Source organism: Rhodococcus sp. NFXS4, assembly GCF_058139645.1.
This window is the reverse complement of record NZ_CP192221.1, coordinates 2,161,537-2,276,879: the sequence shown is the minus strand read 5'-3', so window position 1 is coordinate 2,276,879 and position 115,343 is coordinate 2,161,537. Positions and strand designations below refer to the sequence as shown.

Below are 115,343 nucleotides of genomic sequence, written 5' to 3'. Positions count from 1 at the left end.
ACCGAGTCCAGCGCGGACGCCGTCATGCGCTTGGACCGCTTGCTGCGGTGGAACGTGATGGCGAAGCGGTGCGCCTCGTCGCGAACCCGCTGGAGGAGGTACAGCGACTCGCTGGTGCGCGGCAGGATCACGGGGTCGCTCTCCCCCGGTATCCACACCTCCTCGAGCCGTTTCGCGAGGCCCACCACCGCGACGTCGGTGACGCCCAGCTCGTCGAGCACCTCGGCCGCCGCGGCCACCTGCGGTGCGCCGCCGTCGACGACGAAGAGGTTCGGCGGGTAGGCGAAGCGACGGGGCCGACCCGTCTGCGGGTCGAGGGAGGCCTCGGGAGCCAGATCGCCGCCGGAGTCCTTGCCGTGACGCAGGAACCGTCGCCGTGTGACCTCGGCGATGCTCGCGACGTCGTCCGAGTGACCGTCTCCCGCAGCCTCCTTGATGGAGTAGTGGCGGTAGTCGCTCTTGCGCGGCAACCCGTCCTCGAACACCACCAGCGACGCGACCACGTCGGTGCCCTGGACGTGCGAGATGTCGATGCACTCGATACGCAACGGTGCACTGTCGAGGTCGAGCGCTTCCTGGATGCCCTGCAACGCTGCGGAGCGCGACGTGAAGTCGCCCGCACGCTTCATCTTGTGCTGCTGGAGCGCTTCGACGGCGTTGCGATACACCGTCTTCGCGAGCTCCTTCTTGTCGCCGCGACGAGGCACCCGCAGCTGCACCGCGGACCCGCGCAGCGAACTGAGCCACGCCTGCACCTCGTCGGCGTTCGGCGGCAGCACCGGAACGAGCACCTCGCGGGGTACGGCGTTGGCAGCGGCGTCCTCGGTGGACGACGAGAGCGAGGCCTGCTCGCCGTAGAACTGGGTGAGGAACTGCTCGACGAGAGCCGGCAGATCGGACGCCGCCTCCGCGTCCACCGGAGCGTCCTGCGCCTCGGCACGATCGTCGGCCCCGGCGGACGTCGCCTCGGCCGCGACCGCGGCGTCGATCACCTCGCCCGCCTTCTCCACGACCCACCCGCGCTGGCCGCGCACGCGACCGCCGCGGACGTGGAACACCTGGACCGCCGCTTCGAGGTCGTCGCTCGCGAAGGCGACGAGGTCCGCGTCGGTGCCGTCGCCGAGCACCACGGCCTGCTTCTCGAGTGCGCGCCGCAGTGCCCCCACATCGTCACGCAGCCGGGCCGCCGTCTCGAAGTCCAGGTCCTCCGACGCCTTCTGCATCCGGTTCTCGAGCTCGCGGACGAGTTTGTCGGTCTTGCCGGACAGGAAGTCGCAGAAGTTCTCGACGGTCGCACGGTGTTCGGCCGCCGACACGCGTCCGACGCACGGCGCCGAGCACTTGTCGATGTACCCGAGCAGACAGGGCCGACCGATCTGGTTGTGCCGCTTGAACACTCCAGCGGAGCACGTCCGCGCCGGGAACACCCGCAACAGCAGGTCCAACGTCTCGCGAATCGCCCACGCGTGCGCGTACGGGCCGAAGTAGCGCACACCCTTGCGCCGAGGCCCGCGGTAGACGAACAACCGCGGGTACTCCTCGTTGAGCGTGACCGCGAGCATCGGATAGCTCTTGTCGTCCCGGTACCGGACGTTGAATCGAGGATCGAACTCCTTGATCCAGTTGTACTCGAGCTGGAGCGCCTCCACCTCGGTGGTGACGACGGTCCATTCGACGCTGGCAGCCGTGGTGACCATCTGACGCGTACGAGGATGCAGGCCGGCGATGTCGGCGAAGTAGGAATTGAGACGGCTGCGCAGGCTCTTCGCCTTGCCGACGTAGATGACGCGGCCGTGCGGATCACGAAATTTGTAGACCCCTGGCTCGACCGGAATGGTTCCGGTGGCCGGGCGGTACGTAGCGGGGTCGGACACAGCTCCACGGTAGTCGTCGTGACCGACAGTCGAAATCCGCCGTTCGGGCTGCGAACCACGCGAGGACGCGGTGTCATGGATCGGTGACTTCACGCCGATCACTGACTCGACCTCTCGCCCTCGCGGCCGTCGTCGCACTCACCGCCGTGTCCTGCTCCTCGGGCAGCGGTGACGACGCTTCCGGCTCGGCCCCCTCGTGCGTCGCGGGCGGAGGCGGCACCCCCGTCACCGCGGACGCGGGCACGGGACCGGACGGAGCGCCGGAGGTCGCCACCGGCTACCGCACCGGAATGACCGCGGTGCGCACCGCCACGTACGCGGTGTCGACCGCCAATCCGGTGTCGACGGAGGCGGCGTGCGAGGTGCTGCGCGACGGCGGGACCGCGGCCGACGCGCTGGTCGCGGCGCAGACGGTGCTCGGACTGGTCGAGCCGCAGAGCTCCGGTATCGGCGGCGGCGCCTTCCTCCTCTACTACGACGCCGAGTCGAGGACTCTGCGTGCCTACGACGGCCGTGAGACGGCCCCCGCCTCTGCCACCGCGAATTACCTGCGCTTCGTGGACGACACGGCTGCCCCCGGTGCGCCCGCCGATCTGTCCGTGCCGAAGCCCGATGCCCGATCGAGCGGCCGCGCGATCGGCGTTCCCGGCATCGTGCGCATGCTGGACGACGTCCACCGCGATCACGGGAGCAAGGAGTGGCGGTCACTGTTCGATCCGGCCATCGCGCTGTCCGACGACGGCTTCGAGATCAGTCCTCGGATGGCGTCGTCCATCGCGGACTCGGCGCCGGAACTGGCACTCGATCCGGCCTCTCGCGACTACTTCCTCGAGCCGGACGGCAGCCCGAAGGCAGCGGGGACGACGCTGACGAACCCCGCGATGGCCAAGACGCTCGGCGCGATCGCCACCGAGGGTGCCGACGCGTTCTACACCGGCGCGCTGGCGCAGTCGATCGTCGACGCGACGGCGGACACGACGGGCGGGCGCACCCCCGGCCGGCTGACACTCGACGATCTCGCCGGATACGAGGCGAAGGAGCGGGACGCGGTGTGCGTGCCGTACCGCGACACGGACGTGTGCGGCATGCCGGGCCCGTCGTCGGGCGGTATCGCGGTCGCGTCCACGATGGGCATCCTGTCCCACTTCGACATGGCGCAGTACGCACCCGCCTCCACCGATGCCGACGGTGGAGTCCCCGACGCGGAGGGCGTCCATCTCATCGCCGAGGCGGAGCGCCTCGCGTACGCCGACCGCGACAAGTACGTCGCCGATCCCGACTACATCCCCCTGCCCGGTGGCAGCCCCGCCGAGCTACTCGATCCGGACTACCTCGAGCAGCGCGCCCGCATGATCGATCCCGCCCGCAGCATGGGCACGGCTCAGCCGGGCGACTTCGGTCCGATACCCCTGAGCAGCTACGCCGGACCGGAGGCAGGGACCAGTCACCTCAGCATCGTGGACAGCGCGGGGAACGTCGCGTCGATGACCACCACGGTGGAGTCGGCGTTCGGCTCCTTCCACATGACGGAGGGCTTCCTCCTCAACAACCAGCTGACCGACTTCTCGGCCGCACCCGAGGGTCCCGACGGGGTACCCGTGGCCAACCGCGTGGAGCCCGGCAAGCGTCCCCGCAGTTCCATGGCGCCGACGATCGTGTTCGACCGCGGGGACGACGGTGCGCGGGGTGACGTGCGGCTGGTGACCGGATCACCCGGCGGTTCGGTCATCATCCAGTTCGTCGTGAAGAACCTCGTCGGCATGCTCGACTGGGGTCTCGATCCGCAGCAGGCCGTGTCCGCCGTCAACGTGGGTGCGGCCAACGCGCCGACGACGAACGTGGGCGGCGAGCACCCGAACATCGACGCGCAGAACGACGGTGCCGCGGATCCGCTGGTGTCGGCTCTGCGGGCGATGGGCCACCAGGCGTCGGTGGCCGATCAGTCCAGCGGCTCGAGCGCCCTGGTCCGAACGGCCGACGGCTGGATCGGCGGTGCCGATCCCCGACGCGAGGGTGTCGTCATGGGAGACGAGATCGAGTGACCTCGGTCAGCTCGCTGCGGCGTACTTCTGCTCGAGAGAGCGGAACGTACGCGCGGCGTGCACCGCGTACTCGCGATCGTTGGACTGGATCGCCATGACCGGCACGTACTCGTCGTCCGGCAGTTCCACGCGAGCCCAGCTCGATCCGGGCGAGAAGGACAAGCCGCGCACGAGGTCCCAGGGAATCAGTTTCTCGGTGACGAGGTTGCGCACCAGCACGCCCTGCGCACCGACCTTGATCCGCGGACGGGTCAGCAACAGCACGCCCGCCGCCATGCCACACCCGATGGCGATCATCGCGAACTGGTCCACGCGCTGGAAGAACACGCCGGTGTTGCCGGTCCGCAGCAGAATCCCCAGGGTGGTGTGCACGATGACGAGGAGAGCGGCGACACCGACGGCGTACTTCGCGCTCTTGCGCGGCCGCGCCTCGAGTTCCCACTGCTGACTCGGTGCGTCGGTCACGACGGACTCCCGTGACGCAGGCCCTTCAGCGTCAGCGCCGTGTCGACGGCCGCCGCGACGGCCTGCGCACCCTTGTCCTCCTTGGACCCGGGAAGACCTGCGCGATCGAGAGCCTGCTGCTCGTCGTTCACGGTGAGTACTCCGTTGGTTACCGGGGTGGACTCGTCCAGCGACACTCGGGTCAGCCCGGCGGTCACGGCGTCGCACACGTACTCGAAGTGCGGTGTCCCGCCCCGGATCACGACGCCCAGAGCGACCACCGCGTCGTGGGTGCGGGCGAGCTGCTGTGCGACCACGGGGATCTCGATGGCTCCGGCGACACGCACGAGAGTCACGTTCCGCAGTCCCACCTCGTCGGCCTTGCGGAGTGCGCCGTCCACGAGTGCGGTGCTGACCTTCTCGTGCCACTGGCCCGCGACGATCGCGACCTCGAGGTCCTCGGCGCCCGAGAGCTGCAGGACCGGTTCGCCCTCGCCGCTCATCAGAGGCCGCCCGCGTCGGGGGTGACCACCGGCGTCTCGAAATCGTCCAGTCCGACGAGGTCGTGGCCCATCCGGTCACGCTTGGTACGCAGGTAGGTGAGGTTCTCGGCGTTGGCACGCAGCGGCATCGGCACCCGCTCGGTGATGTGCAGGCCGTAGCCGTCGAGGCCGACCCGCTTCGCCGGGTTGTTGGTCAGCAGACGCATCGACGAGATGCCCAGGTCGACGAGGATCTGCGCTCCGATGCCGTAGTCCCGCGCGTCGGCGGGCAGGCCGAGCGCGAGGTTGGCGTCGACGGTGTCGGTGCCGGCGTCCTGCAGCTGGTAGGCCTGCAACTTGTGCAGCAGGCCGATGCCACGGCCCTCGTGACCGCGCATGTAGAGCACCACTCCGCGACCCTCCTGCGCCACCATGTCGAGCGCCGCGTCCAGCTGCGGACCGCAGTCGCAGCGCAGCGAGCCGAACACGTCCCCGGTCAGACACTCGGAGTGGACGCGGACCAGCACGTCGCTGCCGTCGCCGTCGGGCCCGGCGATGTCGCCGCGCACCAGCGCCACGTGTTCGACGTCCTCGTAGACGCTCTGGTAGCCCACCGCACGGAACTCGCCGTGCGCCGTCGGGATGCGCGCCTCGGCGATGCGCACCACGTGCTTCTCGTGCTTGCGTCGCCACGCGATCAGGTCGGCGATGGAGATGAGCGCGAGGTCGTGGTCGTCGGCGAAGACACGGAGCTCGTCCGTGCGGGCCATCTCGCCCTCGTCCTTCTGCGACACGATCTCGCAGATGACGCCGGCCGGGCGCAGATCCGCCATCCGGGCGAGGTCGACCGCGGCCTCGGTGTGGCCGGGGCGGCGCAGCACGCCGCCTTCCTTCGCCCGCAACGGGACGACGTGACCGGGACGGGTGAAGTCGTTCGCACCGGTGTCGGGGTCCGCGAGCAGACGCATGGTCGCCGCGCGGTCCGATGCCGAGATGCCCGTACCGATACCGACGCGAGCGTCGACGGTCACGGTGTACGCGGTGCCGTGCTTGTCCTGGTTCGTGGAGTACATGGGAGGCAGTCCGAGGCGATCGCAGTCCTCGCCCGACAGCGGAACGCAGAGGTATCCCGAGGTGTACCGCACCATGAAGGCCACCAGCTCGGGTGTGGCCTTCTCTGCGGCGAAGATGAGATCGCCCTCGTTCTCGCGGTCCTCGTCGTCGACGACGACGACGGCCTTGCCGGCGGCGATGTCGGCGACAGCGCGCTCGATGGTGTCGAACCTGGTCACGCCGTGCGCTCCCCACGTCTGCTGCCCGCAGTGTCGGGCAGATCCTGTGTTCTCAAGACTACGACCCCCGCTGCGGGGGCCGATGTTCAGTCGACCTTCTGCAACCGCTCGACGTACTTGGCGATCACGTCGACCTCGAGGTTGACCTGCGTTCCCGCCTCCGCCTCGCCCAGTGTGGTGAGCGACAGGGTGGTAGGAATCAGGGAGATCTCGAAGTACTGATCGTCCTTCTCGCCGCCCAGTGCGGACACCGTCAGCGACACCCCGTCGACCGTGATGGACCCCTTGTGCACGACGTATCGCGCGATGTCACGGGGCAGCGATATGCGTACCACGGTCCAGTTGTCCGACGGGGTGCGCGAGAGCACCACCCCGGTCCCGTCGACGTGGCCCTGGACGAGATGCCCACCGAGCCGCGACGCGAGCGAGGCGGCACGCTCGAGGTTGACCGGTGACCCCACGGCCAGGGACTGCAGTGACGAACGGTTCAGTGTCTCCTGCATCACGTCGGCCGTGAACGCGCCGTCCGCGACCTCGACGACGGTGAGGCACACACCGTTCACGGCGATCGAATCCCCGTGCGACGCATCGGAGGTGACCAGCGGGCCACGCACGGTGAAGCGAGCCGCGTCCGCCAGATCCTCCTTGGCGGTGACACTGCCCAGTTCCTCGACGATTCCGGTGAACATGCTCGTCATCCTCTCGGCACCAGCTGGTGCAGTGATCTCTGTTCGGCTCAGTGGTCGGACGACCGTAGCGGAGCGAGTCGGACGAGCAGATCGTCGCCCAGCGTCTCCACCGACTCTCGTCGAAACCTCATCGCATCGGCAATTGTTCCGACACCCGTCCCCCGCACGGCTGTCGGACCCTCGCCCAGCGCGACAGGGGCGAGGTACGCCGTGACGCGGTCGACCAGGCCCGCCGACAGGAACGCTCCGGTGAGGGTCGATCCGCCCTCCAGCACCACGTCGGTCAGATCAGCGAGGGCCTCCATCACCGCGAACGGGTCGCGGGTCCGCACGATGCGGGTGGGGGCGGAGTCGTCGAGGATCCGAGACCCGGCAGGGATGTCGCGCAGCCCGACGACCACGCGCACCGGCTGGTGCGCAGCGAGCGACCCGTCGGGCAGTCGCGCCGTCAGCACCGGATCGTCGGCGAGCACGGTCCCGGTACCGACCACCACCGCATCGATCCGCGCGCGCTCGGCGTGGACGTGTGCGCGAGCGGTCTCCCCCGTGATCCAGCGGCTGGTGCCGTCCGGCGCCGCGGTGCGGCCGTCGAGCGTGGCGGCGTACTTCCACGTGAGCATCGGGCGCCCGGTGCGCTGCCGATGCAGCCAGGCACGCATCGGCCCGGCCTCGGCGAGATCGGCGAGAACGCCGGACCGTACCTCGACGCCGGCACCGCGCAGAGTCTCCGCGCCGCCTGCCGCCAGCGGGTTCGGATCGCCGAGCGCGTGCACGACGCGGACGACACCCGCGCGCAGCAGCGCCTGCGAGCACGGACCCGTGCGTCCCGTGTGGTCGCACGGCTCCAGCGTCACCACGGCGGTGCCGCCGCGCGCTCGCTCGCCCGCCTCCGCGAGCGCGGCGATCTCCGCGTGGGGGCCGCCCGGTGCCGCGGTGGCGCCGACTCCGACCACCAACCCGTCCCGGTCCAGGACGACGGCGCCGACGGGAGGATTGGGAGTGCTGACACCGCGCGCCGCGACCGATGCCTCGATCGCCCGCCGCATCGCGGCATCGATCGGGTCGAGGCTCCCGGTCACCGGCCGGACAGGTGGGGCGACGCGCTCGCGGCGGACTCACGCAGCGAACGCACGGCACCCGCGGGGTCACTGGTCGAGTACACCGCCGAGCCCGCGACGAAGCAGTCGATGCCCGCGGCAGCGGCCTGCTCCACAGTGTCGGCGTTGATGCCGCCGTCGATCTCGATCACCAGCGTCAGTTCACCCGAATCGACCAGCCGGCGGACGGCGCGAGCCTTGTCCAGCACCTCCGGCATGAAGCTCTGGCCGCCGAATCCCGGTTCGACGCTCATGATCAACAGCGTGTCGAAGTCCTTCAGGACCTCCAGGTACGGCTCGATCGGGGTACCGGGCTTGACCGACAGCCCGGCCTTCGCGCCCGCCGCCCGGATGTCGCGGGCGACGGCGCGCGGATCGTCGGTGGCCTCGGCGTGGAACGTCACGTTGTACGCGCCGGCCTCGGCGTAGGGCGGCGCCCAGCGGGCCGGGTCCTCGATCATGAGGTGACAGTCGAGCGGGATGTCGGTCGCCTTCAGCAGGCTCTCCACCACGGGCAGACCCAGGGTGAGATTCGGGACGAAGTGCGCGTCCATCACGTCGACGTGCAGCCAGTCGCTGCCCGCGACGGCCGCGGCCTCGTCGGCGAGCCGCGCGAAATCGGCGGACAGGATGGACGGTGCGATCATCGGGTGCTGCGGAGTCGGGGCCACGGGCGATCAGCCTAGTAGGTCCGGATCCACCTGCATCAGAGCGTCGTCGATGTGGCCGGCGAGGAGGTACTGACCCTCGTCGGTCGGGTGATCACCGTCGTCCTGGATGATCAGCGGGTCGGCCAGCCACTCCTGCGGCAGCGCGTCGACGTAGTCCAGCCCGGCCGACACCGCGGCGGCGGAGACCGCGGCGTCCACGTCCCACATGTCCTCGCTCACCGGCTCCCCGCTCCAGATCGGTCCGATGACGACGATGCGGGCCTCGGGTGAGCGCTCGCGCAGCGACGCGTACAGGTCGGTGGCGTCGGCGAGCACGTCCGCCGGATCCGCGTCGACGTCGTTCTCGCTGCCGACCACGAGGATGACCGTCGGGTTCTCCTCGGTGGCATAGGCGACCTGGTCCGCGAAGGTGCCGAGATAGTCGTCGCCCGCCTCGTAGCCGGCGCCGCCCAGGCTCGCGTTGGTCACCTCGAATCCGTGTTCCTCCGCCAGGACGTCCGGCCAGACCACGTCGTTCATGGAGCCGGCGGAGAACGAGTCGCCGATCACCGACACGCGGACCGCGCTCCACTCCGACTCTGCCGCGACCACCCGCTCCGCGGCGGCGGTCCTCGCCGAGGCCGTCCCTGCCGTCACCGACGGGGACAGCGAGCAGCCACCCAGCACCGCGACCGAGGCGAGGGCGGCCACCGCTGCCCCGGCCGTGCGGTGTCGAGGGAGTCGCGGAGTCACGTTCCTGTTGTACCCGCGAGTCGTTGCCGACCGGTAACGAGCGCGGTCAGGAGGCATCCTTGCGCAGCGCGGCGAAGAACATCGCGTCCGTTCCGTGCCGGTGCGGCCACAGCTGCACAGACGTTCCCGAGGCCGCCCGCGGCACGCCGGGCGCGAGCGTCGCGGTGTCGAGCGCGGTCAGACCGTGACGTCGGACCGCATCGGCCACGACGCCGACCGTCTCGGACAGATGCGGCGAACACGTCGAGTAGACGACGACTCCGCCCGGCCGCACCAGCTCCACTGCTGCCGCGAGCAACTCGCGTTGCAACGTCACCAGACCCGCCACGTCGCTCGCCTGACGACGCCACCGCGCCTCGGGTCGACGACGGAGTGCACCCAGACCGGTGCAGGGTGCGTCGACGAGGACGCGGTCGTATCCCGCGTCCAGTCCGCTCGCGCGACCGTCCACCGCGTGCACGGTGACCGGGAGATCCCGCACCGTCTTGCGCACCAGGTCGGCTCGATGCTCGGACGGTTCCACGGCATCGACCGTCGCACCGTCGATCGCCGCGATGGCGCCGAGCAGCGCAGCCTTGCCGCCGGGGCCGGCGCACAGATCCAGCCACCGACCTCCGTCCGGCCCGTCGAGCTCCGCGAGCGTGAGAGCCCGAGCGACCAGCTGACTGCCCTCGTCCTGGACGCCGGCCAGCCCCTCACGCACGGCGTCGAGACGACCCGGATCGCCGCCACTGTCCAGATGCACCGCATAGGGCGACCACGGTCCGGGCTCACCGCCGGTGATCGACGCGAGCTCGTCCGCCGAGATCTCGCCGGGCCGCGCCACCAGGTGCACCAGCGGGCGGGCGTCGTCGGCGGCGAGCGCCTCGTCCAGCTCCGCAGCATCCGCTCCCAACGCGTCGTTGAACGCCTGTGCGATCCAGGCGGGATGTGCGTGCCGGAACGCCGAGTGACCCACCGGATCTCGCTCCGCGTCGGGAGCCAGCAACTCGATCCACTCTGCTTCCGTGCGCTCGGAGACCCGGCGCAACACGGCGTTGACGAACCCTGCCTGCCCCTGCCCGGCCTCGCTGCGCACCAGGTCGACCGACGTCGCCACCGCCGCGTGCGGAGCCACCCGCGTGCGCAGCAACTGGTACGCACCGAGCCGGATGACGTCCAGCAGTCGACCGTCGATGTCCGACACCGGACGCGAGGCCGCGTGCTCGACGACCGCGTCCAGCACCCCCTGCGCGCGGGCCGCGCCGTAGGCCAACTCCGTCGCGAGGGCGGCATCAAGCTCGTTCAACCGGCGATCCCGGAGCAGACCCGGAAGCACCAGGTTCGCGTACGCGTCACGTTCCCGCACCGCGCGCAGGACGTCCCGTGCCGCGATCCGTGCGGGGTCCAATCCCGCCTCGGCAGGATTGGGTCGACCCGGCTGCTTCGGACGCGAATTCCCGGACCGACCACCGGCCTTGCTCGAACCCCCGGCCACCGACGGCCGGCCTCCGGCCTTCCCGCCATCCGGCCGGCCGCCGGCCTTCCCGCTCTCACTCGGCCGGCCTCCGGCCTTCCCGCCGGCCTTCCCGCCACGCTTACGAGGACCGCCGGACCCCGGTGTCTGCTCACCGCTCATCGTGCAGTCGCTCCGTTCACATCGCGGGCGCCGCGCGCCCAGTCGGTCGCTGCCATCTGCTTCTTGCCGTGCGGCTGCACGAGCCCGAGCGACACGGCCGTCGTCGCGGTACCCACCAGGACCGCCTTCTTCCGTACCTCGACGCGCCCGGGTTCGAGCTCCTCGTCGGTGATCGTCACCGGACCGATCTTGACGCGGACGTCGCCGATCTCGGTCCACGCTCCGGGTGCCGGTGTCACACTCCGGACGTGCCGGTCGATCAGGTGCGCCGGGCGACCGAAGTCGATGCGGGCCGATTCCACGGTCACCTTGGGCGCGTGTGACACGCCGTCGCTCGACTGCGGAACCGCCTGCAGTGCACCGTCGTCGATCCCGTCGAGGGTGGACGCGAGCAACTGGCTCCCGCTGTCCGCGAGCCGGTTCAACAGATCCCCGGCGGTGTCCGTGGGGCGCACCCTCTCGGTCACGACGCCGTACACCGGACCGGTGTCCAGCCCCTGCTCGAGGAGGAACGTCGACGCGCCGGTGACCTCGTCACCCGCGGCGATCGCGGCCTGCACCGGCGCGGCCCCGCGCCAGGCCGGCAGCAGGGAGAAGTGCAGATTGATCCAGCCGTGTCGCGGAATGTCGAGCAAGGGCTGTGGCAGCAGCGCGCCGTAGGCGACGACGGGACAACAGTCCGGTTCCAGATCGCGGAGCGCGGCCATTGCCTCGGGGTCGGACGGCTTCGCGGGCTGCAGCACCGGGATGCCGTGCTCGTCGGCCAGCATCGCAACGGGCGATCGCGCGACCTTGCGCCCTCGACCGGCCACCGTGTCGGGTCGGGTGAGCACACCGACCACCTCGTGACGGGAGGAGTCGAGCAGTCGCCGCAGCGACGGGAGAGCGGGGTCGGGAGTACCGGCGAAGACGAGGCGCACGCCGTTCACCCTATGCGGAGCGGGTCGACCTGGATTCGCAGCGCCGACGCGGTCTTCTTCGCTCCCACCACGGCCCGTGCCTCACCGAGTGCGCGGGAGAGGGCGGCACCGGACGATCGCGGGACGCGGACCAGCATCCGCTCGACGGGCGCGGACGAGTCGGCGTCGATCTCGCTGCCGAACGGCAGCCGATCGCCGGGTGGCAGGTCCACGGGTCCCAGCGTGACGGCGTCGTCCGGGAGCCGCGCCGAGTCCAGCAGGGCGCGCAGCGATTCGGTGGTGCCGTCCACGGCGGCGATGTGCACCGCGGGTGGAAACCCGACCTCGGTGCGTTCGGAGAGTTCGGTGCGCGCGTGTCCGACGGGGTCCCACCGCACCAATGCCTGCACGGTGGGCAGTCCCGAATCGGCGACCACGACCACCTCACCGCCCTCGGCCGACGGGCGCACGAGGGTGGCGGCGGCCATCCAGCGGCGAAGGGTCTGCTCTGCGGCGCGCAGATCCGCTCGACCCAGCAGCGCCCACCCGTCCAGCAGCAGCGCGGCACCGTAGCCGCCGTCAGCGACGGGTTCGGCGCCCACGGTGGACACGACGATGGCCGGGCCGGCCGGCACCGTGTCGAGCACCGAGGTACCGCCGGACTGTCGCACGGTGACGCCGCTGAACGCCCGGCCCAGCTCCTCGGCGGTCCGTCCTGCGCCGACCACGACGGCGCGCAGTGCTCGTGAACCGCACGTGGGGCACGAGTACGACGGGTCGGCGGTGCCGCACCACTTGCACGTGGGGCTGCCCGCGCCGTCGGCACCGGGCGCGGACGGCAGCGCCAGGGGTCCGTGGCACCGTCGGCACCGGGCGGGCGTCCTGCACTTGGAGCAGGCGAGGGAGGGCACGTACCCGCGCCGCGGGACCTGGACCAGCACGGGGTGCCCGGCGGTGAGCGACGCTCGGGCCGCCGCGAAGGCGATCGCCGGGAGTCGCGCCGCGCGCGCTCCGGGGTCGCGGGCGAGCGCGTGGTCGCTGTCCGCGAGGGCGGTGACCCGTGGAACGCGCCCGCGGACGGTGTCACGGGTGGCCACGAGATCGTGCGCCCACCCCGTCTCGACCAGAGCCTGTGCCTCCGCCGTCCGGGAGAAACCGCCCACCACGGCGGCGCACCCGGCTCGGTGTGCACGCAGCAACGCGACCTCACGGGCGTGGGGGTACGGCGCACGCGGCTCCGACAACGAGTCGTCGCCGTCGTCCCAGACGACCATCAATCCCGGGTCGTGCACCGGGGCGAAGACGGCGCTGCGCGTGCCGATCACGACGCGAGCGCGGCCACGAGCGGCGGCGAGCCACCGTCGGTAGCGTTCGGCGGGACCGAGCCCCGCGGCGAGCGCGACCACCGCGTCGTCGTCGAGGACGGCTCGGCAGGCCGTGTCCACGCGATCGAGATCGCGCTGGTCCGGGACGACGAGAACGGCTCCCCGTCCCGACGACACGGCCACGGCTGCCAGGTCGGCGAGCCGGGCGGCCCAGTCCTCCCCCGGCAACGCCTGCCAGACCGCCCGCGGCGCCCGACCGCCGCCGAGCGCGTCGAGGAACTCGGCGCCGTGCCGGTACGCGGACCACTCGTCGCGGCGAAGGACGGGGATCGACTGCGCACCGGAGGCGAGAGATTCGTTCTCCACCCGCGCGTGTCGGGGTGGAACCGCGAGACGAAGAACGTCCGGACGGGTGCCGGCGTAGCGCGTGGCGACGGCGTCGACGAGACCGAGCAGTTCGGGGCCGAGCACTGGCTCGGCGGAGACCACCTTGTCGAGGAAGCCGAGCTTCCCCGGATGGTCGCTGGTGTCGAGGCGGGCGAGCAGGAACCCGTCGACCAGACGCCCGGCGAAGCGGACGCGCACACGCACACCGGGTTGCGCCACGGCATCGAGTTCGGCGGGGACGACGTAGTCGAAATCGCGATCGAGGTGGGACAACGCGAGCATGGGAAGCACGCGGGCAATGGGCCGGGTGGGGGCCGGTGAGCGCACACCGGATGCGGTGGCACTCACCGACCGACCCCTTTCAGACGATGATCACGAAGTGGAGCGAGACGTCACAGACCTGCGGCGGACCGCAACTTCTCGGCACGGTCGGTGTTCTCCCACGGCAGATCGATGTCCGTGCGGCCGAAGTGGCCGTACGCCGCGGTGGGCGCGTAGATCGGACGCAGCAGGTCCAGATCACGGATGATCGCGCCGGGACGCAGGTCGAACACGTCGGTGATGGCGGACTGGATCTTGAGCGGATCCACGTTCTCGGATCCGAACGTCTCGACGAAGAGACCGACGGGAGCGGCCTTGCCGATGGCGTAGGCGACCTGCACCTCGACTCGTTCTGCGAGGTCTGCGGCCACGACGTTCTTGGCCACCCACCGCATCGCGTACGCAGCGCTGCGGTCGACCTTCGACGGATCCTTGCCCGAGAACGCGCCGCCGCCGTGGCGGGCCCAGCCGCCGTAGGTGTCGACGATGATCTTGCGACCGGTCAGGCCGGCGTCGCCCATCGGCCCGCCGAGGACGAACTTGCCGGTGGGGTTGACGAGCAGGCGTACCGACGAGGTGTCGAGCGAGTCGTGCCCGAGCTCGGCCAGTACGGCCTCGAGGACATGGGTCCGGATGTCCGGGGTCAGCATGTTGTCGAGATCGATGTCGGCCGCGTGCTGGGTGGAGATGACCACGGTGTCGAGGCGAACGGCCTTGTTGCCCTCGTACTCGATGGTGACCTGGGTCTTGCCGTCGGGACGCAGGTACGGCAGCACCTCGGTCTTGCGCACCTCGGTGAGGCGACGCGACAGCCGGTGCGCCAGTGCGATCGGCAGCGGCATGAGCTCGGGCGTGTCCTTGATGGCGTAGCCGAACATCAGGCCCTGGTCGCCCGCACCCTGACGGTCGATCTCGTCGTCGGTCAGACCCTCGACGCGGGACTCGTGCGAGTTGTCGACGCCCTGGGCGATCTCGGGCGACTGCGCGCCGATGGCGACGTTGACCCCACAGGAGTTACCGTCGAAGCCCTTGGCCGACGAGTCGTAGCCGATCTCGAGTACCTTCTCGCGCACGATGTGCGGGATGTCGGCGTACGCGGTGGTGTTGACCTCACCGGCGACGTGAACCTGCCCGGTGGTCACCAGGGTCTCGACGGCGACGCGTGCGCGCGGATCGTCGGTCAGGAGCGCATCCAGGATGGAGTCGCTGATGGCGTCACAGATCTTGTCGGGATGACCCTCGGTGACGGACTCGCTGGTGAAGAGCCGACTGGCGGACGTGCTCACAGATGTTTCCTCTCGTACACGCATGAATGTGTCGACATGATCGAACCGCTCCCCGAGACGCCAGTCGACGATAGACGGAGCCACCGACGTCTCGAGTACTGCGGGTCACCGCGAGTCGTCGGCGCTCGTACACTCCTGCGACGTCGGTGACGGTTGACGCACGCGCAACAGGGGCACCAACGCATCGATCACACGAGACGACATGAGCGCCTTCGATCCGTGTTCGAGCGCCAGCTCGGTCCCGTCCGCGGACAGGATCCAGCCGTCGTTGTCGTCCATCTCGAATGCTTTACCCTCACCGACCGCATTCACAACCAGGAGGTCGCACTTCTTGCGTGCCAGCTTGGCGCGGGCGTGCGTCAGCACGTCGCCGTGCTGGTCGCCGGTCTCGGCCGCGAAGCCGACGATCGCGGCGTCGGCGGCCAGGTCACCGGCATCGCGTGCCGCGACGAGGCCGGCCAGGATGTCGGCGTTGCGCGTGAGCGGGATGGTGTCCGGCTCGTCGGCACCCTTCTTGATCTTGCTGGTGGCGAGCGTCGTCGGCCGGAAATCGGCGACGGCGGCGGCCATGATCACGGCGTCGGCACCGACGGCGGCGGCCGTGACCGCGGTTCGCATGTCCTCGGCGGTGCGGACCGTCTCGACGCGGACACCGGCAGGAGCGGACAGGTCGCTGGTGTAGCCGGAGATCAGCAGCACGTCGGCACCGCGCTGGGCGGCGACCCGCGCGAGCGCATAACCCTGCTTGCCTGAGCTGCGGTTGCCGAGGAACCGCACCGGGTCCAACGGCTCGCGCGTGCCGCCGGCGGAGACGACGACGCGCCGCCCCTCGAGGTCACGAGGCAGCGCATCGGGTCGCTCGAGCAGCAGCTCGGCGATGCCGGCGATCTCGTCCGGCTCGGGCAGACGGCCCGCTCCGGTGTCCTTGCCGGTGAGCCGACCCGAGGCCGGCTCGATCACCGTGACACCGCGTCGGCGCAACGTCGCGACGTTCTCGACGGTCGCGGGGTGGTCCCACATCTCGGTGTGCATGGCCGGCGCGAACACGATCGGGCACCGCGCGGTGAGCAACGTCGCCGTCAACAGGTCGTCGGCGCGTCCGGCAGCGGCCCGCGACAGCAGGTCGGCCGTGGCCGGGGCGACGACGACGAGATCGGCGTTCTGGCCGAGGCGGACGTGCGGTACCTCCGGCACGTCGGCGAACACTCCGGTGTGCACCGGGTTGCCCGACAACGCCTCGAAGGTCGCCCGGCCGACGAACTGCAGCGCCGACTCGGTGGGGACGACGCGGACGTCGTCACCCGCCTCGGTGAAGTGGCGGATCAGCCCGCACGCCTTGTACGCGGCGATCCCTCCCCCGACACCGACCACGACGTGACGCCGTGTCGTCGTGTCCGAAGGAGACAGGGAACTCACTCGCCTTCGACGTGCTCGAGAAGGTCGGCGTGGATCTCGCGCATGGCGATGGACAGCGGCTTCTCCTGCAGACCCGGTTCGACGAGGGGGCCGACGTACTCGAGGATGCCGTCACCGAGCTGGTTGTAGTAGTCGTTGATCTGACGCGCGCGCTTGGCGGCGTAGATGACCAGCGCGTACTTCGACGACGTCCGGTCCAGCAGCTCGTCGATGGGCGGGTTGGTGATGCCCAGCGGGGTGTCGTACGTCGCCACGTCGATACGGGAGAAGGAATCGGACACGTTCGCCAAGGGACTACTCACAAATGCTCCTGAAGATTCACCGGGGCGGATGCCTCGGAAGAGAAAACTGGTGTTACCTGTGCGGTCACGCGGTCCCGAACTCACCGTTCGGGACGCCACCGACCAACAAGGATACCAACTCCGCGCACGCTCGGTCGACATCGTCGTTCACGATGACCGTGTCGAACTCGTCGGAGGCCGCCAGTTCCTCGCGCGCGGTCTCGAGCCGACGCTCGATGACGTCCTGCGGTTCGGTGCCGCGGCCGGTGAGCCGACCCACCAGCACGTCCCAGGAGGGCGGCGCGAGAAACACGAGCAGAGCCTCCGGGGCGGCGGCACGGACCGCGCGCGCACCCTGCAGATCCACCTCGAGGAGAACCGGCTCACCGGCGGCGAGCGCGCGACGCACGGGCTCGGCGGGCGTACCGCTGCGGTGCAGGCCACGGTGGATCTCCGCCCATTCGAGGAGATCACCGGCCTCGATCATGCGATCGAACTCCGCTGCGTCCACGAACCGGTAGTCCTGTCCGTGCACCTCGCCGGGGCGGGGATCGCGCGTCGTCGCCGACACGCTGAAGTACAGATCGGGAAGCTGCTGACGCACCTTCGCGACCACACTGGACTTACCGACGGCGGAAGGGCCGGCCAGTACCACCAGCCGGCCCTTCCTGAGCGAGGAGTCCTCGCTCGACACTGCCGTCGACTCGTTGTCGGTCGACACGTCGCTGTCAGGCCTCGAAGTCGAACCTGGCGAGAAGCGCCTTGCGCTGACGATCGCCCAGTCCGCGCAGGCGGCGGGTGGGTGCGATCTCCAGCTCGGTCATGATCTCCTGAGCCTTGACCTTGCCGACCTTGGGCAGAGCCTCGAGCAGTGCGGACACCTTCATCTTGCCGAGGATCTCGTCCTCTTCGGCGTCCTTGAGGACCTGCTTGAGGTCGGTTCCGCCGCGCTTGAGGCGTTCCTTGAGCTCAGCCCGGACACGACGAGCTTGTGCCGCCTTCTCCAAGGCAGCAGCGCGCTGCTCATCGGTCAACTGGGGAAGGGCCACGGTTCCTCCGTCTCATCGGTGAATCTCTGTCGAGAAGTGCATTCCGTACTCGCGTCACGCGATGTGCGCGAGCCGGCCGTTCTGGTACATCCAGTCACTGCCACCGGATTGACCAGCGGCGATAGCGACCGTACCCGGGCAGGGCGCCGATTGCGAACTTGCCCCCCGCCGCCGTGTCGCCGCGATGGTGGTCTATGCGAGGGCGTGCTCGACGGTGTCGCGAGCGACGATCGCCGCTCCCCGTAGAGCGGCCACGTCCGGACCGTGTCGCAGGACGTCGCGGGAAGAGTTGGGCAGCAACAACTCTGACGAACCCTGGAACAGGGAGGGCAGGTCCAGCGCGGTGGCACCCTGGGCGCCGAGTCCGGGCGCGAGGATCGGCCCCGAGAACGTCCGCAGATCGAGCCCGTGTCCGCGTGTCGCACCCACCACGAGACCCATGACGTCGTCGTTCGCCCCCGTGTTGACCGCCGCGGCCTCGTCGACCACGGCCTGCGCGACGCTCGCACCGGTGGCGGTGACCGCCTGTTGCAGCGCCGCGCCCTCGGGATTCGACGTGCGTGCGAGCACGAACAGGCCGCAGCCGTGCTCAGTCGCCTGCTCGACGAACGGCGTCAGCGCACCCACCCCGAGGTAGGGCGAGACCGTCACGGCGTCCGAGGCGAGTGGTGAGGACGGGTCCAGCCACGCCCGGGCGTACGCCTCCGACGTGGACCCGATGTCCCCACGCTTCGCGTCCGCGACGACGAGCACGCCCGCCGCACGCAGATCGGCGATGGTCCGCTCGAGCACGGCGAGTCCACCGGACCCGAAGCGCTCGAAGAACGCCACCTGCGGCTTGACCACCCCGATGTCCGACGCGAACGCCTCGACGCAGAGCCGCGCGAAGCGGTCGAGGCCCGCCACGGTGTCGTCGAGGCCCCACGACGCGAGGATCGCGGAGTGCGGATCGATGCCGACACACAGGCGTCCCCGCGACCGGACGGCCGCGGTCAGCTTCCTGCGCCACACCCCGGCCTCCGGACTACCGGTCACCGAGGGGTGACCGGGTCGGTCGTGGCCGTCGGCCCGGTGCCCGCTCGCAGGTACGTCGTCAGCGAGCTGTGCAGATCCTGGAGCGACTGCACCCCGATGTCGCCGCGGATGCTCGCCTCGATCCCCTGCACCGCGGCCGCGGCACCCTGCACGGTGGTGATGCACGGGATGTTGCGCGCCACCGCGGCGCTGCGGATCTCGTACCCGTCGACCCGCGGGCCGGAGTTGCCGAACGGTGTGTTGAACACCATGTCGACCTCCCCTTCGCGGATCAGGTCCACGATGGTCCGCTCACCGTCCTCGAGCACGTCGGAGTGCTTGCGCACCACGTCGCTGCTGATGCCGTTGCGGCGCAGCATCTCCGCCGTTCCCTCGGTCGCGAGGATGCGGAAGCCCAGATCGGCGAGCCGCTTGACCGGGAACACCATCGACCGCTTGTCGCGGTTCGCGATGGACACGAAGATCGACCCCGTCGTCGGCAGCGAGCCGTACGCGGCGGTCTGGCTCTTCGCGAACGCGGTCCCGAAGTCCGCGTCGATTCCCATGACCTCGCCGGTCGACTTCATCTCGGGGCTCAGGAGGGTGTCGACGCCACTGCCGTCCGCCTTGCGGAACCGGTTGAAGGGCAGCACGGCCTCCTTGACCGCGACCGGTGCATCGAAGGCAGCGTGCCCGCCGTCACCGGTGGGCGGCAACACGCCGTCCGCCCGCAACTCCGCGATGGTCGCACCCAGAGCGATCCGGGCCGCGGCCTTCGCGAGCGGCACCGCCGTGGCCTTGGAGACGAAGGGCACCGTGCGGCTCGCACGAGGGTTGGCCTCGAGCACGTAGAGCACGTCGTCCTTGAGGGCGTACTGCACGTTGAGCAGCCCGCGGACCCCGATCCCGAACGCGAGCGCCTCCGTCGATCGGCGGACCGCGTCGATGTCGGTGCGGCCGAGCGTGATCGGGGGCAGCGCGCACGCGGAGTCGCCGGAGTGGATGCCGGCCTCCTCGATGTGCTCCATGACGCCGCCGAGGTAGACCTCGGTGCCGTCGCACAGGGCGTCGACGTCGATCTCGATCGCGTCCTCGAGGAACCGGTCCACCAGCACGGGGTGCTCCGGCGTGAGCTCGGTGGCGCGGGAGATGTAGTCGTCCAGCGACGCCTCGTCGTAGACGATCTCCATGCCGCGTCCGCCCAGCACGTACGACGGACGCACGAGCACGGGGTAGCCGATCTCGCTCGCGATACGCTTCGCGCCGTCGAACGTGGTGGCCGTGCCGAACTTCGGCGCGGGCAGACCGGCGGCGACGAGCACCTCACCGAACTCCTTGCGGTCCTCCGCCAGGTCGATCGCCTCGGGCGACGTGCCGACGATCGGCACACCGGCGTCCTGCAGTCGCTGCGCGAGACCGAGCGGCGTCTGCCCACCGAGCTGGCAGAGGACACCGACGACACCGGGTCCGCCCTCGCCCGACTCCTTCTCCGCCAGGTACACCTCGAGCACGTCCTCGAACGTGAGCGGCTCGAAGTACAGACGATCCGCCGTGTCGTAGTCGGTGGAGACGGTCTCGGGGTTGCAGTTCACCATCACGGTCTCGTAGCCGGCGGCCGAGAGCGTCGTGGCCGCGTGCACGCACGAGTAGTCGAACTCGATGCCCTGGCCGATGCGGTTGGGACCGGAGCCCAGGATGAGCACCTTGCCGAGCGTGGTCTGCGGGGCCACCTCGGTCTCCGCGCCGGGATCGAGCTCGTAGGTGGAGTAGTGGTACGGCGTCTTCGCCTCGAACTCCGCGGCGCACGTGTCGACGGTCTTGAACACGGGCCGCACTCCCAGCCGGTGGCGCAGCGAGCGCACCCCGTCCTCCCCCGCGAGCTCGGGACGCAGTGCCGCGATCTGCCGATCGGACAGGCCCGAGTGCTTCGCCCGACGCAGCAGGTTCTCGTCGAGGACGGGAGCGTCGAGCAGCCGGGTCCGCAGTTCCACCAGACCGGCGATCTCGTCGATGAACCACGGGTCGATACCGGACGCGGCGGCGACCTCCTCGACGGTGCCGCCGAGGCGCAGTGCCAACTCGGCGTCGTAGATGCGTCCCTCGGTGGGAACCTTCAGGTCGGCGAGCACCGCCTGCAGATCGTGCGCCCGGTCCCCTGCCAGCACCTCGTCCGACGTGGTCCAGAATCCGGTGGCCTTGGTCTCGAGCGACCGCAGCACCTTGCCGAGCGCCTCGGTGAAGTTGCGGCCCAGGCTCATCGCCTCGCCGACCGACTTCATCGTCGTCGTGAGGGTGGCGTCGGCGCCCGGGAACTTCTCGAACGCGAAGCGCGGCGCCTTGACGACGACGTAGTCCAACGTCGGCTCGAAACAGGCCGGTGTCTCGCCCGTGATGTCGTTGACGATCTCGTCGAGGCTGTACCCCACCGCGAGCTTCGCCGCGATCTTGGCGATCGGGAATCCCGTCGCCTTCGAGGCGAGTGCACTCGACCGCGAGACGCGCGGGTTCATCTCGATGACGATCAGACGACCGTCCTTCGGATCGATCGCGAACTGGATGTTGCATCCGCCCGTGTCGACGCCGACCTCGCGGAGGATGGCGATGCCCAGATCGCGCATCTTCTGGTACTCGCGGTCGGTGAGCGTCATCGCCGGAGCGACCGTCATGGAGTCGCCCGTGTGCACACCCATCGGGTCGACGTTCTCGATCGAACACACGATCACCACGTTGTCGCGGTTGTCGCGCATCAGCTCGAGCTCGTACTCCTTCCATCCGTAGATGGACTCCTCGATGAGCACGTTCGCAGACGGCGACGCGGCCAGTCCGCCGCCGGCGAGACGCTCGAGATCCTCGGTCGTGTACGCCATGCCGGAGCCGAGCCCGCCCATGGTGAAGCTGGGCCGGATGACGACGGGCAGGCCGAGTTCGGCAACGGTGTCGTGCACCTCGGCCATCGTGTAACAGACACGCGACCGGGCACTCTCGCCGCCGACCTTCGCGACGATGTCCTTGAACTTCTGGCGATCCTCACCACGCTGGATCGCCTCGAAGTCGGCTCCGATGAGCTCGACGTCGTACTTCTCGAGGATCCCCTGCTCGTGCAGCGCCACCGCGCAGTTGAGCGCCGTCTGGCCGCCGAGGGTGGCGAGCACCGCATCGATGGGATGGCCCTCGGCCTTCTCCTTCGCGATGACCTTCTCGACGAACTCCGCCGTGATGGGTTCGACGTAGGTGGAGTCCGCGAACTCGGGGTCCGTCATGATCGTCGCCGGGTTCGAGTTCACGAGGCTGACCCGCAGGCCCTCCTCGCGGAGCACACGGCAGGCCTGCGTTCCGGAGTAGTCGAACTCGCATGCCTGACCGATGACGATCGGTCCGGATCCGATGACCAGGATGTGCTGGAGGTCTGTGCGCCGTGGCATTACTGGCCGGCTTTCTTGTCGAGGAGCTGCAGGAAACGGTCGAAGAGGTACTCGGCGTCGTGCGGACCGGCCGCGGCCTCGGGGTGGTACTGCACCGAGAACGCCGAGTCGTCGAGCAGGCGGACACCTTCGACGGTGCCGTCGTTCGCGCACGTGTGGCTGACGATCGCCCGGCCGAACGGGGTGTCGAACTCCTCGCCGGCTTCGCCCTCGAGTGCGAACCCGTGGTTCTGGGCCGTGATGGAGATGCGGCCCGTGCCGTGTTCGATCACCGGGATGTTCATGCCGCGGTGACCGAAGGTCATCTTGTAGGTGCAGCGGCCGAGGGCGCGGCCGAGGATCTGGTTGCCGAAGCAGATGCCGAACAGCGGGGTGCCGTCGCCGAGCACCTGCTCGGTCAGCCGCACCACGGAGTCCGCGGTGGCCGGGTCGCCCGGTCCGTTGGACAGGAACACGCCGTCCGCGCCGAGTGCCCGCACCTGGTCGATGTCGGCGTTCGCCGGGACCACGTGGACCCGGATTCCCCGCTGCGCGAACATGCGCGGCGTGTTCGACTTGATGCCGAGGTCGACCGCGACGACCGAGTACCGGGGCTCGCCCTCGGGGTCGACCGTGTAACCCTCGGTCGTGCTCACCTCGCCCGCCAGGTCCGCACCCACCATGCTCGGCTGGCTGCGCACGGTCTCGATCAGCGCGTCGACGTCGGTGAGGGCCTCGCCGGAGAAGATGCCGGCCTTCATCGACCCGCGGGTGCGCAGGTGCCGCACCAGCGCGCGGGTGTCGATCTCGGCGATGCCGACGACGTCCTGCCGCGCCATCTCCTCGCCCAGGGTGCCGGTCGAGCGCCAGCTCGAGCTGCGGCGGCTGGGGTCGCGGACAGCGAACCCGGCGACCCACATACGGGAGTCGTCGGCGTCGCCGGTGCGTCCGACGGACTCGTTGTCCTCACCGTTCCAGCCGGTGTTGCCGATCTGCGGGGCCGTGGCCACCACGATCTGGCGGTGGTAGCTCGGATCGGTCAGCGTCTCCTGGTAGCCGGTCATGCCGGTGCAGAACACCGCCTCGCCCAGGGTCGAACCCCGGGCTCCGAACGCGGTGCCACGGAAGATGCGCCCGTCCTCGAGGACCAGTGCCGCGGCGTCCTGGGTGCTCACGCGGTCTCCTTCTCGTCACTGCTCGTGTCGTCCACCCACTGCGGGTAGACCGTCTTGTCGTCGGCTCGGAAGCCGGTGTCGATCTCGGTGCCGGTGGGCAGTTCCCAGCGGACGACCAGCAGGCCGTCCCTGGTCATGACCTTGCCGGCGAGGCCACGTTCGGTCCGCACGGCGCGGAGCGAGTCGGCGGGCATCCAGATGTCGGACTCCCCCGTGCGCTCGAGCAGGATGCCCGTCTCGTAGCGCGTCAGCGTTCCGGTGGCGCGATGGCCCATGTCGCCCACGGCGATCCGGTTCTGCCAGCTCGGGGCCAACGTCGATCCCACGTACAGACCTGTGCAGGCCGGGGTGACGACGGCGCCGAGCTGTTCCGGCACGGCCGGGAGGGTTCCGATCGCGTCGGCCTGACGCTTCTGACGGTTCTTCCAGCCCCAGATGATCAGGCCGATCATGGCGACCCAGAACACGAGGAAGCCGACCACCAACAGCACTCTGTCCATCTAGTTCATCCCTCCCGATGGCGCGGCCGCGACTCCGTCGCGGCTGGTGATCCGTCCGCGCAGCAGCGTCGCGGTGACCTTCGCGGGCAGCTCGAGCGACTCGTACGGGGTATTGGCGGACAGCGAGGCCAGATCCCTCGGGACGACGGTCCACCGGACGTCCGGATCGACGATCGTCAGGTTGGCGGGCTCTCCGACCGCGATGGGCCGACCCTGGTCGGTGAGCCCGACGATCTCCGCCGGTCGCTCGCTCATGACCCGTGCGACGCCGCGCCAGTCGAGCAGACCGGTCTCCACCATGGTCGTGACGATCACCGACAGGGCGGTCTCGAGGCCGAGCATGCCGGGCCGGGCCTGCGAGAACTCGCAGCACTTGTCCTGCTCGGCGTGCGGCGCGTGATCGGTGGCCACGCAGTCCACGACACCCGAGGCCAACGCCGCGCGGAGTGCCTGGACGTCGGAGGCCTCCCGCAGCGGCGGGTTCACCTTGTTCACGGCGTCGTAGGTCTCGAGACGCGAGTCGTCCAGGAACAGATGGTGCGGTGTCACCTCGGCCGTGATGGCGATGCCCTGCTTCTTCGCCCAGTCGAGGAGCTCCACGGTGCCGGCGGTGGAGGCGTGGCAGATGTGGACGCGGCTGCGCGCGTCCCGCGCGAGGATCGCGTCGCGGGCGACGATGGACTCCTCCGCGGACCGGGGCCATCCGGTGAGACCCAGGCGCGCCGCGGTCGGACCCTCGTGTGCGACGGCACCTTCGGTGAGCCGCGGCTCCTCGGCGTGCTGGGCGATGAGCACTCCCAGGCCGGCCGCGTACTCGAGGGCACGGCGCATCAGCAGTGGGTCGGCGACGCAGTGACCGTCGTCCGAGAACATCCGGACCGCACCGACACCGGCGTTCATGGTGGCCATCTCCGCCAGGGCCTTGCCCTGCAGGCCCACGGTGACGGCGCCGACGGGGTGGACGTCGACCAGCCCGACCTCCTGTCCGCGACGCCACACGTGGTCGGTGACCACCACGGAGTCCGCGACCGGAGAGGTGTTCGCCATCGCGAAGACGGCGGTGTATCCGCCGAGAGCTGCTGCGGCGGAACCGGTCTCGATGGTCTCGGTGTCCTCGCGGCCCGGCTCCCGGACATGGGTGTGCAGATCGACGAAGCCGGGCAACAGAACGCCACCGGCACCGTCCACGATCTCGGCACCCTCGGGAACGGTGACGTCCGCGCCGATCGCGTCGATGACACCGCCCGACACCACCACGTCCACGGGATCACCCTCGCCGTAGGGGCGCACCGAGCGCAGCACCACGGTCCCGGTCATCGCGCGAGTCCCGGTGTCGGATCGGACCCGATGAGCAGGCGGAACAGCACTGCCATACGCACGTGCACTCCATTCTGGACTTGTTGCAGGACCGCGGTCTCGGGTGCGTCGGCGACCGAGAAGCCGATCTCCATGCCGCGGAGCATCGGACCGGGGTGCAGCACCACCGCGTGGTCGGGAAGCAGATCGAACCGCTTCTGCGACAACCCGTATCCGATGGAGTACTCCCGCGCCGACGGGAAGAAGCCACCGTTCATGCGTTCGGCCTGGACGCGCAGCATCATGACGGCGTCGAGCGCCGGCAGTTCGGAGTCGAGCGACGGTGCCACGGTGACGGGCCAGGTCTCGATGCCGACCGGCAGCAGAGTGCGCGGCGCGACGACCACCACCTCGGCACCGAGCGTGGCCAGCAGGAACGCGTTGGACCGGGCGACGCGGCTGTGCAGGACGTCACCGACGATGGCGATGCGGCGGCCCTCGATTCCGCCGAGACGCTGGCGCAGCGTCAGCGCGTCGAGCAGCGCCTGGGTGGGATGCTCGTGCGTGCCGTCCCCGGCGTTGATCACGGCCGGACCCGAGCCGTCGGACAGGGCCGTCCACTGGGCGATGCGGTGCGCCGCACCGGACGCGGGGTGCCGCACGATCAGGGCGTCCGCGCCGGCCGCTCGCAGCGTGAGGGCGGTGTCGCGCAGCGACTCGCCCTTCGACGCGGAGGAGCTGCTCGCGCTGACGTTGACGACGTCCGCGCTCATCCACTTGCCCGCGACCTCGAACGACACCCGGGTGCGCGTCGAGTTCTCGTAGAAGACGGTCATGACCGTCTTGCCGCGCAGGGTGGGGAGTTTGCGGACGTCACGGCCGAGCAGCGCCTGCTCGAAGCGCTCCGCCTCGTCCAGGATGTCGGTGGCGTCGTCGCGGCTCAGGTCCATCGTCGACAGCAGGTGCCGGGCACTCACGAGAGCTCCACCCCGTCTCGACCGTCGTGCTCGTCGAGCAGCACCGAGACGTCCTCGGTGCGCGCGGTCGGCACGTTCTTGCCCACGTAGTCCGCGCGGAGCGGGAGTTCGCGGTGGCCGCGGTCGATGAGCACCGCGAGCTGCACGGCCCGCGGACGCCCGAGATCGCGGAGAGCGTCGAGCGCGGCGCGCACCGATCGGCCGGAGAACAGCACGTCGTCGACGATCACGACGAGGGCGCCGTCCACACCGGTGTCGGGCATCGAGGTGCGCTCGAGCGCGCGATGGGGCTTGCTGCGCAGATCGTCGCGGTAGAGCGTGATGTCGAGAGAGCCGACCGGCGGGCGGAGTCCGGAGTACTCCTCGATCCGCGCCGCGAGGCGCGTGGCGAGAGTGGAACCGCGAGTGGGGATACCCACGAGAACCAGCGGAGCGGCGTCGGCCGAGCCGAACGCGGTCTTCTCGATGATCTGGTGGGCCATCCGGGCGATGGTGCGGCCGACGTCCGCCGACGACAACAGCTCGCGGGACTGGCCTGCTGGACCGGGGGTACCGGGCTCGTCTGAGGACACGAGAACAGGTGACCTCCTTCTCCGCCTCACTGGACGGATCGTTAAAGGATGTCTGACGCGGTGACTATACCAACCACGCCGGGCTCGAACTCAGCTCGAGGCGGGCGGTACGGCGTCGTCGGCGGTGTTCTCCGTCACGGGCCGGCTCTGCGCCGCCGGACGCGCCGCCGCGGCGGCGCGCACCTGGGGTGCGACGAGCACGATCTGGCCCAGCACCCCGTTGACGAAGGACGGCGAGTCGTCGGTGGAGAGTTGCTTGGCCAGCTCGACCGCCTCGTCGACGGCCACCACCGGCGGGACGTCGACCGCGTTGAGCAGTTCCCACACCGCGACGCGCAGGATCGCGCGGTCGACGGCGGGGAGACGATCGAGAGTCCACTGGTGCAGGTGATCCCCGATGACCGAGTCGACGCGGTCGAGGTTCTCGGCCACTCCGGTCACGAGAGTCGTGGTGTACGCGTTGACCGGCGCCACCGTCTCCTCGTGAGCGGACAGCTCGCCGCGCTCGTTCGCGAGCACCACGGGATCGAGATCCCGAGCCTCGGCCTCGAAGAGGAAGTCGACGGCGCGCTTACGCGCCTTGTGCCGTGCTCCGAGCTTCTTCGCCGCCGGCTTTCCCGGTGCGGCAGGGTTCTTGGAAGGCTCGCTCACTCAGGAATTCACGCGCCCGAGGTAGTTGCCGTCGCGGGAGTCCACCTTGAGCTTGTCGCCGGTGTTGATGAAGAGCGGCACGTTGATCTCGGCACCCGTCTCGAGGGTCGCCGGCTTGGTGCCACCGGTGGAGCGGTCGCCCTGCAGACCCGGATCGGTGTGCTGGACGATCAGCTCGACCGTGACCGGCAACTCGACGTACAGCGGCAGACCCTCGTGCATCGCCACCTGGACCTTCATGTTCTCGAGCAGGAAGCGCGAGACCTCGCCGATGGTCGCCTCGGCGACGGAGATCTGGTCGAAGGTGTCGCCGTCCATGAAGACGTAGTCCGAACCGTCGTGGTAGAGGTACGTCATGTCGCGTCGGTCGACCGTCGCGGTCTCGACCTTGACGCCCGCGTTGAAGGTCTTGTCGACGACCTTGCCCGACGTGACGTTCTTGAGCTTGGTGCGCACGAAGGCCGGTCCCTTACCAGGCTTGACGTGCTGGAACTCGATGATGGACCACAACTGGTTCTCGATGTTGAGAACGAGTCCGTTCTTGAAATCACTGGTGGAAGCCACTTGCTTCGCGTCTCCTCGTCGACTGTCGTCTCGGTCTCTCGGTACCCGGACGCCGCGCACGGCCTCCGGGCCTGACAAGCACTGGTCGGCAGGCCCTCGCCTACAGAACGGTGAACTCTTTGCTGGTGAGCGTCAGCAGTTCCGGCTCGTTCTCTCGAACGATGAGCGTGTCCTCGATCCGTACGCCTCCGCGACCGGAGAAGTACACGCCGGGCTCGACTGTCACCGCAGCACCGCAGAGCAGTGTACCGGTGCCGGTGGCACCGATTCCCGGCGCTTCGTGGATCTCGAGTCCCACGCCGTGGCCGAGTCCGTGCAGGAACTTGTCCCCGTGCCCCGCGTCCACGATGACCGAGCGAGCCGCTCCGTCCACCGCCTGCACGTCGGCGCCGGGGAGGACGGCGGCGCGTCCGGCGGCCTGGGACTGTTCGACGAGGGCGTACAGCTCGCGCTGCCAGTCCGCAGGGGTGCCCAACACGTAGGTACGCGTCATGTCGGAGTGGTACCCGTCCACCTCCGCGCCGAAGTCCAGCTTCACCAGGTCACCCTGCTCGAGCACCGCACCGGTGGGGCGGTGGTGCGGCACCGCCGAGTGTGCGCCCGCGGCCACGATGGTCTCGAACGAGATGGCGTGCGCTCCCAGCTCGAGCATGAGGAACTCCAGATCGATCGCGACCTGCTTCTCGGTCCGGCCGGCGCTGATGCCGCCCCGCTCGATCAACGCGGCCAGCGCGGCGTCGGCGACACCGCAGGCGCGTCGCAGCGCGTCGATCTCGCTCTCGTCCTTGATCATCCGCAGCTTCTCCACCAGGCGCGGCATGCGCTGGAGCGAGAGCGAGGACGCGGCGTCGGACCATGCCTGATGCTCGTCGACGGACACGACGTGCGATTCGAATCCGACGGTCTGCCCGCCTCGCGCACCGCCGGCGTCCTGCAGCAGGCGAACAGGGCCCGCGCGGTCGATCACCGCCGCGAGGTCGGGCACCTGCTCGGCCACCTGCGTCACGTACCGACCGTCGGTGCACACCACGGTGCCGGACTCGTCGGAGGCGGAGTCGTGCGCACTCAGCAGCAGCGCGGCATTGGAACCGGTGAACCCCGTGAGGTACCGGACGTTGAGCAGATCGGTCACCAGGAGCGCGTCGGCCTCCCGGTCGCGGACGAGTTCTCTGAGAGCGTCGCGCCGTGCGGCGCGGTCGGAGGACGGCATCTCTCGAACCTACCGCCGCCGTCACCGACGGCCGGCGACACCGGTCCGCCCGACGACACCGCACCCGGATATGTGGGCAGAAGCACACGCGACCGACCGGGGTGATTACTGTGTGCAGCATGACTGGGTGGGTGGTTCGCGGTGTGGGGATGGCGCTGGTTCATGTGGTGGCACGAGTGCTGCTCGCGCTGGCGGTCTCCGCCTGGCCCGCGCAAGGGTCCGTGTTGCGCATGATCACGCTGGCCGCCGTCGTTCTCGTGGCCGTCGTGTGGGGCGGAATCGACGGGATCAACGCGCACCGCCGCGGTGACCACGGCGAGGGCCGGACCGATTTCACGATGCTGTGGCTGAAGGCGTCGGTCGTGGCCGGTGTTCTCGCCGGGCTCGTCTGCTGGGTGTTCTCGGCGGTGGCGAACCTCGCGGTGAGCAGCAACTCCCTCTTCTTCGAGGTCACCTCCGGCGCGGCGTTCACGATTCTGCTCGTCTTCATCCCCACGGTCATCGCCGTCACGGTGGGCCGCTGGCTGGCCGGACGCGGCGACGACAAGCAGGAGGACCTGCGGCCGGGCAAGAAGGAGGACGCGACCGAGCGCGACCGCGTCACCTCCGGAGCACCCGCACGGGGCGAGTCGGACGCCGACACCGAGGTCTTCGCGCCGGTCCGGGACTCCGATCCGCGCCCGAACCTCGCGAAGGGCGACCGCTCCTCCTGACCGACCCCGTCGTCAGAGGAAGATCGACGACCCCGTCGTCGGCTCCTCACGCGCCACCGCGGAGTACGCGGCGGCCAGCAGCGCCGGATCCGGTCCTTCGAGGCGGCCCGGCTTGGCCAGTCCGTCCAGCACGACGAAGCGCAGCAGCCCGTTGCGGTTCTTCTTGTCCGTCTGCATGCCCGACAGTAGATGGGCGAACGCGTCCGCGTCGTAACTGACGGGCAGTCCCACCGCCTGCAGGATGCTGCGGTGCCGGTCGGCGACATCGTCCGACAGTCGCCCCGCGAGACGTCCGAGCTCGGCGGCGAACACCAGACCCACGGAGACCGCGGCGCCGTGGCGCCACTTGTACTTCTCGCGGCGCTCGATCGCGTGTCCCAGGGTGTGGCCGTAGTTCAGGATCTCGCGAAGATCGGACTCCCGGAGATCGGCCGCGACGACCCGAGCCTTCACCTCGATGGAGCGCCGGATCAGCTCGGGCAACACCTCGCCCGTCGGGTCCAGCGCGGCAGCGGGATCCGCCTCGATGAGGTCGAGAATGACCGGGTCGGCGATGAATCCGGTCTTGATCACCTCGGCGAGCCCGGCCACGATCTCGTTGTGCGGCACCGTCTCGAGGGTCGCCAGGTCCACCAGGACGGCGGCAGGCTCGTGGAAGGCACCGACGAGGTTCTTCCCGGCGTCGGTGTTGATGCCGGTCTTGCCTCCCACGGCCGCGTCGACCATGGCGAGCAGCGTGGTGGGCACGTGCACGATGCGGACGCCGCGCATCCAGGTGGCCGCGACGAAGCCGGCGAGATCGGTGGCCGCGCCGCCGCCCAGGCTGACCACGGCGTCGCTCCGCGTCAGACCGATGCGGCCGAGCACCTCCCAACAGAAGCCGGCGACGGCCAGTTCCTTGCCGTCCTCGGCATCGGGGATCTCGATGCGGTGTGCGTCGATCCCGTTGTCCGCCAGTGCTGCTCGGACGGCCTCAGCGGTCTCGGCGAGCGGAGGCTGATGGAAGATCGCGACGGTGCGCGTGCCCGCGAGCTGCTCCACCAGGTCGGTGAGCAGACCGCGACCGATGATCACGGGGTACGGGTTCGCCGTCCGGACGTCGATACGAACAGGTTCTGTCACGAGAGCGTCTCCTGTGCTGGGGGTGGATCCTGCGGTGGTCGGGTACGGCCGGTCCGTGGTGCCGACTGCCGCGGCAACGGTCCCGGATCGGTGGGGATCGGACGTCCGCCCTTGCGCCGGATCCGGCGCCGCGGCGAGGTCCGCTGCGGTGGTGCGGCCGGCGCGGGGACGCGGTCGGCGGGAGCGACGCCGAGACGGCCGAGCACAGCGGTGACGACGCGAGCAGGGCTGCGGCCGTCCGTGCGGACACGGATGGTGGACACCTCGCGGTACAGGGGTCGCCGAGTGCGCATCAGTTCGCGGTACTTCGCCCGCGGGTCCGAGCCGGCCAAGAGGGGTCGCGAAGCGTTGGCAGTGGTCGCACCGGTGCGCCGGAGGCCCTCGCCGACACTGATCTCGAGGTAGACGACGGTGTGACCGCGGAGCGCCGCACGAGTGCGCGAGGACAGGATCGCCCCACCGCCCAGGGACACGATGCCCGGATACGTGCGCAGCGCATCGAGCACGATGCGCTCCTCGATGGCACGGAACTCCGCCTCACCGCTCTCGGCGAAGATCTGCGGGATGGTGCGGCCGGTGTCCTTCTCGATGGCCACGTCCGTGTCGTACACCTGCGTGCCCAGGGCCTGAGCCAGCCGTCGGCCGATGGTGGACTTCCCGGCGCCGGGTGGCCCGATCAGCACCGCGCGCGGCGGACCGGAAACCTCCCCGGCCTCACCGGTCTCCCCCGACCGGCCTCCGGCCTGCCCGGCATCCTGCGACCGGCCTCCGGCCTGCCCGGTCATCGCGGCGGACGGGCTTGCGCGTTCTCCACGTAGCGGCGCACGTTGCCGGCGGTCTCGGCGACGGAGTCGCCTCCGAACTTCTCCAGCGTGGCGCGGGCGAGCACCAGAGCCACCATGGTCTCCGCGACGACCCCCGCGGCCGGCACGGCGCAGACGTCGCTGCGCTGGTGGATGGCCACCGCACCCTCGCCGGTGGACATGTCCACCGTCGCCAGGGCACGCGGAACCGTGGAGATGGGCTTCATGGCCGCGCGCACCCGCAGCGGGGCGCCGTTGGTCATGCCGCCCTCGATGCCGCCGGCGCGGTTGGTGGTGCGGACGATCCCGTCCGGGCCGGGGAGGATCTCGTCGTGGGCGGCGCTGCCGCGGCGGCGTGCGGTCTCGAACCCGTCGCCGACCTCGACACCCTTGATGGCCTGGATGCCCATGAGTGCCGCGGCGAGCTGCGCGTCGAGCTTGCTGTCGCCGGTGACGAACGAGCCGAGTCCCACGGGAAGGCCGTGGACGACCACCTCGACGATGCCGCCGAGGGTGTCCCCGTCGCGCTTGGCCGCTTCGATCTCGGTGATCATGGACTGCTCGGCCACGGCGTCGAACGCCCGCACGGGGCTGGCGTCGATCGCCTCGATGTCTCCCGCCGACGGCTCCGGGCCCTCGTACGGGTCGGACGCGCCGATCGAGATGACGTGCGACAGGACGTCGACGCCGAGGACCTGTTTCAGGAACTGTCGCGCGACGGTGCCGACCGCGACGCGGGCGGCGGTCTCCCGTGCGCTGGCGCGTTCGAGCACGGGCCGGGCGTCGTCGAAGCCGTACTTGAGCATGCCCGAGTAGTCGGCGTGGCCGGGGCGCGGACGGGTCAGGGGCGCATTGCGCGCGAGGTCGGCGAGCACGGCGGGATCGACCGGGTCGGCCGCCATGACGGTCTCCCACTTCGGCCACTCCGTGTTGCCGATCTCGATGGCGACGGGACCGCCGAGCGTCGAGCCGTGCCGGACACCGCCGATGACGGTGACCTTGTCGGCCTCGAACTTCATGCGGGCGCCGCGGCCGTAGCCCAGGCGTCGTCGGGCGAGCTGAGCTCCGATGTCCTCGGAGGTCACCTCGACTCCGGCCACCATGCCCTCGAGAATGGAAACCAGGGCAGGGCCGTGAGATTCTCCGGCAGTGATCCATCGCAACACGGATCGATCTTTTCACGTCCCGGCGTTCACCCACGCCACCAGGGTCGCCGCACACAGAGCGGGTCCGTGCGGAATCCCCGCCGCTCCCCCGGTTCGTCCCGTCATCGCCGCCAGCACCAGCGTCGTCGTCGGTGCCAGCACGGCGGCCACGGTCCACACGGACGGCCCCGAGACCGCGCCCAGTCCCCCGAGTGCGAGACACAGCTTGACGTCGCCGCCTCCGATCGATCCGGGTGACGCCACCGACCCGACGAGGTGGACACCGGCCAGAGCCAGGCCGCCGAGGAGCGCCGACTCGCCCCCACCCTGGTGGGCGGCTGCCAGGAGCACCGCACCCGCGGCGGGCAGCGTCAGATCGTCCGGCAGGCGGTGACGGACCAGGTCGACGAGCGCGACGGCACAGGACCACGCCCCGACCGCGAGGATCGCCACGTCGGTGGTGACCGCGCCGAGCGCGGCACCGACGACGGCGGCCGCGAGCAGGTCGGGCACCGTCGGCGTCACCCACCGACCGACGGTGAGAAGAGCGAGGCAACACAGCGCGGATCCGAGGAGGACGGTCATGCAGTCACGGTGGCACCGGTGACTCCCATGATCCGTGCCGCGGCGACCCGCCCGGGGACGACGGCGCACCCGGGGATGGTCAGGACTCCCGCATAGCCTGTTCCATCGCAGCACGCGGGGCAGGCCTACCGGTGAACTGCTCCACCTGACCGAATGCCTGGTGCAGCAGCATCGCGAGGCCGCCGACGACGACGCCACCGGACTCCTCGACCGCGGCGGCCAGCGGCGTGGGCCACGGGTGGTAGATCGCGTCCATCAGCACGCGCGTCCCGCGCAGTGCGTCGATCATCGCAGCGCCGCCCTCGGGCGGGACGGTGGACACCACGGCTGCCGCGTCCGCGACCGCTCGCGGCAGCGCGTCGTCGTCCGGTGCACTCCACCGGGCGGTGAGACCGGCGTCGCGCGCACAGACCAGAGCTCCCTCCGCCCGCTCCTCGTCCCGCGAGACGACGGTGACCGCATTCGCCCCGAGATCACGCAGAGCGACGAGCGCCGGGCGGGACGTTCCGCCCGCCCCGACGACGACCACCGACGCTCCCGACAGGTCACGGACACCGACCGTGCCGAGGGCGCCCGTGACACCGTCGACGTCGGTGCAGTCGGCGCGCCAGCCCGAGTCGGTGCGTACCAGGGTGTTCGCCGAGCCCACAGCGATTGCGCGCTGCGTTCGTTCGGTCGCACAGGCCAGAGCCGCGAACTTGCCCGGCATCGTCACCGACAGTCCCACCCACTCGGGTCCGAGGCCGTCCACGAACTCCGGAAGCCGTTCCGCGGTGCACTCCACCCGCTCGTAGGTCCACCCGGTGAGCCCGAGCTCCCGGTACGCCGCCGCGTGCAGGATCGGTGAACGCGAGTGCGCCACCGGCGACCCCAGAACGGCCGCGCGCCTCGTCGACGAGGCGTCGGAGACGGACGTCACCGGCCGCTGTCGAGGAACCCGCCCTCGACCTTCGTGATGTTGTCCAGGTGCACCTGGTAGTCGTCGGTGAAGAGCGTCTCACCGGCCGCGTTGATGGTGACGAAGTAGAGCCAGTTGCCGGGCTCGGGAGCCTCGGCAGCCTGCACCGCTGCCACACCGGGAGAGCAGATCGGCGTCGCCGGCAGACCCTCCTTGGCGTACGTGTTCCACGGCGTGACGTTCGCACGGTCGGCGTCGGTGGTGGCCACCTCGGTGGTGTCCAGCGAGTAGTTGACCGTCGAGTCGAATTCCAGACGCTGCCCGATGGCGAGACGGTTGAGGATGACGCGCGCCACCTTGGCGAAGTCCTGCGGCAACGCCTCGCGCTCGATGAGGGACGACGCCACGAGCACCTGGTACGGGTCGAGACCCGAGGAGGCGCCTGCCTCCAGTAGACCGGTGTCCTCGTAGATCGCAGCACTCTCGGACACGAGTTGACGCAGGATGTCCGTCGGTGCGGCGCTGGGGTCGAAGTTGAACGTGCCCGCGGCGATGAGCCCCTCGAGCTGACGATCGCGATCCGGCACCTGCCGCACCGCGTCGGTCGCCCAGTCGGCGACACCGAGTGCGGAAGGATCGTCCCCCGCACCCGCGAGGTTCAGGTCGTCGTATGTCACGCACGGAAGACCCTCTCCGACAGCACAACTGGCCTCGGAGATCAGCGTGTAGATGCCCTTGCGGACGGCGCCGGTGTTGACGTCGGTCGAGTCGTGCAGCTGACGGCCCTCGGCGATCTGGATCTGGCCCACTCGCGATGCCGGGTCCACCAGTGCGGAGACGGCGTCGGCCGCCGCCATCTGCGAGCGCATCCGATAGAAACCGGGCTGCACGGAGGTCATCGCGGTGTTCTGGACCGCGGCCTCGTAGAAGGCCGCCGAGCTGGCGGTGACGTCCTTGTCCGCCATCTCGGTCGCGATCTCCTGCGCGGTGTCGCCCGAGGCGACCTGCACCACCACGGCGTCGCCGCCGGGACCCGGGTAGTCCTCCGCGACCGCGGCCCCGCCGCCGGTGAACTTCGACACTCCCCACACACCTCCGACGGCCACGAGGCCGACCAGGACCAGCACACCGAGTCCGCCGATGATGCGCGAGCGACGTTTGCGACCGGCCGCGGCGCGGTCGCGGCGGGTGTCCGCACGGCTCGCGCGGCTCGGGCGGTCACCGGGACCCGACGCCACTCGCGCAGGACGGGCGCGGCGGTCGTCGGCGAGCGGCTGACGGCGCAGGTCGTCGACCGGGAGATTCAGCTCGTCGGTGTCCCACTCGTCGCGTCGGCCGGGCCGCTGTCCACGACCGTCGTCCGTCACGGGGTCGTCCCCGGTGTGTCCTGCTCCGGACCGTGATTCTCGGGCACCGTTGCCCCCTCCTCGTTCGCCTGGGCGACCATCTCTCGCGCCAGGACACTGCGGCGCTCGTCGAGCCACCCTTGCAGGATGGCGACCGCCGCCGCCTGGTCGATCATCGACCGTTGGTCTCTCGCGCGGACGCCGCTGTCTCGAAGACCACGCGCGGCACTCACCGTAGTCAAGCGTTCGTCGGACAGCCGCACCGGCACGCCGGGCAGCGCACGGTGCAGGACTCGGGCGAAACGGACAGCCAGCGTGGCGGCGGTTCCGCGCTCGCCGCGCAGAGTGCGCGGTAGACCGACGATGATCTCGACGGCCTCGTACTCCTCGGCGAGCGCGACGATCCGCTGGACGTCGGCCGAGTCGGTGTGTGTCTTCGCCGCGCGCGGGACCGTCTCGACGGGTGTGGCGAGGGTGCCGTCGGGATCGGAGGACGCCACCCCGACGCGCACGCTCCCGACGTCGATCGCGAGCCGCCGCCCCCGCCCCGGGTCGTCGGCGCCCGGCCGGTCGGGCGCGGAGCTGCCGGCGGCCACCGTCAGGAGTTCCCGACGATCTCGGTGACGCGACCGAGCAGAGCCTCGATCGCCGCCGGAATACCCGACGCGTCGGACCCGGCTCCCTGCGCGGTGTCGGCCTTGCCACCGCCGCGGCCGCCGATGCTCGGACCGAAGGCACCCACCAGTTCACCGGCCTTCACGCCGAGTTCCTGCGCGGCCTTGGTCGTCGACACGACGAACGGCACCTTGCCGTCGACGTCTCCGAACAGCGCCACCACCGCGGGCTGCGTGCCGAACCGGCCGCGAACGTCGCCGACGAGGGTGCGCAGATCCGCGGCACCGACGCCGGCCGGCGCGGGCTCCGCGACGACGAGCAGCGACCCGACCCGGCGCGCCGTGTCGACGTAGGACCCGGCGGACGAGAGCACGGCGGCGGCGCGAGTGGCCTCGAGCTCCTTCTCGGCGACGCGGAGCCGTTCGACGAGGTTCTCGATCCGCGCGGGCACCTCGTCGGTGGGCACCTTGAGCGACGAGGCGACACCGGCGAGCAGCGCCCGCTCCTTGGCGAGGTACTTGTACGAGTCGAGGCCGACGAAGGCCTCGACGCGTCGCACGCCCGACCCGACCGACGACTCTCCGAGGAGCGTCACCGGGCCGATCTGCGACGAGTGCTGGACGTGGGTGCCGCCGCACAGTTCCATCGAGAACGGTCCGCCGATCTCCACGACCCGGACCTCGTCGCCGTAGTTCTCACCGAACAGCGCCATCGCCCCCATGGCCTTGGCGTCGTCGAGATCGGTGACGAAGGTGTTGACCGCGAAGTCGGACGCGACGGCGTCGTTGGTGACGGACTCGATGTCCTCGCGCTGCGACTCCGACAACGCACCCTGGTACGTGAAGTCGAATCGCAGGTAGCCGGGCTTGTTCAGCGATCCGGCCTGTACCGCGTTCGGGCCCAGGATCTGGCGGAGTGCGGCGTGCACCATGTGCGTGCCGGAGTGTCCCTGGGTGGCGCCGCGGCGCCACTGCTGGTCGACGTGCGCGGTGACGACGTCGCCCTCGGTGAGCTGCCCCTCGTCGACGGTGACCTTGTGCACCCACACGGTCTTCGCGATCTTCTGCACGTCGCCCACGGTGACACTCAGTCCCGGGCCCGTGAGGGTGCCGATGTCCGCGAGCTGTCCGCCGGACTCGGCGTACAGCGGGCTGCGGTCGAGGATGACCTCGACCTTCTCCCCCGCAGCGGCGGTGGGCACCCGCACGCCCCCGGCGATGATCGCGAGAACCGTTGCCTCGCTGTCCAGCTCGTCGAAACCGGTGAACTCGGTGGGACCACGGTCGACGAACTCCTTGTACACCGTCAGGTCGGTGTGCGCGTGCTTGCGCGACTGCGCATCGGCCTTCGCACGGTTACGCTGCTCCGCCATGAGCGTGCGGAATCCGGCCTCGTCGACCTGCAGGCCCGCCTCGGCCGCCATCTCGAGTGTGAGGTCGATGGGAAAGCCGTACGTGTCGTGCAGGACGAAGGCCTCGTCACCGCTGATGCGGGTGTCGCCGGACGCGGTCACGGCCTGAGCAGCGTTGTCGAAAAGGCGCGATCCGGACGTGAGGGTCGCGAGGAACGCCTTCTCCTCGCCGACGGCGACGGACTCGATGCGCGCGAAGTCCTCGACCAGTTCCGGGTACGACTCGGCCATCGTGTCGCGGACGACCGTGACGAACCGCGCCATCGAGGGGTCCTCGGCACCGAGCAGGCGTGCGCTGCGCACGATCCGGCGCAGCAGACGCCGCAGCACGTAGCCACGGCCGTCGTTGCCCGGCGTCACGCCGTCGGCGATGAGCATGACCGCGGTGCGGGCGTGATCGGCGATGACGCGGAACCGTACGTCCGCGTCGTGGTTCTCCCCGTACCGACGGCCGGACAGTGCCTCGGCCTCGGTGATGACGGGACGGACCAGATCGGTCTCGTAGACGTTGTCGACGTCCTGCAGCAGGAACGCCACGCGCTCGACACCCATACCGGTGTCGATGTTCTTGCGCGGCAACGGCCCCAGGATCTCGAAGTCGTCCTTCGACGTCCCCTGTCCGCGCTCGTTCTGCATGAACACGAGATTCCAGATCTCGATGTAGCGGTCCTCGTCCGCCTCCGGACCGCCCTCCTTGCCGAACTCGGGTCCGCGGTCGTAGTAGATCTCCGAGCACGGCCCGCAGGGTCCGGGAATGCCCATGGACCAGTAGTTGTCGGCCATGCCTCGGCGCTGGATGCGCTCGTCGGGCAGACCGGCGACGTCCTTCCAGATCTGGATGGCCTCGTCGTCGTCGAGATACGCTGTGGCCCAGATCCTCTCGGGATCGAAGCCGTAGCCACCGTCCTCGACGGACGAGGTGAGCAGTGACCACGCGAAGCCGATGACCTCGCGCTTGAAATAGTCGCCGAACGAGAAGTTGCCGGCCATCTGGAAGAACGTGTTGTGGCGGGTGGTCACGCCCACGTTCTCGATGTCGCCGGTGCGCACACACTTCTGCACACTCACGGCACGCGCGAACGGCGGGGTGCGCTGCCCGAGGAAGTACGGGACGAACTGCACCATGCCGGCATTGATGAACAGCAGATTCGGGTCGTCGAGGACCAGCGAGGCGCTGGGGACGGGGGTGTGTCCCAGCTTCTCGAAATGGTCGAGGAAACGACGGCGAATCTCGTGAGTCTGCACGGAAACACCCTAGCGCGCGAGAGCACGCACGATTCTGCGGAGCTTGCCGACGCGCGTCTCGAGGTCTCGCTCCGCTCCGTGGTTGGTGGGCCGGTAGTAGTCGGCGCCCACCAGCTCGTCCGGCGGGTACTGCTGGGCGAGCACACCGTCGGGGTCGTCGTGCGGAAACTTGTAGCCCACCGCGTTGCCCAGTGAGGCGGCTCCCGTGTAGTGCCCGTCGCGCAGGTGCGGCGGCACGGCGCCTGCCTTCCCCGCCGCGATGTCGGCCATCGCCGCGGACAGCGCGCTGGTGACGGCACCGGACTTCGGTGCGGTGGCGAGGTGGATGGTGGCCTGGGCGAGGGCGAGCCGCGCCTCGGGCATCCCGATCGTCTGCACCGCCTGCGACGCCGCCGTCGCGACCAGCAACGCGGTGGGGTCGGCCATGCCGATGTCCTCGCTGGCGTGCACCACGAGCCTGCGGGCGATGAAGCGTGCGTCCTCACCGGCGGTGATCATCCGGGCGAGGTAGTGCATGGCCGCGTCGACGTCGGAACCGCGGATCGACTTGATGAACGCGCTGATGACGTCGTAGTGCTGGTCACCGTCCCGGTCGTACCGCACCGCGGCTCGGTCGACACTCTTCTCCACGGTCTCGAGATCCACGGTGCCGCCCGCACCCGCAGTGTCGGCGGCCGCCTCGAGCGCTGTCAGACCCCGTCGAGCGTCACCGCCGGCCAGCCGCACGAGGTGTCCGAGCGCCTCGTCGGTCACCGTCACCGACCCGCCGAGACCGCGCTCGTCCGCCAGGGCCCGCGTGAGAACCTCGCGGATGTCGTCGTCGGTGAGCGACCGGAGCTGCAGCACCAGGGACCGTGACAGCAGCGGCGACACGACGGAGAACGACGGGTTCTCCGTCGTCGCGGCGACGAGCAGCACGATCCGGTTCTCGACGGCGGCGAGCAGGGCGTCCTGCTGGGTCTTGGAGAACCGGTGCACCTCGTCGATGAAGAGCACGGTCTGCTCGTTGTTCAGCAGCCGGCGACGCGCCAGGTCGATCACGGCCCGGACGTCCTTGACGCCCGCGGAGAGCGCGGACAGGGCCTCGAACTTGCGGCCGGTGGCACCCGAGATCAGGGACGCGAGCGTGGTCTTGCCGGTGCCGGGTGGGCCGTAGAGCATGACCGACGCTGCCCCGGACCCCTCCACCAGGCGGCGCAGCGGGGCACCCGGGGTGAGGAGGTGGCCCTGGCCCACGACCTCGTCCAACGACCGTGGACGCATCCGCACGGCCAGCGGCGCACCCGGTGTGCTCGCACGCGGGGACGGGACGAACGCGTCCCCGTCGGGAGCAGCGGTGTCGTCGTCGAAGAGGGAGTCGTCGGCGCTCATCGGACGGTCAGGACGCGGCGGCGGGCCACCGCGCCGCGAGTGCCTGCCGGACATCGCCCGCGAAGTCCGCGAGGTCGTGGTGCCCGACGAAGCGCGCGTACTCCGAGAGGATGGACCACCGCGTGGTCAGCGCGGCGGCGCGGGGCACCGAGAGGTGGTGCCGACGCAGTGCGGCGTTGCGGGTGTCGTCGTCGGGGAGGAACCAGTGCGTCGTGAGCCAGGCCCACACCAACTGGGCGTCCAGCAACTTGGCGTGCAGCACGTCGTCGTCGGCGAGGTGCGGCCAGATTCCGACCACCTCGGCGCGCCACGCATCGACCATGGCCTCGGCGCGTTCCGGCGTGAGATCGAGACGGCACAGGCAGCCGGGGTAGGACAGGAGCGTGTAGGCCACGTCGAGAGTGGCGTCCCGGAAGCCTCCCCACTCGTAGTCCAGGAATCGCACGCCCTCGTCGTTGACGATGATGTTGTCCGGGCACAGGTCCGACGGACTGAAGGCGCGGTGTCCGCCGGAACCGAAGAGTTTGGCCGCGCGGGCGACGGCGGCGGCGACCGCGGGCGGCACCTCGATGCCGAGATCCGCGGCGAGCATCGCCGGGACGTCCGACTGGGCCACCGCGACCTGATCGGCCAGCCCGTCCCGAGAATCGGCGACGCCGGCGCGACCGAGGAGCGCCCCGAAATCCTCCTCGCGGCCGAACGTGGCGGCGTGCATCCGCCCGAGTGCCTGGGCCAGAGCCATGAGCGAGTTGGTGACGGACGACGGATCGGGGTTCGCGATCAGACTGGTGAACGGCGCGGCGTCCCCCAGGTCACTGAGGACGAGGAGCCGTTCCTTCAGGTCGTACGCGATGAGGGAGGGACCGGGACGGGTGTGCGTCGCGAGGGCGGTGGCGAACTGGTACGAGACCGCTTCGCGCAGGAACGCCGTGTGGTCTCCGGCGCCGAGACCAGTGCGGGACACCGACTCCGTGGACGTCTCGCGGACCTGCTTGATCACGAGCGTGCGGGGCAACTGGAACGGGTTCTCGGCCACCCGGACACGGATGACCACGGTGCGCCCGCTGCCGCCGAGATCGACCGGGTCGACCAGGGTCACCGATGCTCCCGTGCGTCTGGTGAGGAGTTCTCGTGCTGCTGCCACTGCTTCGGTGACCGGATCTGCCAACATTGCCGTCATCGATTGTCCGACCCACCTCGTTCGTGAACGGGCAGGTCATTCCTCGTTTCCGTACTCGCGTCGGCCCGTGAGGGCCGCCTGTGATGCTGTGTGCGTACTGCCGGAGCAGGATCGGGTTCCCCGCTCCACAGTCGATGAAACGGGCTCGCTGTGCGGTTTCTCGACCCTATCGCACTCTCCCGACAGCTCGGGGGCGCCGCTGGCACCGCGGTGCCCACGAGAGGCAAGATCCGAGGTCAGACGGCTCGGACGATCGGCGCGACGTCGACCGACACGGCGATGCGGCTCCCCGCCGACTCCGTGTAGATGATGCCGCGCAGCGGAGGGACGTCGTCGTAGTCACGGCCCCACGCCACCGTCACGTAGCGCTCGTCCACCCACTGGTCGTTGGTCGGGTCGAAGGCCAGCCACGAGCCGTCCGGTGACCGCACCGCCGCCCAGGCGTGGGTGGCGTCCACACCCACCATGCGTTCCTTGCCCGGCGGCGGTTGAGTCGCGAGGTAGCCGGAGACGTAGCGCGCGGCGAGGCCGTGCGAGCGCAGGCACGCGACGGCGACCCGCGCGAAGTCCTGACACACACCGGTCCGGGCGGCGAGGACGTCCGCGACGGTCGTCGAGATGGTCGTCGACCCCGACAGGTAGGCGAAGTCGGTGTGGATCCGGTGGTTGAGGTCGAACACCGCCTCCACCAACGGGCGGCCCTCGGTCAGCGAGAGCGCGGCGTACTCGTGCACCTCGTCGGTGATCTCCGGTGGCACGAGATCGAGCACGAAGTCGACGTCCAGGGCCCCGTCGACCCCGGTGGGACGAGCACTCTCCCACGCCGTCGTCGCAGCCCGGGTGGTGAGGCGAGCGGGGTCGGGAGGGTCCACGGCGACCAGGGCGCGCGCGGTCACGCACAACCGGTCGTGATCGGTGGTGACGTGGAAGTAGACGTCCTCGTTCCCGAAGAGGTCGACACCGGTGGACCGGTCGGTCGGCGTCGGCGTCACGGTGACGGAGGCGTCGAGACACCGCTGCTCCGAGGTCGAGCGCGGGAAGAGGTGGCCGCGGCCGTACGACGACGACACGGTGCCCTGATAGACGTACTCGGTGCGGTGGGTGATGGCGTACCACCGCGCACCCTCGTGATCGGTCACGACAACACCCGTCCGCCGCCGCGTCCCCACAACGGCTGCGTGCCGCCGGGCAGCGTCAGGTGCGCCGCGGTGATCGACTCGGAGAGGTCGAGCAGATCGGTGTGCACCGACCGGACGACGTCGTCGAACTCCGATCGGGTCCCGGTGGCGTCGACGTCCTCGAGATCGGACGGGTCGACTCGGCGCAGCGTCGCGACGATGCGCTCGAGCGCCCGATCGGTGCGGGAGGTCCCCGTCGATCCGGGCAGCGACGCCAGGTTCACCGCTGCTCGTTCCACCGAGTGGATGACCGAGCGCGGGTTGCCGCCGTCGAAGAGCACGAGCTCGGCCACGGCGCCCACCTCGGGAGCACCGCGATAGCGGCGCCGGTAGGTGACCGACGAGTCGGCGGCGTTCAGCACCGCCCCGAGCACGGCCTGCTCGACGGCCGGTGGGCGTGCGGTGCCCACGGTCTCGGCGAGCAGGGCGGTGATCTGCAGAGCGCGCTCGATGCGCTTGCCCGTGTCCATGAGGAACCAGCCCGGATCGTGCACCATCGACTCGGCCGACAGACCGGCGACGGCGAGCATCGACCCCACGACACGGCTCTGCGTCGACCAGAGCCCCGCCTCGTCGGACACCGGCGACGCCGCACACTCGGCGAGCGCGGTGTCGAGCCGGTTGAACACCGCCCAGGTGTCCTCGCCCAGCTGATCCCGCACCGCGCGGGCACACGTCTGCAACGCCGCCACGGCGTGCGCGAGCGAACCGGTGCGCCGCGTCCGCACCGTCAGCGACCGGAACTCCGCGAGCAGGTCCGACCGCGTGGTCGCGGCGCGGAACCCCGGCGCCGTCGCGGTCACCGCGGTCACCGCGTCGAGCACCACGGCCAGGGCGACGTCCGTGTCGGACCGCGCCTGCTCCCCGAACGGCGTCTCGCCGCGATGATCGCGGACCATCTGGTTCGCGGCCACCAGCAGGCGGGCCGTCGCCTCGGCACGCTCGCCGTAGCGACCCATCCAGTACAGGTCGTCGAGCACACGCGGCGTACTCACCGAGTCGATGACACGGGGACGGCGTCCACCCATCGGACGCGGTGCGTCGACGGCGCTCGACACGTCCGGCTGATCCGACCGGCCGCGACGCTCGGCCAGCACCCACACGTCCTTGGCAGCGGTCGTGGCCATGGGCTCCGACGGCGGATCCGTGACCAACACCTGGGCCAGACCGCCCGTCATCGGGGTGTAGCCCCGGCGCCCGGCCACGTCGAACAGTCGGATGCCGACGGGCCTCGGCAGCACGGCGGCGTCGTGCCGGCGATGACCGACCGGCCCGACGGGCGACGTCGCCAGGTCCGGTATCGCCCGCGCCGCCCACCCCGTCGGGTCCGCCCCGATCCGCCGCACCAGCTCGTCCCGCTCGCGCATGGACAGCGCGGGACCGACGACGCTCTCGTGCGAGCCGATCGCGTACACCACGAGCGAACCGATACGAGAGACGATGTGCGACAGGCCGTGTGGATCCCCCGCCCAGAAGGCCGGGACCGAGTCGAGCAGGGGCTCCTCCCCGAGCAGCGCCCGGCCCAGCTCCGGCAGCCGTCCGAACAGCGCCGCGTTCTCGAGGACGCCGCTGCCGATCGTGTTGACCACGGTGACGGCTCCGCGCCGCGCGACCTCGAGCAGTCCCACGACACCGAGGCGTGACTCGGGGCGCAGGTCGAGCGGATCCACGTAGTCGTCGTCGACACGGCGCACCACGACGTCGACGCGGCGCAGGGTGCCGAGCGAGCGCATCCACAGGGCGCCGTCGCGGACGACCAGATCAGCGGACTCGACCAAGGGGAATCCGAGCACCGAGGCGAGATGCGCCTGGTCGAACGCCGTCTCCGACCAGACACCGGGACTGAGCACCACCACGAGCGGGTTCTCGGCGGCGGCAGGCGCCACCTCGACGAGGGCCACGCGCATCGCACCGACGTAGGTGCTCGCGGGACGGGGCGCCACCCGGCCGAAGACAGCCGGTACCGCACGCGCGACGATCGACCGGTCCGCCAGGGCGTAGCCGGCGCCCGACGGTGCCTGAGTGCGGTCGGAGAGGACTCGGAACTCGCCGTCGGTGCATCGGGCGATGTCCGCCGCGTGGAAGAACAGCTGATGTGGGCCGGGGATGGTGATGCCGTGCGCGGCTCGGAGATAGCCGCGATGCCGGAAGACGATCTCCGGCGGCAGCAGACCGCGGCGAATCAGGGTGCGCTCGCCGTACAGATCGGTGAGCACCGCGTCGAGGATGCGCGAGCGTTGCAGCATGCCGGCCTCGAGCCGGTCCCAGTCCGGCGCCGACACCACCGTCGGCACCACGTCGAGCTCCCACCGCGCACCGGACTGCGTCGACGACGGCGATTCGGACGACGCGTCCGCCGTGTCGTTGTAGGTGATGCCGGAGTCGTCCACCAGACGGCCCACGCGCAACTGTGCGGCGGCGAGATCAGCCGGGGTCACGTCCTCGGCGCCGGGGAGGGCCGCCCAGCGCTCTCGTAGCCGCGGACCACCGTCGACGGCGTTCTCCACGAGGTCGTCGTGGCCGTCCGGACGGATCTCGTCGAGGTACGCCGCGAGCACGGGAGATGTGGCCTCACCCTGCTGCACGCAACTCCCCCTCCGCAGACGACCGGCACCGCGCTCGGCGCACGTCCGCGAGAAATCTACCTGTCCGCCTGTGCCCGAGCCGATCGCCGGTGCAGGGAGAGCACAAAGGTCGCCGCGACGACGATGCCGAGGAGGTTGATACCCAGCTGTCCTGCGGACAGAGCGGCGATGCGCCAGCTCCCCACCGTGGCCGCGACGACGGCGAAACCTGCTGCCGGAACGGTGGTCACGGAGATGAAGACCCCGACCAGGGCGGCCGATTTCGCCGACACGAGCGCGAGCATGCCGGCGGCGCCGGCGAGCAGAGCCACGACGAGAGAGAACGGACCGACCTGGTAGATGAAGTCGACCTGCTGCAGGTCGTCCATCGCCTCCGGTCGGATCCATCCGAGGGCCTCGGCCCCGAACGCCCCCAGCGCCGTGATGACCATCGCGGTCGGGAAACCCACGAGCAGCGCCAGCAACGATCGACGGATCAGTGATCGCTGACGACGCACCAGGCCGACCGACAGCGCTGCCAGCGGACCGAACTCGGGTCCCACCACCATCGCACCGACGATGGTGACCGGCGAGTCGGTCACGACGCCGATGGCCGCCAGCAGCAGCGCGATGGTCAGGAAGGCGACGAACGTCAGGGTGAGGGACGATTCTTCCCGCGTACGTCCGACCAGTTCGTCCCAGACGATCGAGTCGTCCGGGTCACCGGGCGCGTCCTGTTCCGCGGTGCGCGCCGCGTCCGACAGCACCGTCTCCACGGGTTGCATGGTGATGGCTCCGTCGTGGGTCAGGCGCAGCGAACGCAGACCGTCGAGAACCTGATTCGCGCACTCCCGCACGACGACGGCGTCCACGACGTCGCCCTCCGGGCGCACGGCGGCACCGCGCAGAACGACGACGTGAGCGACGCCGGGAGTCTCGTCGAGCACCCGCAGCACCTCGTCGGTCCGGTCCGCCGGACTGACCACCCTGAGGTTCTGCATGCACTCTCCGTCCGCGCGTCGTCGACGCGTGACCGGCGACGCCTCGACCCTAGGTCGTGGGGCCCTCCGACGCGGGCTTCTCGCCCGATGCGCCACCCGGCGTCTGACGAGGAACCGGCTTCGCGTCGATACCCGACTCCTTGCGCTGCGCCGGGGTGATCGGAGCCGGCGCGTCGGTCAGCGGATCGACGCCGCCGCCCGACTTCGGGAATGCGATGACCTCACGGATGGAGTCCACCCCGGCCAGCAGGGCCGTGATGCGGTCCCAACCGAAGGCGATACCACCGTGGGGCGGCGCACCGAAGGCGAAGGCGTCGAGGAGGAAGCCGAACTTCTCCTGCGCCTGCTCCGCGTCGATGCCCATGATCGCGAAGACGCGCTCCTGGATGTCCTTGCGGTGGATACGGATCGAGCCGCCGCCGATCTCGTTGCCGTTGCAGACGATGTCGTACGCGTAGGCCAGGGCGTTGCCGGGGTCGGTGTCGAAGGTGTCCATCGACTCGGGCTTCGGCGAGGTGAAGGCGTGGTGCACGGCGGTCCACGAGCCGGAACCCACGGCGACGTCGCCGCTGGCGGTGGCATCGGACGTCGGCTCGAACAGCGGCGCGTCGACGATCCAGACGAAGGCCCACTCGTTCTCGTCGATGAGGCCCTGCTTGCGGGCGATCTCACCGCGGGCGGCACCGAGCAGTGCGCGCTGCGCCTTGGCGGGGCCGGCCGCGAAGAAGACGCAGTCACCGGGCTTCGCGCCGACGTGGGCGGCGAGTCCGTCGCGCTCGGCGTCCGACAGGTTCTTGGCGACGGGACCACCGAGGGTGCCGTCCTCCTGGACCAGGACGTACGCGAGGCCCTTGGCGCCGCGCTGCTTCGCCCAGTCCTGCCACGCGTCGAGCTGACGACGCGGCTGCGACGCACCGCCGGGCATGACGACGGCGCCGACGTACGGCGCCTGGAAGACGCGGAACGGCGTCCCGGCGAAGTACTCGGTGCACTCCACGAGCTCGACTCCGAAGCGGAGATCGGGCTTGTCGGAACCGAAGCGGCGCATCGCGTCCGCGTAGGTCATGCGCGGGATGGGTGTGGTGATCTCGTGGCCGATCAGGTTCCACAGCGAGGTGAGGATCTCCTCGGCGAGGACGATGACGTCGTCCTGCGTGACGAAGCTCATCTCGACGTCGAGCTGGGTGAACTCCGGCTGCCGGTCGGCGCGGAAGTCCTCGTCCCGGTAGCAGCGGGCGATCTGGTAGTACCGCTCGATGCCGCCGACCATGAGCAACTGCTTGAACAGCTGCGGGCTCTGCGGGAGTGCGTAGAAGCTTCCCGGCTGGAGTCGCGCGGGAACCAGGAAGTCGCGGGCACCCTCGGGGGTCGAGCGTGTCAGCGTGGGCGTCTCCACCTCGACGAATTCGTGGTGGGCCAGGACGGACCGTGCCGCCGCGTTGACCTTCGAGCGCAGTCGGATCGCATGACCGGGTCCGGCGCGACGCAGGTCCAGGTAGCGGTACTTGAGCCGCGCTTCCTCGCCCGGAGTCTCGTCCAGCTGGAACGGCAGCGGCGCGCTCTCGCCCAACACCTCGAGCTCGGTGACGTTCACCTCGACGGCGCCCGTCTGGATCTCGTGGTTCTGGTTGCCCTCGGGGCGGAGCTCGACGATGCCGGTGATCTTGACGCAGAACTCCGACCGCAGGCGGTGCGACTGCTCGGCCGCCGGACCGTCGCGGAACACGGCCTGGACCACTCCGGAGGCGTCACGCAGGTCGATGAAGATGACTCCGCCGTGATCGCGCCGTCGAGCGACCCAACCGGTCAGGGTGACGTGTCGGTCCGCGTGCTCGGCTCGAAGCGAACCGGCGAGGTGCGTGCGCAGCACAGGAGTCCTTCCAGAAGTAGACGAATACAGCTGGTGATCCTACGGACCATTCGAGCCCACCCCGACGCCGGGAGAAACAGCGCTGTGTCGGTGGTGGCCACGTGCGAAGCTGTGAGCCGCACACGCCGACGAAAGTGGTGACTCATGACGTTCGACCCCGACGCCAGGATCGACTCCTCCCGGGTTCGACGGTCCTCCGGTGGCCGCGGCAAGGGCATCGCCGTCGGCGGCGGTCTCGGCGGCATCGTCATCGTGGTGATCACCCTGCTGCTCGGCGGCGACCCGTCGTCGGTGATCGGGCAGCTCGGCGGCGGTGAGGCCACGTCGCAGGACTCGGGCAGCGGCGCCATCGAGAACTGCGACACCGGGGCCGACGCCAACGCGAACGTCGACTGCCGGGTCACGGCCACCGTGAACAGTCTCGATCAGGTGTGGGACGCCGAGCTGGCGGCGCAGACGGGCGTGCCGTACGAGCGCCCCGAGGTCGACATCTTCTCCGGTCAGGTCTCCACCGGGTGCGGCGCCGCGACGTCCGACGTCGGCCCGTTCTACTGCCCCGCCGACTCCACCGCGTACTTCGACACCGGATTCTTCCAGGTGCTCGTCGACCAGTTCGGTTCCAGCGGCGGCCCGCTCGCGCAGGAATACGTCGTGGCCCACGAGTTCGGCCATCACATCCAGAACCAGCTGGGCGACATCGGCCGGGCGCAGGCCGACCCGAACGGACCCGAGTCCGGCGCCGTGCGCACCGAGCTCCAGGCCGATTGTTACGCCGGCGTGTGGGCGAACAAGGCCGACGACGTTCCCGCACCCGGCAGTTCCGAGCCGCTGCTCGATCCGCTCACCGACCAGGACGTGTCCGACGCGTTGTCGGCCGCGTCGTCCGTCGGCGACGACCGGATCCAGCAGGCCTCGACGGGCCGCGTGAACCCGGAGGGCTGGACCCACGGCTCGTCCGACCAGCGACAGGCGTGGTTCGACGCCGGCTACCGCACGGGAGCTGTCGCCGCCTGCAACACCTACGACGCGTCGGATCTGAACGACCCGTCGTCCGTCCGCTGATGTCGTCCCGCTCGGAGCTGCCGGTCTGTGAGACGTGTGGCGTGCAGTTCGACCGCGTCGATCCGGACGAGTGCCCGATCTGCACCGACGAGCGCCAGTACGTCGGACGCGGCGGCCAGCGGTGGACCACCGTCGCCGAGGTGTCGGCGTCGCACCGGACCGTGGTGCGCGAGGAGTACCCGGGCCTGTGGGGCATCGGCACCGAGCCGACCTTCGCGATCGGCCAACGCGCGCTGCTGGTCCCCGGCGACGGCGGAAACCTGCTGTGGGACAGCATCACCACGATCGACGACGCCGCGATCGCCCATGTCACCGAACTGGGCGGCGTGTCGGCCGTCGCTCTGTCCCACCCGCACTACTACAGCGCGATGGTCGAGTGGAGCGAGGCCTTCGGCGACGTACCGATCTACGTGCACGAGTCCGACCGTGCGTGGCTTCCCCGCGCCGGCAACATCCGCACGTGGTCGGGCGACTCCCTGGAGATACTGCCGGGGCGGACGCTGATCAACACCCGGGTGCACTTCGCCGGCGGCTCGGTGCTGCACTGGCCGGGCACCGACGGCCGCGGCGCGCTCTGCACCGGGGACATCATCCAGGTGGTGTCCGACCGCCGATGGGTCTCGTTCATGTACAGCTACCCCAACCTGATCCCCGAACATCCCGACACGATCCGCCGGACGGTCGCCCTCCTCGAGAACGTGGCCTTCGAGCGCATCGTCGGGGCGTGGTGGGACCGGGTCGTCGAGGAGGACGCTCACGGCGCGGTGGTCCGCTCGGCGCGGCGCTACCTCGAGCACATCGGCGTGACCCCCGGCTTCTGACCGACCGGCTCAGAACAGGGTCATCGCTGGTTCCGGAGCGGGTTCCGCGGGAGCTGCCCTGGCCACACGCCGCGCACCGGCCGGATCGAGCCCCGTCAGAGAGTGCTTCTCCCGCAACGGTTCCACCTTGTCGCGGAGCCACTGCTTGTATTCCGGGCTGACGTACGCCCCGCGTCCGTAGAGCACCCGGTAGCGGCGCACGAGAGCCGGATGATGCTCGGCGAGCCAGCTCATGAACCACTCCTTGGTGCTGGACCGCAGATGCATCGGCAGCGCGGTCACACCGGTCGCGCCCGCCTCCTCGAGAGCCGCCATCAGGGCGCCGAGGTGTTTGGGACTGTCGGTCAGGAACGGGATGACTGGCGCGATGAGCACGTGGCACGACAGACCCGCGTCCGTGATGGCCCGGATCATGTCGAGGCGAGCGCGCGGTGACGGCGCCCCCGGCTCGAGGGACTTCTGCAGATCCTCGTCGTGAAAGGCGAGACTGACACTCACCTGTACGTTCACCTGCTGAGCGGCGAGGGTGAGCAGCGGCAGATCCCGTCGCAGCAGCGTGCCCTTGGTCAGAATCGAGAACGAGGTGCCGGACTCGGTGAGCGCCCGGATAATGCCCGGCATGAGCTCGTAGCGACCCTCCGCGCGCTGGTACGGGTCGGTGTTGGTGCCCAGGGCGACCGGGTCACGTTTCCACGAGGCGCGGGCGAGTTCCTTGCGCAGCACCGAGACGATGTTGGTCTTGACCACGATCTGCGAATCGAAGTCGCGGCCCGCATCGAGGTCGAGGTACTCGTGGGTCGGCCGGGCGAAGCAGTAGCGGCACGCGTGCGAGCACCCGCGCGCGGGGTTGATGGTCCAGCGGAACGGCAGCGCCGATTCCTCGGGCACCCGGTTGAGGGCGCTCTTGCAGAGCACCTCGTGGAAGGTGACGCCCTCGAACTCGGGCGTGCGGACCGTGCGGACCAGACCGGCACGCACCAGCCCGGTGCGCTCGAGGCCGGGAAGCGCCCCGTCGGGAGCGTCGAGTGTCTGACCGTCCCACCGCATGACCCCTCCTGTTCTCCGGCGACCCCGGCACACCGATGCCTCGAACACACGATCGATCGACGAATCGCAGACAGTCGAACATCCGTTCTATCGAGGTGTCAACTCTTCGGTAGTGTCGGTCGACATGGCCCTCCTCCCGTCTCCCCCGTCACCTGCTGACGGCGCCCGGTCCGACGATGTCGTCGCCTGGGTCGCCGAGCACCTCGGTGACCTCACCCTCGAAGAGCCCGAGGAGATCCGGGCGGGCGGTCTGCGCGGCGGACAGTCGGCAGCCGACGCCGCTCTCGCGAGCCTGGACATCACGGGCTACGCCCGGTCCCGCAGCACGGTGGAACCGCCGTCGCGGCGCGGGGCGAGTCGCATGTCGCCGTACATCCGGCACGGCCTGCTCACGCTGAGCGAGGTGTGGGACGCGGTGGCGGACGCGCCGACCCGGGACCGGTCTCGTTACCGCGACGAGTTGCTGTGGCAGGAGTACGCCCGCCACCTGTACGCACGGGTGGGCTCGCGCCTGGGGGCGTCACTCACGCGCGAGCAGCCCCGTCCGACCGTCTCGGCGCACGACACCTGGTCCGACGATCCGTGGCCGGCCCGGATGCGCTGCATGGAGTCCGTCGTCGACGAGCTGCACGAGGACGGGTGGCTGGTGAACCAGACGCGCATGTGGCTGGCGTCGCAGTGGGCCGTGCGGGCCGGCGCGACATGGCGGGACGGCGAGGACGAGATGTTCACCCATCTCCTCGACGGCTCGAGGGCGGCCAACCGACTCGGCTGGCAGTGGACCGTCGGTACCGGCAGCGGCAAGGTCTACGGGTTCAGTCGTTGGCAGGTGGAGAAACGCGCACCCAGCCTGTGCCGATCGTGCGCGCTGTCGTCAGCGTGTCCCATTCAGGACTGGCCGACGGCCGCTCTCGGCCCGTCGGTCGACGGACCGAGCCTGGCCACCGGCGACACCCCGGCCGGCCCCGCGGACACCGTGGGTGAGGACGGCGACGAGGTGTGGCTGACGGCGGAGTCGCTCGGCAGCGCGGATCCGGCCCTCGCGGCCGACGACGCCCGCCCCGCGGTGTTCGTGTTCGACGAGCCGCTGCTCCGACGGTTGCGATTGTCCGGCAAGCGACTGGTCTTCCTCGCCGAGACACTCGGCGAGCTCGCCGCCGTCCGGCCTCTCGAGGTACGGCGCGGACGGGTCACCGAGGAGCTCGCCGGACGGCGCCTCGCCGCGACCCACGCCCCGGTACCGGGGTGGGCACGCATCGCGGCCGCCCTCGATCCGGTGGAGGTGCACCCGTGGCCGTGGTTGGTGCGTCCGACCCGATCGTCGGTGCGGTCGTTCAGCGCGTGGCGCCGGGCGTCGGAGCGGGGAGGCCGGAGGCCGGCCGGGAAGTAGGCGGGGAGGGCGGAGCCCGGCCGGGAAGTAGGCGGGGAGGGCGGAGGCCGGCCGGGAAGTAGGCGGGGAGGCCGGAGGCCGGCCGGAAAGTCGGCAGGAGGGCACCAGGTGGATCGGATACGGTCGAGCGCGTGACCGAACCCACGGACCCGTCCGCGTCGATCGAACCGACCGCTCCCACGCTCGAGCCGCTGCTGCGCATCGTGTTGCGCACCGCGGATCCGGTGCAGCTCGGCGACACTCCCGTCGGCGCGGAGTCCGTGGCACCCGTCGTGGGTGGTGTGCTGAGTGGGCCCGGGGTCGAGGCCGTCGTCCGCGCCGTCGGTGCCGAGCACGCCCACGTACGAGCGGACGGATCGACCACGTATTCCACCGACCTGTTGGCCGACGTCGAGTCGGACGACCCGGGCGCCGTGATGCGGTTGACGCTGAACTCCGTCCGTTTCGGATCGGCCGAGGTCGTCGAGGCCCTCGATCGCGGGGAGGACGTGGAGTCCGCGCTCTACTACTTCCGCGGCACCCTCACGGTGTCCACGTCGATCCGGACGCTCGCCTACCTGAACAGGGCCGTGATCGTCACCTCCGGCTCGCGTCAGGGCACCCAGTCCGTGGTCGACGCGTTCCTGGTCACGTAGTCGATGACCACCACCGGTGCCGGGCGTCCCCGGCTCACCACCCGTAAGCGACCGGGAGCCACGGCGCGGGAGGAAATCCTCGACGCGGCGGCGGAGCTGTTCACGACGCGGGGTGTCACCAGCACCTCCACCCGCATGATCGCCGACGCGGTCGGGGTCCGGCAGGCGTCGCTGTACCACCACTTCGCCACCAAGGACGACATGCTCGCGGCGCTGCTGGTGGGGACCGTCGACGCACCCCTGGCCTGTGCGCAGGCGCTGTGTGACGCCGCGGCCGACGCTCCGAGCGCGCTGTATGCCCTGGTGTGGTTCGACGCGGACCAGCTCATGACCTCGCGATGGAACCTCGGCGCCCTGTACCTCGTCCCCGAACTGCGCAGCGTACGGTTCGAACAGTTCCGCACTCGTCGCTCCGACCTCATGGCGCTCTACGCCTCGCTGTCGCGGGACGCTCTCGTCGACATCGGCACGCTGGTGGTCTCCGAGGAACTCACACACCTCCCGTTCCGCATCGTCGAATCGGTGATCAGCGCCCGGTCCGATGCGGAATCGACGCGACACTCCCTCGCGACGCCCGACACGATCGCCGACGCCGCGGTGCGCGTGCTGGGGTGGACGGGCTCGACGGCGTCGCTGCGTGACACGGCCACGACACTGCTCGACGCCGCTCGGCCGATCAGTCGGTGAGAGCCGCGACCTCGGCGTCGGTGAGCACGGTCGCCGGGGCTCGCCCGGACGTGCGGACCACGTCGATCGCCCGATAGAGCGGGCGCTCCGACAGCCCGGCCTCGCGGGCCTCGGCGCGAAGCTGGGTCACCAGTACCGACGACAGCGCCAGAGCCGACGCGAGCGGGGAGGAGTCCAGTCCGTCCGCCACCGCGCGCAGCGCGATCGGCTGCAGTTCGCGACCGCCGTCGGTCGTGTACATCGCCACGCCGACCGTGACGTCGCCGGACGAGTCGCCGACACGGATCAGCACCTGGCTGACGCGCGCGACCCGCACGAGGACCTCGACCTTCGTCGCGTCCGACAGGTTGACCCGTCGCACGCGGAACGACCCGCGCCGGCTCACCACACCGTGATCGATCCACACGCGTCTGCGGCCGCCCGACACGACGGCGAACCCTGCCGTGGCGACGAGCGCAGCTCCCAGAGCGACACCGACGTACGGCGAGATCAACAGTCCGGCGACGACACCGAGCACGGCACCGACCACGGCGAACACCGCACCGGCGACGCGGAGCCGCGGAACGATGAGCTCCGGCGGCACCAGATCGAGCGCCACCAGCCCTCTGTCGGCCATGGTCAGCTCACTGGCGACAGCGTGGCACACACGCGAGCGGTGGCCTCGGACAACGGGATCGACGACTGCTCGCCGGTCGCCAGGTCCTTCAGGCCGATCTCTCCGGCCTCGAGATCGCGATCACCGAGCACCAGCGCGAGGCGGGCACCGGAACGGTCGGCACCTTTCATGGCGCCCTTCATTCCGCGGTCGCCGTAGGAGAGGTCCACGCGGACGCCGGCGGCCCGAAGTTCCCGGGCGATCACCGCGAGACGCAGCTTGGCCTCCGGACCCATGGGCACGCCGTACACCTCGCACCGGGCCGTCGACGCGGGCGCGACGCCCTCGGCCGCGAGAGCGAGCACCGTGCGGTCCACGCCGAGACCGAAACCGATGCCCGACAGGGGCTGCCCGCCGAGCTGCGCCATGAGGCCGTCGTACCGTCCACCGCCGCCGATGCCGGACTGCGCACCGAGACCGTCGTGGACGAACTCGAAGGTGGTCTTCGTGTAGTAGTCGAGACCGCGCACCATGCGCGGATTGACCACGTACGGCACGCCCATCGCGTCGAGATGGGCGCGGACGGTGTCGAAGTGGACGCGAGCCGACTCCGACAGGTGGTCCATCATCAACGGTGCGTCGGCCGTCATCTCACGGACGTGCGGTCGCTTGTCGTCCAGGACGCGGAGCGGATTGATCTCGGCGCGGCGACGCGTGTCCTCGTCCAGCTCGAGACCGAACAGGAAGTCCTGCAACAGCTCCCGGTACTGCGGGCGGCAGGTCTCGTCACCGAGCGAGGTGAGCTCGAGCCGGAAACCGGTGAGACCGACGCTCCGGAACCCACTGTCGGCCACGGCGATGACCTCGGCGTCGAGCGCAGGATCGTCGACCCCGATGGCCTCGACGCCGACCTGCTGCAGCTGCCGGTACCGACCGGCCTGGGGGCGCTCGTAGCGGAAGAACGGGCCGGAGTAGCTGACCTTCACCGGGAGCGCTCCGCGGTCGAGACTGTGCTCGATGACCGCGCGCATCACGCCGGCGGTGCCCTCGGGTCGCAGCGTGACACTGCGGTCACCCTTGTCGGCGAAGGTGTACATCTCCTTGCTCACCACGTCGGTGGACTCACCCACGCCGCGTGCGAACAGCGCCGTGTCCTCGAAGATGGGGAGCTCGATGTGGCCGTAGCCCGCGGCCCGGGCAGCGGCGGTGAGACCGTCGCGCACGGCGACGAAGGTCGCGGAGTCGGGTGGCAGGTAGTCCGGGACGCCCTTGGGGGCGGCGAACGGCTGGATGCGCTGTGTGTCGCCGGTCATCGCACACCACCGAGTCCCACGAGGAACGGGTTGCTGCCGCGTTCCGCGCCGATGCTGGTGGACTCGCCGTGTCCGGGCAACACGGCGGTCTCGTCGTCGAGGCACAGCAGGTGCTCGGCGATCGAGGCGAGCAACTGCTCGTGATCGCCGCCGGGCAGATCGGAGCGGCCGATCGATCCCGCGAAGAGCGTGTCCCCCGAGAAGATCACCTGCTGCTCGCCCCCGTCGAGACGGAAGACGACGGAGCCACGGGTGTGACCGGGCGTGTGCGCGACGGTGATACCGAGTCCGGCCACGTCGAGAACGTCGCCGTGCGCCAGTTCCACCACCGTCGCGGGCTCCTCGAAGGTGGAGTGCGCGATCAGCGGCGCCAGGACCGGGCCGATACCGGACGCCGGATCGGTGAGCATGTGGCGGTCGTCGGGATGCACGTACAGGGGAATGTCGAAGCGCGCGCACACCGGCGTCGCGTCCCACATGTGATCGAGGTGGCCGTGGGTGAGGAGCACTGCGATGGGCGTCAGGCCCGCGTCGTCGAGGAACGAGTAGAGCGGCGCCGCGGCGTCCTGGCCGGGATCGACGACGATGCAGTCCGTCCCCTCGTCCCGACTGACGACGTAGCAGTTCGTCTGGAACATGCCGGCGGGGAATCCGGTGACACGCACAGTGAAGGACTCCTCATGCTTTGCGGTGCAGCGATCCGCGATCGGACGAATGCCACCAGCGTAGGCGGTGCGGCCGGGCGCCCCGGAACGTGGGGCAGGCACCTCGGCCGTCCACCGGGTCAGGTGCCTCTCAGGGAAGCCTGGCACACTTCTGCTGCTCACCCGCTCCAGCGAGAAGAGGAACGCCAACCGTGCCGACGAACGAACAACGACGTGACGCTGCCAAGCGCAAGCTCGAACGCCAGCTCGAGAACCGTGCCGCTCGGGCGCGACGACGCAAGCAGGCGACCATCGCCGCCGCCGTCATCGGACTGGTCGTCGTCATCGGCGGCGTCGCTGTCGCCATCGGTGTGACACGCGGCGACGACGACACCGCCGTCGAGGCCTCCGACTCCCCCACCAGCGAGAACGCGACCCCGGAGGGCATGCTGCCCGCCGGCCGCTCGGAACCGCTGCCCGAGACCGTGAGCTGCTCCTACCCTGCGGGCGGCACTGCCGCGAAGCCTGCGAACGCTCCGCAGACCGAGAACGTGCCCACCACGGACGACAACGTCAGCGTCAGCATGGACACCTCGCAGGGCCCGATCGGCCTGTCTCTCGACGCCACGAAGGCGCCCTGCACCGTGAACAGCTTCGCCTCGCTGGCCGGGCAGAACTATTACGACGCCACTCCCTGCCACCGTCTGACCACGGCCGACAGCCTGAAGGTCCTGCAGTGCGGTGACCCGACCGGCGCCGGAACGGGCGGCCCGGGCTACCAGTACGCCAACGAGTTCCCCACGGATCAGTACGCCGACGATCCGGCCGCGTTGCAGTCGCCCGTCCTGTACCCCCGCGGAACCATCGCGATGGCGAACGCCGGCGCCGACACCAACGGCAGCCAGTTCTTCCTCGTGTTCGGCGATTCGCAGCTGCCCCCGAACTACACGGTGTTCGGCACGATCGACGAGACCGGCCTCGCGACGCTCGACAAGATCGCTGCAGCCGGCGTCGAGGGTGGCGCGCAGGACGGTGCGCCGGCTCTCGCGACCACCCTGAACACGGTGCGGCTCGACCTGGCCTGACGGCTCACCCCGCACACTCCCGCGAGTACGCCGACAGTGTCGTGATTCCGGACGGGATCACGACACGTCGGACGTACTCGCCGGGGGTGTGTCGAGCTCTAGGCCGCCGAGGTCAGGCGGTACACGTCGTACACGCCCTCGACGTTGCGCACCACGTTGAGCACGTGGCCCAGATGCTTGGGATCACCCATCTCGAAGGTGAACTTCGAGATGGCGACCCGATCGCCCGAGGTGGTCACCGACGCCGACAGGATGTTGACCTTCTCGTCGGCCAGCGCCTTCGTGACGTCGGAGAGCAGACGGTGGCGATCGAGTGCCTCGATCTGGATCGCGACGAGGAACACCGACGACGGCGACGGGGCCCACTCGACCTCGATCAGCCGCTCCGACTGCGTCTGCAGCGACCCGGCGTTGGTGCAATCGGTGCGGTGCACGCTCACCGAGCCACCGCGGGTGACGAAGCCCATGATGTCGTCTCCCGGCACCGGGGTGCAGCACTTCGCCAGCTTGGCGACGACGCCGTCCGCACCCGACACCATGACCCCTGCGTCGCCGACGCGGCGCGGACGGGTGGGAATGGTGGACGGGGTGGACCGCTCGGCCAGTTCCTCCTCGACATCGCCGACACCGCCGAGGTGAGCGACGAGACGCTGCACGACGTGCTGCGCCGAGACGTGGTTCTCCCCCACCGCGGTGTAGAGAGCCGAGACGTCGACATACCGCAGCTCGTGCGCGATGGCCGACATGGACTCGCCGTTCATCAAGCGCTGCAACGGAAGTCCCCCGCGCCGCACCTCCTTGGCGATGGCGTCCTTGCCGGCCTCGAGCGCTTCCTCGCGACGTTCCTTGGCGAACCACTGGCGGATCTTGGTCTTCGCACGCGGCGACGCGACGAAGGTGGCCCAGTCGCGGCTCGGTCCGGCTGTCGGGGCCTTCGAGGTGAAGACCTCGACCACCTCGCCGTTGTCGAGCTGACGCTCCAGTGCGACGAGGCGCCCGTTGACGCGGGCACCGATGCACCGATGCCCCACCTCGGTGTGCACGGCGTAGGCGAAGTCCACGGGACACGATCCGGCGGGCAGGGTCACCACGTCGCCCTTGGGGGTGAAGACGAAGATCTCCTTGACCGCGAGGTCGTACCGCAGCGACTCGAGGAACTCCCCCGGGTCCGCGGCCTCCCGCTGCCAGTCGAGCAGCTGGCGCATCCACGCCATGTCGTCGAGCTCCGTGGCGTCACCGGAGTGACGGCCCTTCGTCTCCTTGTATCGCCAGTGCGCGGCGATGCCGAACTCGGCGGTGCGATGCATGTCGCGGGTGCGGATCTGCACCTCGAGAGGCTTGCCCTCGGGACCGACGACCGTGGTGTGCAGCGACTGGTAGACCCCGTAGCGCGGCTGCGCGATGTAGTCCTTGAACCGTCCGGCCATCGGCTGCCACAGCGAGTGGACCACGCCGACGGCGGCGTAGCAGTCCCGGATCTCGTCGCACAGGATGCGCACGCCGACCAGATCGTGGATGTCGTCGAAGTCGCGGCCCTTGACGATCATCTTCTGGTAGATCGACCAGTAGTGCTTGGGCCGACCCTCGACCACGGCACTGATGCGGGAGGCCGACAGGGTCGCGTTGATCTCGGCGCGCACCTTGGCGAGATAGGTGTCGCGTGACGGGGCCCGGTCGGCGACGAGGCGCACGATCTCGTCGTACTTCTTGGGGTGCAGGATCGCGAACGCGAGGTCCTCGAGCTCCCACTTGACCGTCGCCATGCCGAGGCGGTGCGCGAGCGGTGCGATGACCTCGAGGGTCTCCTTCGCCTTGCGCGCCTGCTTCTCCGGCGGCAGGAAGCGCATCGTGCGCATGTTGTGCAGCCGGTCGGCCACCTTGATGACCAGCACCCGCGGATCCCGCGCCATCGCGATGATCATCTTGCGGATGGTCTCGCCCTCGGCGGCGGTGCCGAGCGCGACCTTGTCGAGCTTCGTCACGCCGTCGACGAGATGGGCGACCTCGTCGCCGAACTCGGTGCGCAGCTGGTCCAGCGAGTAGCCGGTGTCCTCGACGGTGTCGTGCAGCAGCGCCGCGACGAGCGTCGTGGTGTCCATTCCCAGCTCGGCCAGGATGTTGGCGACCGCGAGCGGGTGCGTGATGTACGGGTCACCCGACTTGCGCATCTGCGAGGCGTGCCGCTCGTCGGCCACGTCGTACGCGCGTTGCAGCAGACCGAGATCCGCCTTCGGGTACATCGACCGGTGGGTGCCGGCCAACGGCTCGAGCACCGGCTTGACCGCGGTGTTGCGCTGCGCGGTGATGCGGCGGGCCAGCCGCGCACGAACGCGCCGGGACGCGGACGACGGCGCAGTGGGGGTGGCGGAGGAGGGTGCCGGATCGGGCACGGGCTCCGCGGCGGGTGCGACCGGCTCCGGTGTCAGGGCATCGGTGCGCGCTGTCGGATCGGCAGGCTCCACCCTGGAGGGCACGGGCTCCGTCGCGGCCTCGTCAGCAGCAGCGTCGGCAGGCAGGACGGCGTCGGACGACAGGGACTCCCCCGCGGCAGGCGGCACTGCTGCGGACTCCTCGGCGGTACGACCGATGTATCGCGTCATGATCGACACCTCCTCAGCTGCTCGAGAGACCCGACTCTATCCGCCGTCACCGGAGCGCACAGCGCACGCCCTCACATCTTCTCTAGGTCGGATGCTCAGACGACGCCCAGTGTCGTGAGCGGTCCATGCTTCCAACGCTCGCGGCCGCCCAGAACTTCCACCTCGAGAACGACGGCGGCACCCACCACGATCGCTCCGCACCGCGTCAACAGTTCGGCGGCGGCCTCGAGTGTGCCGCCGGTCGCGAGCACGTCGTCGACGACGAGTACGCGGCGCCCCTCGAGCGCGATGCCCTCGGCGGAGATCTCGAGCTCCGCTGTGCCGTACTCGAGTTCGTACGACTGCCGGTGCACCGGCGGGGGCAACTTCCCCGCCTTGCGGACGGCGATCACCCCGGTGTTCAACGCCAGCGCGACGCCGGCACCGAGCAGGAAGCCGCGCGCGTCGATACCGGCCACGACGTCGGCGTCACGGCCCGCCTCGGCGAGCGAGTCCACCACGGTGCGCAGCCCCTCCGCGTCGGCGAACACGGGCGTGAGGTCGGCGAAGCGCACTCCCGGCGTGGGGAAGTCGTCGGCCCAGCGCGTCAACCGGGCGACGACGTCCGATCCACCGGGTGCGCTCGTGGTGGGGCTGCTCGATCCGGGTGTACTCATCCGACGAGTATCCACTTGTCCATGTTCCAGCCCGCACCCGCGACCGTCGGGTTCGACTCCACACCACGCATTCCGGACGCCACCGCGGTGACGCGCGGCGCGTTGTAGAGCGGGAGGGTGGGCATGTCGGTCCACAGGATGTTCTCCGCCTCGACCGCCGCGGAGAGCACGGTGGCGTCGGACTGGTCGACGGCCAGGCGATCGATCAGCTCGTCGAGGCGCCCGTTGGCGTAGCCGCCGACGTTGACGCCCTGTCCGCCGCGCAGGGCGAAGCGACCGGGATCCGCGGAGGACGTGCCCGACGCTCCCGCCTGTCCGGCGGTGGAGGCCAGGACGGCGTCCACTTCCCCGGCGCGCAGAGCGAGCGGCGAGAAGGTCGGCGACGACGCGTCCACGATCTCGATGCCGAGAGGTGCGCAGGACGATGCGATGGCGGCGACGACGGCCGCGCGGCGCTCGTCGGGCCCCAGGTAGCCCACGCGGACGACGGGGTCGGTCAGACCCGCTTCGGCGAGACCCGCGGTCACCCCGGCGACGTCCGCGGTGCGGTACCGCTCCGCCGCGGTGGCCGCCACCGAGCGGTAGGGCAGCGTCGCGGGAAGGGTGGTCCGGCTGTCGACGATGCCGGACCCGCGGCCGGTCTCCGCCTCGTATCCGGGGTGGCCGTGCTGCGCGTACAGCTCGCCGCGGGGAACGCATGCAGCGAAGGCGCGGCGTGCGGCCGGGTCGACGAAGACACCGGACGTGGCCATGGTCAACTGCTCGACGCCGAAGGACGGCTGAGCCGTCGACGTGAAGCCGTCGGGAGTCGCCGTGCCGCCGTCGGCGTCGACGACCTCGATGTCGCCCGATGCCGCCTTGGCCGCGATGTCGGCGCCCTTGGGCCACACGACGACACGATCCGTGGCGGCGGGAACACCCCACCACCGTTCGTTGGGAACGAGCGCGAGACCGTTCTCGACCGAGTACGACTCGATGCGGAAGGGCCCGGACGACACGAAGACCGCCGGGTCGACGGTTCCGACGTCCTCCCCCTCCGCCGGGGTGAGGTTCCATCCGGTGTTCCAGACGTCCGCGATGCGCTGCAGTGCGTCCTGGTCACCGCCGGCGAGGGTGCTCACCACGTCCGGCACGCCGGCGATGCGGGCCGCGACGTGTGCGGGCATCATCGTCCCGGCGCCGAAGAGGGACTGCCACTCGACGTACCCGCGTCCCGAGCGGAACGTCACGGTCGCGACCTTGTCCGCGGGAGCGCAGTCGATGCGTTCGATGTCGGTGTAACCGGCGGTGGACGCGGCGTCGAAGAGCGGCGCTCCGTCCGCGGCTGTCCGGCCGCTGCGTGCGGCCCACGCCAGCACGAGGTCGTCGCACGTCATCTGCACACCGTCGGACCACACGGCGGGCGCGGCGAGCGTGTAGGTGACCACCTGCTGCTCGCCGGGTACCTCCACGGCCGTCCCGATGTCGGTGTCGCTCACGGCACCGCCGCTCGGGGCGGTGAGCGCGAATCCGGGCAGCACTCGCGAGAAGGCCTGCGGCGCAGCCGAGACCGATCCGGCGACGGTTCCGCCGTTGTAGGTGGTGACGGTGTTGTCGACGGCGTAGCCGATGGACGGGATGCGGGTGTCCTCGTCGCCGCACGCCACGAGTGTCGTGGCCGTGATCGCGGCGAGCGCCGCGACGGCGACGCCTGTCCTGACCCCTGACGACGCACGCATGTCAGCTCCTCCGCTTGCCGCGCTTACCCGTCGGGCGTGCGCCTGCGCGGGGCGCCGCGGCCGCAGCGCGTGCGGTCTTGGCCGGAGCACCCGTTGCCGTTGCCGTTGCCGTGGCGGTCGCCGTGCCCGTGGCGCCGGCCGGAACCGCGCTCTCGGCGCGCGGACGCGTGGTGCCCTCGCGCTTCGCGAGCACCTTCTTCGTGTGCGCCGCGACCGGGCCCCATCGTTCCTTCAGCGTGACCACCAGCGGGGTCGCGAAGAAGATCGACGAGTAGGCGCCGATGACGATGCCGACGAGCTGGACCAGTGCGAGATCCTTCAACGTCCCCACACCCAGCAACCAGACCGCGATGACGATGAGGGCGATGACAGGGAGCACGCTGATGACGGTGGTGTTGATCGAGCGCATCAGCGTCTGGTTCACCGCGAGGTTGGCCTGCTCGGCATAGGTGCGCCTGTTGAGGTGCAGGATGCCGCGGGTGTTCTCCTCGACCTTGTCGAACACCACCACGGAGTCGTACAGCGAGAAGCCCAGAATGGTCAGCAGTCCGATGACGGTCGCCGGAGTGACCTCGAACCCGACCAGCGAGTAGACACCCGCCGTGACGAGGATGTCGAAGAACAGGGCCGCGATACCGGCGAGCGCCATGTCCCGCTCGTACCGGACGGCGATGTAGATGCTGACGATCACCAGGAACACCACGAGCGCGATCAGCGCCTTGTCGGTGATCTGGGAACCCCAGGTCTCACTGACATCGGTGAAAGAGACCGCATCGCGCGTGGTCTCACCCTCCGCGTTGGCGGGCTGGAACGCGTCGAACAGGGCCGTCTGCAGCGCGGACGCCTGCCCCTGGTCCAGCGACTCGGAGCGGATCTGCACGGTGGCGCCGGATCCGGTGCCCACGGTCTGGACGGCGACGGCGTCCTGACCGAGGGTGTCGGTGTAGATCTCCTCGACCTGCGCGGTGTCGACGCCCTGCGGAGCCGGGAACTGCACGCGCGTGCCGCCCTCGAAATCGATACCGAGCGTGAAGCCGCGGACCGCGATCGACAGCAACGACACCAGCACGAAGGCCGCGGTGACGCCGTACCAGAGGCGACGGCGTCCGATGATGTCGAACGCGCCGGTGCCCGTGTAGAGCCGCGACAGGAGTCCGCGACCGGCCTCGGGTGCGTCGGGAACGGTGTCCTCGGTGGTGGTGGTCGTCTCGGCCACGGGTCAGGCCTCCTTGCTCGGGCCGGCTGCCGCGGTAGCAGCATCGCGGGTGGTCTTGGCGGCGGCAGCGCGTTTGCGCGCGCGGGCGATCTCCTGGACCGCACCGAGACCGTTGATCGACGGCTTGGACCAGAACTCGGACCGCGAGGCGAGATTGACCAGTGGCCACGTCACGAGGATCACGATGACGATGTCCAGCAGGGTCGACAGGCCGAGCGTGAACGCGAAGCCGCGCACCTGACCGACGGCGAGCACGTACAGCACCGCCGCCGCGATGAAGCTCACCGCGTTGCCGGACAGGATGGTGCGCCGCGCACGGGCCCAACCACGCGGAACCGCCGAGCGGAAGCTGCGGCCCTCGCGTATCTCGTCCTTGATGCGCTCGAAGAACACCACGAACGAGTCGGCGGTCATACCGATACCGATGATCAGACCGGCGATGCCGGCGAGATCGAGCGTGAACGAGATCCATCGACCGAGCAGGACGAGGATCCCGTAGATGGCGACCAGCGACAGCACCAGCGACAGCGCCGTGAGGATGCCGAGCATGCGGTAGTAGAGGAGGCAGTAGATGAGGACGAACACGAGACCGATGACGCCGGCGATCAGGCCTGCCTCGAGCGACGCGAGTCCCAGCGTCGCCGACACTGTCTCCGCCTCGGAGGCGGCGAAGGACAACGGCAACGATCCGTACTTCAGCGTGTTGGCGAGCTCGCGGGCACTGTCGGCGGTGAAATTGCCGGTGATCTGCGTGGCGCTGCCCGCGGGGGTCGCGCCCTGGATGACCGGTGCGCTGACGACCTTGGAGTCGAGGGTGAACGCGGCCTGCTTGCCGATGTTCGCCGACGTGAACTGAGCCCAGGTGTTGCCACCCTCGGTGGTGAAGCTGAGGGAGACGACGTTGCGGGACTGCTGGGTGTCGAACTGCGAGCTGGCGTCGGCGATCTGCTGTCCGTCGATGATCGACGGCTCGAGGATGTAGACCGCGGTGCCGTCCGTGGAGCAGGCGACGAGCGGCAGGGCCGGATCGTCGTTGCCCTGCAGGGGGTCGGGCGCGGAGCAGTCGATCGTGGCCATGGCCTGCTGCTGCACTGTCGGGTCGGTGCTCTGCCGCTGCGCCTTCGCCTCGGCGATCGCGTCGGCGGTCTCGTCCGCCGACGACGCGGGCGGGGCGGCACCGGGCTCGGAGGCGGAGGTGTCGGACGGCGCGGGTGTCTCGGACGGGGCGGGGGTGTCCGTGGGGTCCTGCGCCGGGAAGGGCCGGTTCTGCGGCGCCGGTGTCGCCGGAGCCGTGGTGGCCGCAGGGTCGGCAGCCGCGGGGTCGGCAGCGGGGTCGGTCGCCGCGGGAGCGGGAGTGCCCGCCGGAGTGGGGGCCTGGGACGTCAGCACCGGGCGGATGTAGAGCCGGGCCGTCTGACCGAGTGTGCGGGCCTGCGAGCTGTCGTCGCCGGGAACCGTGATGACCAGGTTCTGACCGTCGACGACCACCTCCGAGCCGGAGACACCGAGACCGTTGACGCGGGTCTCGATGATCTGCTGCGCCTGACGCAGGCTCTCCTGGCTCGGGGCGCTGCCGTCGGGCGTGCGCGCGGTGAGCGTGACGCGTGTTCCACCCTGCAGGTCGATGCCCAGCTTGGGAGTCGGGGACTTGTCACCGGTGAAAAAGACCAGGACGTACACGAGGGCGATGAAGACGCCGAACACGGCGAGATACCGCACCGGATACGAGGATCCGCTGGATGGGGCCACGGTGAGTGCTTCTCCTGAGTGAGACGGACCGGCTGGAGGAGACGGACCTGCTGCTGGTCGGACGGGGGTGGAGCGCGGCGGCGGCGGGCGTCACGGACGGCCGGAGCCTGACCGACCGTACCCTCTCCACAACGACGCACCGCCCCCGAGGACGACCTCGGGGGCGGTGTATCCGCTTTGTCTCACTCCTTGGTGAGTCGTGCCTGCGATCGGCCGTCGTCCGCGCCGCCGAGGCCGTTCTCCAGGCTGTCGACGCGCGATCCGGCGTCGCTGTGGTCCTCGAAGTCGCTGGTCGGACCGGAGTTCTCCGCACCTGACTCGTCCAGCTCGTCCTCGTCGGGCAGCACGTCGCGCACGACGGCACGCGACCAGGTGGTGATGATGCCGGGAGCGATCTCCAGGTCGACGGTGGTCTCGGTGAGTCCGTCGACGAGACCGTGCAGACCGGACGTGGTCAGGACGCGATCACCGATGGACAGCGCTTCCTGCAGCTCGACCGTCTTGGCCACCTCACGCTTCTGGCGGCGGATGCCGAGAAACATGGGCACGAGCAGGGCGAGAACGAGAAGCGGAAACAGCAGTTCCATCAGAAACGTCAATCCTTAGATCTTGGGACTCGGAACCTTCAGTGTGCCACGTTCGGTCGGGCGATCGGGCGTGTCGACCGCCTGAAACGCCGGAATCGTCCGGATCCACCGGCTCAGGTCTCGTCGAAGAGCGTGCGTTGCGGCTCGTTCGTCCGCACCGAGATGCCGCCGACCGCGAGATCCGGCGGGGGTGTGAGACCCATCCGTTCCCACGCGGCGGCCGTGGCCACCCGACCGCGCGGCGTCCGCGCGATCATGCCCGCGCGGACGAGGTAGGGCTCGCACACCTCCTCCACGGTGGCCGGTTCCTCCCCGACCGCGACCGCGAGCGTCGAGACCCCCACGGGCCCGCCGCCGAAGCTGCGGACGAGTGCGCCGAGCACAGCCCGGTCGAGGCGATCGAGGCCGAGCTCGTCCACGTCGTAGACCTCGAGCGCCGCCCGGGCGACCTCGAGTGTCACGCGGCCGTCGGCACGCACCTCGGCGTAGTCCCGCACCCGGCGCAGCAGGCGGTTGGCGATGCGGGGTGTGCCGCGCGATCGTCCCGCGATCTCCGCGGCGGCATCCGCCTCGATGCGCACTCCGAGGATTCCCGCCGACCGCGTCAGGATGCGCTGCAGTTCGCGGGGGTCGTAGAAGTCCATGTGCGCGGTGAAGCCGAAGCGGTCGCGCAACGGGCCGGTGAGGGCGCCGGACCGGGTGGTGGCACCGACGAGCGTGAAGGGTGCGACGTCGAGCGGAATCGAGGTGGCGCCCGGCCCCTTACCGACGACCACGTCGACGCGGAAGTCCTCCATCGCCAGGTACAGCATCTCCTCGGCCGGCCGCGCGATGCGGTGGATCTCGTCGATGAACAGCACGTCACCCTCGACGAGGTTGCTCAGCATCGCCGCGAGGTCTCCCGCTCGTTCGAGGGCCGGCCCGGACGTCAGGCGCAGCGCCGAGTTCAGCTCCCCCGCGATGATCATCGCCATGCTGGTCTTGCCGAGTCCGGGCGGACCGGACAGCAGGATGTGGTCCGGTGTTCCGCCGCGTTGCGTCGCGCCCTGCAGGACGAGCTGCAGTTGCTCCCGCACGCGGGGCTGACCGATGAAGTCGTCGAGCGACTTCGGCCGCAGACTCGCATCGAGATCGCCGTCGTCCGGCACCATCTCGGCGGTGACCAGTGAGTCGTCGGTGCCGTCCGGGTCCGTCACCGCGACCTGCCCAGGCTCACCAGGGCCGAGCGCAGAGCCTGTGCCGTTCCGACGGCGGGGTCGTCTGCCAGCACGGCATCGACGGCGGGCTCGGCCTGCTTGGCCGGGAACCCGAGGCCGAGCAGCGCCTCGACCACCTGATCACGCACCGGGCCCGACGAGTGGCCGGGTGCGGCGACACCGGCCGGACCGGACACCACCGCGTCCACCTTGTCGCGCAGTTCGACCACGAGACGCTCGGCGCCGCGCTTGCCGATACCCGGTACCCGCATCAGGGCCGTGACGTTGCCGTCGGTCAGCGCGGTGCGCAGCGCGTCGGGTTCGAGGACGGCGAGCACGGCCATGGCGAGCCGGGGACCGACGCCGGACACCGTCTGGAGCAGACCGAAGAGATCGCGCGACGTGGCGTCCGCGAAGCCGTACAGCGTCATGGAGTCCTCGCGCACGATCATCGAGATGACCAGGCGCGCCTCGGTTCCGCGAGAGAGCCCGGCCAACGTCGCCGGCGTCGCATTGACGCGGTAGCCGATGCCTGCCGCTTCCACCACCGCGTGGTCGAGGGCGATCTCGAGCACCTCGCCCCGTACCGAGCTGATCATCGCGGTTGCGCTCCCGTCCTCGCGGCGGCCCGCACGGCCGCGCGCTGCTGCTTCAGTTTCTTCTCGTACGCGGCCTTCGCCGCGGCCGCCTGCGCCTCGGCGGCGGCCATCCGCGCCATCATGGGTGCCCGCCAGCAGTGACAGATCGCCAGGGCGAGAGCATCGGCGGCGTCGGCGGGGCGGGGGGCCTGCTGCATGCCGAGAATGCGGGTCACCATGGCCGTCACCTGAGCCTTGTCCGCGGTGCCGTTCCCGGTGACAGCGGCCTTGACCTCGGACGGAGTGTGGAAGGCGACCGGGATACCGCGCCGGGCGGCCGCGAGGGCGATCACTCCCCCGGCCTGCGCGGTGCCCATCGCGGTGCGCACGTTGTTCTGGGAGAACACCCGCTCGACGGCGACCACCGTGGGCCGGTGGGTGTCCAGCCAGTACTCGGCGGACTCGGCGATCAGGAGAAGTCGCTGCGCCAGCTCCATGTCGGCCGGCGTCCGCACCACGTCGACGTCGAGCGCCGTGACCGCTCTGCCTGCGCCGGACTCGACCAGGCTCAGTCCACACCGGGTCAGCCCGGGGTCGACTCCCATGACACGCAACGCCCACTCCCTCACCGGATTCGGCCGCTCCGGACCTTCGAACACGTAGAACTGTTGTTCGATACCTTAGCGGCGAGTCGGTGACGAGTGTGGGCGGCGCGCTGGAGTCAGTCCTCGTCGAGCTGCGCGAGCACCTCGTCGGACAGATCGACGTTGGACCACACGTTCTGCACGTCGTCGCTGTCCTCGAGCGCGTCGATCAGCTTGAACACCTTGCGCGCTCCGTCGACGTCGACGGGCACACTGACGGACGGCTGGAAGCTGGCCTCGGCGGAGTCGTAGTCGATGCCCGCCTCCTGCAGCGCGGTGCGCACGGCGACGAGGTCGGTCGGCTCCGAGACCACCTCGAAGGTGTCCCCGTTGTCGTTGACCTCCTCGGCGCCGGCGTCGAGCACGGCCATGAGGACGTCGTCCTCGGACTGGCCGTTCTTCTCCAGCGTGACGACGCCCTTGCGGGAGAACAGGTAGGACACGGAACCCGGGTCGGCCATGTTGCCGCCGTTGCGAGTCATCGCGACACGGACCTCGCCGGCCGCGCGGTTGCGGTTGTCGGTGAGGCACTCGATGAGGACGGCGACACCGTTGGGCCCATAGCCCTCGTACATGATGGTCTGCCAGTCGGCGCCGCCCGCTTCCTCACCGGCGCCGCGCTTGCGCGCACGCTCGATGTTGTCGTTGGGGACCGAGGTCTTCTTCGCCTTCTGGATGGCGTCGTACAACGTGGGGTTACCGACGGGGTCACCACCACCCGTGCGCGCGGCGACCTCGATGTTCTTCACCAACTTGGCGAAGGACTTCGATCGGCGGGCGTCGACGACAGCCTTCTTGTGCTTCGTGGTCGCCCATTTGGAGTGGCCGCTCATCGGCAATAGCCCCTTTCGTACCGGCAGAGAACGTGCCCATCTTACGCGGGCGTGGACGAGGTCCTTCGCTCCCGCACCATGTCGGCGAACAGGGCGTGGACCCTGCGGTCCCCCGTGACCTCGGGATGGAACGACGTCGCGAGCACGTCGCCCTGCCGCACGGCGACGACGCGGCCCGCCGCGGGACCCTCCGGGACGGTGGCCAACACCTCGACTCCGTCGCCGACCCGCTCGACCCACGGCGCCCGGATGAACACGGCACGCATCGGCTCGCCGCCCACCCGAGCGACGTCGAGGTCGGTCTCGAAGGAGTCGACCTGACGACCGAAGGCGTTGCGCCGCACCGTGATGTCGAGGCCGTCGAGATGCACGGCATCCGGGGTGGTGTCCAGGATGTCGGAGGCCAGCAGGATCATGCCGGCGCAGGACCCGTAGGCGGGCATACCGGCGGCGAGGCGCTCGCGGAGCGGATCGAGGAGATCGAAGATCCGCAGCAGCTTCCCCATCGTGGTCGACTCGCCGCCGGGCAGCACCAGACCGTCGACGGCGTCGAGTTCCTCGGGACGGCGCACCGTCACCGCGCTCGCACCGGCGGCAGTGAGCGCCTCGAGATGCTCTCGCACGTCACCCTGCAGCGCGAGCACTCCGATGGTCGGAGCTGTCACCGTGACGTCTCGAGGCCCGGCGTGTGCTGCGCCGAGCGGTCGTAGCGCATCAGACCCTCCTGCGTGACGGCCGCGACCATCCGGCCCTGACGGTCGTAGATCCGTCCCTGGGTCAACGCGCGGCCGAGGCCGGCGGAGGGCGACGTCTGGTCGTACAGCAACCACTCGTCCGCACGGAACGGGCGCAGGAACCACAACGCGTGATCGAGCGACGCGGTCTGCGTGGCGACGTCCTCGTGTGGGACCTTCGCCGAACCCAGCAGCGTCATGTCCGACATGTACGCCAGAGCGCACACGTGGAAGACCTGGTCGTCCGGCAGCGGATCGCGGTAACGGATCCACACCTGTTGCTGCGCAGCAAGACTGGAGCTCCGGGTGATGCGGTCCTGCGGGACGAGCCGCACGTCCCACCGGTTCCACTCCTTGTAGAACATCTTCTGCCGCAACGCCTCGTCCTCGGCGACGTCGGGGAGGTCTTCCGGACCCACCACTGCCGGCATCCGGTCCTGGTGCTCGATGCCCTCGTCCTCCACGTGGAACGACGCCGACATCGTGAAGATCGCCTTGCCGTCCTGGATGCCCGTGACCCGACGCGTGGCGAACGACCGACCGTCGCGGATGCGGTCGACCGTGAAGACGGTGGGCTCGTTCGGGTTTCCGGGGCGCAGGAAGTATCCGTGCAGCGAGTGCACGCGGAACGCGGGATCCACCGTCTTCGCCGCGGACACCAACGACTGCCCGGCGACCTGGCCGCCGAACGTGCGCTGCAGCTGACTCGGGACGGAACTCCCCCGATAGATGTCGTTCTCGATGCGCTCGAGCTCGAGGATCTCTTCGATTCCGGCCATGATCACCCTTTCCGGTCGGGACAGACGGGACCTGCCCCGCGAGTACGGCAGAAGTGTCGCAGAATCGGGCCCCGGAACGACACTTCGGCCGTACTCGCGGGGGGCGGAGGCGGCGCGTCGGGCAGGATCGAGGCCGTGCCCCGCTTCTCCCCCACCACTCCCGACGCGGTGGTGGACCACGTCGTGGACCGCATCGACGCCGTCGACGGACGGTGTGTCGTGGCCGTCGACGGTGCGGACGCCGCCGATCCGGTGGCCTTCGCTCAGCGCGTCGTCGCCCGGCTCCGCGCGGACGGCCGCGCCGCCGATCTCGTCTCCCTGCACGACTGGGTCCGGCCCGCGTCGCTGCGACTCGAGTACGGACACGAGGACGAACTCTCCTACCGCACCCTGTGGTTCGACTACGACGCACTGACGCGCGAGGTGATCACGGCGGTGCGCACGCGCGATCAGTGGTTGCCCGCGCTGTGGGACGAGCGGTCCGATCGCTCCGCTCGCGCTCGGCCGCGAACGGCGGCGCAGAATCAGGTGGTGGTCGTCGCGGGCCCCATGCTGCTGGGGCGTGACCTCGATCTCGACGTCACGGTGGCGCTGACGCTCACCGAGCGCACCGCGTCGCGCCTCACCCCGGAGGACGAGCGCTGGACGGTGCCCGCCCTGACGGCGCACGCGGAGCACGGCGAACGGGCGGACGTCGAGGTGCGGATGGACCACCCCGACCGCCCGGCCCTGCTCGTCGAGCGCTGACCACCCCCGCAGACCGGAGGTGGTGTCAGATCACCAGCCGCGCTCGGCGAGGCGGTGCGGCTGCGGGATCTCGTCGACGTTGATGCCGACCATGGCCTCGCCCAGGCCGCGGGAGACCTTGGCCAGCACGTCCGGGTCGTCGAAGAAGGTGGTCGCCTTGACGATGGCGGCGGCACGCTGCTCGGGGTTGCCGGACTTGAAGATGCCGGAGCCGACGAAGACACCCTCGGCGCCGAGTTGCATCATCATCGCGGCGTCCGCCGGGGTGGCGATGCCACCGGCGGTGAACAGGGTGACGGGGAGCTTGCCCGCGCGGGCGACCTCGACGACGAGATCGTAGGGAGCCTGCAGCTCCTTCGCGGCGACGTACAGCTCGTCCTCGGGCAGCGACGTCAGGTGGCGGATCTGGTCACGCAGGGTGCGCATGTGCGTGGTCGCGTTGGACACGTCACCGGTGCCGGCCTCGCCCTTCGAGCGGATCATGGCCGCGCCCTCGGTGATCCGGCGCAGCGCCTCGCCGAGGTTGGTCGCACCACAGACGAAGGGAACCGTGAACTTCCACTTGTCGATGTGGTTCGCGTAGTCGGCGGGGGTCAGCACCTCGGACTCGTCGACGTAGTCGACGCCGAGGCTCTGCAGGATCTGTGCCTCGACGAAGTGGCCGATGCGTGCCTTCGCCATGACGGGGATGCTGACCGAGGAGATGATGCTGTCGATCATGTCGGGATCGCTCATCCGCGAGACGCCGCCCTGTGCGCGGATGTCCGCGGGCACCCGCTCGAGAGCCATGACGGCGACGGCGCCGGACTGCTCGGCGATCTTCGCCTGCTCGGCGGTGACCACGTCCATGATGACGCCACCCTTGAGCATCTCTGCCATACCGCGCTTGACGCGGGCGGTTCCGGTGGACGGAGTGGCGTCCTGCTCGGACGGGAGGGTGGTGGTCACGGTGATCTCCTCAGGCATGCGGGAATGTGTGCACCGCGAGCCTAAGCTCGGCTGGACCTCGTCGCGATAACCACTTCGACCGCACTGGCCCGCTATGGCTGCCATCACACCAGGTCAGTGGATGGCGCGCACGTCCGGATCGGTGCGGAGAGCCAGCACCGTGTCCGCCTCGTCGAGCAGCTCCGCCATCGCGCGCGGATAGACCGCGTCGCCCGAGGCGGCCAGTGACCGGATCTCGTCCGCCGTGCACCAGCGATGTCCGGTGACGACGCGACGCTCGAGCTCCGTGAAGCCCGTGCGCACCGGCTCGAACGCCTCGGCGCGGAGGGCGAAGAACAGCTCCTCCGACCGGATCACGACGCCGTCGAAGGAGAACGTCGCGGTCCGACGCCACATGGGCCCGCGCAGGTCCTCCGCCGAGGCGACCATGCCGGTCTCCTCGCGCAGTTCGCGAACGGCGGCGTCGCGCAGGGTCTCACCCACCTCGACGCCCCCACCGATGGTGAACCAGAAGTGCACGTCGGGCACCGACGGATCGTGACCCCGCAGCAGCAGCACGCGGCCGCGTCCGTCGAGCAGCACGACCCGCGCCGACGTCCGGGTCGACGCGCCCTCGACCTCCTCGAGGGTCGCCTCGCTCTCGGACAGCTCGAAGTAGGTCGGCATCGCGGCCGTCCCACCGAGTCGGAGCAGGCGGACGGGTCGACGCGATCGCAGTGCGACGGTGTCGCGGACCGCGTCGTTGTGGAACCGCCGGGCGATCTGCACCCGCGCCTCCGCGTCGGCGAGTTCGGAGATCATCTGCGGGTTCAGCCGGGCGAGGTCGATGCGGCCGAGTGCGACGGACACCGCGTTCTCGGCGCGCTCCCGGTCGGCACGCTCCGCCCGTTCCGCCCGATCCGCGAGCGTCGTCAGGGTGCGGCTCTCCACCGATCCCGGCGCGTCCAGGGCGGCGGCGACCGCACGGGTCACCACCGACCGACGGGCCAGGGCGGCCTCGAGGGACTGCCAGGACCGGTCCGAGCGCACGTGCAGTCGGTCGAGACGGTGCGCCGTCGAGTACGCCCACAGGCCGAGGAGCAGGACCAGCAGTGCCACGACCACGACGGCGGCGGCCACCCAGAACGTCATCAGTCGATCACCTTCACCGTGCGACCGGCCACCGCGACCGCCTCGTACACCCGGACGATCTGCTCCGCGACGACCGGCCAGTCGTAGGACACGGCGGCGCGGCTCGCCTGACGCACCAGGTCGGCCCGCTCGTCGTCGTTCGACAGCACGCGGATCACCGCGTCCGCCATGGCCTCGGAATCGCCCACCGGGAAGAGCACACCGGCCGTGCCGTCCCGCAGCACGCGGCGGAACGCGTCCAGGTTGCTCGCGACCACGGGCGCGCCCGCTGCCATGGCCTCCACCAGCACGATGCCGAAGCTCTCGCCGCCGGTGTTCGGAGCACAGTAGATGTCGGCGCTGCGCAGTGCCGACGCCTTCTCGGCGTCCGTCGTCTGGCCGAGGAAGCGGAAGTGCTTCGCCAGATCGCCGGCCTCTCGGCACAACTTCTGCTCGTCGCCGCGGCCCACGACCAGCACCTCGATGTCCGGGAACACCGCGGCGATGGGCCGGAGCGCGGCCAGCAGGGTCTGCATGCCCTTGCGGGGCTCGTCGTAGCGGCCGATGAACACCAGCGTCCGGCCCGGCCGGGGATACCCGGGCAGCAGGGGCGCCGTCGCGAACGCGGGGACGTGGACCCCGTTGGGGATCTCCACCGCATCGGACCCCAGTGCCTCCACCTGCCACCGTCGCGCCAGCTCCGAGACGGCGATGCGCCCGGCGATCTTCTCGTGATACGGGCGCAGCACGCCCTGGAAGGTGCTCAGCAGCAACGACTTCGTGGTCGAGGCGTGGAACGTGGCCACGATCGGACCGTCTGCGATCTTCAGCGACAGCATCGACAGACTGGGCGCGTTCGGCTCGTGGATGTGCAGGACCTCGAACTCGCCCTTCTCGATCCACGCCCGGATGCGGGTGTAGGTCACCGGACCGAACGCCAGGCGCGCCACCGAGCCGTTGTACGGGAAGCTCAGGGCCTTGCCCGTCGAGACGACGAAGTCGGGCAGCGCCGTCTCGTCGCTCGCCGGAGCCAGGACGCTGACACGGTGACCGCGCTGGATCAGTACCTCGGCCAGTTCCGCGACGTGAGCCTGCACGCCACCCGGGACGTCGAACGAGTACGGGCAGACGATGCCGATCTTCACCGGTCGGCCTCACCGGTCATGCGGTCACGCCGGCCCTGCGAGAGGTCGTCCCACCACAGCGGCTGCAGCATGTGCCAGTCGGCCGGATGCGCGGCAATGTTGGCGGCGAAGTGGTCGGCGAGCGACTGGGTGGCCTGCTCGACGCCGGCGGAGACGTCGATCGGGGGCTCGATCGAGAAACCCCAGCCGGTGGGGGTGAACCAGCAGTGGACCGGGAGCAGAGCCGCACCGGTGTCGATCGCGAGACGCGCGGGCCCGGCCGGCATGCGGGTCGGTTCCCCGAAGAACGTGACGGGCACCCCGTGGCGGGCGAGGTCGCGCTCACCGAGGAGGCACACGACCTTTCCGTCTCGCAGGCGCTCGGAGAGTTGCTCGAACGGCGGGCGTTCGCCGCCGCTCAGCGGGAAGATCTCGAACCCGAGGGACTCGCGGTACGCGACGAAGCGCTGGTAGAGCGACTCCGGCTTCAGCCGTTCGGCCACCGTCGTGAACTGGCCGCGGGTGCGCGTGAGCCAGACACCCGCCATGTCCCAGTTCCCGCTGTGCGGGAGCGCGAGCACGGCGCCGCGGCCGGACGCCAGCGCCGCGTCCAGATGTTCCTGGCCGACGACGGCGTCGTCGATGGCCGCGGCCTGGGCCGCGAGATCCATGGACGGCAACCGGAACGCCTCGCGCCAGTACCGCGCGTAGGAGCGCACCGACGCCTGCACGAGGTCGTCCGGTACCGCGTCCGCGGTGGTGCCCAGCACGCGGGCGAGGTTGCGGCGCAGCTGCTCCGGTCCACCGTTGCGGCGCGCGGCGAGGTCGGCGCCGGCGTCGAAGAGTCGGGTCGCGACGCCGTCGGGCAGCGCCCGGACGACCCGCCATCCGGCGATGTATCCCGCGGCGCCGAGCCGCTCCGACAGACTCATCCAGCCGTGCTGTCCGGCTCGATCCGGTTGGCCTTCGGCTGGATCGGAATGATGTCGCGGGCACCGGCGGAGTTGCGGACGGCCAGTACACGCTGGAACACCGTGACGATGCTCGCCGCGGCCAGGAAGTACGTCGCGACGGGCAGAGCGAACTGCAGCCAGGTGAGATCGGCGAGTTGGCCGATGCCGGTGAGCCCGGATCCGACGAGGACGATCACCAGGCGGTCCGGACGTTCGATCAGGCCACCGTCTGCGGACAGTCCGCTCGCCTCGGCACGGGCCTTGGCGTAGGAGATGACTTGCGAGGTCACCAGACACACGAGCATCGCGACGAACAGCGGCCGATCGTTCTGGTGGAAGACCGCCCACCACGACAACCCGGCGAAGATGGCGCCGTCGGCCACGCGGTCGCACGTCGCATCGAGCACGGCGCCGTACTTGCTGCCGCCGCCCCGCGCACGTGCCATCGCACCGTCGAGCATGTCGAACATGACGAACAGCCAGATCACCAGCGTGCCGATGAACAGATGGTCAGTGGGGAACAGTGTGATCGCGGCGACGACGCTCGCGACGGTGCCGATGATGGTGACGGAGTCCGGCGTGAGACCCGTGCTGTTGAGGGCGCGGCCCAGCGGCGCGGTGACCTTGGACGCCGATGCCCTACCGAAGATGCTCAGCACGACGGAGTCAGTCCTTCCACGCGGCGGCGAGCAACGCGCGAGTGTCTCGGAGGAGTTGCGGCATGACCTTCGCACCGCCGATGACGGTGATGAAGTTGGCGTCACCGCCCCACCGCGGGACGACGTGCTGGTGCAGGTGCTCGGCGAGCGAACCGCCTGCGGGCGCACCGAGATTGAGCCCGACGTTGAACCCGTGCGGGCGTGAGACCCGCTTCATCGTGCGGATCGCGTGCTGCGTGAATCGCATCAGCTCCACGCTCTCCTCGTCCGTGAGGTCCTCGAGGTCGGCCACCTTGCGGTACGGCACCACCATCAGGTGACCAGGGTTGTACGGGTAGAGATTCAGCACCGCGTACACGTGCTCTCCGCGCGCGACGATGAGCCCGTCCTCGTCCTCCAGCGTGGGGATCTGGGTGAACGGCTCCGACGCCATCTTGTCGTCGACCTTCGGAGCCGTCGCGATGTAGGACATCCGGTGCGGCGACCAGAGCCGCTGAAGGCGGTCCTCGTCACCCGTCCCGGTGTCCACGATGGCTCCCGCGTCGGCGGTGGCGTCGTCCTCGCTCATGCTCCGTCACTCCCGCCGGGGATGGTGTCGAAGGTGTCCGCCGTCGGGGACTCGTTGCGGCGCTGCGCCACCCAGGAGGCGACCGCCGTGACCGCGTCGTCGACGGGGACACCGTTGATCTGGGTGCCGTCGCGGAAGCGGAAGCTCACCGCACCGGCATCCGCGTCGTTCTGCCCGGCCAGCAGCATGAACGGCACCTTCTGCGTGGTGTGGTTGCGGATCTTCTTCTGCATGCGGTCGTCACTGGCGTCGACCTCGGCGCGGATGCCCGACTTCCGCAGCGCGGCGATCACACCGAAGAGGTGGTCCGCGTACGCCTCGGCGACGGGGATGCCCACCACCTGCACGGGGGCGAGCCACGCCGGGAAGGCACCCGCGTAGTGCTCGGTCAGCACACCGAAGAAGCGTTCGATGGAACCGAACAGTGCGCGGTGGATCATGACGGGGCGCGTCTTCACACCGTCGCTACCGGTGTACTCGAGGCCGAAACGATCGGGCAGGTTGAAGTCGAGCTGAATGGTCGACATCTGCCATGTCCGGCCGAGCGCGTCCTTCGCCTGCACCGAGATCTTGGGTCCGTAGAACGCGGCGCCGCCCGGATCGGGAACGAGGTGCAGCCCGGAGGCAGCGGCGACCTCGGCGAGGGTGGCGGTGGCCTCCTCCCACACCTCGTCGGAGCCGACGGACTTGTCGGGGTTACGGGTGGAGAGCTCGAGATAGAAGTCGTCGAGGCCGTAGTCCTTCAAGAGTCCGAGCACGAAGTTCAGCGTGTTCGTGAGCTCCTCGTGCATCTGCTCGCGAGTGCAGTAGATATGAGCGTCGTCCTGCGTCATACCGCGCACACGGGTCAGACCATGGATGACGCCCGACTTCTCGTAGCGGTAGACCGACCCGAACTCGAACAGCCGCAACGGAAGTTCGCGGTACGAGCGGCCGCGGGAGTCGAAGATCAGGTTGTGCATCGGGCAGTTCATCGGCTTCAGGTAGTAGTCCTGGCCGGGCTTGCGCACCGTGCCGTCCTCGGCGAGTTCCGCGTCGAGATGCATCGCGGGGAACATGCCGTCCTTGTACCAGTCGAGGTGACCGGAGACCTCGTACAGCGTGCTCTTGGTGATGTGCGGTGAGTAGACGAACTCGTAGCCCTGCTCGACATGGCGCTGGCGCGAGTAATCCTCGAGCTCCTTGCGCACGATGCCACCCTTTGGGTGGAAGACCGGCAGGCCGGATCCCAACTCGTCGGGGAAGCTGAACAGGTCGAGCTCCGACCCCAGCTTGCGGTGATCGCGACGCTCGGCCTCCGCGAGGAGCTCGAGGTACGCGTCGAGCGCCTCCTGCGACTCCCAGGCGGTGCCGTACACGCGCTGTAGATCGGCCTTCGACTGATCGCCGCGCCAGTACGCGGCCGAGCTGCGGGTGAGCTTGAACGCCGGGATGTACTTGGTGGTGGGCACGTGCGGTCCGCGGCACAGATCGCCCCACTCGCGATCGCCGGTCCGCGGGTTCAGGTTGTCGTAGGCGGTGAGCTCTCCCCCGCCCACCTCCATGACCTCGGGATCGTCGACCGAGCCCTTGTCGTCGACGAGTTCGAGCTTGTACGGCTCGTCGGCCAGCTCGGCCTTGGCGGCGTCGAGGGAGTCGTAGACGCGCCGCGAGAACCGCTGACCACTCTTGATGATCTGCTTCATCTTCTTCTCGAGCTTGGTCAGGTCCTCCGGCGTGAACGGGTTCTCCACGTCGAAGTCGTAGTAGAAGCCGTTCTCGATGGGCGGGCCGATGCCCAGCTTCGCGTTCGGGAACATCTCCTGGACCGCCTGGGCCAGCACGTGCGCGGCCGAGTGGCGGATGACGCTACGGCCGTCCTCGCTGTCGGCGCGCACGGGCTCGACCTCGGTGTCCGCCTCGGGCGCCCACGACAGGTCGCGGAGTCGACCCTCCTCGTCCCGGACCACCACGATGGCGTCCGGCCCCTTGTTGGGAAGGCCGGTGTCGCGCAGCGCCGTTCCGGCGGTCGTCCCTGCGGCCACGCTGATGCGAGGTGCGAGGACAGCGGAATCGGGCATGCTCACGGTGATGCGCTCCTACGGACGTGGGTCGGTGCCGCCCGGGTGGGGCGGCGGCGACAGGTGTGGGTCGGGTGTCGTGCACAGCGTATCGGCATCGGGGACGCGGCAGACACCTCGCCCGAACGCCTGGCGCGTCAGAGAAGCGCCGACCACCGTCGGGCTCTGTCCTCGGGGGTGCGACGCGGACAGCTGACGCACATGTCGACCCCGGCCTCGAAGACCAGACAGCACGATCCACGACGGACGACACGGCGAGAGTGCGCATCCGGCGCACTCGCAGTCGCCGGTGTGACGATCGCGTCCGCCGTCACGTCCACGAAACGCGGTTCGGGGAACCGGTGCGTCCGAGCCTGCGACGTGAGGAGCCGCGCCATCGCGGTGGCGTCGGCCACGCGTCCGAGTGCGGAGGCCACGTCGAGCACCCGGTTGGCCACGGAGTCCGAGGCGATCGCCCACAGGCTCGGTGCGGACAGCCCCGGCACGCGCTGTGCGAGCCCCCCGACCAGGCGCTCGACCAGGTCCGCCACGACTGTGCCCGCCGACGTCGCCACCGTGGGCGACATCAGTGCGGCAACGGTCCCGGTGTCGCCGATGGCCACCACCGCATCGGGAGCCGTCGGGTCGACGCAGTGCCCGGTGACGAGCATCTGAGCGCCGAGGACCAGTGCGAGCGTCGAGCTGGAGCCGTACCACCACAGCGTCGCGCACGTGGTGTCCGAGACGTCGGGCCACCGCGCGGCGGACCGAGCCAGTGCGACGTCCAGCAGCGCTGAATCGGGGATGTCCCAGCCGTCCCCGGGCGGGACCACCATGAGGTTCGCGGTCCACGGCAGCGCCTTCGCGGTGCGCGTGACGACGTCCGCGGCGGTCAGAGTGGGCTCTGCAGCCGCGCCCAGTCCAGGCCCACCCAACCGGCGACCAGCTCGAGGGCGCCGAGCAGCCACAGCGTGGCGAGCACGACCACGGTGGTCAACAGTGCGCCGAGTCCCTTGACGACGATGTTCTGCCGACCGAACCACTCCATGAACGTGTCGTACCGGGCCCGCACCCAGTGCAGGACGGTCTTGGCCCACGCGAACTCCGAGGCGAGGATGCCGAGACCGGCGAAGACGATGAGCCATCCGGGACCGGGATACGGGATGGCGACGATGCCGAGGGCGAGGACGACGGTTCCCACCGCGGCCACCGCGATGCGGTACGCACGATCCACGGTCGGGCGCGAGGCGATGCCGTCACGCCACTCGCGGTACCGGCTGCGCTCCTCGCGCCCGCGGCTGCCGCGGGCGCGCGATCCGGAGTCCGTCACCGCGGACGGGTCGGCAGTCGCTGCGCGCTCTGCGGGGGCGACCCTGTCTGCGGGGGCCTTGTCGGTACTCACCAGGTCACCATACCCGGGGACACCGACCTCGGAACGGCGAAAGGCCCCCGCTGCAGCGAGGGCCTGTCGTCTTCTCTGTGGTCCCGGCTGGGATCGAACCAGCGACCTTCCCGGTGTGAACGGGACGCTCTTCCACTGAGCCACGGGACCGGGCCGCGTGCGAGCACGCCGTCCGAACGAGGGGAAACGTTAACACGTCCCCGAGGGTGCTCCCAACACGGACCCCGACCCGCGCCGGCCACCGCTGCGGCCGACCGACCCTGCGGCGGTCGTGACAGGAGTGACGGCAGGGAAACACGGTGTGAACAGCGGATTTGTGACTTCCGGCCGACGTGGGCTAATGTTTCGAACCGCACCACGGAGGCGGAAACGCCACCGAGGAGTGTGCGGACGTGGCGCAGCTGGTAGCGCACAACCTTGCCAAGGTTGGGGTCGCGGGTTCGAATCCCGTCGTCCGCTCGAGGGTATCGAGTCCCCCGGTTCTCACGAGCCGGGGTTCTCGTCACCACGGTGGAGTGGCCGAGTGGTGAGGCAACGGCCTGCAAAGCCGTGCACACGGGTTCGATTCCCGTCTCCACCTCGTCACCCGTCACCGGGTCCCGCGCGATTAGCTCAGCGGGAGAGCGCTTCCCTGACACGGAAGAGGTCACTGGTTCAATCCCAGTATCGCGCACCAGCACACGAAGCCCCCGTCCTCGGACGGGGGCTTCGTGCATTCCGCCTCATCCCACTCGGTACCGCTCGAACAGCTCGTCGAGGTGCCGCGTCGTCGTCTCGTCGTCGACGTAGTCCACCTCGTCGCGCGTCGTCACGTGCACGTGATCGTGGGCGTACTGGATCCACTCGAAATCCGCCACCAGCTGATCGCTGCCGTACGCGCCCGCCTCGTCGACGGCCTTCTGAACCGCTGCCTTGACCCGGTCCACGCGACCCGTGAAGTACTGCACCGTCATCTGTTCGCTCATGTCGATCCTCTCGTCGTCGCCACGCTGCGGCGTCGTGACCCTGCGCCGTCGTTCGTCCGTTCGTCGTTCATCCTCCGCCTACCCGATCGTCCGGTGTCGTGAACGACACGTCTCGGACGTCGGGAGTGAGAAGACACAACGGCGATCGCCCGCCGATCACCCGAATCGCCGTGTGCGTCCGGCGCAGGGTGATTGACTTGCCTCATGCCTACCTGGGGTTGGTTCGTCGTGGCTCTCGTGGTCATCGATCTCGCCGTCGTCGTCACCTGGTTCGCGCTGCGACACCGCACCGCCGCCGCACGGACGGAGACCGTCGACCGTCATCCCGTCGACGCCGAGACGCACACCGCCGTGGCCGCTCTGGTGCACGCGCGCAAGCCGGCGCAGGCGATGTCGCTGCTGCGCGATCGCACGGGAATGCCTCTGCGACAAGCGAAGAACGTGGTGGACGCCGTGGAGGCGACGGACCGCCCCCACGCCGCCCACCCTCGATCGGCCTGACGGGTGGCGACACAGCCCACGAGACGCGCCACGCACGCCGACGTGCCGGCCCTCGCCGATCTGGCGGGACGGACCTTCCCCCTGGCGTGTCCACCCGGAACGCTGCAGGAGGACATCGACCATTTCGTGGCGACCGTGCTGTCGGAGTCGGCGTTCCGCACCTACCTCGACGACGACGAGCGCATCGTGCGGGTCGCTCCGCAGGGCACGGCACTGGTCGGGTACACGATGCTGATCCTGTCGGCGTCGACCGACCCGGACGTGTCGAGCGCCCTCACGGCCACGGACGCCGTGGAGGTGAGCAAGATGTACAGCGACCCCGCCGCCCACGGCACGGGAGTTGCTGCAGCACTGATGGAGTCGGCCGCGGACGAGGCTCGACGGCTCGGACGCAGCGCGCTGTGGCTCGGAGTGAACCAGCAGAACGCCCGCGCGCTGGCGTTCTATCGGCGCAGCGGTTTCCGGCAGCTGGGAGAGAAGCGTTTCGCGCTGGGAGCCGTGCTGCACGAGGACTTCGTCATGCAGCGCGACCTCACCTGACGCCGACTCGGACGGTAGCGACTCAGACGGAGGCGAAGCGCGAGAGCGCCAGCAGACGCGACGTCGCGCGCAGGTACTTCTTCCGGTATCCGCCCTGGAGCATCTCCTCGGTGAAGAGCTCGTCGAGCTTCGCACCCGACACGGTGACCGGCGTACCCGCGTCGTACAGGCGGTCGGCCAGCACGACGAGGCGCAGCGCCACGGACTGGTCGGGTGCCGCGTGGACGTTCTCGATGAAGACGGCCGTGACACCCTCGATCAACTTCCCGTAGCGCGACGGGTGCAGGGTGCTCAGATGCTTCACCAGCGCGTCGAAGTCGTCGAGCGTCGATCCCTCGACGGCCGCCGCGGCGGCTTCGATCTGGTCCGCGCCGATCGGGTCCGGAGCCGGGGGCAGGTCGCGGTGCCGGTAGTCGGGACCGTCGACACGAATGGACTCGAAGATCGAGCCGAGCTTCTTGATCTCTCGCAGGAAGTCCTGAGCGGCGAAGCGACCCTCGCCCAACTGGCCGGGCAGCGTGTTGGACGTCGCGACGATGGAGACGCCCTTGGCGGCCAACTCGGTGAGCAACCGAGACACCAGCATCGTGTCGCCCGGATCGTCGAGCTCGAACTCGTCGATGCACAGCACGCTGTGACCGGACAGCTCGTCGAGCGCCTTCGTGAATCCGAGAGCTCCGACGACGTGCGTCAACTCGACGAAGGTGCCGAACGCCTTGGGCTCCGGCGACGCGTGGAAGATCGACGCCAGCAGGTGGGTCTTGCCGACGCCGAACCCACCGTCGAGGTACAGACCTGCGCCGGAGGCCGGCGTCTTCTTGCCGAACAGACCGCGCTTCCCGCCCGACCGGATCTTCGCGACCTTGCCGGCGAACTCCTCCGCCTTGCGCACGGCCTCGGTCTGCGTCGGCTCGTTCGGGTCCGGGATGTAGGACGCGAAACTCACGTCGTCGAACATCGCCGGCGGCACCATCTGGGCGATCAGCTGGTCGGCGGGCACCACGGGATCGCGGTCGACGAGGCGTTGTGGCATGGGACGAGGTTAACGACGTGGTGTGATGGCTTTTGTGCAGCGTATCGATAATGGGACCTACCTCACAGTGACCGACGACGATCTCACCGATCTCTACGCGTATCCGGCCGAGCTCCACTCCCCCTGGATCCGCGTCAACTTCGTGGCGGGCATCGACGGTGCGGTGTCGCAGGACGGGGTGTCCGGTGGGCTGGGGACCCCTGCTGACAAGGCGGTCTTCGGCGAGCTCCGCTCGCTCGCCGACGCCGTCCTGGTGGGATCGGGCACCGTCACGGCAGAGAACTACGGCGGTGTGGAGGTGTCCGACGCGGTGCGCGCCGCGCGCACCGCGCGGGGTCAGAGCGAGGTCCCTCCGATCGTCGTGGTGACCGGCTCCGCGAGCGTCGATCCCGAGTCGACGGTGGTGACGGGCGCGGAGGTGCCTCCGATCGTGCTGACCACCTCGCACGCGCCCGAGGACAAGGTGCAGGCACTGCGCGACGCCGGGCTCACCGTCGTCCGCGCCGACGGCGACCTCACCGGCGACGTCGTGGTCGCGCTGCTGCAGGACCTCGGCCTGCAGCGAGTGCTGTGCGAGGGCGGGCCCGGACTCTTCGGGTCGCTTCTCGCCGCGGATGTCGTCGACGAGGTCTGCGTGACCACCTCGCCCACCCTCAGCGCCGGGACCTCGGGCCGGATGGCGACGTCCGATGCCGCCGTCGACCGCCCGATGACCCCGGGCCACATCCTGCTCGACGACGACGGGACCATCCTGGTGCGCTGGGTGCGGGCGCGCGAGATGGCACGCTGAACGTATGCAGATGTCGAGGTTCGGGTCACGGCTCGCCGCCCTGACGGCCGTCGTCGTGGTCGCCGCCGCGTGCGGGGCCGGACCGTCGACCCGTCCGGACGTGGCGATCGAGGGTGGATCGGTCGGGTCCGACGGCGGGCCCACGACGACCGAACCCACCGACGAGGGGCCACGTCCTCTCGAGGCACCGGTCACCGACCTGAACTGGACCGACTGCACGGCCCGCACCACCGCTGCTCGCGGGGTCACGGCCGCGCCCGGAGTGCTGGTGGACTGCGCGACCTTCCCCGCTCCCATCGACCGCACCGTCGCCTCGGACGGCACGTTCGAACTCTCCGCGGTCCGCGTGCGCACGGCCGCCACGCCGGCGGACGCGGCGCCGCTGGTCTACACGTCCGGCACCGATCGACCGTCGTCCGCGGACATGGCGGCGCTCGCCGCGCAGCCGGACACCGCGCTCCTCGACGCCCACCCGATCGTCGGCGTCGATCGGCGCGGCATCGGCAACTCCGCGCCGTTCGACTGCTACTCGGGTGCCACGTCCACCCGCGACGCGCTGACCGACCTCGGGCAGTACTCACCCGGCACCGACGCGGCGGACAAGGTCGCGACCCTCGCCCGCGACGCGACGATCGCGTGCACCGACTTCCTGCTTCCCGAGGCACTCATCTTCGGGGTCACCAACAGCGCCGACGACCTCGAGGCGCTCCGGGAGGCGTGGGGAGTGCGTGCCCTGTCGCTCCTGGGATCGGGCAACGGCGCCCTCGTCGCGCTCGGGTACGCCGCCGCGTACGGCGACCACGTCGCCCGTCTCGTGCTCGACTCCCCCACCAGCGTCATCACCGACGCCGTCACCAGCGCCGAGCAGACCGTGCGCGGGGAGGAGGCCGCCCTGACGGCGTTCGCCACCCGATGCGCCGCCGTCGGATGCTCGCTCGGGGCGGATCCGCGCTCACAGGTGGTGGAACTGTTCCGCCGCGCCGACGCCGGTGATCTCGCACCGCTGTCCGGTGCCACCGTTCGACAGGCAGTCGTCCACCTGCTGGCGTATCCGTCCACCGCCGACGGTGCCGCGCGGGTGCGCTCCACGTCGGACACGGTGGCAGGTGCGCTCGCCGGGAACACCACCGCACTCGACGACGCGGTCGACGAGGTGCGCGCCCTGACCGAGACCGACGGTCATTTCGTGAGCCGCTGCACCGACGGCCAGCGGTGGCCCGCGCCCGACCGGGTCCGGGAGCTGCAGACGTCGTGGTCGGGCCAGTACCCGGCCTTCGGTGCGACGGCGGCGTTGAACCTGCTCACCTGTTCGGCGTGGCCGGCGACCACCCCGCCGCCCGTCCCCTCCACCCTGGGGCTCCCGGTCCTGGTGCTCAGCGGGAACGCCGACGCCGTCACCGGTACGGAGCCGCTTCCGGCGGTCACGGGAGCGTTGGGCGCGGCCGGCGCGGCCACCACGACGATCACCTGGGACGGCATCGGACACCCCGTGTCGGTGGGCTCGGGGTGCGGGCGCGCGGCCGTCGCGGCGTACCTCGAAACGGGCGACGTGCCGGAAGGCGGTAATGCGTGTCCGGCCTAGTTGCCGGGGTACCGTCTCCGGGTGTCGTTCCGTCATCTCGAACCGCGAACTGGTGAGACCACCGCGCAGGTGATCCGTTTCGCGTTGTGGCCCATCGCCATCCTGACGGTCCTCAATCGCGTGATCGTCAAGGCCGTCAACGGCAACATCACCGACGATTTCCGCCCGGTCTACAACGCCGCGTTGGCATTTCTGAACCGGCGCGAGGTCTACACGGCGAACTTCGACTCGGTCGACCCGCACTATCTCTATCCGCCGAGCGGGACGCTGATCATCGCGCCGCTGGCCGTGCTGGACCCCGAGCGCTCGCGCTGGTTGTTCATCGGGGTCAACGCCGTCGCCGTGATCGTCGCGCTCTACCTGCTACTGCGCATGTTCCAGCTCGGCCTGTCGTCGGTGGCCGCACCGGTGGTGCTGCTCGCCGCGTTCTCCACCGAGACCGTCACCAACACACTGATCTTCACCAACATCAACGGCCTGATCCTGCTCGGCGAAGTGCTGTTCATGATGCTGCTGCTGAGGCGGCACCCGTACTGGTCCGGCGCCGCCATCGGCCTGACCATCGCCGTCAAACCGACTCTCGCACCGCTGCTTCTGCTGCCGCTCGTCCGCAGGGAGTGGCGCGTCTTCGTCACCGCCGTCGGTATCCCCGTCGTCCTGACGCTGCTCGCCCTCCCGCTGTCGGTCGACCCGATGGCCTTCGTCTCCCACACGGTGCCGTACCTCCTCGAGACGCGGGACTACTTCAACAGCGCGATCGTCGGCAACGGCCTCTACTACGGACTGCCCACCGCGCTGGTGCTCGCGCTCCGCGCCGTGTTCGCCGTGATGGTGCTCGTGTCCCTGTGGCTGCTGTGGAAGTACTACCGCCACGACGAGCTGTTCTTCGTGACCACTGCGGGTGGGCTGCTGCTGGTCGCATCGTTCCTGCTCGCGTCGCTCGGCCAGATGTACTACTCGATGATGCTGTTCCCGCTGATCATGTCGGTGGTGCTGCGCAACTCGGTGATGCGCAACTGGCCGGCGTGGCTCGCCGTGTACGGGTTCCTCAGCTACGACAGCTGGCTCGTCGGCCGCTTCCCGGAGTTCGGGCGCTCCATCGAGTACCTCCGCACGACGTGGGGTTGGTCGCTGATCATCGTCGTGATCTTCGCCGTGCTCGTCGGTCGCTATCTCACCGCGCGCCGCGAGGGCCGGCTGGACGGCGGCATCGATCCGGCGTTCCTGCTCGACGAGAACACGACCTCACCGAAGCCTGTACCTGCGACGACAGCGGGAACCGCGGCCACGCATTAGCGTGGAGGCATGAGTTCCGCACCAGAGAAGAAGCCCACGTTCGAGCTGTCCGACGACGAGTGGCGTACCAAGCTCACCGCAGCCGAGTACGCAGTGCTGCGCAAGGCCGGCACCGAGCGGCCGTTCGTCGGCGAGTACACCGACACCACCACCGAGGGCGTCTACAAGTGCCGCGCCTGTGACGCCGAACTGTTCCGCAGCACCGAGAAGTTCGAGTCCCACTGCGGGTGGCCGTCCTTCTTCGATCCCAAGGACACCGACGCCGTGATCCTGAAGGTCGACCGGTCGATGGGCATGAAGCGCACCGAGGTCCTGTGCAGCAACTGCCACAGTCACCTCGGCCACGTCTTCGAGGGCGAGGGCTACCCCACCCCGACCGATCAGCGGTACTGCATCAACTCGATCTCGCTCACGCTGGAGCCGAAGGGCTGAGTGAGCCGTAGTACCCACACTGGGACGGGTGGTAGTCGTCGAAGGACGGCGACCACCCTTCCGTGTGTGTGGAGACCAACATGTCGAGGTAGTACTCCCATCCCGGGCCGATGTCCTCGAGGCCGTCCGTCGTCGTCAGGTGGTGCCGGAACGTCAACGTGGTCCCGTCTCCCGTGGTCCTGAGCGTCACGTCGAACGTCCACCCGTCGGACTCCAGTGCGAGATACCTCGGCGCGTCACACGCCAGGATCGTCAGGTCGGAGGCGGGTGCGTTCTCCTCGAACCCCATCGTCACCCGCACGGTGCTGCCGGCTCCCGGCGTTCCCTCCCAGCTGCCGTACCACCGCGCGGTGCGCTCACTGACGGTGAGACTGTCCCAGACGTCGTCGATCGGTACGTCCAGGACGCGCTCCAGCACGAGATCGACACCCGTCTCGGCGCGCTCGAGTAGGCCGGTGGGTTCCGGGTGTGACGTCATCGGCGCATCGTACTGCGCTCGTCCTGCACCCAGGCCGGGTCCGCAGGGCCGGATGTGGCGCCCCGACAGAGGTTCTGTGCAGAACGGCTCGCCGCCGCTAGTGTCGGCTCCATGCGTACCTTCACGTCCGCGGACGACATCGTGTCCGCCCTCGGCGAGACCATCGGCACCAGCGACTGGCTGGAGATCACGCAGGAGCGCGTGAACCAGTTCGCCGACGCCACCGGTGACCACCAGTGGATCCACGTGGATCCCGAGCGCGCCGCGAAGGAGAGCCCCTTCGGTGGTCCCGTCGCCCACGGGTACCTCACGCTGTCCCTGTTGCCGGCCCTGTCCTGGCAGACCTACACGATCGAGAACTCCACGATGGGAGTCAACTACGGCAGCAACAAGGTTCGCTTCGTCAATCCTGTGCTCGTCGGGTCGCGCGTTCGTCTGACGGCCGTCCTCGCCGCAGCAGATCGGCTGGACGGCGGAGCGGTGCAGATGACCGTCGACTCGACCATCGAGATCGAGGGTGCGACGAAGCCCGCGCTGGTCGCCCAGGTCATCAGCCGCGTCTACTTCTGACGCACGTCACCACGATCGACGAACTCCGGCTGATCGTGCGCGCGGATCGGCGGCAGTTCGCCGGTCCACTTCTCGACGTCCACCAGGACGTGCTGGCCGGTGGACCCCTGCGCGAGCGACGACGTGCCGCGGTCGGCGGTGAGCACGTTCGGGTTGCCGTGCACGCACATCGAGCGCGGGTCCGACGGATCGAGCGGGTCGTACCAGGCGCCGGTCGACAGTTGCACCACGCGCTCGCGCAGGCGATCGTCGACGACGAGCCCCGCGAGGCACGAGCCACGGTCGTTGAACACCCGCACCACGTCGCCGTCGCGGAGTCCGCGCGCTGCGGCGTCCGCGGGATGCATGCGCATCGGTTCCCGGCCCTGAATCTTCGACGCGAGGCTCACGGCCCCGTGATCGAGTTGGCTGTGTAACCGGCTCCGCGGTTGGTTCGCGATCAGGTGCAGCGGGAACGCCTGTGCGCGTTCACCGCCCAGCCACTCGTCCGGTGCGTACCACCGTGGGTGTCCCCCGCAGTCGGCGTAGCCGAACGACTCGATGTCGGCCGAGAAGATCTCGATGCGCCCGCTCGGTGTCCGCAAGGGGGCCCGCTCGGGATCGTCGCGAAAATCGGACAGCAGCGTGAGACCGTCCTCGGTGTCCATCCGGAACGTTCCCTCGGTCCAGAACTCGTCGAACACAGGCGGCGTCACCCGCCCCGCATCGGACACGAACCGTCGCCACTGGTCGTAGAGGTGCCGCAGCCAGTCCGCGGACGAGCGACCTTCCGTGAATTCGTACTCGACGCCGAGCTCTCGCGCGAGCAGCGCGAAGGTGTCGTAGTCGTCGCGGCTGTCGGCGAAGGGCGGGACGGCGGCCTGCATCGCCACGAGCAGCGGGTCGTTGCGGGTGCAGCTCAGGTCGTCGCGTTCGAGGGTCGTCGTCGACGGCACCACGAAGTCGGCGTGCCGTGCCATCGGTGTCCAGTACGGCTCGTGCACCACGATGGTCTCGGGTCGAGCCAGCGCGGTGCGCAACCGGCCGATGTCCTGGTGGTGGTGGAACGGGTTGCCGCCGGCCCAGTGCAGCAGCCGGATGTCCGGATACGTCGACGCGGTGCCGTCCGCGTCGTACGGCCCACCAGGGTTCAACAGCATGTCCGAGATCGCGGCGACCGGAATCGACGTCGACACACCGTTGAGGCCCTGGGGAAGCGTGGGCAGCGGATACGGCACGGGTGCCAGGCCGGGTTCGTTCATCGACCCGTAGCCGTGGCCGAAGCCCGCGCCCGGCACACCGACGCCGCCGAGCATCGCGGCGAGCGTGAGACCCATCCACGGCGCCTGCTCACCGTGGCGGATGCGCTGCAGTGACCAGGTGACGGTGATCAGCGTGGTGGCGCGAGCCATGCGCCGCGCCAGGGCGGTGATGTCCGACGCCGGGACCCCCGTCAGGTTCTGCGCCCACTCCGGTGACTTCGGGACACCGTCCGTCTCGCCGAGCAGGTAGCGCTCGAAGACGTCGTACCCGGTGGTGTACCGCTGCAGGAACGCGGTGTCGTGCAACCCCTCCGAGGCGAGCACGTGTGCCAGCCCCAACATGAGGGCGACGTCCGACCCCGGTACGGGTGCGATCCACTCCGCCGCTCCGTCCGTGTCGTCACGCAGCGGCGAGATCGAGACGATCCGGCCGCCGCGCGTACGGAGGCGATGCAGCGCGTCGCGTGTCGGATGATCGCTGGTGCCACCGTGATTGACCGACGTGTTCTTCAGCGGAACGCCGCCGAACGCGACCAGTAGATCGGTGTGCTCGGCGATCACGTCCCACGAGGTGGAGCGCGAGAACATCTTCCAGTGCGTCCCCATGACCCGCGGCATGATCGTGCCGGTGGCGCCGAGGGAGTAGCTGCCCACCGACCGCGTGTAGCCACCCAGGGTGTTCAGGAACCGGTGAACCTGACTCTGCGCGTGGTGGAACCGGCCCGCGCTGCCCCACCCGTACGACCCGCCGAAGACGGCCTCGTTGCCGTGCTCGCGCACGACTCGACGGAGCTCGCCGGCGAGCAGGGGGAGGAACTCGTCCCACTCCATCTCGACGAACGCATCGGCGCCACGCGCGGTGGACGGTCCGGGGCCGTTCTCGAGCCAGCCCCGACGCACCGCCGGTCGACGGATGCGCGAGCGATGGGTCACCGACCCGGGAACGTTGCCCAGGATCGGGGACGGATCGGCGTCGCCCGTCGGCGGACGGACCGCGACCACGTCCCGGCCGTCCGTGTCGGCGGTGTACATACCGAAGTGGGCCATGTGCTGCACCCCACGGCGCGCGGACGTCACGGCGCCCTACGCGAGCGCGAGACCGTGCGCCGCCACGGCGTCGAGCAGAGCCGACGGTCGTTCGGACGTCGGCAGTGGATCGAGCAGCGCGAAGGACATACCGAGCGCCTGCGCTCCGCCGTCGGCCTCCTCGCTGTCGCCGACCATCAGGCACGAGGCCGGGTCGACGCCCAGAGCGTCCACGGCGGAACGGAAGATCGCGGCATCGGGCTTGACGGCGCCCACCTCGAACGACAGAGCGTAGTGCGCGACGGTGTCGTGCACGCCGAGCAGATCGAACGCCGCGCGCAGATCGAACGCGATGTTGCTGACCACCGCCACGGGAACGCCGCGATCGGCGAGGCCGTGCAGCACTCGCGCCGTGTCGGGGTACGGCGTCCACGAGGACGGGTCGATCACTTTGTCGTACAACGCCTCGGCGTGCTCGACGCGGTGCACACCCGACGCCTTCAGCACTGCCAGGTAGGCGGCCCGGTGCATCGCGGGGTCGAGATCGCGAGCCTCCCAAGCCCGGTGGCCGTCGTCGTCCAGGGTGACCACCGACCCGACGGGCTGGGTCATGCGGCGCATCAACTCGGCCTGGAAATGACCGTCGATCTGCTCGTCGTCGCCGACACGCAGATCGGTGAACCAGCTCTCGTCCTCCTCGAGACGGAACAGCGTGCCGGAGAAGTCGAAGAGCACCGCGGCCGGCGTGGTCACGGTAGTGACTCGACGAGCGCCTCGACCGTCACCCGGGGTCCGCTGAAGAACGGAACTTCCTCCCGCACATGACGTCTGGCCTCGGTCGCACGCAGATCACGCATCAGGTCGACGATGCGGTCCAGCGTCGGAGCCTCGAACGCGAGAATCCACTCGTAGTCGCCCAGGGCGAACGACGGGACGGTGTTGGCGCGCACGTCCTTGTAGCCGCGTGCCGCCTTGCCGTGGTCGGCGAGCATCGTGCGACGCTCCGCGTCGGGCAGCAGGTACCAGTCGAGCGAGCGGACGAACGGGTACACGCAGATGTAGGCGCCCGGCTCCTCGCCGGCGATGAAGGCCGGGACGTGCGACTTGTTGAACTCCGCGGGGCGGTGCAACGCGGCGTTGCTCCAGAACGCGTCGCACGCGCGGCCGAGAGCCGTGGACCGACGGAAGCGCGCGTACGCCGCCTGCAGGTCCTCGATCTTCTCCGCGTGCCACCAGATCATGAAGTCGGCGTCGGCGCGCAGTCCGGCCACGTCGTAGATCCCGCGCACCACGACGTCGGTCTCGTCGAGACCGTCGAAGAACGCGCGGGCCTCGGCGAGCACCGCCTCCCGATCCTCACCGAGAGCGCCCGGCCGAGCCGTGAACACCGAGTGCATCGAGTAGCGCAACGTGGAATTGAGTGCTTCGAAATCGAGACGTGCCATGACACCCATCGTGCCACCCGGCCGTCCCGATCGGGCCGTCAGGCCAGCGCCTCCGCCAGCCGGGCCGCCGCCGCGGATGCCGTCGCGACGCATGCGGGAACTCCGACGCCGTGCAGGTACGCGCCCGCGAGTTCGAGTCGGCCCACCGCCGAGGCGGCGTCCTCGACGCGGGCCACGAGGTCGGTGTGGCCGGGGCGGTACTGCGGCAGTCCGCCGTGCCAGCGTTGCACGAACGTCGTCGTCGGCTCCTCGTCCACACCGAGCACCTCACGCAGATCCGTGCGGGCCGCCGACACCAGGTCGACGTCGGGCCGGTCGACGATGTCCGCGTCCCCGAAGCGTCCGAAGGAGACCCGCACCAGCTGGCCGCCGCGCTCGGCGAGATGCGGCCACTTGCGGCTCGACAGCGTGAATGCTTTGGCGCGCAACGGAACACCGGAGGAATCGAGCTCCCCCGTGGCGACCAGGACGCCCGAGTTCTGCGGTAGTCCCCCGGCCTCGAACCCGAGGGCCACCACTGCCGACGAGGCGAGTTCCACGTCCCCGAGTTCCCGCGCGAGTGCGGGCGCCGTGTCAACCAGCATCGAGACCGTCTGCGGTGCGGGCGCGGCGAGGACGACGCCGTCCACCACCCCGACGCCGTCGACGTGCCACGCGCCCCGGCCGTCGGACGTCACCCGCCGCACGTCCGCGGCGACGAGTTCGGCACCGGAGGCGGCGAGCAGCGCGTCGAGAAGCACGCCGTAGCCACCGCGCAGTCCGCCGAACACCGGTCCCGGCGACGGCGTCGGGCGCGCTCGCTCGACGGCGTCCACCAACGACGGGGCACCGGCGTCGAGGGCCGCGGCGAGAGTCGGCACCGCGGCGCGGATGCTCGTGGTGACGGCCAGCCCGGAGTAGACGCCGCCCAGCAGTGGGTCGACGCTCCGCGCGGTCACCTGGGAGCCGAAGCGTTCGGACACCAGGTCACCCACCGACGCATCGTCGCCGGGCGTCCACCGCAGCGGCCGGTCACGATCGGTGTCGATGCGGCGGCACGTGGCGTCGTCGACCAGAGTCCGCACCGAGTCGGATGTGGCCGGGATGCCCATCAACGTGCCGGTCGGCAGTCCGTGCAGTGCGCCGCCCGAGCGCAGGAGCGGGCGGGCGGCGGGCGACGGCCGCACGAGCTGGTCGGCGAGTCCGAGCTCGTCGAGCAGAGAGGGAACCTCGGGACGACGCGCGATGAACGCCTCGGCACCGACGTCGACCGGGCCACCCGCCAGGTCCACCGACCGGAGTTTGCCCCCGATGCGCGGCGCCTTCTCGACCACCACGATCCGCGCGGCCGGCCCCAGCGACTGCCGCAGCCGGTACGCGGCCACCAGTCCGCTGATGCCCGCTCCGACGACGGCGACCGAGGTCACAGCGAGTGCACCAGCTCCACCACCGACGTCACCACGTCGGGATCGGTGGCGGGCAGGACCCCGTGGCCCAGGTTGAAGATGTGCCCGGTGGCGCCGGCCGCGAGTGCGGCGTCCGCCTCGCCCACGATGCGGGTGACCTCACGGCGCACCGCGTCGGGGCCCGCGAACAGCACGGCGGGATCGAGATTGCCCTGCAGAGCCTTGCCCGGACCGACCCGACGAGCGGCGACGTCGAGCGGGATCCGCCAGTCGACACCGACGACGTCCGCGCCCGCCTCCCCCATCGCACCGAGCAGCTCGCCCGTCCCGACACCGAAGTGGATGCGCGGCACGCCGGCCGACGCCATGGCCTCGAACACGCGGCTGGAGTGGGGGAACACGAACTCGCGGTACTCGGCGAGTGACAGCGCCCCGGCCCACGAGTCGAAGAGCTGGACCGCGTCGACGCCGGCATCGGCCTGCGCGGTGAGGAAGGCGATGGTCATGTCTGCCAGCGACGAGAGCAATGCATGCCACGTCTGCGGATCCGAGTGCATGAGCGCCTTGGTGCGCTCGTGGTTGCGACTCGGACCGCCTTCGACCAGGTAGGACGCCAGCGTGAACGGTGCGCCCGCGAAGCCGATGAGGGGCACGTCCTTCAACTCGGCCAGGAGCAGGGAGATGGCCTTCGCGACCGGCTCGATCTGCTCCGACTGCAGGACCGGCAACGACTGCACGTCGGCCACGGACCGCACCGGGTTCGCCACGACGGGACCGGTGCCGGCCACGATCTCGAGGTCGACGCCGGCCGCCTTGAGCGGCACGACGATGTCGGAGAACAGGATCGCCGCGTCGACCCCGTGCCGCCGGACCGGCTGCATCGTGATCTCGCAGACCATCTCGGGGTCGAAGCACGAGGCGAGCATGGAGGTGCCCTCCCGCAACTTGCGGTACTCGGGCAGCGACCGACCGGCCTGACGCATGAACCACACGGGCCGACGCGACGGCGTCCGTCCCGTCGCGGCCGCGAGGAAGGGAGCTTCGGGCAGGCTTCGACGCGGACCGACGGCGTCAGGGATGGTGTTCATCGGCGTCCATGCTGCCAGAGACGCACACCTGCCCGGCGCGCCTCCTCCGCTGGGCCGACGGTCGCGGCTAACGTCCGCACACGTGACCACGTCCGAGAGCGCCTCGCAGCCTGCGCCCTTCCGCGCCGCCATCGACGCGATGCACCGGGCGACGGTCCACCCGAGCATCGAGGTCGGGCCGATCCGGCCTCCGCAGCGCCTGGCACCGTTCAGTTACGCACTGGGGGCCGAGGTGCGCCACTCCGAGACGGAGTCGGTGCCCGAGCAGAGCGAGGGTGACGCGTTCGGGCGTCTCATCCTGTTGTACGACCCGGACGGCGACGAGGCGTGGAACGGCACCATGCGCCTGGTCGCCTACATCCAGGCCGACGTCGACGCGTCGCTGGCGTCGGATCCGCTGCTGCCCGAGGTGGCGTGGAGTTGGCTGGTCGACGCGTTCGAGGCGCGGTCCGAGCCGCTGACGGCGCTGGGCGGCACGGTCACCTCGACGAGTTCGGTGCGGTACGGGGACATCGCCGGCCCGCCGCGTGCCCACCAGCTCGAGCTGCGGGCCTCGTGGACCGCGCTCAGCGAGGAACTGTCGGTGCACGTCGAGGCGTTCGGTGAGGTTCTCGCCTACGCCGCGGGGCTGCCCCCGGCGGGCATCACGGCGCTGGGTGCACGCGCCGACTCGGGCAGCTCCGACGCCTGATCGTCGGACAGCCTAGAGTTCGAACAATGCCCGACACGCCCGACTCGACTCCTGCCTCCTCCGGCGACACCGCCGTCGAGCCGGAGGCGACTCCCCTTCTCGCTCCACGCGAGGGGGTCCCGCCGTTGACGGACACGGCGGACGCGGTGCGAGCGGCCGCGGAGCTGCTGGCGTCGGGAACCGGACCGTTGGCCGTCGACGCGGAACGCGCATCGGGTTTCCGATACTCGGCTCGCGCGTATCTGCTGCAGTTCCGTCGCCGGGGTGCGGGCACCGTCCTGCTCGATCCGATTCCGGTGGTCCGCGACGGTGGTGTCGAGGCGCTCGCGGGCTTCGCCGCCGTCGTGAACGACATGGAGTGGGTACTGCACTCCGCCGATCAGGATCTGCCGGGGCTCGCCGAGCTCGGCATGACTCCCGCGTCGCTGTACGACACGGAGCTGGCGGGCCGACTCGCCGGCTTCGACCGTGTCGGTCTGGCGGCCATCGTCGAACGGACGTTGGGCCTGTCGCTGCAGAAGGGTCACGGTGCGGCGGACTGGTCCACCCGACCGTTGCCCGACACCTGGCTCAACTACGCGGCACTCGATGTCGAGGTGCTCGTCGAGTTGCGTGACGCCATGGCCGAGGAGCTCGAGAGCCAGGGCAAGACCGACTGGGCCGCACAGGAATTCGAGTACATTCGCACCGCACCCCCGGCGCCTCCCAAGCCCGACCGCTGGCGCCGCACCTCCGGTATCCACACCATCAAGAACGCGCGGACGCTCGCCGTCGTCCGCGCTCTGTGGACCGCCCGCGACGATCTCGCGCGCCGCCGCGACATCGCGCCGAGCCGCGTCCTGCCGGACTCCGCGATCGTCGCCGCCGCGCAGAGGAACCCCGCCACGGTGTCCGAGCTGAACGCGTTGCCCGTCTTCGGCGGACCTCGTCAGCGTCGCCAGGCGCGCGTGTGGATGGACGCGATCGAGCACGCCCGCGCACTTCCCGACGATGCGCTGCCCCCGGTGACGCAGCCCTTCGTGGGGCCGCCGCCGGTCAGTCGGTGGGCGCGGCGCGATCCGGAGGCCGCCGGGCGTCTGTCCGCCGTCCGCGACGCGATGGCCGCCCTGTCCGCGGATGTCGCGATTCCCGTCGAGAACCTGCTGACTCCCGATCTCGTCCGTCGCATCTGCTGGGACCACCCCGCTCTCGTCGCGGAGTACGGGACGGACGAGGACGTGCTCGTCGACCGTTTCCTCGAGGCGCACGGGTCGCGGCCCTGGCAGCGCGCGGTGGCGGGCCCCGTCGTGGCAGCAGGCCTACGGACCGCCGCTGAGTCGAGGACGGCCGAAGTTACCGGCGAGTAGGCACGGGTTAGAGTGGGCGCGCGAGCCGGGCGTCCGGCTCGTTCCAGCGCCTGCCGGAAGGAACCATGTCTTCTCCGAAATCCGCTCCCGCTCGATCCGCGTCCAGTCGTGGCGTCGCGTTCGTCGACGGTGTTCGTACGCCGTTCGGCAAGGCCGGCCCCAAGGGTATGTACGCGGACACCCGAGCGGACGACCTCGTGGTCAAAGCGATCCGTGAACTGCTCCGCCGCAATCCCGAACTGCCACCCGAGCGCGTCGACGAGGTCGGCATCGCCGCCACGACGCAGACCGGCGACCAGGGTCTGACCATCGGCCGCACGTCGGCACTGCTCGCCGGGCTCCCCCGCAGCGTGCCCGGTTTCGCCGTCGACCGGATGTGTGCGGGCGCGATGACCGCGGTGACCACCACCGCGTCGGGCATCGGCTTCGGACAGTACGACGTCGTCATCGCCGGCGGCGTCGAGCACATGGGCCGGCACCCGATGGGCGAGGGCGTCGATCCGAACCCGCGCTTCCTGGCCGACAAGCTCGTCGACCCGAGTGCGCTCGTCATGGGCAACACGGCCGAGAACCTGCACGACCGCTACCCGTCCATCACCAAGGACCGCACGGACGCCTACGCCGTCGCGAGCCAGGAGAAGTACGACGCGGCGAAGAAGGCCGGACTCATCGGCGAGACGCTCGTTCCCGTTGCGACCAAGTCCGCCGCCGGGTGGGGCCTCGCCACCGAGGACGAACCGCCGCGCCCCGGCACCACGCTCGAGGACCTGGCGAAGCTCAAGACGCCGTTCCGCCCCGCCGGCCGCGTCACCGCAGGCAACGCCGCCGGCCTCAACGACGGTGCGACCGCCGCGATCCTCGCCGGTGAGGACACCGCCGCCGAGCTCGGCCTGAAGGTCGGCATGCGCATGGTGGGCTTCTCCTTCGCCGGCGTCGATCCCGCCGTGATGGGCATCGGTCCCGTCCCCGCCACCGAGAAGTTGCTCGGACGCACCGGCCTGTCGATCGAGGACATCGGCCTCTTCGAGATCAACGAGGCCTTCGCCATCCAGGTCCTCGCGTTCACCGAGCACTTCGGCATCGCCGACGACGACGCCCGGATCAATCAGTGGGGCGGCGCCATCGCCTGCGGCCACCCCCTCGCGTCCTCGGGCGTTCGACTGATGACCCAGCTCAGCCGACAGTTCGCCACCCGTCCCGATGTCCGCTACGGCCTCACCACCATGTGCATCGGCCTCGGCATGGGCGGCAGCGTCATCTGGGAAAACCCCGCCTACGACGGAAGCAAGTGATTGCCATGACTTCTGCCTTCTCCGATGAAGTGGTGACCCACGCGTTCACCAAGATCGTCACCGTGCCCGGCCTCGACGGCCCGGTCGCCATCGTCACCCTCGACAACGGCTTCGACCACACCAAGCCGTCCACCTTCGGACCTGCCGGACTCACCGAGCTCGATGCCGCCCTGGATGCGGCCTACGCCGCAGATCCCGTGGCCGTCGCGGTCACAGGCAAGCCCTTCATCTTCGCCGTCGGCGCAGACCTGAACGGCGTGCCGAACATCTCCGACCGGGAAGTCGCCCTGGAGATCGGCACGTTGGGACACAAGGTGTTCCGACGCCTTCGCGAGTCGACGGTTCCGACGTTCGCGTTCGTGAACGGCGCCGCTCTGGGCGGTGGACTCGAGATCGCGCTGCACTGCCACTACCGCACCGTCGCGGACAACGCTGCGGCACTGGGGCTCCCGGAGACCTTCCTCGGTCTCGTTCCCGGCTGGGGCGGAACGCAGTTGCTCCCCAACCTGATCGGGCCGGCCAATGCCGTCACCGTGGTGATCGAGAACGCGCTCAACCAGAACCGGATGCTCAAGCCTGCGGACGCGCTGAAGCTGGGCATCGCCGACGAAGTCTTCGGCGGCGCCGATTTCCTCGAGCAGTCCCTGCTGTGGGCCGCGAAGGTCGTTTCCGGGGACGTCACCCCGACCCGCCCCGAGATCGACCGCGGCCAGGGCTGGGACGACGCGATCGCGCGGGCCAAGGCCATCGTCTCCGGCAAGACCGGCGACCACGCACCGGGACCGGTGCGCGCCGTGCAGCTGCTGGAGCTGGCGAAGTCGACCGACATCACCGACTCCGCGTCGCTCGACGCCGCCTTCGCTGCCGAGGACGAGGCGCTGGCCGACCTTCTCATGGCCGACGAACTGCGGGCCGGGCTCTACGCCTTCGACCTCGTGCAGAAGCGTGCCAAGCGGCCTGCCGGAGCGCCCGACAAGTCCCTCGCCCGGAAGGTCACCGGCGTCGGCATCGTGGGCGCCGGCCTCATGGCCAGCCAGCTCGCCCTGCTGTTCGTACGTCAGTTGAAGGTGCCGGTGATCCTCACCGACATCGACCAGGAGCGCATCGACAAGGGCGTCGGCTACGTTCACGCCGAGATCGACAAGCTGCAGGGCAAGAAGCGACTCTCCCCCGACGCGGCGAACCGTCTCAAGGCGTTGGTGTCCGGATCGCTCGACAAGTCCGCATTCGCGACGACCGACTGGGTCATCGAGGCAGTGTTCGAGAACCTCGACGTGAAGAAGAAGGTCTTCGCCGAGCTCGAGGAGTTCGTCTCCCCCGAGACGATCCTCGCGACGAACACGTCGTCGCTGTCGATCACCCGCATGGCGGCGGAGCTGAAGCACCCCGAGCGGGTCGTCGGATTCCACTTCTTCAACCCCGTGGCCGTTCTTCCGCTGCTGGAGATCGTCCGCGGCGAGAAGACCGACGATGCCACGCTCGCAACAGCATTCGCGACGGCGAAGTCTCTGAAGAAGTCGGCCGTGCTGATCGCCGACAAGCCCGGCTTCGTCTTCAACCGCTTGCTCACCCGCGCCCTCGGCGAGGTCATGAACGCGATCGACGAGGGCACGCCCTTCGACGTCGCGGACAACGCCATCAGCGAGCTCGGCATGCCGATGAGCCCGCTCACGCTGCTCTCGCTCGTCGGCCCCGCCGTCGCACTGCACACCGGCGAGACCATGGCCGAGTACTACCCGGAGCGCTTCCACGACTCCCCCGGCCTGCAGGCGATGGTCGCGAACAAGAAGTCCGCGGTGTGGACCTACGGCGCCGACGGAGCCAAGACCGTCGACCCCGAGATCGCCGATCTGTGGCCGCGGGGCGACTCACCGTCGACGGCCGAGCAGGTGCTCGATCGCACCCGGCGCGCCTTCGCGGAGGAGATCGACATCATGCTGCAGGAAGGCGTCGTCGCGGCCGCTCAGGACATCGACCTCTGCCTGATCCTCGGCGGCGGCTTCGGGTTCTGGAACGGCGGCATCGTGCCGTACCTCGATCGCACCGGCACCTCCGAGGCCGTCACCGGTCACCGGTTCCTCGACAAGGGTGTCGCCAGCGTGTGATGGGGCTGCGCCCTCGTGCGCCCTTTGCGCATCCCTGGATACGCGAAGGGCGCACGGGGCCGGAGGCCATACATAGGTTAGGCTAACCATGTGAAACGCTCTCGCCTTCTCCCCGCCGTCGCGGCCACCGCCGCGCTCGCCCTCGTCGCCGGATGTTCGTCCGATCCCGACTCCGACGCGCCCGCCGCCGCGTCGGGTGGCGCGTTCCCCGTCACCATCGACCACGCCTTCGGTTCGACCACCATCGACGCCGCACCGGAGCGCATCGTCACGATGGGCTGGAACGCGCAGGACATCCTGGGCGCCCTCGACATCACGCCCGTCGGCCAGCCGAAGTACACCTACGGAGCCGACGAGAACGGCGTGATGCCGTGGGCACAGGAGTTCTACGACGCGGACGCCACCACCCTGTACGAGGATCCGGCTGCGGGTGAGCCCGACGTCGAGGCCCTCGCGACCCTGGCGCCCGACCTGGTGCTCGCGCCCTACGAGGGTTTCCCGCAGTCGTACTACGACACGTTGTCCGCTGTCTCGCCCGTCGTCGCCTACCCCGGTGAGGCCTGGCAGACGACGTGGCAGGACCAGACCACGATGATCGGTGAGGCAGTCGGGAAGCCCACGGAGGCACAGGCTCTCATCGACGGTATGGGCCAGCGGCTCGCCTCGGAGGCCGAGGCCAATCCGGAGTTCGCGGGCAAGACCGTCGCGGTGGTGAACCTGGACACGGACGCCGGTCAGGCGAACGTCTACATGCCGTCCGATCCACGCGTGCAGGTTCTCAACGAGATGGGTTTCGTCAACGCCCCCGGCGTCGTGGCACTCGACGAAGCCGACTCCGCGGACACCTTCTTCTCCACCGTGTCACTGGAGAACGTGCAGAGCTTCGACGCCGACGTGATCGTCGCGTTCACTCCGGAGGGCTTCGACCTCGCCTCGGTTCCGGCTGTGGCGACGCTGCCCGCGGTCGCCTCCGGATCCGCGGTCGCGCTCAGTGACGAGCAGGTCATCGCCGGTCTGAGCAACGTCAACCCGGTGAGCACCCCGTGGGTACTCGACCGGATCCTCCCGCAGTTGAAGGACGCCGCCACCAAGGCGACGTAGCGACCGTCAGATGTCGCCGGGCCGGTGTGCGATCCATCCGCGCACCCGGCCGGCGATGTCCGACGGGGTGAGGCCGATGTCGGCGTGAATGCGATCCCGCGAGCTGTGGTCCAGGAACTGCTGTGGCACACCGAGATCCCGACAGGGGACGTCGACGCCGCCGGCGCGCAGTGCAGCCGACACGGATGCACCGATGCCGCCGTGCAGACCGCTGTCCTCGAGCGTGACCACCAGACGGAAGTCCGCGGCGAGCTTCACGAGCGAGTCCGGAACGGGCAGCACCCACCGCGGATCGACGACCGTGGCCGAGACACCGTCCGCGGCGAGTTCTCGCGCCGTGTCCAGTGCCAACGACGCGAACGGACCGACGGCGACGAGGAGTACGTCCGACTCCCCCTCGGGCTCGTGCAGCACGTCGACGGAGTCGTCCAGACGCCGCACCGCCTCAACGTCGTCGGGAATGGCGCCCTTGGGGAAGCGCAGCGCGGTGGGACCGTCGGACACCGCGAGTGCCTCGGCGAGTTCCTCGCGCAGGGTCGCTCCGTCGCGGGGCGCCGCCACGCGCATGTTCGGCACGATGCCGAGCAGCGACATGTCCCACATGCCGTTGTGGCTGGCGCCGTCCGATCCGGTGACCCCGGCGCGATCGAGCACGAGGGTGACCGGAAGGTTCAGTAGTGCCACGTCCATCAGCAGCTGATCGAACGCCCGATTGAGGAACGTCGAGTAGATCGCCACCACGGGATGCAGACCACCGAGTGCGAGACCGGCGGCGGACGTGAGCGCGTGCTGCTCGGCGATGCCCACGTCGAAGAAGCGGTCCGGGAACACCTCGCCGAACGCGGCGAGCCCGGTGGGTCCGGCCATCGCGGCGGTGATGGCCACGACGTCCTCGCGGTCGGTTCCCAGGGCGATGAGTTGACGGGAGAACTCCGACGTCCAGTCCGGAGCCGCGACGCTGGTCGCCAGGCCGGTGAGCGGGTCGATGACTCCCGTCGAGTGCATCTGGTCGGCGACGTCGTTCTCGGCGAAGGAGTAGCCCATGCCCTTGCGCGTCACCGCGTGGACGATGACCGGCCCGCCGAAAGCCTTCGCGCGGCGCAGCGCCGATTCCAGAGCCGCCTGATCGTGTCCGTCGACCGGACCGAGGTACTTGATGCCCAGATCGGTGAACATGACCTGCGGGCTGATCGCGTCCTTCAGGCCGGCCTTCATGCCGTGCAACATGGCGTACGCGGCCGACCCGACCACGGGCAGGTTCTTCACCATGTGACGGCCGGTGTCCAGCGCGCGTTCGTAGTTGGGCTGCAGGCGCAGCGTCGCGAGATGGTCGGCGAGGCCGCCGATGGTCGGCGAGTAGGAGCGACCGTTGTCGTTCACGACGATCACGACGGAACGATCCTTGCCGGCCGCGATGTTGTTGAGCGCCTCCCAGCACATGCCACCGGTGAGGGCGCCGTCCCCGACGACCGCGACGACGTGACGATCGCCGCGCCCGGTCAGCTCGAAGGCCTTGGCGAGGCCGTCGGCGTAGGAGAGGGATGCCGACGCGTGCGAGGACTCGACCCAGTCGTGCTCACTCTCGCTGCGGGACGGGTAGCCGGACAGGCCACCCTCCTTGCGCAGGGAGTCGAAGCGGTCCGCTCGACCGGTGACCATCTTGTGCACGTACGCCTGGTGGCCGGTGTCGAAGATCACCGGGTCGCGAGGCGAGTCGAACACGCGGTGGATGGCCAGAGTCAGCTCGACGACACCGAGATTGGGTCCGAGGTGGCCGCCCGTGGCAGACACCTTCTCGACCAGGAACCGACGGATCTCGTCCGCCAGTTCGGCCAGCTCCACCGGGCCGAGGGCACGCAGGTCGCTGGGCTCGTGCACGCCGTCCAGAACACCCAACGAAATCGCTCCCCTCCGAAGATTGCCTTGTCGTCCGTCGTGCCGTGAGGCACTCGGACAGGCCAGTTTGGACAAGTCTACGTGGACCCGGATCGGCGGGTTACCGTACGAGCGCCGAGCCGCGGCACAGAATCGAGAGAGTGGTGACGATGACCGACGTCGTGCAGGAGATTCTGGAGGAGGTCCACGCGCTGTGTGTGGCGGACACCTCCGGTGGCGTCGCCGACTACATCCCCGAACTGGCGGCCGCGAACCCCGATCGCTTCGGTATCTGCCTCACGACGGCCGACGGCCACGTGTACCAGGTGGGCGACACGGACGTGCCCTTCACGATCCAGTCGGTGTCCAAACCGTTCACCTACGCCCTCGCTCTCACCGATCGCGGCGAGACCGCGGTGGCCCGCAAGATCGACGTGGAGCCGTCCGGTGAGCCGTTCAACGAGATCAGCCTCGACCCCGTCACCGAGCGCCCGCGCAACCCGATGATCAACGCGGGCGCCATCACCTCCGCGTCGCTGGTGCGAGGCGCGACGCCCGACGAGCAGTTCGAACGGATCCGGGCCTCGTTCTCGCGGTACGCGGGACGCGAACTCGCCATGAACGCCGCCGTGCACGCCTCCGAATCACGCACCGGCCATCGCAACCGCGCCATCGGCCACATGCTGCGCTCCTTCGGCATCGTCGAGGGCGATCCCGACGCGATGGTCGATCTCTACTTCCGCCAGTGCTCGCTGGACGTCACGTGCCGCGACATCGGCGTCATGGCGGCGACCCTCGCCAACAACGGCCTCAACCCGTGTACCGACGTCCGAGCCCTCGAACCGGTGCTCGTCGAGCGTGTGCTGAGCGTCATGACGACGTGCGGCATGTACGACGGAGCCGGCGACTGGGTCAACCGCGTCGGACTCCCCGCCAAGAGCGGTGTCGCCGGTGCGGTGCTCGCGGTCCTGCCCGGTCAGCTCGGTATCTCGGTGTTCTCACCCAGACTCGACGCCCACGGCAACAGCGTGCGCGGAGTCAAGGCGTGCCGCGAGCTGTCCTCGCGCCTCGAACTGCACTTCCTCCACGTCGGCCGGGCCGCACGCAGCGCCGTGCGCGCCGAGTACACCGTCGCCGACTCCCCCTCGCGTCGCCGGCGCACCGCCGCCGAACAGGAGACGCTCGCCGCGCGGGGACGCCGAGTCCGCGTCTTCGAACTGCACGGCGATCTGCTGTTCTCCGCAGCGGAGAGCGTCGTGCGCGCGGTGTCCACGGCCGTCGACCACGGCGCCGACGACGGGAGCGCACTCGACGGCGTGATCCTGGACATGCGTCGGGTCGACGAGGTGAGCGACGTCGCCCGCTCGATGCTGGACACCCTCGCCGCCGGGCTCCGCCGACAGGGTTGTGCCGCCGTCCTGGTCGATCCCCGAGCTGCGATGGCGCACACCGTGTCGTCCCTGTCCGAACACGACGGCAGTGGCCGGGTCTTCGACGATCTGGACTCCGCACTGCGCTGGGGCGAGGACACCGTCCTCGACCGTTGGTGCGGCGGCGCACGGCAACCCACGGAGGTGACGGTCGATCAGCACCCGATCGTCACCGCGCTGGACGAGGCCCACCGCGATGCGATCACCTCCCGCACGACGGACGCGCAGTACAGCGCAGGCACCGTCATCGCCGAGGTCGGTGACGTGTCACTGGGTCTGGTGATGGTGCTGTCCGGCCGCGTCGCGGTCGACTTCATCGGCGCGGACGGCCGGGCCCGCGCCGTGTCGACGCTGTCCGCCGGCATGAGTTTCGGTGAGATGCCGTTGGTCCGGCGCTCACGCTTCGGGCTCCGCATCACCGCGGTGAAGGACACCACGGTCGCGATCCTCGGCCCGAAGGACTTCGACGCGCTGACCGAGAGCAACCCCGCTGCGAAGACAGCCTTGCTGGAGGTGCTTCTCGATCGCGCGTACGAGCAGGCCGAGTCGATCGTCGCCGCACTGCGCCGTTCCGGCGTCGTCTGAGCCGGCGGCTGCGCTCAGGCGTCGAGCGTGACCGCGGCGATGGGCGTGGTGGTGGGTGCGTCCGAACCGCTCTCGGGCTCGACCGTCACCGCCCACGTGGTCGCGTCGCTCAAGCCTGTGACGACGTGCTCGCGAGCGGGCGTGGCGGCATCGGCGGGGACGAGACCGGCCGGGCGCGGCGCGGGATCCTCTCCGATGAGCCACATCTCGAACACCTTGCCGTCGCCGGGCTCCGCGAGCCCGTCGAGCGTGACCACGGCGGCGTCCTGCGAGCGCGACCAGCGCACGGTGGCGGTACCGCCACCCTCGACCTCGACGGTGCTGGTCCTGATGTCACCGGCCGCAAGCACCTGCGACGTGGGCGACGACGGTGCGTCTCCCAGTTGCTGCGTGACCACGGCGCCGCCCACTCCGACGATCACGACGGCCGCCGCGGCTGCCGCGAGCACGCGCAGGCGTGTGCGGCGGCGATCGTCGAGCGACACCACCGGGGCGACCGGAGCGTCGTCGATCGGATCGGCCAGTGGCCGGGCATCACCCTGCGGAGTGCTCTCCACCGCGGCGAGAATGCTCGCACGCAACGACGAGGGCGGTTCCGCGGCCGTGGACGACGCGCTGAGCGCCATCGTCTCGTCGACCGACTCGACGATGCTCTCGAACCACGACCGCGTCGCCGCGTCCGACTGCGCGAGCCTGCGTTCGATGTCCGCCCTCTCGGCGGGGTCGATCGCGTCCAGTGCGTAGGCGTAGGCGTAGGCGTCGTCCACCACGCTGTCGTTCATCTCGTTCACGTCCTGCATCGCATCCTGCTCCGACACGTCGTCGGGTGCGGACGCGTCGTCATGGCGGCGATGGCGACCTTCCCCGTCACTCACCGGTCTCCACCCCCAGACAATTCTTCAACTTGATCAGACCGTCCCGGATCCGGGACTTCACGGTGGGAACGGCCACGCCCAGGCGCTCGGCCACTTCCCGATACGTCAACCCGCTGTAGTACGCCATCCGTACCGATTCGCGTTGGGTCTCCGTCAGCGTGTCCAGGCATCGGACCACCGACTCCGACTCGAGGGTCTGGGTGACGGATTCGAGGACCTCGTCGTGCGCGGGACTGTGGGTCGAGGAGCCGTAGAGCGCCTCGCGATCCGTGCCGGACTGCTCCGACCGGACACGGTCGACGGCGCGGCGATGCGCCAACGTCATCATCCAGGCGAGCGGAGACCCCTGCGCGGGGTCGTATCGGTCGGCCGTCTTCCAGATCTGAAGGAACACCTCCTGCGCGGTCTCCTCGCTGAACCCGGGATCGCGCAGCACACGCAGCACCATGCCGAACACTCGAGACGAGGTCGCGTCGTACAGATCGGCGAACGCTCGGCGGTCACCGGTGGCGACACGTGCGAGCAACGCACGCAGTTCGTCGGCCTCGGCGACACGCCGACGCTTGAGGTCGGGATCGGGAACGGGGCACGACGGATCGGCGGTGTCGTCCGGGGCGCGTCGGTGCCGAGGCTCGCCGGCGCTCGGGTCGGCTGCGCTCGTACCTCCGGCGCTCACAGACCCCCACCTCGCTGCGAGACGTTCATCGTCGAGTTCATCGACCATGAGACTAGTGGCCATCGTCGTCATATCCTCACCCCCTCGGCGATCGTGGTCCTGCGCGTCGCGGTCCTGGCGTACGCGCCACCGGGTCATGGCGCCCACGCCACGGGCAATGGCGCCCACGCCACGGCGCGAACATCGTGCAGGAATCATTCGTCACCGGGGCGTGAGTGGATCGGTGACCGGCGTCCCCGGCGAAAAACCCGTTGCGGACCTGCAAAGACTGCGGGACGCTCGTCGCACCGGATCGGACGATCCGGACATACCGATGAGATCGTGGCGGATCAGGAGTCAGCACTCACATGACGACACATGACGGGAAGGCCGGAGGCCGGCCGCTGGAGGACGGGAAGGCCGGAGGCCGGCCGCCGACGGACGGGAAGGCCGGGGGCCTGGCGATCGAGGCGGTCGGTCTGGTGAAGAGGTTCGGGGACACAGTGGCAGTGGACGGCGTGGATCTCGCCGTCCCGCGGGGCGGGGTCTACGGGGTGCTGGGGCCGAACGGGGCCGGCAAGACCACGACGATGCGCATGTTGGCGACGTTGACCGGCATCGACGGCGGGTCGGCCCGCGTGCTCGGCCACGACGTGGCGACGGAGTCCGACGCGGTGCGGTCGAAGGTGGCGCTCACGGGCCAGTTCGCTTCGCTGGACGAGGACCTGACCGGAGTGGAGAACCTGGTGCTCCTCTCGCGGCTGTACGGGTTCTCGCGCCCGGCGTCGCGGGAGCGTGCCGATCTGCTGTTGGGCGTCTTCGATCTGGTGGAGGCCGGCGGCAAGCAGGTCAAGGCGTACTCCGGCGGTATGCGGCGCCGCCTCGACATCGCGGCGAGTCTGGTGGTCACGCCGGAGCTGATGTTCCTGGACGAGCCGACCACGGGTCTCGATCCCCGCAGCCGCAACCAGGTGTGGGAGATCGTGCGCTCCCTGGTCGCCGGCGGCACGACGGTCCTGCTCACCACGCAGTACCTCGACGAGGCCGATCAGTTGGCCGACCGGGTGGCAGTCATCGACCGGGGCCGCGTGATCGCCGAGGGCACCACCGGTCAGCTCAAGGCATCGGTCGGCTCGGGGTCGCTGCACGTCCGCGTCGCGGAACAGTCGCGCCGAGACGACGCCGCCGACGTCCTGCGCGCGACCCTGCACACCGACGTGACTCTCGAGTCCGATCCCTTCGCCGTCACCGCGCTGGTCGACGACACCGCCCTGGTGGCCCGCGCACTCGCGACGCTGTCGGACGACGGCATCGGCGTCACCACCTACGCCCTCGGGCAACCCAGCCTGGACGAGGTGTTCCTGGCACTGACCGGACGAACGACAGAACTGGAGGCGTCCTGAGAATGACCACCACCAACTCCCCCACCGCCGCGACGGGCACCGCGCAGCCGAGCATCGCCGAGTTGCTCCGCGACTCCGGTCCCCGTCCCGATCGACCGTCGTCGATGTCGGCGGCGCTCTCGTTCGGGTGGCGAGCACTGCTGAAGATCAAGCACGTCCCCGAGCAGCTGTTCGACGTGACCATGTTCCCGGTCATGTTCACGCTGATGTTCACGTTCTTGTTCGGCGGCGCGTTGGCGGGCTCGACCAGTGCCTACATCCAGTTCCTGCTGCCGGGCATCCTGGTGCAGACCGTCGTCATGATCACGATGTACACGGGTCTGACCTTGAACAAAGACATCGAGAAGGGCGTCTTCGATCGGTTCCGGTCGCTGCCCATCTGGCGGCCGGCGCCGTTGGTCGGCGCCCTGCTCGGAGACGTGGTCCGCTACACCCTCGCCTCGACGATCGTGCTCGTGCTGGGTCTCGCGCTGGGCTTCCGGCCGGCGGGCGGCGTGCTCGGCGTGCTGGCGTCGGTGGCGTTGCTGCTGGCGTTCTCGTTCTGCGTCTCGTGGGTGTGGACGATGTTCGCGCTGATGCTGCGCAGCGAGACCGCGGTGATGAGCGTGTCCATGCTCGTGCTGTTCCCGCTGACCTTCGCCAGCAACATCTTCGTCGACCCGACGACGATGCCCGGGTGGCTGCAGGCGTTCGTGTCGGTCAATCCGGTGTCGCATCTGGTGACGACGCTGCGCGGCTTCGCCGACGGTGTGCTCGAGACGGACGCGCTGATGTGGACCGGCATCTGGTCCGTCGGACTGCTGGCGGTGTTCGGACCGATCACGATGCGCCTGTACAACGCCAAGTGACGCGTCAGTCCCGGACGAACGATCCGATGCACTCGACGTGGCTGGTCATCGGGAAGGCGTCGAACGCACGGAGATTCTCCAGGCGGTAGCCGTGCGAGAGGTAGAGCCCCGCGTCCCGTGCGAAGGACGCGGGGTCGCACCCGATGTGCACGACACGATCCGGGTGCGCACCGGCGACCGCCGCGATCACCTGCCTGCCGGCGCCGGATCGTGGCGGGTCGAGGACGACGACGGACGGCTGCGGCGGCAGGGATCCGATCGCGCGCTCGACCGGCGCTGCCTGCATCGACAGCTGCGGCAGGTCCGTCACCGCCGCACGCCCGTCCACCACCGCCCGGTGGGAGAACTCGACCGCTGCGACGGTGCCGCCCGGTCCGACCGCCTCGGCGACGACGGACGCGAAGGTGCCCGCACCAGCGTAGAGGTCCCAGGCCGTGTCACCGGGCCGAGCACCGGACCACTCCCGGACCACCTCGGCGTACTGCGTGGCAGCCGCCCGGTGAGCCTGCCAGAACCCCCACGAATCCACGGTCCACTCGCGCGACCCGACGCGCTCGACGGCCCGACCCGAGCCCTCGCGCACCCGGTGCGCGCGGTCACCGGACTTCGCGGCGCGGCGCGAGGAGGCGCCGCGGCGACCGGTGTCGGCGCGCATGCGACGGTCGACGGCAGGAGCGATCTCCACGATGTGACGGGTCCCGTCGGAGTCCACGGCCACCGCGAGATCGGCGCCCGGCGTCCACGACCGGGCGGCCAGCCCGTCGTACATCCCCGGAACCGCTTGCGGGCAGGCCAGATCCGTCACGATGTCGGCGCTGCGGAGCCGGTGGAAACCGGGCCGTCCCTCGTCGTCCACACCCAACCGGATGCGCGTCCGCCAGCCGGTCTGATCACCGAGCGACTCCACCTCGACGGTGCGTTCGATACCCCCGACGCGGCTCAGCTGCTCGGCGACGACGGCCGCCTTGATCTGGCGTCCGGCCTCGGCGGTCGCGTGGGAGAAGTCGCAGCATCCCGACCCACCGGGGCCGGAGATGGGACACAGCGGCGCGATGCGGTCGGGCGAGGCCTCCAGGATCTCGACGGCGTCCGCGCGGCAGAAGGACTTGCCGGTGTCCTCGGTGACCCGCGCCGTCACCAGCTCGCCGGGAAGGCTGTGCCGGACGAACATGACGCGTCCCTCGTGCCGTGCGACGCAGAAGCCGCCGTGTCCCGGCTTGCCCACGCGGACCTCGACGACCGCGCCGAGCCACGAGTCGGTCATCGTTCGGATCGCCGTTCGGCCGAGGTGGGCTCGTAACCACGACGGGACGAGCCCGGTGCGTTCTCGAGGCTCTCGCGCTTCGCCCGCTCGGACGAGTTGAGCTGCCAGGGCACGCTGGTGACCATGACGCCGGGCTGGAAGAGCAGGCGACTCTTCAGTCGCAACGCACTCTGGTTGTGCAGCACCTGCTCCCACCAGTGACCCACCACGTACTCCGGGATGAACACGGTGACGACGTCGCGCGGTGAGTCCCGCTTGACCCGGCGCACGTAGTCGAGCACGGGCTTGGTGATCTCGCGGTAGGGCGACTCGACCACCTTGAGCGGGACGCTGAGGTCGCTCTTCTCCCACTCGCGCACCAGGGTGCGCGTGTCCGCCTCGTCGACGTTGACCGTGATCGCCTCGAGGGTGTCCGGCCTGGTCGCACGGGCGTAGGCGAGGGCGCGCAGCGTCGGGCTGTGCAGCTTGGACACGAGCACGATGGAGTGCGTGCGGCTGGGCAGCACACCGTCCCACTCGACGTCGGCGAGCTCGGTGGCCACCGAGTCGTAGTGCTTGCGGATCAGCTTCATCAGTCCGAAGATCGCGAGCATCGCGATGATCGCGATCCAGGCGCCCGCGAGGAACTTGGTCAGCAGGACGATCACCAGGACGGCGCCCGTCATGGCCAGGCCGATGCCGTTGACGACACGCGACCGCATCATCGACCGGCGCTGCGCGGGGTCGGTCTCGGTCCGCAGCAACCGCGTCCAGTGCCGCACCATGCCGGTCTGACTGAGCGTGAACGAGACGAACACTCCGACGATGTAGAGCTGGATCAGCTTGGTCACCTCGGCGCCGAACATGACGACGAAGAAGATGGCGGCGGCCGAGAGGAACAGGATGCCGTTGCTGAACGCGAGCCGGTCGCCGCGGGTGTGGAACTGGCGGGGCAGGAAGCGGTCCTGGGCCAGGATCGACCCGAGTACGGGGAACCCGTTGAAGGCGGTGTTGGCAGCCAGCACCAGGATCAGCGCCGTCACGATGGTGATGAAGTAGAAGCCGGGCGTGAAGTGCCGGAAGACGGCCTCGGCCAACTGCGCGATGAGCGTCTTCTGCTGGTAGTTCTCGGGAGCCCCGACGAGCTGGGTCGCGGGGTCCGCCGCGTACTTCACACCGATCTTCTCCGCCAGCAGGATGATGCCGAGCAGCAACGTGATGCCGATCGAGCCGAGCAGCAGGAGCGTCGTGGCGGCGTTGCGCGACTTCGGCTTGCGGAAGGCGGGCACGCCGTTGGAGATGGCCTCGACACCCGTCAGCGCCGCACACCCGGAGGAGAACGCGCGCGCCAGCAGGAACGCGAACGCGATGCCGTAGAGGTGACTGTCCTCCGCCTGCAGCTCGAAGTTCGACGACTCGGCCGACACGTCGTCGCCGAGGACGTACACCTGCACCAGGCCCCACACGAGCATGACGACCATGCCCACCATGAAGGCGTAGGTGGGGATCGCGAACGCGGTACCGGACTCGCGGACGCCGCGCAGGTTGATCGAGGTGATGAGCACGATGGCGGCGACCGCGAACAGCACCTTGTGCTCCGCGACGAACGGCAGGGCCGATCCGATGTTGGAGGCGGCGGCCGAGATGGACACGGCGACCGTGAGCACGTAGTCGACGAGGAGGGCGCTGCCGACGGTCAGGCCCGCGGTCGGTCCCAGGTTGGTGGTGGCCACCTCGTAGTCGCCACCGCCGGACGGGTAGGCGTGCACGTTCTGGCGGTAGCTCGCCACGACCACCGCCATGACGACGGCGACGGCGAGACCGATCCAGATGGAGAACGAGTACGCCGAGATCCCGGCGACCGACAGCACCAGAAAGATCTCTTCGGGCGCGTAGGCGACGGACGACATGGCATCGGACGCGAACACCGGGAGGGCGATGCGTTTGGGCAGGAGCGTGTGTCCGAGCGTGTCGCTACGGAACGGCCTACCCAGCAGCAGCCTCTTGGTGGCCGTCGAAAGCTTGGACACATCGCAGAGCGTAGGCCGTACCGGGCTCGACCGTGGGGCAGGGTGACCGATAGCGTTGCGCGAAGTCCCTCCCGGCAGCAATCACCTGGGCACCGTCCTCTCGACTCCCGAACGGAGCGTCTGTTGTACGTAGTCGTCATGGGGTGTGGCCGCGTCGGCTCCGCCCTCGCGGGTGCACTCACCCGCATCGGCCACGAGGTCGCGGTCATCGACCGCGATCCCACCGCGTTCCACCGGCTCGGTCCCAACTTCACCGGACGTCAGGTGATCGGCATGGGGTTCGACCGGGACGTGCTCGTCGAGGCGGGCATCGAGAAGGCCGACGCACTGGCCGCGGTGTCCTCGGGCGACAACTCCAACATCATCTCCGCGCGTGTCGCCCGCGAGACGTTCGGTGTCGAGCGCGTCGTCGCGCGCATCTACGACGCCAAGCGCGCCGCGGTGTACGAACGCCTCGGCATCCCCACGGTGGCCACGGTGCCGTGGACGACGGATCGATTCCTGCACACGCTGATCCACGACAACGAGCTCACCAAGTGGCGCGATCCGTCGGGCAGCGTCGCGGTGGCCCGCCTCGACATCGGCGAGGGATGGGTGGGCAAGGGCGTGACCGCGCTCGAGAGTGCGACCAAGTCCCGAGTGGCCTTCATCATCCGCTTCGGTGCCGGACTCCTGCCCGACCGAAAGACGGTGATCCAGGCCGACGACGAGGTGTGGATCGCGGCGGTCGACGGCATGGTCGCCGAGGCCGTGGCGCTCGCGAGCAACCCTCCGCCCGAGGACTGACGGCTCCTGCCTCACCTCGTGTCCGTCCCCGCACCAGACCTGTCACCGAAGGATCCGTCATGAGAGTCGCCATCGCCGGAGCGGGAGCCGTGGGCCGTTCGATCGCCCGCGAGCTCCTCAGGTCCGACCATCACGTCCTGCTGATCGAACGCAAGGCCGACCACGTCGACCCGGCATCGGTCGAGGCGGCCGAGTGGATCCACGCGGACGCCTGCGAGCTCGCCACCCTCGAGGGCGCCGGCATCGAGTCGTACGACGTGGTCATCGCCGCCACGGGCGACGACAAGGCCAACCTGGTCCTGAGCCTGCTGGCGAAGACCGAGTTCGGCGTCGACCGAGTGGTCGCCCGCGTCAACGACCCGCGCAACGAGTGGCTCTTCGACGCGTCGTGGGGAGTCGACGTCGCCGTGTCGACACCGCGCATGCTGGCCTCGCTCGTCGAGGAGGCGGTCTCGGTGGGAGATCTGGTGCGCCTGATGACGTTGCGGCAGGGCAAGGCGAACCTCGTGGAGATCACGTTGCCGGCGAACACACCGCTGGCGGGCAAGCCGGTGCGCCGCATCACGCTTCCTCGCGACGTCGCGCTGGTCACCATCCTGCGCGGTGGCCGCGTCATCGTCCCGGAGAAGGACGACCCGCTCGAGGGCGGCGACGAACTGCTGTTCGTCACCACCGTCGACGTCGAGGACGAACTCCGCGAGGTGCTGGGACTCTCCCAGCGTTGACCGACAGGACCGACTGACAGCCGTCAGGGCTCGATGCGGTCCGCGTCCACGACCTCGGTGGTCTCGCTCTCCCGGTGCGTCGCTGCGGCCACGACAGCGTCGGCCCGTCGCACGGCCCAGAACGTGACGGCGAACGCGACCGCCGCGAGCGGCCAGCCCATCGCGATGCGGGCGACCGCGAGCCACCCGGTCTGGTCGGAGTCGTAGAGCTGCGATTGCACGACGTACCGCGCGACGAACACGAGAACCCAGGCGAACGTCGCGATGTCGTACGCGCGGACGGCGGCCCGATGCTCGCGCCAGGCCTTGCCGGTGCCGTTGAGGTAGCCCCACACGATGCCGACGAGCGGCCGACGAGCGAGGATCGAGACGAGGAACACCCCGCCGTACGCGAGCGAGGTGTAGATCCCGAACAGGAAGTAGCCCTTGGCGTCTCCGGTGCGGTAGGCGATGAACGCGCACACAGCCACGCCGAAGAATCCCGACACGGCCGGTTGGATCGGATCCCGCTTCACGAGGCGCCACACCAGGATCGCCACGGCCAGACCGAGGGCGGCCCAGATGGCCGCGGTGAGACCGGCGAGGGAGTTGACCGGAACGAAGACCAGCACGGGCAGGGTGGAGAACACCAGTCCGCTGACCCCACCGAGCTGGGACAGGATCGTCTCGGGAGGCGCGTCCTCGGTGGGCTGACTGTTCGGTGACTCGCTCATGCAGTTCAGGGTGCCAGACGATGCGGCTCCCGAAGAACTAGTCCTCGGTGCGCAGCTCGTAGTACGGGTTGTAGATGACCTTGCGGCCCTCGCGCTCCCCCACGCGACCACGGACCAGCAACTGCGTGCCGGACTCGATGCCGGCGATCTTGCGTCGGCCGATCCAGATCAGCGAGATGGTGTCGGTGCCGTCGAAGAACTCGGCCTCGACGATGGCGTTGGCGGCCTTGCTGCACGTCTCGACGCTGCGGAGCCGTCCGACCATGGTGACCTCGTCACCGCGAGTGCAATCGCATGCTCGTTGGGCGCCGGACGCCTTCGACGTCGACTCCAACTCCTCGGCATCGAGTTGATCGATGTCCTCGGTCAACTTCCGGGCCATGCGGCGGAAGTATCCTGCGGCAGCGGGTGCCATGAGTGCTCCTGGAGCGGTTCGCGCGGGCCTTCCGCGGCGGATGTTCTGCTTCTGTCAGCGCCACTGTAGACCTTTCCGAGCACGCCTCACCACACCCGGCCGGTCGGGTCGGTGAACGCCACGAGAAGATGCGGACACCATGGAGACAACCACCGTCGTACTGCTGCCCGGCACCGGCTCCGACGCGTCGTTCGTCGAGGGGGCCTTCGGTGATGCCGTCGCGGATCTCGGCTGGTCACTGCGGGTGATCGAGCCCGAACCCGCCGACGTCGTCGGGGGCTACGTGCGGGCGCTCGACCACGTACGAGGCGCCGTTCGAGGGAACCTGATCGTGGGCGGTGTCTCACTCGGCGCGGCGGTCGCGGCGCGGTGGGCGCTCGACCGTCGGGGCGCCGCGCAGGGCGCCGTCCTCGCGATGCCGG

At 69.8% G+C, this 115,343-nt stretch carries 106 protein-coding genes, 4 tRNA genes and 1 pseudogene (2 of these 111 only partly in view); 30 read left to right on the top strand and 81 right to left on the bottom strand.

Translation table 11 applies throughout. The annotated features are described in order from the left end of the window. Nucleotides 1–1,874: the 5' portion of an excinuclease ABC subunit UvrC gene (uvrC, locus tag J4E04_RS10705; RefSeq protein WP_490150467.1), read on the bottom strand. 340 nt of this gene lie to the left of the window's left edge; the window shows 1,874 of its 2,214 coding nt (coding positions 1–1,874); it begins with the start codon at nt 1,872–1,874; its stop codon lies off the left edge, out of view. 83 nt (nt 1,875–1,957) lie between these two features. On the opposite strand from uvrC, the gene J4E04_RS10700 reads away from it, so the two are divergent. Next, nucleotides 1,958–3,916: a gamma-glutamyltransferase family protein gene (locus J4E04_RS10700; protein WP_490150466.1), complete on the top strand. Its 1,959-nt coding sequence runs from the start codon at nt 1,958–1,960 to the stop codon at nt 3,914–3,916. Nucleotides 3,917–3,922: 6 nt separating this feature from the next. On the opposite strand, the gene J4E04_RS10695 is transcribed toward J4E04_RS10700, so the two are convergent. From J4E04_RS10695 to J4E04_RS10575, 25 genes are all read right to left on the bottom strand, one after another. Then, nucleotides 3,923–4,381, bottom strand: coding sequence for a PH domain-containing protein (locus tag J4E04_RS10695; protein ID WP_222645245.1), 459 nt, complete (start codon nt 4,379–4,381; stop codon nt 3,923–3,925). Continuing rightward, nucleotides 4,378–4,863, bottom strand: a complete 486-nt coding sequence (gene ribH, locus J4E04_RS10690) for a 6,7-dimethyl-8-ribityllumazine synthase (protein ID WP_027505272.1) — start codon at nt 4,861–4,863, stop codon at nt 4,378–4,380. Before ribH ends, J4E04_RS10695 begins: the two co-directional genes overlap by 4 nt. After that, nucleotides 4,863–6,134: a bifunctional 3,4-dihydroxy-2-butanone-4-phosphate synthase/GTP cyclohydrolase II gene (locus tag J4E04_RS10685; protein ID WP_051613220.1), complete on the bottom strand. Its 1,272-nt coding sequence runs from the start codon at nt 6,132–6,134 to the stop codon at nt 4,863–4,865. The genes ribH and J4E04_RS10685 overlap by 1 nt, the downstream gene beginning before the upstream one ends. A gap of 86 nt (nt 6,135–6,220) precedes the next feature. Beyond that, nucleotides 6,221–6,823 carry a riboflavin synthase gene (locus J4E04_RS10680; RefSeq protein ID WP_027505271.1) on the bottom strand — a complete coding sequence of 201 codons (603 nt, stop codon included), beginning with the start codon at nt 6,821–6,823 and terminating at the stop codon, nt 6,221–6,223. A gap of 47 nt (nt 6,824–6,870) precedes the next feature. Then, nucleotides 6,871–7,869 carry a bifunctional diaminohydroxyphosphoribosylaminopyrimidine deaminase/5-amino-6-(5-phosphoribosylamino)uracil reductase RibD gene (gene ribD / locus J4E04_RS10675; RefSeq protein ID WP_490150534.1) on the bottom strand — a complete coding sequence of 333 codons (999 nt, stop codon included), beginning with the start codon at nt 7,867–7,869 and terminating at the stop codon, nt 6,871–6,873. Between the two features lie 29 nt (nt 7,870–7,898). Beyond that, entirely contained in the window at nt 7,899–8,567 is a 669-nt protein-coding gene (gene rpe / locus J4E04_RS10670) for a ribulose-phosphate 3-epimerase (protein WP_056444707.1), read from the bottom strand. 30 nt (nt 8,568–8,597) lie between these two features. Next, complete coding sequence (locus J4E04_RS10665) at nt 8,598–9,323, bottom strand: SGNH/GDSL hydrolase family protein (RefSeq protein WP_490150465.1); 726 nt, start codon at nt 9,321–9,323, stop codon at nt 8,598–8,600. Between the two features lie 46 nt (nt 9,324–9,369). Next, nucleotides 9,370–10,941 carry an RsmB/NOP family class I SAM-dependent RNA methyltransferase gene (locus J4E04_RS10660; RefSeq protein WP_490150464.1) on the bottom strand — a complete coding sequence of 524 codons (1,572 nt, stop codon included), beginning with the start codon at nt 10,939–10,941 and terminating at the stop codon, nt 9,370–9,372. Continuing rightward, on the bottom strand, nt 10,938–11,861 hold the full coding sequence (gene fmt / locus J4E04_RS10655; RefSeq protein ID WP_490150463.1) for a methionyl-tRNA formyltransferase: 924 nt from the start codon (nt 11,859–11,861) through the stop codon (nt 10,938–10,940). Before fmt ends, J4E04_RS10660 begins: the two co-directional genes overlap by 4 nt. A gap of 5 nt (nt 11,862–11,866) precedes the next feature. Next, nucleotides 11,867–13,834 (bottom strand): primosomal protein N', encoded by a 1,968-nt coding sequence (locus J4E04_RS10650; protein WP_490150533.1) that lies wholly within the window; start codon nt 13,832–13,834, stop codon nt 11,867–11,869. A gap of 110 nt (nt 13,835–13,944) precedes the next feature. Next, on the bottom strand, nt 13,945–15,159 hold the full coding sequence (metK, locus tag J4E04_RS10645) for a methionine adenosyltransferase (protein WP_027505264.1): 1,215 nt from the start codon (nt 15,157–15,159) through the stop codon (nt 13,945–13,947). Between the two features lie 105 nt (nt 15,160–15,264). Next, nucleotides 15,265–16,575 carry a bifunctional phosphopantothenoylcysteine decarboxylase/phosphopantothenate--cysteine ligase CoaBC gene (coaBC, locus tag J4E04_RS10640; protein ID WP_056444715.1) on the bottom strand — a complete coding sequence of 437 codons (1,311 nt, stop codon included), beginning with the start codon at nt 16,573–16,575 and terminating at the stop codon, nt 15,265–15,267. After that, nucleotides 16,572–16,877: a DNA-directed RNA polymerase subunit omega gene (gene rpoZ / locus J4E04_RS10635; protein ID WP_027505263.1), complete on the bottom strand. Its 306-nt coding sequence runs from the start codon at nt 16,875–16,877 to the stop codon at nt 16,572–16,574. The genes coaBC and rpoZ overlap by 4 nt, the downstream gene beginning before the upstream one ends. A 64-nt stretch (nt 16,878–16,941) precedes the next feature. Beyond that, the gene (gene gmk, locus J4E04_RS10630; RefSeq protein WP_056445214.1) at nt 16,942–17,511 is read right to left on the bottom strand and encodes a guanylate kinase; all 570 of its coding nucleotides are present in this window, start codon (nt 17,509–17,511) and stop codon (nt 16,942–16,944) included. Nucleotides 17,512–17,584: 73 nt separating this feature from the next. After that, entirely contained in the window at nt 17,585–17,905 is a 321-nt protein-coding gene (gene mihF, locus J4E04_RS10625; RefSeq protein ID WP_027505261.1) for an integration host factor, actinobacterial type, read from the bottom strand. Between the two features lie 192 nt (nt 17,906–18,097). Then, the gene (gene pyrF / locus J4E04_RS10620) at nt 18,098–18,940 is read right to left on the bottom strand and encodes an orotidine-5'-phosphate decarboxylase (RefSeq protein ID WP_490150462.1); all 843 of its coding nucleotides are present in this window, start codon (nt 18,938–18,940) and stop codon (nt 18,098–18,100) included. Next, complete coding sequence (gene carB, locus J4E04_RS10615) at nt 18,937–22,341, bottom strand: carbamoyl-phosphate synthase large subunit (protein WP_051613218.1); 3,405 nt, start codon at nt 22,339–22,341, stop codon at nt 18,937–18,939. The genes pyrF and carB overlap by 4 nt, the downstream gene beginning before the upstream one ends. After that, nucleotides 22,341–23,495: a glutamine-hydrolyzing carbamoyl-phosphate synthase small subunit gene (gene carA, locus J4E04_RS10610; protein WP_490150461.1), complete on the bottom strand. Its 1,155-nt coding sequence runs from the start codon at nt 23,493–23,495 to the stop codon at nt 22,341–22,343. The genes carB and carA overlap by 1 nt, the downstream gene beginning before the upstream one ends. Beyond that, nucleotides 23,492–23,995, bottom strand: coding sequence for a PH-like domain-containing protein (locus J4E04_RS10605; RefSeq protein ID WP_027505258.1), 504 nt, complete (start codon nt 23,993–23,995; stop codon nt 23,492–23,494). Before J4E04_RS10605 ends, carA begins: the two co-directional genes overlap by 4 nt. Continuing rightward, a complete protein-coding gene (locus tag J4E04_RS10600) occupies nt 23,996–25,312 on the bottom strand; it encodes a dihydroorotase (protein ID WP_490150460.1) in 1,317 nt (438 codons plus the stop codon). It lies immediately after the preceding gene. Continuing rightward, nucleotides 25,309–26,268 (bottom strand): aspartate carbamoyltransferase catalytic subunit, encoded by a 960-nt coding sequence (locus tag J4E04_RS10595; RefSeq protein ID WP_490150459.1) that lies wholly within the window; start codon nt 26,266–26,268, stop codon nt 25,309–25,311. The genes J4E04_RS10600 and J4E04_RS10595 overlap by 4 nt, the downstream gene beginning before the upstream one ends. Beyond that, nucleotides 26,265–26,840 (bottom strand): bifunctional pyr operon transcriptional regulator/uracil phosphoribosyltransferase PyrR, encoded by a 576-nt coding sequence (gene pyrR / locus J4E04_RS10590; protein WP_027505255.1) that lies wholly within the window; start codon nt 26,838–26,840, stop codon nt 26,265–26,267. The genes J4E04_RS10595 and pyrR overlap by 4 nt, the downstream gene beginning before the upstream one ends. A gap of 90 nt (nt 26,841–26,930) precedes the next feature. Then, complete coding sequence (gene nusB, locus J4E04_RS10585) at nt 26,931–27,491, bottom strand: transcription antitermination factor NusB (RefSeq protein WP_490150458.1); 561 nt, start codon at nt 27,489–27,491, stop codon at nt 26,931–26,933. After that, on the bottom strand, nt 27,492–28,055 hold the full coding sequence (gene efp / locus J4E04_RS10580; RefSeq protein WP_027505254.1) for an elongation factor P: 564 nt from the start codon (nt 28,053–28,055) through the stop codon (nt 27,492–27,494). A gap of 100 nt (nt 28,056–28,155) precedes the next feature. Then, nucleotides 28,156–29,265 carry a M24 family metallopeptidase gene (locus J4E04_RS10575; protein WP_027505253.1) on the bottom strand — a complete coding sequence of 370 codons (1,110 nt, stop codon included), beginning with the start codon at nt 29,263–29,265 and terminating at the stop codon, nt 28,156–28,158. A gap of 119 nt (nt 29,266–29,384) precedes the next feature. On the opposite strand from J4E04_RS10575, the gene J4E04_RS10570 reads away from it, so the two are divergent. Then, nucleotides 29,385–29,978, top strand: a complete 594-nt coding sequence (locus J4E04_RS10570) for a B-4DMT family transporter (RefSeq protein ID WP_027505252.1) — start codon at nt 29,385–29,387, stop codon at nt 29,976–29,978. 12 nt (nt 29,979–29,990) lie between these two features. Here J4E04_RS10570 and aroB read toward each other — a convergent pair whose 3' ends face one another. The 14 genes and pseudogenes from aroB to aspS all read right to left on the bottom strand — a co-directional run bounded on the left by aroB (nt 29,991) and on the right by aspS (nt 48,312). Next, entirely contained in the window at nt 29,991–31,100 is a 1,110-nt protein-coding gene (gene aroB, locus J4E04_RS10565; RefSeq protein WP_027505251.1) for a 3-dehydroquinate synthase, read from the bottom strand. A gap of 191 nt (nt 31,101–31,291) precedes the next feature. Then, nucleotides 31,292–31,783, bottom strand: a pseudogene (locus J4E04_RS10560) (shikimate kinase); the annotation flags it as partial. A 98-nt stretch (nt 31,784–31,881) separates the two neighbouring features. Continuing rightward, on the bottom strand, nt 31,882–33,069 hold the full coding sequence (aroC, locus tag J4E04_RS10555; protein WP_027505250.1) for a chorismate synthase: 1,188 nt from the start codon (nt 33,067–33,069) through the stop codon (nt 31,882–31,884). Nucleotides 33,070–33,081: 12 nt separating this feature from the next. Beyond that, on the bottom strand, nt 33,082–33,633 hold the full coding sequence (locus J4E04_RS10550) for a prepilin peptidase (RefSeq protein WP_056444731.1): 552 nt from the start codon (nt 33,631–33,633) through the stop codon (nt 33,082–33,084). A 79-nt stretch (nt 33,634–33,712) separates the two neighbouring features. Then, complete coding sequence (locus tag J4E04_RS10545) at nt 33,713–34,552, bottom strand: shikimate dehydrogenase (protein ID WP_490150457.1); 840 nt, start codon at nt 34,550–34,552, stop codon at nt 33,713–33,715. Then, the gene (locus J4E04_RS10540; protein ID WP_051613215.1) at nt 34,549–35,898 is read right to left on the bottom strand and encodes an endolytic transglycosylase MltG; all 1,350 of its coding nucleotides are present in this window, start codon (nt 35,896–35,898) and stop codon (nt 34,549–34,551) included. The genes J4E04_RS10545 and J4E04_RS10540 overlap by 4 nt, the downstream gene beginning before the upstream one ends. Further along, nucleotides 35,895–36,473, bottom strand: coding sequence for a Holliday junction resolvase RuvX (gene ruvX, locus J4E04_RS10535; RefSeq protein ID WP_051613214.1), 579 nt, complete (start codon nt 36,471–36,473; stop codon nt 35,895–35,897). Before ruvX ends, J4E04_RS10540 begins: the two co-directional genes overlap by 4 nt. Nucleotides 36,474–36,475: 2 nt before the next feature. Next, nucleotides 36,476–39,148: an alanine--tRNA ligase gene (gene alaS / locus J4E04_RS10530; protein WP_490150456.1), complete on the bottom strand. Its 2,673-nt coding sequence runs from the start codon at nt 39,146–39,148 to the stop codon at nt 36,476–36,478. Between the two features lie 9 nt (nt 39,149–39,157). Continuing rightward, on the bottom strand, nt 39,158–40,519 hold the full coding sequence (locus tag J4E04_RS10525) for a replication-associated recombination protein A (protein ID WP_307092885.1): 1,362 nt from the start codon (nt 40,517–40,519) through the stop codon (nt 39,158–39,160). Between the two features lie 7 nt (nt 40,520–40,526). Then, nucleotides 40,527–41,699, bottom strand: a complete 1,173-nt coding sequence (locus tag J4E04_RS10520; RefSeq protein ID WP_027505245.1) for a protein kinase family protein — start codon at nt 41,697–41,699, stop codon at nt 40,527–40,529. Between the two features lie 236 nt (nt 41,700–41,935). Next, nucleotides 41,936–42,838, bottom strand: coding sequence for a transglutaminase family protein (locus tag J4E04_RS10515; protein WP_056444737.1), 903 nt, complete (start codon nt 42,836–42,838; stop codon nt 41,936–41,938). Further along, on the bottom strand, nt 42,835–45,462 hold the full coding sequence (locus J4E04_RS10510; RefSeq protein ID WP_056444741.1) for a circularly permuted type 2 ATP-grasp protein: 2,628 nt from the start codon (nt 45,460–45,462) through the stop codon (nt 42,835–42,837). Before J4E04_RS10510 ends, J4E04_RS10515 begins: the two co-directional genes overlap by 4 nt. 56 nt (nt 45,463–45,518) lie before the next feature. Continuing rightward, the gene (locus tag J4E04_RS10505; protein ID WP_056444744.1) at nt 45,519–46,442 is read right to left on the bottom strand and encodes a DUF389 domain-containing protein; all 924 of its coding nucleotides are present in this window, start codon (nt 46,440–46,442) and stop codon (nt 45,519–45,521) included. A 49-nt stretch (nt 46,443–46,491) separates the two neighbouring features. After that, nucleotides 46,492–48,312 (bottom strand): aspartate--tRNA ligase, encoded by a 1,821-nt coding sequence (aspS, locus tag J4E04_RS10500; protein WP_027505243.1) that lies wholly within the window; start codon nt 48,310–48,312, stop codon nt 46,492–46,494. Nucleotides 48,313–48,456: 144 nt separating this feature from the next. Between aspS and ypfJ the strand changes: the two genes are divergently transcribed. Together ypfJ and J4E04_RS10490 are read left to right on the top strand one after the other, a co-directional pair. Next, nucleotides 48,457–49,374 (top strand): KPN_02809 family neutral zinc metallopeptidase, encoded by a 918-nt coding sequence (gene ypfJ / locus J4E04_RS10495; RefSeq protein WP_027505242.1) that lies wholly within the window; start codon nt 48,457–48,459, stop codon nt 49,372–49,374. 41 nt (nt 49,375–49,415) lie between these two features. After that, on the top strand, nt 49,416–50,195 hold the full coding sequence (locus J4E04_RS10490; protein ID WP_490150455.1) for an MBL fold metallo-hydrolase: 780 nt from the start codon (nt 49,416–49,418) through the stop codon (nt 50,193–50,195). 9 nt (nt 50,196–50,204) lie between these two features. Here J4E04_RS10490 and J4E04_RS10485 read toward each other — a convergent pair whose 3' ends face one another. Beyond that, entirely contained in the window at nt 50,205–51,242 is a 1,038-nt protein-coding gene (locus tag J4E04_RS10485) for an Rv2578c family radical SAM protein (protein ID WP_056444753.1), read from the bottom strand. 124 nt (nt 51,243–51,366) lie between these two features. Between J4E04_RS10485 and J4E04_RS10480 the strand changes: the two genes are divergently transcribed. The 3 genes from J4E04_RS10480 (at nt 51,367) to J4E04_RS10470 (ending at nt 53,954) form a co-directional block, all read left to right on the top strand. After that, a complete protein-coding gene (locus J4E04_RS10480) occupies nt 51,367–52,632 on the top strand; it encodes an FAD-binding domain-containing protein (protein ID WP_490150454.1) in 1,266 nt (421 codons plus the stop codon). A 131-nt stretch (nt 52,633–52,763) separates the two neighbouring features. Next, nucleotides 52,764–53,267: a DUF3237 domain-containing protein gene (locus J4E04_RS10475; RefSeq protein ID WP_056444756.1), complete on the top strand. Its 504-nt coding sequence runs from the start codon at nt 52,764–52,766 to the stop codon at nt 53,265–53,267. A gap of 3 nt (nt 53,268–53,270) precedes the next feature. Beyond that, nucleotides 53,271–53,954 (top strand): TetR/AcrR family transcriptional regulator, encoded by a 684-nt coding sequence (locus tag J4E04_RS10470; RefSeq protein ID WP_490150453.1) that lies wholly within the window; start codon nt 53,271–53,273, stop codon nt 53,952–53,954. Here J4E04_RS10470 and J4E04_RS10465 read toward each other — a convergent pair. Genes J4E04_RS10465 through J4E04_RS10455 form a run of 3 tightly spaced genes read right to left on the bottom strand, consistent with a single transcriptional unit; the run spans nt 53,944 to nt 56,527 of the window. Continuing rightward, nucleotides 53,944–54,570 (bottom strand): hypothetical protein, encoded by a 627-nt coding sequence (locus J4E04_RS10465; RefSeq protein WP_490150452.1) that lies wholly within the window; start codon nt 54,568–54,570, stop codon nt 53,944–53,946. The two genes, J4E04_RS10470 and J4E04_RS10465, sit on opposite strands and share 11 nt — an antisense overlap. A gap of 2 nt (nt 54,571–54,572) precedes the next feature. Then, entirely contained in the window at nt 54,573–55,862 is a 1,290-nt protein-coding gene (gene hisS / locus J4E04_RS10460; RefSeq protein WP_328812961.1) for a histidine--tRNA ligase, read from the bottom strand. Further along, nucleotides 55,859–56,527, bottom strand: coding sequence for an MBL fold metallo-hydrolase (locus J4E04_RS10455; RefSeq protein WP_490150451.1), 669 nt, complete (start codon nt 56,525–56,527; stop codon nt 55,859–55,861). The genes hisS and J4E04_RS10455 overlap by 4 nt, the downstream gene beginning before the upstream one ends. A 191-nt stretch (nt 56,528–56,718) precedes the next feature. On the opposite strand from J4E04_RS10455, the gene J4E04_RS10450 reads away from it, so the two are divergent. Next, nucleotides 56,719–57,591 carry a peptidylprolyl isomerase gene (locus J4E04_RS10450; RefSeq protein WP_027505233.1) on the top strand — a complete coding sequence of 291 codons (873 nt, stop codon included), beginning with the start codon at nt 56,719–56,721 and terminating at the stop codon, nt 57,589–57,591. Nucleotides 57,592–57,689: 98 nt separating this feature from the next. On the opposite strand, the gene J4E04_RS10445 is transcribed toward J4E04_RS10450, so the two are convergent. The 12 genes from J4E04_RS10445 to J4E04_RS10390 form a co-directional block, all read right to left on the bottom strand. After that, nucleotides 57,690–60,191, bottom strand: coding sequence for a RelA/SpoT family protein (locus tag J4E04_RS10445; RefSeq protein ID WP_490150450.1), 2,502 nt, complete (start codon nt 60,189–60,191; stop codon nt 57,690–57,692). Between the two features lie 95 nt (nt 60,192–60,286). Beyond that, entirely contained in the window at nt 60,287–60,847 is a 561-nt protein-coding gene (locus J4E04_RS10440; RefSeq protein ID WP_027505231.1) for an adenine phosphoribosyltransferase, read from the bottom strand. Continuing rightward, the gene (locus J4E04_RS10435; RefSeq protein WP_490150449.1) at nt 60,844–62,565 is read right to left on the bottom strand and encodes an ABC transporter substrate-binding protein; all 1,722 of its coding nucleotides are present in this window, start codon (nt 62,563–62,565) and stop codon (nt 60,844–60,846) included. Before J4E04_RS10435 ends, J4E04_RS10440 begins: the two co-directional genes overlap by 4 nt. A gap of 1 nt (nt 62,566) precedes the next feature. Beyond that, nucleotides 62,567–63,781, bottom strand: a complete 1,215-nt coding sequence (gene secF, locus J4E04_RS10430; RefSeq protein ID WP_490150448.1) for a protein translocase subunit SecF — start codon at nt 63,779–63,781, stop codon at nt 62,567–62,569. A gap of 3 nt (nt 63,782–63,784) precedes the next feature. After that, nucleotides 63,785–65,530, bottom strand: a complete 1,746-nt coding sequence (gene secD, locus J4E04_RS10425) for a protein translocase subunit SecD (protein ID WP_490150447.1) — start codon at nt 65,528–65,530, stop codon at nt 63,785–63,787. A 182-nt stretch (nt 65,531–65,712) separates the two neighbouring features. After that, on the bottom strand, nt 65,713–66,117 hold the full coding sequence (gene yajC, locus J4E04_RS10420) for a preprotein translocase subunit YajC (protein WP_222631004.1): 405 nt from the start codon (nt 66,115–66,117) through the stop codon (nt 65,713–65,715). 113 nt (nt 66,118–66,230) lie between these two features. Then, entirely contained in the window at nt 66,231–67,268 is a 1,038-nt protein-coding gene (gene ruvB, locus J4E04_RS10415; protein WP_056445240.1) for a Holliday junction branch migration DNA helicase RuvB, read from the bottom strand. Nucleotides 67,269–67,309: 41 nt separating this feature from the next. Beyond that, complete coding sequence (gene ruvA / locus J4E04_RS10410) at nt 67,310–67,912, bottom strand: Holliday junction branch migration protein RuvA (RefSeq protein WP_027505227.1); 603 nt, start codon at nt 67,910–67,912, stop codon at nt 67,310–67,312. Then, entirely contained in the window at nt 67,909–68,505 is a 597-nt protein-coding gene (gene ruvC / locus J4E04_RS10405) for a crossover junction endodeoxyribonuclease RuvC (protein WP_027505226.1), read from the bottom strand. The genes ruvA and ruvC overlap by 4 nt, the downstream gene beginning before the upstream one ends. Before the next feature lie 107 nt (nt 68,506–68,612). Further along, the gene (locus tag J4E04_RS10400; protein WP_027505225.1) at nt 68,613–69,368 is read right to left on the bottom strand and encodes a YebC/PmpR family DNA-binding transcriptional regulator; all 756 of its coding nucleotides are present in this window, start codon (nt 69,366–69,368) and stop codon (nt 68,613–68,615) included. A gap of 41 nt (nt 69,369–69,409) precedes the next feature. Further along, nucleotides 69,410–70,033, bottom strand: coding sequence for a pyridoxal 5'-phosphate synthase glutaminase subunit PdxT (gene pdxT, locus J4E04_RS10395; RefSeq protein WP_027505224.1), 624 nt, complete (start codon nt 70,031–70,033; stop codon nt 69,410–69,412). Beyond that, the gene (locus J4E04_RS10390) at nt 70,030–70,881 is read right to left on the bottom strand and encodes an acyl-CoA thioesterase (RefSeq protein WP_027505223.1); all 852 of its coding nucleotides are present in this window, start codon (nt 70,879–70,881) and stop codon (nt 70,030–70,032) included. The genes pdxT and J4E04_RS10390 overlap by 4 nt, the downstream gene beginning before the upstream one ends. 135 nt (nt 70,882–71,016) lie before the next feature. Between J4E04_RS10390 and J4E04_RS10385 the strand changes: the two genes are divergently transcribed. Next, on the top strand, nt 71,017–71,628 hold the full coding sequence (locus tag J4E04_RS10385) for a nucleoside/nucleotide kinase family protein (protein ID WP_490150446.1): 612 nt from the start codon (nt 71,017–71,019) through the stop codon (nt 71,626–71,628). Nucleotides 71,629–71,658: 30 nt separating this feature from the next. Here the strand turns inward: J4E04_RS10385 and pdxS are convergent, their stop codons facing one another. The 10 genes from pdxS to J4E04_RS10335 all read right to left on the bottom strand — a co-directional run bounded on the left by pdxS (nt 71,659) and on the right by J4E04_RS10335 (nt 80,581). Then, complete coding sequence (gene pdxS, locus J4E04_RS10380) at nt 71,659–72,594, bottom strand: pyridoxal 5'-phosphate synthase lyase subunit PdxS (RefSeq protein ID WP_051613209.1); 936 nt, start codon at nt 72,592–72,594, stop codon at nt 71,659–71,661. A 96-nt stretch (nt 72,595–72,690) separates the two neighbouring features. Next, nucleotides 72,691–73,707 (bottom strand): NUDIX hydrolase, encoded by a 1,017-nt coding sequence (locus tag J4E04_RS10375; protein ID WP_027505221.1) that lies wholly within the window; start codon nt 73,705–73,707, stop codon nt 72,691–72,693. After that, nucleotides 73,707–74,831 carry a glycosyltransferase family 4 protein gene (locus J4E04_RS10370; RefSeq protein ID WP_027505220.1) on the bottom strand — a complete coding sequence of 375 codons (1,125 nt, stop codon included), beginning with the start codon at nt 74,829–74,831 and terminating at the stop codon, nt 73,707–73,709. The genes J4E04_RS10375 and J4E04_RS10370 overlap by 1 nt, the downstream gene beginning before the upstream one ends. Further along, nucleotides 74,828–75,742: a phosphatidylinositol mannoside acyltransferase gene (locus J4E04_RS10365; RefSeq protein ID WP_056444780.1), complete on the bottom strand. Its 915-nt coding sequence runs from the start codon at nt 75,740–75,742 to the stop codon at nt 74,828–74,830. The genes J4E04_RS10370 and J4E04_RS10365 overlap by 4 nt, the downstream gene beginning before the upstream one ends. Continuing rightward, nucleotides 75,739–76,422: a phosphatidylinositol phosphate synthase gene (gene pgsA / locus J4E04_RS10360; RefSeq protein ID WP_307092859.1), complete on the bottom strand. Its 684-nt coding sequence runs from the start codon at nt 76,420–76,422 to the stop codon at nt 75,739–75,741. Before pgsA ends, J4E04_RS10365 begins: the two co-directional genes overlap by 4 nt. A gap of 7 nt (nt 76,423–76,429) precedes the next feature. Further along, entirely contained in the window at nt 76,430–76,990 is a 561-nt protein-coding gene (locus J4E04_RS10355) for an ATP adenylyltransferase (protein ID WP_027505217.1), read from the bottom strand. Beyond that, a complete protein-coding gene (gene thrS, locus J4E04_RS10350; RefSeq protein WP_222649496.1) occupies nt 76,987–79,050 on the bottom strand; it encodes a threonine--tRNA ligase in 2,064 nt (687 codons plus the stop codon). Before thrS ends, J4E04_RS10355 begins: the two co-directional genes overlap by 4 nt. A 137-nt stretch (nt 79,051–79,187) precedes the next feature. After that, nucleotides 79,188–79,964 (bottom strand): (2Fe-2S)-binding protein, encoded by a 777-nt coding sequence (locus J4E04_RS10345; protein ID WP_490150445.1) that lies wholly within the window; start codon nt 79,962–79,964, stop codon nt 79,188–79,190. Further along, nucleotides 79,922–80,359, bottom strand: coding sequence for a TIGR02611 family protein (locus tag J4E04_RS10340; RefSeq protein WP_490150532.1), 438 nt, complete (start codon nt 80,357–80,359; stop codon nt 79,922–79,924). The genes J4E04_RS10345 and J4E04_RS10340 overlap by 43 nt, the downstream gene beginning before the upstream one ends. A 150-nt stretch (nt 80,360–80,509) precedes the next feature. After that, nucleotides 80,510–80,581: transfer RNA gene (locus J4E04_RS10335), tRNA-Val, on the bottom strand. Between the two features lie 236 nt (nt 80,582–80,817). Here J4E04_RS10335 and J4E04_RS10330 point away from each other — a divergent pair. From J4E04_RS10330 to J4E04_RS10320, 3 genes are all read left to right on the top strand, one after another. Next, nucleotides 80,818–80,890, top strand: a tRNA-Gly gene (locus tag J4E04_RS10330). Nucleotides 80,891–80,940: 50 nt separating this feature from the next. Continuing rightward, nucleotides 80,941–81,011 (top strand) — tRNA-Cys (locus tag J4E04_RS10325). A gap of 21 nt (nt 81,012–81,032) precedes the next feature. Next, nucleotides 81,033–81,107: transfer RNA gene (locus tag J4E04_RS10320), tRNA-Val, on the top strand. 46 nt (nt 81,108–81,153) lie between these two features. Here the strand turns inward: J4E04_RS10320 and J4E04_RS10315 are convergent. Further along, nucleotides 81,154–81,396 (bottom strand): hypothetical protein, encoded by a 243-nt coding sequence (locus J4E04_RS10315; RefSeq protein WP_162246765.1) that lies wholly within the window; start codon nt 81,394–81,396, stop codon nt 81,154–81,156. Between the two features lie 204 nt (nt 81,397–81,600). Here J4E04_RS10315 and J4E04_RS10310 point away from each other — a divergent pair, with 204 nt between their 5' ends. Together J4E04_RS10310 and J4E04_RS10305 are read left to right on the top strand one after the other, a co-directional pair. After that, on the top strand, nt 81,601–81,897 hold the full coding sequence (locus tag J4E04_RS10310) for a hypothetical protein (RefSeq protein WP_162246766.1): 297 nt from the start codon (nt 81,601–81,603) through the stop codon (nt 81,895–81,897). A gap of 3 nt (nt 81,898–81,900) precedes the next feature. Then, the gene (locus tag J4E04_RS10305) at nt 81,901–82,437 is read left to right on the top strand and encodes a GNAT family N-acetyltransferase (RefSeq protein ID WP_027505214.1); all 537 of its coding nucleotides are present in this window, start codon (nt 81,901–81,903) and stop codon (nt 82,435–82,437) included. Nucleotides 82,438–82,459: 22 nt separating this feature from the next. On the opposite strand, the gene zapE is transcribed toward J4E04_RS10305, so the two are convergent. Further along, a complete protein-coding gene (gene zapE, locus J4E04_RS10300; RefSeq protein WP_307108822.1) occupies nt 82,460–83,470 on the bottom strand; it encodes a cell division protein ZapE in 1,011 nt (336 codons plus the stop codon). A 25-nt stretch (nt 83,471–83,495) separates the two neighbouring features. Here zapE and J4E04_RS10295 point away from each other — a divergent pair, with 25 nt between their 5' ends. The 4 genes from J4E04_RS10295 to msrB are packed head-to-tail and all read left to right on the top strand — an operon-like array spanning nt 83,496 to nt 87,570. Next, on the top strand, nt 83,496–84,260 hold the full coding sequence (locus J4E04_RS10295) for a pyrimidine reductase family protein (RefSeq protein WP_081821184.1): 765 nt from the start codon (nt 83,496–83,498) through the stop codon (nt 84,258–84,260). Between the two features lie 4 nt (nt 84,261–84,264). Further along, entirely contained in the window at nt 84,265–85,842 is a 1,578-nt protein-coding gene (locus tag J4E04_RS10290) for an alpha/beta hydrolase (protein WP_490150444.1), read from the top strand. Between the two features lie 21 nt (nt 85,843–85,863). After that, complete coding sequence (locus J4E04_RS10285; RefSeq protein WP_490150443.1) at nt 85,864–87,138, top strand: glycosyltransferase family 87 protein; 1,275 nt, start codon at nt 85,864–85,866, stop codon at nt 87,136–87,138. A gap of 9 nt (nt 87,139–87,147) precedes the next feature. Continuing rightward, entirely contained in the window at nt 87,148–87,570 is a 423-nt protein-coding gene (msrB, locus tag J4E04_RS10280; protein WP_027505209.1) for a peptide-methionine (R)-S-oxide reductase MsrB, read from the top strand. On the opposite strand, the gene J4E04_RS10275 is transcribed toward msrB, so the two are convergent. Beyond that, on the bottom strand, nt 87,548–88,048 hold the full coding sequence (locus J4E04_RS10275; protein ID WP_490150442.1) for an SRPBCC domain-containing protein: 501 nt from the start codon (nt 88,046–88,048) through the stop codon (nt 87,548–87,550). The two genes, msrB and J4E04_RS10275, sit on opposite strands and share 23 nt — an antisense overlap. 111 nt (nt 88,049–88,159) lie before the next feature. Between J4E04_RS10275 and J4E04_RS10270 the strand changes: the two genes are divergently transcribed. Beyond that, nucleotides 88,160–88,618 (top strand): MaoC family dehydratase, encoded by a 459-nt coding sequence (locus tag J4E04_RS10270; RefSeq protein WP_490150441.1) that lies wholly within the window; start codon nt 88,160–88,162, stop codon nt 88,616–88,618. Here J4E04_RS10270 and J4E04_RS10265 read toward each other — a convergent pair. From J4E04_RS10265 to hemE, 5 genes are read right to left on the bottom strand one after another with little or no spacing between them, the layout of a single operon-like run. Next, on the bottom strand, nt 88,609–90,906 hold the full coding sequence (locus tag J4E04_RS10265; protein ID WP_490150440.1) for a molybdopterin-dependent oxidoreductase: 2,298 nt from the start codon (nt 90,904–90,906) through the stop codon (nt 88,609–88,611). The genes J4E04_RS10270 and J4E04_RS10265 overlap by 10 nt on opposite strands. 36 nt (nt 90,907–90,942) lie before the next feature. Further along, the gene (locus J4E04_RS10260) at nt 90,943–91,638 is read right to left on the bottom strand and encodes an HAD family hydrolase (protein WP_222637621.1); all 696 of its coding nucleotides are present in this window, start codon (nt 91,636–91,638) and stop codon (nt 90,943–90,945) included. After that, entirely contained in the window at nt 91,635–92,330 is a 696-nt protein-coding gene (gene hemQ / locus J4E04_RS10255; protein ID WP_027505205.1) for a hydrogen peroxide-dependent heme synthase, read from the bottom strand. The genes J4E04_RS10260 and hemQ overlap by 4 nt, the downstream gene beginning before the upstream one ends. 38 nt (nt 92,331–92,368) lie before the next feature. Then, nucleotides 92,369–93,736, bottom strand: coding sequence for a protoporphyrinogen oxidase (locus J4E04_RS10250; RefSeq protein ID WP_490150439.1), 1,368 nt, complete (start codon nt 93,734–93,736; stop codon nt 92,369–92,371). Beyond that, nucleotides 93,733–94,803: a uroporphyrinogen decarboxylase gene (gene hemE, locus J4E04_RS10245; protein WP_222637623.1), complete on the bottom strand. Its 1,071-nt coding sequence runs from the start codon at nt 94,801–94,803 to the stop codon at nt 93,733–93,735. The genes J4E04_RS10250 and hemE overlap by 4 nt, the downstream gene beginning before the upstream one ends. Before the next feature lie 82 nt (nt 94,804–94,885). Here hemE and J4E04_RS10240 point away from each other — a divergent pair, with 82 nt between their 5' ends. From J4E04_RS10240 to J4E04_RS10220, 5 genes are all read left to right on the top strand, one after another. Further along, nucleotides 94,886–95,494: a DUF3000 domain-containing protein gene (locus tag J4E04_RS10240; RefSeq protein WP_027505202.1), complete on the top strand. Its 609-nt coding sequence runs from the start codon at nt 94,886–94,888 to the stop codon at nt 95,492–95,494. A 26-nt stretch (nt 95,495–95,520) separates the two neighbouring features. Further along, nucleotides 95,521–96,840, top strand: a complete 1,320-nt coding sequence (locus J4E04_RS10235) for an HRDC domain-containing protein (RefSeq protein WP_307108816.1) — start codon at nt 95,521–95,523, stop codon at nt 96,838–96,840. 65 nt (nt 96,841–96,905) lie between these two features. Next, the gene (locus tag J4E04_RS10230) at nt 96,906–98,132 is read left to right on the top strand and encodes a thiolase family protein (protein ID WP_490150438.1); all 1,227 of its coding nucleotides are present in this window, start codon (nt 96,906–96,908) and stop codon (nt 98,130–98,132) included. Between the two features lie 5 nt (nt 98,133–98,137). Next, complete coding sequence (locus tag J4E04_RS10225; protein WP_490150437.1) at nt 98,138–100,237, top strand: 3-hydroxyacyl-CoA dehydrogenase NAD-binding domain-containing protein; 2,100 nt, start codon at nt 98,138–98,140, stop codon at nt 100,235–100,237. 90 nt (nt 100,238–100,327) lie between these two features. Then, nucleotides 100,328–101,338, top strand: coding sequence for an iron-siderophore ABC transporter substrate-binding protein (locus tag J4E04_RS10220; RefSeq protein ID WP_490150436.1), 1,011 nt, complete (start codon nt 100,328–100,330; stop codon nt 101,336–101,338). Nucleotides 101,339–101,344: 6 nt separating this feature from the next. Here J4E04_RS10220 and dxs read toward each other — a convergent pair whose 3' ends face one another. Then, nucleotides 101,345–103,234 (bottom strand): 1-deoxy-D-xylulose-5-phosphate synthase, encoded by a 1,890-nt coding sequence (dxs, locus tag J4E04_RS10215; protein ID WP_490150435.1) that lies wholly within the window; start codon nt 103,232–103,234, stop codon nt 101,345–101,347. A gap of 149 nt (nt 103,235–103,383) precedes the next feature. Here dxs and glsA point away from each other — a divergent pair, with 149 nt between their 5' ends. After that, entirely contained in the window at nt 103,384–105,228 is a 1,845-nt protein-coding gene (gene glsA / locus J4E04_RS10210) for a glutaminase A (protein ID WP_490150434.1), read from the top strand. A 14-nt stretch (nt 105,229–105,242) separates the two neighbouring features. Here the strand turns inward: glsA and J4E04_RS10205 are convergent, their stop codons facing one another. After that, nucleotides 105,243–106,103 (bottom strand): anti-sigma factor, encoded by an 861-nt coding sequence (locus J4E04_RS10205; RefSeq protein WP_490150433.1) that lies wholly within the window; start codon nt 106,101–106,103, stop codon nt 105,243–105,245. Then, complete coding sequence (locus tag J4E04_RS10200; protein ID WP_268788561.1) at nt 106,096–106,779, bottom strand: sigma-70 family RNA polymerase sigma factor; 684 nt, start codon at nt 106,777–106,779, stop codon at nt 106,096–106,098. The genes J4E04_RS10205 and J4E04_RS10200 overlap by 8 nt, the downstream gene beginning before the upstream one ends. Before the next feature lie 347 nt (nt 106,780–107,126). Between J4E04_RS10200 and J4E04_RS10195 the strand changes: the two genes are divergently transcribed. Next, nucleotides 107,127–108,161 (top strand): ATP-binding cassette domain-containing protein, encoded by a 1,035-nt coding sequence (locus tag J4E04_RS10195; RefSeq protein ID WP_222637630.1) that lies wholly within the window; start codon nt 107,127–107,129, stop codon nt 108,159–108,161. Nucleotides 108,162–108,163: 2 nt separating this feature from the next. After that, nucleotides 108,164–109,009 (top strand): ABC transporter permease, encoded by an 846-nt coding sequence (locus J4E04_RS10190; protein ID WP_222630970.1) that lies wholly within the window; start codon nt 108,164–108,166, stop codon nt 109,007–109,009. Between the two features lie 4 nt (nt 109,010–109,013). Here the strand turns inward: J4E04_RS10190 and J4E04_RS10185 are convergent, their stop codons facing one another. After that, nucleotides 109,014–110,273 (bottom strand): class I SAM-dependent RNA methyltransferase, encoded by a 1,260-nt coding sequence (locus tag J4E04_RS10185; RefSeq protein WP_490150432.1) that lies wholly within the window; start codon nt 110,271–110,273, stop codon nt 109,014–109,016. Next, nucleotides 110,270–112,282 (bottom strand): APC family permease, encoded by a 2,013-nt coding sequence (locus J4E04_RS10180; protein WP_027505190.1) that lies wholly within the window; start codon nt 112,280–112,282, stop codon nt 110,270–110,272. The genes J4E04_RS10185 and J4E04_RS10180 overlap by 4 nt, the downstream gene beginning before the upstream one ends. Nucleotides 112,283–112,405: 123 nt before the next feature. Between J4E04_RS10180 and J4E04_RS10175 the strand changes: the two genes are divergently transcribed. After that, on the top strand, nt 112,406–113,068 hold the full coding sequence (locus J4E04_RS10175) for a potassium channel family protein (protein WP_027505189.1): 663 nt from the start codon (nt 112,406–112,408) through the stop codon (nt 113,066–113,068). A gap of 59 nt (nt 113,069–113,127) precedes the next feature. After that, the gene (locus J4E04_RS10170) at nt 113,128–113,793 is read left to right on the top strand and encodes a potassium channel family protein (protein WP_027505188.1); all 666 of its coding nucleotides are present in this window, start codon (nt 113,128–113,130) and stop codon (nt 113,791–113,793) included. 23 nt (nt 113,794–113,816) lie between these two features. Here J4E04_RS10170 and J4E04_RS10165 read toward each other — a convergent pair whose 3' ends face one another. Beyond that, nucleotides 113,817–114,506 (bottom strand): DUF3159 domain-containing protein, encoded by a 690-nt coding sequence (locus J4E04_RS10165; RefSeq protein WP_051613201.1) that lies wholly within the window; start codon nt 114,504–114,506, stop codon nt 113,817–113,819. Nucleotides 114,507–114,543: 37 nt separating this feature from the next. Further along, nucleotides 114,544–114,921 carry an OB-fold nucleic acid binding domain-containing protein gene (locus J4E04_RS10160; RefSeq protein WP_027505186.1) on the bottom strand — a complete coding sequence of 126 codons (378 nt, stop codon included), beginning with the start codon at nt 114,919–114,921 and terminating at the stop codon, nt 114,544–114,546. A 139-nt stretch (nt 114,922–115,060) separates the two neighbouring features. Between J4E04_RS10160 and J4E04_RS10155 the strand changes: the two genes are divergently transcribed. Beyond that, nucleotides 115,061–115,343, top strand: partial view of an alpha/beta fold hydrolase gene (locus J4E04_RS10155; protein ID WP_490150431.1) — the 5' portion only. Its footprint extends 422 nt past the window's final position; 283 of the gene's 705 nt are visible here — the first part of the coding sequence; the start codon lies at nt 115,061–115,063; its stop codon lies off the right edge, out of view.

Coding starts and splice junctions, on each gene's coding strand:
- J4E04_RS10290 (WP_490150444.1), top strand. CDS start 84,265: ATGCAGATGTCGAGGTTCGGGTCACGGCTCGCCGCCCTGACGGCCGTC.
- J4E04_RS10660 (WP_490150464.1), bottom strand. CDS start 10,941: ATGAGCGGTGAGCAGACACCGGGGTCCGGCGGTCCTCGTAAGCGTGGC.
- J4E04_RS10400 (WP_027505225.1), bottom strand. CDS start 69,368: ATGAGCGGCCACTCCAAATGGGCGACCACGAAGCACAAGAAGGCTGTC.
- J4E04_RS10435 (WP_490150449.1), bottom strand. CDS start 62,565: ATGCGTGCGTCGTCAGGGGTCAGGACAGGCGTCGCCGTCGCGGCGCTC.
- J4E04_RS10195 (WP_222637630.1), top strand. CDS start 107,127: ATGACGACACATGACGGGAAGGCCGGAGGCCGGCCGCTGGAGGACGGG.
- glsA (WP_490150434.1), top strand. CDS start 103,384: ATGACCGACGTCGTGCAGGAGATTCTGGAGGAGGTCCACGCGCTGTGT.
- J4E04_RS10365 (WP_056444780.1), bottom strand. CDS start 75,742: ATGAGTCTGTCGGAGCGGCTCGGCGCCGCGGGATACATCGCCGGATGG.
- J4E04_RS10445 (WP_490150450.1), bottom strand. CDS start 60,191: ATGACGCGATACATCGGTCGTACCGCCGAGGAGTCCGCAGCAGTGCCG.
- ruvA (WP_027505227.1), bottom strand. CDS start 67,912: ATGATCAGCTCGGTACGGGGCGAGGTGCTCGAGATCGCCCTCGACCAC.
- thrS (WP_222649496.1), bottom strand. CDS start 79,050: ATGCCCGATTCCGCTGTCCTCGCACCTCGCATCAGCGTGGCCGCAGGG.
- J4E04_RS10230 (WP_490150438.1), top strand. CDS start 96,906: ATGTCTTCTCCGAAATCCGCTCCCGCTCGATCCGCGTCCAGTCGTGGC.
- hisS (WP_328812961.1), bottom strand. CDS start 55,862: ATGACCGGCGACACACAGCGCATCCAGCCGTTCGCCGCCCCCAAGGGC.
- J4E04_RS10310 (WP_162246766.1), top strand. CDS start 81,601: ATGCCTACCTGGGGTTGGTTCGTCGTGGCTCTCGTGGTCATCGATCTC.
- msrB (WP_027505209.1), top strand. CDS start 87,148: ATGAGTTCCGCACCAGAGAAGAAGCCCACGTTCGAGCTGTCCGACGAC.
- J4E04_RS10480 (WP_490150454.1), top strand. CDS start 51,367: ATGGCCCTCCTCCCGTCTCCCCCGTCACCTGCTGACGGCGCCCGGTCC.
- J4E04_RS10295 (WP_081821184.1), top strand. CDS start 83,496: ATGGCTTTTGTGCAGCGTATCGATAATGGGACCTACCTCACAGTGACC.
- hemE (WP_222637623.1), bottom strand. CDS start 94,803: ATGAACACCATCCCTGACGCCGTCGGTCCGCGTCGAAGCCTGCCCGAA.
- zapE (WP_307108822.1), bottom strand. CDS start 83,470: ATGCCACAACGCCTCGTCGACCGCGATCCCGTGGTGCCCGCCGACCAG.
- J4E04_RS10225 (WP_490150437.1), top strand. CDS start 98,138: ATGACTTCTGCCTTCTCCGATGAAGTGGTGACCCACGCGTTCACCAAG.
- J4E04_RS10525 (WP_307092885.1), bottom strand. CDS start 40,519: ATGAGCGCCGACGACTCCCTCTTCGACGACGACACCGCTGCTCCCGAC.
- ypfJ (WP_027505242.1), top strand. CDS start 48,457: ATGACGTTCGACCCCGACGCCAGGATCGACTCCTCCCGGGTTCGACGG.
- J4E04_RS10575 (WP_027505253.1), bottom strand. CDS start 29,265: ATGCCGTCCTCCGACCGCGCCGCACGGCGCGACGCTCTCAGAGAACTC.
- J4E04_RS10270 (WP_490150441.1), top strand. CDS start 88,160: ATGCGTACCTTCACGTCCGCGGACGACATCGTGTCCGCCCTCGGCGAG.
- hemQ (WP_027505205.1), bottom strand. CDS start 92,330: ATGGCACGTCTCGATTTCGAAGCACTCAATTCCACGTTGCGCTACTCG.
- J4E04_RS10485 (WP_056444753.1), bottom strand. CDS start 51,242: ATGCGGTGGGACGGTCAGACACTCGACGCTCCCGACGGGGCGCTTCCC.
- ribH (WP_027505272.1), bottom strand. CDS start 4,863: ATGAGCGGCGAGGGCGAACCGGTCCTGCAGCTCTCGGGCGCCGAGGAC.
- J4E04_RS10570 (WP_027505252.1), top strand. CDS start 29,385: ATGACTGGGTGGGTGGTTCGCGGTGTGGGGATGGCGCTGGTTCATGTG.
- carB (WP_051613218.1), bottom strand. CDS start 22,341: ATGCCACGGCGCACAGACCTCCAGCACATCCTGGTCATCGGATCCGGA.
- pdxS (WP_051613209.1), bottom strand. CDS start 72,594: ATGCCTGAGGAGATCACCGTGACCACCACCCTCCCGTCCGAGCAGGAC.
- J4E04_RS10390 (WP_027505223.1), bottom strand. CDS start 70,881: ATGGCCGGAATCGAAGAGATCCTCGAGCTCGAGCGCATCGAGAACGAC.
- ribD (WP_490150534.1), bottom strand. CDS start 7,869: ATGCGGCGGGCGATCGAGGCATCGGTCGCGGCGCGCGGTGTCAGCACT.
- J4E04_RS10600 (WP_490150460.1), bottom strand. CDS start 25,312: ATGACCGGGACCGTGGTGCTGCGCTCGGTGCGCCCCTACGGCGAGGGT.
- J4E04_RS10520 (WP_027505245.1), bottom strand. CDS start 41,699: ATGACGGCAATGTTGGCAGATCCGGTCACCGAAGCAGTGGCAGCAGCA.
- J4E04_RS10355 (WP_027505217.1), bottom strand. CDS start 76,990: ATGAGCGAGGACGACGCCACCGCCGACGCGGGAGCCATCGTGGACACC.
- J4E04_RS10375 (WP_027505221.1), bottom strand. CDS start 73,707: ATGACGTTCTGGGTGGCCGCCGCCGTCGTGGTCGTGGCACTGCTGGTC.
- J4E04_RS10185 (WP_490150432.1), bottom strand. CDS start 110,273: ATGACCGACTCGTGGCTCGGCGCGGTCGTCGAGGTCCGCGTGGGCAAG.
- J4E04_RS10235 (WP_307108816.1), top strand. CDS start 95,521: ATGCCCGACACGCCCGACTCGACTCCTGCCTCCTCCGGCGACACCGCC.
- ruvB (WP_056445240.1), bottom strand. CDS start 67,268: ATGGTGCCGGACGACGGCGATCTCGATGCGAGTCTGCGGCCGAAGTCG.
- J4E04_RS10465 (WP_490150452.1), bottom strand. CDS start 54,570: ATGGCCGACAGAGGGCTGGTGGCGCTCGATCTGGTGCCGCCGGAGCTC.
- yajC (WP_222631004.1), bottom strand. CDS start 66,117: ATGGAACTGCTGTTTCCGCTTCTCGTTCTCGCCCTGCTCGTGCCCATG.
- J4E04_RS10160 (WP_027505186.1), bottom strand. CDS start 114,921: ATGGCACCCGCTGCCGCAGGATACTTCCGCCGCATGGCCCGGAAGTTG.
- J4E04_RS10165 (WP_051613201.1), bottom strand. CDS start 114,506: ATGAGCGAGTCACCGAACAGTCAGCCCACCGAGGACGCGCCTCCCGAG.
- J4E04_RS10550 (WP_056444731.1), bottom strand. CDS start 33,633: ATGACCGTCCTCCTCGGATCCGCGCTGTGTTGCCTCGCTCTTCTCACC.
- J4E04_RS10650 (WP_490150533.1), bottom strand. CDS start 13,834: ATGCTCGCGTTGTCCCACCTCGATCGCGATTTCGACTACGTCGTCCCC.
- J4E04_RS10470 (WP_490150453.1), top strand. CDS start 53,271: ATGACCACCACCGGTGCCGGGCGTCCCCGGCTCACCACCCGTAAGCGA.
- rpe (WP_056444707.1), bottom strand. CDS start 8,567: ATGATCGCACCGTCCATCCTGTCCGCCGATTTCGCGCGGCTCGCCGAC.
- J4E04_RS10265 (WP_490150440.1), bottom strand. CDS start 90,906: ATGGCCCACTTCGGTATGTACACCGCCGACACGGACGGCCGGGACGTG.
- J4E04_RS10605 (WP_027505258.1), bottom strand. CDS start 23,995: ATGGACAGAGTGCTGTTGGTGGTCGGCTTCCTCGTGTTCTGGGTCGCC.
- J4E04_RS10680 (WP_027505271.1), bottom strand. CDS start 6,823: ATGTTCACCGGAATCGTCGAGGAACTGGGCAGTGTCACCGCCAAGGAG.
- J4E04_RS10275 (WP_490150442.1), bottom strand. CDS start 88,048: ATGACGTCACACCCGGAACCCACCGGCCTACTCGAGCGCGCCGAGACG.
- J4E04_RS10190 (WP_222630970.1), top strand. CDS start 108,164: ATGACCACCACCAACTCCCCCACCGCCGCGACGGGCACCGCGCAGCCG.
- J4E04_RS10170 (WP_027505188.1), top strand. CDS start 113,128: ATGAGAGTCGCCATCGCCGGAGCGGGAGCCGTGGGCCGTTCGATCGCC.
- J4E04_RS10440 (WP_027505231.1), bottom strand. CDS start 60,847: ATGAGTACACCCGGATCGAGCAGCCCCACCACGAGCGCACCCGGTGGA.
- J4E04_RS10505 (WP_056444744.1), bottom strand. CDS start 46,442: ATGCAGAACCTCAGGGTGGTCAGTCCGGCGGACCGGACCGACGAGGTG.
- J4E04_RS10315 (WP_162246765.1), bottom strand. CDS start 81,396: ATGAGCGAACAGATGACGGTGCAGTACTTCACGGGTCGCGTGGACCGG.